Raw genomic sequence first — 114,449 nt, 5'->3', positions numbered from 1 at the left:
GCAGGGGCAGCGCGTTGCCAAATTCGAAGACAAGACGGACGAGGAGACGGGCGAGAAGGCCCACGTGCTCGTCGGCTTCCAGCAGGTCACGCCGGGCACGCTGTCGTCGCCCGACTACGATGCTGCGGTGGCCGACCTGGTGGCCTATATGACATGGATGTCCGAGCCGGCCCAGCAGACCCGCAAGCGCCTCGGCGTGTGGGTGCTGATCTTTCTCGGTGTCCTGACTTTCCTGGCCTGGCGGCTCAATGCCGCGTACTGGAAAGATATCAAGTAAACACGCCTGACCGGCGTGGGGCCGGCGCAAGGCGGAACCCGTGAAAGGGGTTTCGCCGCGTGCCGGCCCTCGGCTTTTTTGAGGAAACGCAAATATGATGGTTCTGTATTCCGGCACAACTTGCCCGTTCTCCCAGCGTTGCCGGCTGGTGCTGTTCGAGAAGGGCATGGACTTCGAAATCCGCGACGTCGACCTGTTCAACAAGCCGGAAGACATTTCGGTGATGAACCCGTACGGTCAGGTGCCGATCCTGGTAGAGCGCGACCTGATCCTGTACGAATCGAACATCATCAACGAGTACATCGACGAGCGCTTCCCGCATCCGCAACTGATGCCGGCCGACCCGGTGCAGCGCGCCCGTGCGCGCCTGTTCCTGCTCAACTTCGAGAAGGAACTGTTCGTCCACGTCAGCACGCTCGAGAACGAGAAGGGCAAGGCGGCGGAGAAGAATCACGAGAAGGCACGCCTTGCGATCCGTGATCGCCTGACGCAGCTCGCGCCGATCTTCGTGAAGAACAAGTACATGCTCGGCGAAGAGTTCTCGATGCTCGACGTCGCGATCGCACCGCTGCTGTGGCGCCTGGATCACTACGGCATCGAGCTGTCGAAGAACGCCGCGCCGCTGATGAAGTACGCCGAACGGATCTTCAGCCGTCCGGCCTACATCGAAGCACTGACGCCGTCCGAAAAGGTCATGCGTCGTTAATGTTGCAATGAAGGCATGACGGAGCGGGCGGCGGCGTGCCGCGCGCCCGCTCCGGGTTCGAGGATTGTGATGCAAGAGATTTCAACGAAGCCTTATCTGCTGCGCGCGTTGTACGAGTGGTGCACCGATAACGGTTACACGCCGCATATCGCGGTGAGGGTCGACAACTCGACGCGCGTGCCGCGTCAGTTCGTGCGTGACGGCGAGATCGTGCTCAACATCAGCTTCGAGGCGACGAGCCAGTTGCAGATGGGCAACGAGTGGATCGAGTTCACGGCCCGGTTCTCCGGGAAGGCGCACAAGATCGAGATTCCGGTGGCCAACGTGCTCGCGATCTACGCGCGCGAGAACGGGCAGGGCATGGCGTTCCAGGTCGATGCGGTTGCAGGCGAGGGTGCGGATTCGGGTGCGTTCGACGATGACGCCGCGCCGGCCGATGACGCGCAGCGCGACGAGTCCGTATCGCCGTTGGCGCCCGTCGCCGACAGCGGGGCGAACGAGGAGCCGTCCGAAGGCGCCGACGAACCGCCGAAAACCGACGGCGACGGCTCGAAAGGCGGCAGCAGACCTCGCCTCAAGATCGTGAAATGAGGTAGAATCTCGCGCTACGCCGGCTTAGCTCATCTGGTAGAGCAGTTGATTTGTAATCATCAGGTGGCGGGTTCGAGTCCTGCAGCCGGCACCAATAAAATCAAGGGGTTACGTGATTTTCACGTAACCCCTTGTGCTTTTTGGGCGCTGAAAAGTACAGTTTCGGTACACTGCTTGGATCTGGGGCGGCTGAATATCGTGCCGTTGACCATCGCAGGGCTATCGGACTGGGACTGTTTTGTGACGACAAGTACAAGTAATTCCGAGGGGGAAGGGCGTTCGCAGCCCAATGTCGCAGCACGCATGGGCGCCTACCTCGCTGAGCACATATTCGAAGGGATCGCCTTAGTATTCACGATGGCCGCTGCGCTGAACTATGCGGTCGGGCGGTCGTATCTTGACGGCTGGGCGGAGACGGCTGGCGTCCCTAGCATGATGTTTCAGCCGGACTTGTACGACACAATGCTGGCCGGAGTGAGGCTCCAGAGTGTCTGGCGCACGGTGGCCGTTGTTATTGTGGTATCGATTCTCTATCTGTGGCTGAATGTCGTTGGCCCGGATTGGTGGACTGGCCGACATTCGGTTGCCACGCGTCGCCGTCAGCGGCAGGATGGATGTGACCAACTGGGACTGCGCCGACGATATGCTTGGGCTGCGAGGTCGGCGAGCAAGGAGGTGCCCGCAGAGGACTACGATGCCATCGCCGAGCGTTCGAGGTGGCGAGTTCTTGGTCGCAGAGGCGTATGTCGTATGGCACGGAACGCGCGTCGTACGCGTAGCGCGAAGCCGCCGCGGCTGATTACCCTTGCCGTGATTCTCACCGGGTCGGTTACGCTGATTGCGGCAGGCGTCTACACCCTCTTTCTGACCATGTTGCTTGATCCGGCAAAGACGGATGGGGCTCGGGCCTTCGCCAAGGTCTATACGGCAGTTACCGGGCACATCCCATACCAATATCCAGCGACGATGGTTTCCAAGAGCGCTCTCCAGAACTGGGCCTGCGAAGGCCGTTCAGCTCTTTCACAATACCGGTCAGTGCTGCTAGCGGATCCAGAGGTTTCGGGCGCGCAGAAAGAGGTCTTGTACCTGCTGCAGGGTTTTGGCAGCACTTTTGTGCTGTTGGGCGAGAAGGGCTCCGTGATCAGGTCATTTGGGGATGCTCCATTTAGCTTGCCTGAGTCACCGGCTCGCCCGTTGTCAGCGTTGGCCAAAGCTTGCAAATAGGATCGAGATGGCTACGATCGTCAAGACGACCTCCGGGACTTGGAAAGCCGTCATCCGCAAGACCGGCTGGCCGACCGCGGCTAAAACTTTTCGCACTAAACGTGATGCCGAGGACTGGGGGCGTCGGACAGAAGATGAGATGGTTCGAGGCGTCTACCTGTCGCGTGCACCGTCCGAAAAGCTCACGGTGTCGTCCGCGCTGAAGCGGTATATGGAAGAGGTGTCAGTTACCAAGAAGGCGACCACGCAGCGCAGCGAGAGCTTTTCTGCGAAGCACCTCGAGGCGTTTTTCGGGAAGTATTCGATGGCGGCCGTCAGTGCCGAGCTCGTTGCCAAGTATCGCGATGAACGCCTCGCGGCCGGCAAATCAAACAACACGGTTCGTCTCGAGCTGGCAATGCTCGGGCATCTCTTCCGGATGGCGATTCAGGAGTGGGGAATTGGCCTGACGTTCAATCCAGTCGCCAACGTTCGCAAGCCGAGTCCCGGTGCCGGCCGGGACCGGCGATTGAGCCGTGACGAACAGCAACGTCTCTTCGCGGCCGCCGACGCCCATAGCAACCCGATGCTCGGCTGGATCGTGCGGCTTGCCGTCGAAACCGGCATGCGATCGTCCGAGATCACTGGCTTATGTCGCCCGCAAGTAGATTTGGATCGACGGATCGTGACTCTCAGGGATACAAAGAACGGATCCAGTCGTTTGGTCCCGCTGACGCGTGAGGCGGCCGAAGTTCTCCGCGCGGCGCTGGATAATCCGATACGGCCCATCGACACCGATCTCGTGTTTTTTGGCGAGCCAGGGCGAGACGGGAAGCGTAAGCCGTATGTGTTCCAGAAGCTCTGGACCGGCATCGTTCGCGACCTCGGGATGGCCGACCTGCATTTCCACGATCTGCGACATGAGGCAGTCAGTCGGCTTGTTGAAGCGGGTTTGAGCGATCAAGAGGTTGCCTCGATTAGCGGCCATAAGTCGATGCAAATGCTCAAGCGTTACACACATCTGCGAGCTGAGGATCTGGTGCAGAGGCTCGATAGTCTTCGGCGAGCTTGATTGATTGCGCCTAAGTGATTTGATTCGTCCCACTCCCAAAGTCGTGATCGACTCGATCGAGTACGTGTACACGCGCTCTTTTAAAATATCGAGTGCGTGTACACGTCGTCGTTACAAACAGATACACAATTGATCGGGGGTATTAGCACTGAATCAATTTTGTCGTTTAACACGTTGATTATCATTGTGTTTTTGCGGTGCGTATAAAATGCGCGACTATAATTCGCGACATTGGTGTGGTCTTGTGAGGAGTTCGGTGCATCCGTAATCTTCCGTTGAAGACAAAAGCATGGAGTTATTCAAGTGACTTCAACGGAAGAAAACATCATCGAGCGTTACGGAGCATTGCTGACTCTTCCTCAAGTGGCGGAGCTATTGCATCGTAGTCCTGAGGGACTTCAAGTGACGCTCACCCGAGACAACGATGTGTCTCGAAAACTGCTGCCGGCACGGATCAAGATCGGTCGGCGTGTCTTGTTTAAGACGGCTGCTGTTGCACACCTCTTTGCGGAATAAGGTATGCAAGCGCGCATTGACACGACCTTTCTCACTGTCCAGCACGACCTATACAGATCAGGGCTTGCTCGAAAACTTGGGTCGGACGCGTTGAACGTGTTGAACGCAATTAAGGTGCATGCTGACTTCAACACCGGGACGGGCTATCCAGGTGTTCGCCGCCTCATGGCGCTCACGGGTTTGGCATCTGCCACGGTACAAAAGGCCTTGGCGCGCCTCGAGGCAGCAAATTTGCTGAAGAAAGTCGGGAAGCTCCGGCAGTCGACTATCTACGTTGCACGCGAACGCTTCGATGTGGTGTCGGAAAAAGGGACGTGTTCGATCGTCGTCGACTATGTACCCACGAGACTTTCCAAGTGGCTTGCACGGATCAAGGCGGCGCTGGAAACCGGCGAGCACGATCCGGACGCATTTGCCCGTGCCGAAGTCATTCCCAGCGCGGGACTTGCGTGGGACTCGAAGACCGGGGAGTTACGGGCGGCGATCCGTGTTGCCGTTCCTCCTCAGGCAGCCGGGCCACCATCTGACAAGCCGCTCTCGCCGCTAGCCGCGCGCGTTGCGGAGATAGGGGCGAACGCAATGCGAGGTCAGGACGACGCAGCAAGCGGCCCGCCAAGGTGCGCCAACACCAAGACGGGCCTGACCACAACCCACCTTCCAAGAGGTGAATCATGGCTAGAACTGAGTGTACCTGCAGCTCTCAGCAACACGAAGCGGCTAACGTCGCTCGTCTGAGAGGCTTGCTGCACAACATCTCCAGAACACAGGAAGCATTCCAGCTTCTCATCAACTTGAGCAGTTTCGTCGATCCGAGCGATCAAGAGGCGTATTTCACGATGCTAGATCTGCTGTCCCATTCGCTGAAAGACGGCGTGAAGACCTGCATGGTTAATCTTCGTTAGAAGTGAGCCAGTGAAAATTTCGAGTCGTAGAGAAGTTTGGTAGAACTACTAACGTTATAACGCTATGAAGTTATAAAGTTACGACGTCACAACGCTACAACGTCACGACGTTAAAACGTTGCGCGGAGGATATGAATATGAAGAAGTGCCTCTATGTCTTGGTTGCCTGCGTTCTGGGCGCCTGTGGGCAGGAATATCACACCAAGGCTTGGTATATCGAACATGACGCGGAGCGAGCCAGCAGGTTCAAGGAATGCGAGAACGATCCCGCGCAATATCTGCGGCAAGGTTCAGACTGCCTGAACGCGAAAGAAGCAAACGCGATGGTGACTTTCTACGGCAAAGAAGCGGCGCTTAGAGCGGCCCGCGAGCAATAAGGAGCGAACCATGGCCTTCGATGCGGTAACGCAGATATTCGACTACATGGATGCTGTGACGCTCCAGATCGTCGCCGAAAACGTTAGCAGGATGATTGCATGGGTCACGCCGCTCGCGGCGCTTGGCCTGACCATTATGCTCGTCATAGATGGCGTGGCGACGATGCTGCGGCCGAGCGGCGTACCGCTCACGCACCTCGTGGAGAAGTTCCTCAAGTATTACGCGATTGTGGGGATCGCCGGCGCCGGTGGCCTGTATGAAACAACGCTGGCCAGTACAGCCATCCACTTGCCCGATGAACTGGCGTCCAAGCTGCTGGTACACGGGAGCCTGGGTGCGAGTAACAGCGCCATAGCAAGCCTGATCGATGGCGCGATCGACCACAGTCTGACCGTCATGCGCACGGTCTTCGCGAATTCGAGCCTACTGACGAGCACCGGGATTGGGGCTTTCATTCTGGGCATCGTGCTCGTGCTTTCCACCCTACTGATCTGCGGCGTGGGCGCTGTCTCGATTCTGATTGCGAAGTTCCTGCTCGCGCTTTCAGTTTGCTTCGGCCCATTCTTCATCTTCATGTTGCTGGCCCCGCCGCTCGCCAATCTCTTCGGGAACTGGCTCGGTTCGGTCTTGAACTACGTCATCCTCATAGCGATAACAGCGATGAGCTTCGGTGTTTTCATGCACTTCTACGACAGCGCCATCTCGGCCGCGGCCAAACCGAACCCGGACGCGGCCATCATTGGCCCGATCATCACGGCCGGCCTTGTCACCGTTATGGCACTCGGTTTGTTGAAGGTCTTGCCCGATCTCGCAGCGCGATGGACGAGTGGCGTCAAGACGAATTTTGATCGTTTCCTGCCGCAGCCAAGCTCGTCTCCCGCGGCCCCCGGCGGAGGTGAGGGAAGCCCGTCCGGGGGTAACACGGGTGGCAGTGCAGGGGCGGTCAGCGGCTCGAATTCCGGGGCCGGGAGTGCCGGCGGCAACTCGTCGAGTGGCAGCGGATACAGCTACGCTCGAGGATCGCAAGGCAGTGCAGGCACGGGTAGCGGCTCGAATTCCGGGGCGGGCAGCGCTGGGGGCGGCTCGTCTAGTGGAGGCGGATACAGCTACGCTCAAGGATCGCAAGGCTCACAAAACAGGGGGACGTAACGATGATCGAGGTATCGAATGACGCACTTCGAACGGTTGTGATCGCAGGCATGGCTGTTGTAGCCGCGACGGTAATTTTTAGATTCGTGCTCCCCTTCATCGGGAGCAGATTGCGCGGAGAAACCATCGCCGACCACGTCGCTCGGGTCGAAAGAGAGCAACGGGAGAAGCGGTTGTTCCAGTCCAATCTGAACACGTCGCCGCAAGAAGCCTTGTCGATACGGCTGGTGAATTTTGCGATCGCTCTCGCTGTGATGTGGCTGCTGTCGCGCTTCCCAACTAGCTATCTTGTCGTGTACATCGTCCTATACGTCGCCGTTGGAATGGGCTTTTGCTGGTGGGCCAAGGTGATTCCGGCTGAGAAATTCAACAGCCTGAACTGGAATAGCCGGCTCCAGCTGCGACTCTTCTACGTCTGGCTGTGGCCGATAAACGTCGCCAGATCGCTCATGCGTTGACTGCACAACGCCGCTTCCGGGCGGCGATTTAGTCTCTGTTCGCGCGGTAGCGCGAGCTGTCTTCGGCGCCCAATATTCCTCGATCTATCGCTCATTCACGTACCGAAAGGACGTTTGCGATGACGACAAAAATCCTGTCCGAGGTGTGCGAAGCTTCGCCAGTTTCACGTGTCACGCCCGCCTTTCCCGATCGATTTCTCGGTTGGCCCCGACTGCCTCTTAGCTAGTCTTTCACGATCCGGCAGCACCACCGTGAACCAGAAAGCGAACGCGAGACCTGCGATCAGAATGCCGCAGGAAATCAAGTTGGAAACCGTACCTGCGTTCAATTTTTCACCTTCGTCAAGCCGCTTGTTTTGGCATCCGTGCGGCAATCCATTCGGCTACCGGTATCCCGTCGCTTGCGACACGGGGAATGGATTTTAGCGCCGCAGGAATGCTCAGAAGCTGCGCATCGTGCCCGGTTCTGCTCCACTCTGATCGCAGAAAATTCGTAAGCTTATCAACCTGGGCCTTGATGGAATCGAAGCGCGGAGCCGTATACATCAGCCGCGTAACTCGGGCTACTGCATCATCCGCCTGTCGGGCGCGAACGGCAACGCGGATCTGATAACGCCACTGCCGTTTGGTTTCATCCGTCATGCGCCACGTCAAACGAACGCCGCCGCCGACAGCCTTCGAGTGCGCCATCTTCAGCAATTCGTAGCCGGAGACGTGGATGCGCTCCCCGGGTTTCAGCGCATCTTTCAGGTCCTCGCGCGCTTTTCGTGAGCCTTTCTCTCGTTCTCGAGCTGGGTGCGCTCCATCCGTAACCAGCAGCCACCAGTGCAGGCAATTTGGATCACCTAGATCAGCGAGTATCAGTCGCGCATTCCCAAGGCATTTCGCACGTCGATAGGCAAGCTGGTTGCGATTCAACGCAACCAGATAACGTTCGGAGAATTTTTCGCAGAGAGCGTGTACACGCTCTGTTTTGACCGTGCCGGATGTATAGCTGTGATAGCCCTGAATAACCGCGTCCATGAGGCGCTGCATGAGCGCCGCACGGTCCTTGATTACGACCATGCTCGTGTCCTCTCCGGGAATTGATTCAGTAGCAAGTCAAATCCTTGCTGGATAAGGCTTTGCGGGAATTTTATGTGTTACCGATTCATTGCTAATTATAAGAGATTCCGCGCGAGGCAATACGCTAGAAATGACACGTCACCAATAGAAGCATGGTAGGAACAAGAAAAGCGGATGTGCTACATTCGCCGCAGATTTCCTGTGAGGATTCTGCATGAGTTCGGCATTCATTCGCGAAGGCGACACGACCAGCCATGGTGGTCGAGTGCTCGCCTGCACATCGACCAATATCGTTTTCGGTAAGCCGCTCGCGCTCGAGGGCGACATGGTGTCGTGTCCGAAGTGTGGCGGCGTCTATCCTATTGTTGGCGTCCGAGTGCGCAGCATGACATTCGGTGGCCGAGCCGTAGCGACAGAAGGCGACAAGACAGCCTGTGGCGCGACGCTGATCGCGTCACAAGGCATGGCGACGGTGGAGCCGACGTCTGGCGCAGGTGGGCCGGTCGGCGCGGGGAAAAGCGTTGTCTCGCAGACGATCGCGCAAGACGACGGCACATATCGCGGGCGCTTCCAACTCGTCGACGACCAGTCGCGCGAACCCCTCGCGAATCACCCATACACTGTTACGTCTGCCGACGGCCAAACGATCCGAGGCACAACGGACGCGAGCGGCCATACCGACTGGCTGAGCAGCCACCAGGCGTCGTCGCTGACCTTCGAACATGCCCCGGCGAGCGATCAATGACGAATTCGGCATCGGGCAACATGGGGGCCGGCCAGGGGAAAACCACGCAGGTCGGGATGACCAAGGGCAACTTATCCCCGGAAGACCGCGCGGTACTCTGCGACGCTCTATGTCGCTGCAAATCGATAGGCGTCTACAGCCGCGATGCGAAGATCCTCCGCCAATCGTGCGTCGCACAGCGACTGCGAGCAAAGAACCTCGCCTCGAAGGTATTGACCGGCGAAACGACGCCGTACCTGCCGGAAGTCTCGTACGACATGCGGAATGAGCCCCCGACGCCCATCATGCGCGCATCGGACCCGTCGACCCCGCATCCGTGGCTTCCGGCGTGGATTCAGAAATACTGGCCGGGCGGCATGGATGCATACAAGCAAGAGGACAAAACCTGGTTTCGACGGCCCGACGTCGTGATCGTGAACGATCCGTCCAAGCCTCCTGTACAGTCGAACATTAGGAAGGTGGTGGAAATGAAGTTCCCGCCCGACGAATTTTCGAAGACGCAGGAAGCCGCGTACATGGACATCGCCGGCGACGAATCGAAATACTCGGGCATCACGCCGGATGATTGCGGTTGCGGTGACGCCGATGAGCAATCTCAGCGATCGACTGCAAAGCAGACTCAAACGGACCTTGAGAGCATCCTTGGCGGCGGCTCCAATGCACGCTCGGGCAGTCTGTTCCCGCCGCTCATCCCCCCGGCGCTGCCGCCGACTCCGTTTCCCTTTTAAGCATCATGCCAATGACGAAGGACGAACTGATCGCGTGGGCCAACGACCCGAACCGAGCGGGCACGCTTCCGTTCGGCGCATTCGAGCCGAAGCACCAGCGGGCGATCGTAGGCGCGGCCCTCGCCGTGCGTGCCGTTATCTACTTCAAGGGCGGCCACACGCCGGCCAAACGCAAGGCGCTTAGCGCCTGCTTCCAGCGGTACACCGATGCGCTGCTGACTTATCAGCGCGCGGCTGAAAAGGCCGCCGGCCGTGACCCGTCCAAAGGCTCTCCGCTGCGATGGCTGTACCAAGATGGCAAGCAGCCGGTTGAGTTCGAAAAGGGGCCTTCGTTCGCCTCCTTGGCGACGAGCATCCCGGCTGATGCTCCGTTCGTACTGGCCCTCTCTAACGCGGAGGACAAACAAGAGGCCGGCACGATGGAATTTTCGACTTTCTGTCTCGAGGACTGGCAGGCGTCGATGAACCGAGGCATCGACGTTGCGACGTTCTCTGTCCCGCAAGCTTTCCTGACGCTCTGTCCGGACGTGTTCCAAGCGCTCTTCGCGCAAGCCGTCGACGAGCTTGACGTGGTGCACGGGCACGCGGGATATGCCGCGAACCTGTCGCTGTTGCAGCGGAGCCCAAACGAGGCGTCGGAATATTTTTGGGCGCGGAAATTCGGCCCTGGTCTGGACGTCGGCGACCCGATGCGTCGGAACCTCCGCCGGCTCACCGATCACATCAAGACGGTGGACTGGTTGACGGCAATCAATGCCGATCTCGTGCGGGAACTGGGGGGAGTAGACAAACTGGGCCTGCCACCGGACTGGTTCCGCAAGCAGCGCTACGACGACGGCGGCCTGATCATTCAGGCTGGCGTTGCGCCGCAGACGGGTATTGCTGGCGAACCAGGCCATCCTCCTGAGCCCCCGCCTGCGTATGTGCTGCTGAACAGCGCTCTGCGTCCGATCATTGCTGATGCGCTCGGCACGTTACAAACCGGGACGGCGACTAGCACCGCTCCCCTGCTGAACACACAGGTTGCGACCGAGGCTTGGCTTCGTCGGCTTGATGTCGAGCCAGACCGTATCAACGAATATTGGGTCGAACTGCACAAGACGCCCAAACTCCCGGCAGCCGGGACGTAGCGGTCACTAGCATCGGCCATCTGCTAGATCGCTGATGCCCCTTTGGTGCGAGGTCCACCCGCGCCCGCCCGTGGATGGCTGCGCTGCCCACACCGCGAGGGTGTGGACAGTCCCGGCCTTCGCGGCCGGGATACCGCACCCGCCCACCGGCTCCCCGCGATGGAGCCCTTCGGGCCTGACGCGCCGCTGCGCGGCTTGCCTCGATAAGATAAAAGACTCTCAATCGAGCGCTGCCGTCAATTTTCGCGAAAATCAGACGCTCTGAACCGCTGATTGTGCGAAAGTACGCTACCCCCTTTGCCGCGTCGCCGAAATCGGCACCATGGGCCGGATCTCGTGTCGCAAGGGCATCCGCTCCCACAGGCCCGCCCCCTTTTTGTAGCCATTTCCGGCGCTGGCGGTCCCCGAACTGGTTAGCCGGTGGCCCTCACGGGGGCCGGGTTGAGCGATCGGGACGGCCGTAGGACGGCCCGATCGCGATTTATCCCGGTCTTAGCCGGTGGCGGGGCTTGCCCCGTCAGCGGCTTAGACCAAGGCTCCACGGGCTTGGGTGAACGGGTGGGTCCGGGGCGCCGAAGCACGGAGTGCCGTGAATCTTCCGGTTTCGGAGCTCTTGTGGGGCAAAAAATGGACCTCGAGAGACAACCGCTGTCGATCCAGAGACAGAAAAGGCTCGATTTTTGTCTTTGCGCTGACCGCCTGTGAGCCCTATTGGGATCGCACGCAGTACCCAGCGAGTTCATCGATGATCCCTCTTAGCTCGCACGATTGCCCGCCGGTTTCGGCACATTGCGGGCGGCGGGCTTGTTCGCAGAGGTATCAACGGTCCCGGTAGTATTGTTCACATTCGTTAACATCGTTCCGTGTCAGCCGGCGATACAGAACTAGCATGTATCACGTGCTGATACAGAACGAGAGCGTATCGCCGCCTGATACGCTGCTCGTTTTTTAAGCAGCTTCGAGGAGGCCGCTAGCGGCTGTGGCAAGTTGTAACGGCCCAGAGGCGGGCTGAACGTAGGCGGATGCGCTTTGACCGCGCAGGGAGGCGAACGACGTGCATCTGGCGTCCGTCGGGACGCCGGAGCAGCGTCGGCGGTGTGATGCGTCTGGTTAGCGGAAACCCGCTCGAGCACCAGGGTGATTGGTATAGAATTGGTCGAAGAAGCTGCATTCCCAATAATTTTCGCACCGAGGTGTGCCTCCTCTGACGGGGCCGAGGGACGTTGCGGCACGGGGTTCCGGAGAAACATGCTATTAAACGCCAAACAGCTATCGGCTCTCTCTCGTCTCTTTTCGTCGGGCGTGTTCCGTGAAATGGCTAGGAAGGGGCGTTCTCCCCTATTTGTGCGACTGTTCGCTGAAACTGGCCTCTTAGGTCAGGAAGTCGCGGCACGGAGTACCGTGAGTTCCGCGTTTGACGCTGCGTTTGCTGAGCTGCGAAAAGCTGGCGCACGAGACGAGTATGTTTACCGGGCAGCGTTAACCCACAATATCTTGTTGGGGCGTCACTCACTGAATACGGCCAGCATGCTGACTGAATTTCGGGCTGGTGAATGTAAAGCAGATCTGGCGATCCTGAATGGTACAGGTACCGTTTACGAGATCAAATCTGAGCGAGACTCCCTAGCCCGGTTGGTGAACCAAGTCGCAAACTACCGGAAAGTGTTTGCAAAAGTATATGTAATCGCCGGGGAAGCGCACGTTCAAGACGTTATGGACATTACGCCCGTGGACGTAGGCGTGTTGAGTCTAGTCCGATGGGACAGGATTCAGACCGTTCGCGAAGCTGTTGAACGACCTGATCTAGTCTGCCCCGTTACGATTTTCGAATCGTTACGCGTAGCTGAAGCGCGTGCAATTTTGCGACACCTGCAAGTTCCTGTTCCTGATGTTCCTAATACAATGCTCTGGGCGGCAATGCGTCAGGAATTTGCGAAACTGGCGCCAACCGACGTGCATCGAGAAATGGTACGCACGCTGAAGAGAACGCGCAATCTGGCGTCGCTGAGTGAGCTGGTTGACCAATTACCCGCGTCGTTGCAACCAGCAGCTCTTTCAATTCAGGTGCGTCGCGCTGATCATGAACGCTTGCTCGAGGCGGTACGGACCCCTCTCGACGAAGCATTAACCTGGGCATAATAAGAATGTACCACCCATATTTCCGAGGAAAGCAGTTCGAGTTGATAACAATTCGCGAGATGGCGAAGTTGCTTGCCGAATCGGGATTCGTGCCGATTGTCGAACCTGTGAGAGAGGCGTTGAGCGGACTGGAGCGGACGCTGAAAACGGTCTGTGATGAGGGTGGTAGGGCCATTATTATTGTCAACCCTGATTATGGCGATCATGCCGATGATGGGGCTAACATCTCGGAATTGCTCAGGGGAGGTTTTCTTGAGGAAGAGGGAATTGCCGCAGGTATCTTGCTTAAAGATACTATGACTGTCGAGGCGGCGCTCGAATATTACGAGCAACACAATGCCCATAACCCGGTCTTTGTGCATGCGGGTTTTACTGAGTCAAAGGCGCTCGCGGCGAAGTTGGGGCAAAATCTTGCTGATACGCAGCACGTATTTTTTGAGAAATACTGCGGAAAGCTGTATTGGAGGCATTTTAAGGATTGTCGTCGCGTTCTTTTGCGTGATGGTTTTGAGCGACGGCGAAATGCGGATCACCCCGAAGTTGAGCCGTTCTCTGATCTCCATGTCACTTACGAGGATGAAGGCATGGATGGCTTCGGTGACTTTCTTATGGTGGGTGACGATTATAGCGAGGGGGGCGGCCCTGCATACGCAGTGGCAATCCATTTAACCTACATCGATCCGGATAAGGACGATGTTATGTATATCTACCACTTCCTTTCTACGACAAACAATACACCGACCGACCCGGCTGGCAAGTTTGCGCAAGCGCTTGAGAAGCTGATCGCGAAACTCGACTCAGGGAAGTCAAAGCTGTTCGAGGGAGAGGCGATTGCCGAGTTTCGGGAGCTTCACGCCAAGGGGCACTTCCCGGGGCTCGGATACGTGAAAAAGCTTTCGATGAAACATCACATTGAAACGCTAGCCAGCTTCTTTTCCTAAGCAAGAATCTATGCCCATGCGGTGTTGCCCTGAGTGCTTTGGTGATCGAGGTCTTCGTAAGAACATTATTCCGTCATTAAGTCCGACCCGTGGGCAGTGTGACTTTTGCGGGTCGATCGACGTCGACTTGATAGAACCGGGGCAACTCGCGAACGTCTTTGAGATGCTCGCTAGCGTCTATGAGTCGGATTCCGACGGGAAGCCGCTAGTTGAGTGGATGAAGTCGGACTGGCATCTCTTTTCTCATCCCCGTCTCGATGACGCTAGGGCAAACGAACTGCTCAACTGTATTTTTGACGACGATGCGATCACCGGAAAGACCTTTGCGCCATCGGCGAGTTACAAGAGCGAAGGGCTTGCGCGTTGGGAAACGCTAAGGGACGAGTTGCTATTCAAGAATCGTTATTTTCTTGATGAGGCTCTGGACACTGATCGCTTGAAAGAGCTTCTTGCTCACCTTCTAGCGGATGGCATGCCGGAGATATGGTACCGAGCTCGCATCATGACGAGTGACTTGCCATATCCGATTGCAGAAATGGGAGCGCCACCTACGCGACTGACGAGCCATGGCCGGGCGAATCCAGTCGGTATCCCATATCTTTACCTAGGTTCACTTCCGAACACTGCTGCGGCCGAAATACGGCCGCATACCGGTGAAGTGGCGTGTGTGGCTGAATTCACGGTGCAGCGTCCGCTCGTGGCAGTGGATTTGCGCAATCCGCGTGAATCTGTTTCCCCGTTTGTTCTCGCCGATGCCGGTGCGATCGGGCAACTGCGCGCAGACATTCCGTTCCTCGAGAGGCTCGGGGACGAGCTCACGCGCCCGGTCCTTCCGAGGAGTGCTGCTATTGACTACATCCCAAGCCAGTACCTGTGTGAATTCATCAAGAAAAGCGGGTACGACGGTGTTGTCTATCGTAGCTCAGTCAGTGACGGCATGAATCTGGCGTTGTTCGATCCAGCGATCGCGGCCGGTGGTTCTGTCACGCGTTACAGCATTAGCCGAGTTTCGGTTGAAGTCGTCCCTCTTTGATACACCAACCGTTTGAAGCGATTCGTCGCTTTGGCTAGAACAGACGGTGTAATTTTTCGTTCGGCCACTTACGCGATTTTTCGGCAAACTCCTTATTATTCTTCTCGAAAGTGCATTCGGGTTGAAGTCGTTGTGCTCGGCCGCCTCCAGCTCTCGATGTGTTGTGCGCTGCGCTGACGGGTGGGGCGGATGTCGAAACCGCGCTGACGGGGGTTAGCGTCGTAGAGAAAGGCGAGGGACCAACAATGGAACAAGATAATGCCAAGGCCGCGCTCGACGCGGCTGACGATGCCATCGAAGGGGCTGCCCCCCCAGCGGTCGCAGAACAGGATGCAAAGCGGGCGGAAGCCCGCCGGAAGGCAAAGGAGAGCTTGATCGCATCGCTTGCAGGTGGGGACTTTTCGAACCAGCAAACGCGCGTCGCTCATATTCTTAACTTGCATCCGGCTGCGCGGAACAGCGACGTGGCTCTCGCGTTGAAGTACTGGGAGACGTTCCATCCGGACCTTTATAACCCGGATGGCATCAAGCCGGCTGATTTCTTCAAGCTGGACCGTGTGCCGTTTCTGGTGCGGGCTCGGGCTAAGATCCAAAACGAATATGAGCTGTTTCAAGCGGAGGAGAAGGTCAGACGTCGGCGGAAGGGGCGCGAGGATGAGATGCGCGACGCGGTTCTGGCAGACGAAGCGCCGCGGCAAACGCTGCAAGTGTTCTCGGATGAGACGGGAAAGGGCGAGGATCACGTCATTATCGGATCGGTCTGGGTGTTGAATGGTCGCGCGGTATACGACGTGACGAAGGCCATCAAGGACTGGCAGTCTGATTCAAAGTTCGCCAAGCGTGAGGTCCACTTTTCGGCGTTTGGTAAGGGGGATTTGGACGCCGTGGTCGACTATCTCAACGTCGTGGCGGCGAATCGGGAATTTCTCAGCTTCAAGCTGATCGCCATGAACAGGCGCAATTCACGACGAGCGATCGAAGACGTAGTGCAGCGGCTGCACGAGTTCGTGCTGGTCCGTGGACTATGTCATGAAATCGAAAGCGGTCGCGTTGGTGTGCCGCGGCATGTCGCGGTGACCATGGACGAAGAGCAGTCGATTGACCGAATTGCGCTTGCGGAGATCCGGAATAGGGTTGTCGAAGGCTTGGAGCGAGAACATCTTGACGGTGTGACGTTCGACGAACGATTTAACACCGTGTCTTCGAAGGACAGCGCACTGGTACAACTTGCCGATGTTATCGCCGGCGCCGCGAATCGTCGGCTCAATTTCAAGGGTGAGCGCAACCATAAGGACGACATTGCCGACAGAGTAATGGACACCTTGGGACTGACGTTGGAGGAGGGAGAGGCGCCGGAGGTAGACGCGGCAGTGCTCTTCCGGGTTTAGCGGTCTAACCGAGACAGATGAGGTACATTGGCGGTACGCGGCTAAGCTTTTTTGCGTTTCGCACCGTTACGCTAAGCTACTGAATATAAAGTACTTTGTGATGTGCTGTGTTACGGATACTTTTCCTTAAATATCAGTAACTTATTGATTTAATTGAAAATTTGTAATCATCAGGTGGCGGGTTCGAGTCCTGCAGCCGGCACCAAATCCGAAAAGGGGTTACGGAGTTTCCGTAACCCCTTTTTCGTTCATGGGGCTGCGCGCCGTGATGTCGCGAGCGCCGTCGTTATCCCCTTTTTCTTGTCACGCCCGCGTCACGCCGCATCTCTAATGTTGCACGTTCCCGCCGCGGCAGCATTGTCGCGATCGGGGTGTGCGTGATCGCATCCGACGCCGTGCCCGCGTCGCGCAGGATCACCCGGGATCTCGCTCCCGGCAGCGCATCGGCTTCGGCCTCCCATCCATTCCATTCGAAAACGTGATCGACGCCGATCGAATGCATCGCGGACGATCAGGAGACATGGACCATGTTGAGTCCGCATGAATTCTCTATGCTGCTGCGCATTGCGCGCGCGCCCGACAGTGTCGACCTCGCGAACCCGGCGTTCGCCGTGCTCGTCGAAAAGCAGCTGGTCGACGACACGCAGGTACGCGTAGACGAGATAGCGGCGCGCCCGGCGCTGACGCCGATTGGCCAGATGCTGCTTGCCCGCTTCGACGAGGCGGCCTGACGGAAAACGGAAAAGAGGAAGGAGGCAAGACGCTTGCATCTGCGCGTCACGCCTTCGCCGCAGCGAAAAGCGTGACGCATTGAGCGCGCGCCGAACCGCTTACTGCGCGACCGGCACCGTCACGTCGCTGCCGAACCAGTGCGTCGAGATCTTCTTCAGCGTGCCGTCCTTGCGCAGCGACTCGAGCGCATCGTTGATCGCCTTCTCGAACTTCGGGTTGCCCTTGCGGAACGGGATCGCCATCTCCTGCTTGCCGCCGTTCAGCACCGCCCCCGAGCGCAGCGGCAGGTTCGACGTCTTGATCATGTACGGCAGCATCAGCCGATCGTCGAGCGTCGCTTCGATCCGACCTGCGGCGAGGTCGCGCAGCTTCTCCGGCGCGCCCGGATACGTCTGCACCTCGATGCCCGGCACGCTGCGCGCCATCTGGTCGTAGTTGGTGCCGAGCGTCACGCCGAGCTTCTTGCCCTTGAAGTCCTCGAGCGACTTGAAGTTGCGCGTGTCGTCCTTGCGCTGGATCAGTTGCGCGGCCGAGTACGTGTACGGCTCGCTGAAGTCGAGCGCTTCCTTGCGCTGCGGCGTGATCGTGACCTGGTTGACGATCACGTCGAACTTGCCGGCCTGCAGCCCCGCGATGATGCCGCTCCATTCCGTCGGGACGAACTGCGTCTTCACGCCGAGCTTGCCGGCGACCGCGTTCGCGACGTCGACGTCGAAGCCCTCGAGCTGGCCGGACGTGCCGCGCGAGTTGAACGGCGGATACGTGCCTTCGAGGCCGACCCGCAGCACGCCGGCTTTCTTCACGGAATCGAGCAGGTCGTCCGCGTGCGCGGCGACGGCCGTGAAGCCGAGGGCCGACGCGAGCAGCAGGCCCGACAGCAGGAACTTCGAACGTTTCATCGCAGATCTCCAGTGGTCAGCAGGATGTTGTGGTGAGCGCCGGGCACCGGGCGCTGACCGGCCTCGGTGGGCCGCAATACGGGCACGTAGACACTACTCGCAACCGCGCCGCACCGGAAGTCGAATTGGCCCTGATTGCACTCGATTTCAGCGGATTGAAGGCGGCAATGCAGTGTGACGGCAACCGCTGTGCACGGCGCCTGCCTGTTCGAGCGTTCGCCGCGGGCATTCGGAATCCGCTTAAAAATAGTCTTTTAAATCAGGTCATTTTTCCGATTCAGGCCGTAATTTGTCTGTAAAATCGCGCGAGCGAAATCGCTCAGCGCGCCATCCGAGGGCGCGTCAAAAGAAGAAAAGGCCGTTGCCATGAACATGCAGAACACTGTCGCCGCATTGCGCGGCGGGTTGCTTCAGCAGGACCGGCTGCTGAAGCTCGACACCCCGTTGGGGGCGAACGTGCTGACCGTGCAGCGGGCGGTCGGCCGCTCACGCATCGGGCGCGCGTACGAATTCACGCTGGACGTGCTGTCGACCGACAGCGATGTGGAGCTTAAAAAGCTGATCGCGCAGCCGGTCACGTTGTGGATCCAGCAGGGCGATCGCAGCTACCGGCCGGTGAATGGCTATGTGCACACCGCGCGTCGTCTGGGCGCCGACGGCGGGCTCACGACCTATCAGCTCACGTTCGCCGATTTCACCCATTTCCTGAAGTTCCGTCGCGACCAGCGGATCTGGAACGATACGACCGTCGACCAGATCATCAGCGACGTGCTGGACCAGCATCCGCAGGCGAAGGGCCATTTCCGCTTTGCGCTGTCGAAGCCGTTGCCGAACCGTTCGTACACGCGCCAGCACGACACCGACTGGCATTTCGTACATCGGCTGATGGAGAGCGAAGGCCTTTACACCATCTGGCAGCAGGCCGACGACGGCAAGTCGCATACGCTCGTGATCACCGACAACCTGCAGGCGTTTGAGCCGCTGTCGCCGCAGGCCGTGCGCTTCTATCACGGCGGCGCGGCGAGCGAAGCCGACGCGCTCACGCAATGGTCGGGCACGCGCACGCTGCAGAGCGTCACGCGATCGACACGCACGTTCGACTACAAGAATCCGTCGCAACCGTCGAACCCGAAGGGCACGACGCTGCCGACGATGGCCGGTCAGGGCGAATTGCCCGACCAGCTCGAAGTCTACGAATACACCGGTGCGTACACGTATCTGGACCAGACGCGCGGCGACCATCTGACGAAGATCCGGATGGAGCAGTGGGAGTCGGAGGCGAAGCGCTTCCACGGCGCGGGCGGCGTGCGTGCGATCGATGCCGGCCGGCGCTTCACGCTGGCGGACCATCCCGAACACGATCGCGATCCGGCCGATCAGCGCGAATTCGCGACGATCGGCGTCGAATGGTGGATCGAGAACAACCTGCCCGTTGCCAACAGCAGTGCGGACTTCCCTTACAGCCTGCGCGATGCGCTGACGCAGGCGCAGGACGGCTATGGCGCCGACCCCACGTTTCGCGTGCCGCACGACGACGGCTCGGTCGGCTTCTATCTCGTCGAGGTCGAAGCGCAGCGCGTCAGCGTGCCGTATCGCAGCCCGTTCGAACACGAGAAGCCGAAGATGCATCTCGAGACGGCGATCGTCGTCGGGCCGCAGGGCGAGGAAGTCTATACCGACGAGTTGAACCGGATCCGCGTGCAGTTCGTGTGGGATCGCCTGAACCCGGGTAACGAAAACGCGTCGTGCTGGGTGCGCGTCGTGCAGTCGGACACGGGTGGCGGCTACGGCGGCGTGCACGTGCCGCGCATCGGCGAGGAAGTGCTGATCGACTATGTCGGCGGCGATTGCGACCGACCGCTGGCCGTCGGGCGCGTGTACAACGGCGCGAACCAGCCGCAGTGGCATAGCGACGGGATTCTGTCAGGGTATCGGTCGAAGGAGTATTCGGGCGGCGGCTACAACCAGCTCGTGATGGACGACGCGACGGGGCAGAACCGCGTGCAGCTGATGAGCAGCAGCGCGAACAGCCTGCTGCATCTCGGCTACATCATCGACCAGAGCGGCAATTCGCGCGGGTCGTATCTCGGCAGCGGGTTCGACTTGCGCTCGGATGCGTATGGCGCGGTGCGGGCGAGCCAGGGCCTGTACGTCACGACCCATCCGAAGGCGGCGAACAGCCAGCCGCTCGACGTGAAGGAAGCGCAGCAGCAGCTCGTGACGGGCGAGAGCCTGATCGAAGCGATGTCGGGCGTGAGCGAGCAGCATCAGGCGGAAAGCCTGAAGGAAGCGCACGACACGATGCGTGCGTTCACCGACGCGACGCAGGACAGTGCGTCGGGCAACGCGTCCGGCGGACGTACGGCGGGCGGCGGCACCGGCAGCGCGAACGCATTCAAGGAACCGGTGATGCTGTTCGGCAGCCCGTCGGGGATCGGGATGTCGACGCAGCAGTCGATGCACGTGGTCGCGAACGATCACGTGAACGTCGCGAGCGGGCAAAGCGTGCATGTCGCGGCGGGCAAGTCGCTGATCGGCAGCATCGGGCAGAAGCTGAGCCTGTTCGTGCAGAACGCGGGGATGAAGCTGTTCGCGGGCAAGGGCAAGGTCGAGATCCAGGCGCAGTCGGACAACGTCGAGGTGACCGCGCAGAAGGCGGTAAAGGTTGTGTCCGCAACCGACCGGATCGAGATCGCGGCCGATCAGGGCATTTTGCTGACGAGCGGCGGCGGGTATATCCGCATCAAGGACGGCAACATCGAGATTCATGCGCCGGGCGCCATCGATGTGAAGGGGGCGTCGCATACGTTCGCGGGTCCGGCGAGCATGGGGTATCCGTTGCCGAGCCCGCGGCCGGATCAGCCGGGGCAGCTCGAACTGTTTCACAAGTACGTGAACGGCGAGGCGGTGAAAGGCGGACTGTTCACGGTGAAGGACGTGAACGGCGCCGTGCTGAAGAAAGGCGCACTCGACAACAGCGGTCATACGGTCGTGAGCGGGTTGCCGCCCGGCGCGGTGCGCGTGGAATTCGGGAAGGACCCACGCGAGTCGGATCAGCCGGCGAACTATTTCAAGCAGGCGAAGTGGCCGGCGGAGCCCGTGCAACCGTCGGCGGAAGCCGCGCAGGCCGCGGCGAGCGGACAGCTCGCGAGCCAGTTGCAGGGGATGGCGCCGGCCGCGACGGCGGCGGCGATGGGGCTGGTGAGCGGCGGCAGCGCGGGCGCGGCCCTCGGCGGGCTCGCGAGCTCGGCATTGCCGGCTGCGGCGACGGCGTTGGGCGGAGCCGGCGTTGCGTCGGCGTTGCAGACGGCCTCGACCCTGAGCGGTGCGGCGAAGCAGGTGGCCGGGATGGTTCAGGCCGCCCGTCAGGGCGGGCTTGCCGCGCTTGCCGCGCCGGCTGCGAATGCCGCGTCGGGCGCGTTGCAGAGCGCATTGCCGGGCGTCGCCGGCATCGCGGGCAAGGGCGCCACGACCGTGGCGTCGGCCGCGGGCGCGACAGGTATGAAGCTGCCGACGAGCGGGTTTGGCGGACCGCTGAAATCCTGAGAGGGCGGCTTGTCGGCCGTCTTTAAAAAATACGAATTGAACGAAGAACGACATGGCACAACAACTTCCACCGGGCGCGGAGAAGGAACAGGCTGTTACGTGGCTCAGCGATGTTTCCGCCAAGGACGTCGCGGCGGTCGGCAACCGCTTCGACGCATGGTTGCGCCGTATCAGCGGCAATCACATCACGTTTGAGGACGTGAAGACGTTTGCCGGCGCCGTACCGATCGTCGGCAACATCATGGCGATGGTCGACGCGCTGGGCGATATTGCCGAAATCGTCGAGAAGCGCGGTGGCCAGGTGCTCGACTACATGAGCCTTGCGATCAACCTGCTCGGCATCATTCCGATTCCGCCGACACTCGCGCCGTTCCGGATGTCCGCGCGCCCGCTGCTCGCGCTCGTCCGTCACGAATTGCTGGCGACCCGCAACAATCTCGGCGCGGCGATCATCTCCGTGCTGGTCACGCATATCAATGCGACCTGCGCGACCGAGATCGAGGATTTTCTGAACAAGCTGAAGGCTGGCCTCGTCGAACTGCTCGACGGATGCGCGTCGAAAGCCGAGGAGCTCATGATCGCGCTGGCGACCGGCATGGACAAAGCGCTGCACGGACAGCTCTTCGATGCCAACGCCAATTTGAAACGCCAGCAACAGCTTGCGCAGAAGATGGCGGACAACCGGCCGTGGTACAGCCCGAGCCGGGTCGGTGACGGCATCCAGTTCGCGTACGAGGGGACCAAGGCGCTGGGGAAGAAGGTTGTCAACAAGGCGGCGGGCACGGCGGCGAAACTTGCGCCGGATGCGTGGCTCGAGCCGTTTCGCAGCACGGTGACCTTCCTTCGGACCGAGGCGCCGAAGATCGCGAAGTCGATCCGTTCGCTCGCCGGCAGCGAAGAAGGCAAGATGATGTGGCTGGTCGTGCAGCTGATCGAGGCGGTCGGGCGGGTGAAGGCACGTGCGAAGCTTCATGAGCAGACTGCGGACGTCAAGGCGAGCGGGAAAAGCCAGGCGAAGAAGACGCGCGGGCAGGAGGGGCTCGAGAAAACGGAGGGGCAAGCGCCGGCCGAAGGGCCGGGGAAGAGCACGTGCAAGGCGTGTGGGGTCGGGGCATCGCCGGCATCGATCGACTTCGCTTTCGGTGACGAAACGTTCTCCCACGTGGATTTCGACCTGCCGGGCGCCATGCCGCTCGTTTGGGAGCGTACGTATCGCTCCCGGCTGTCGGCCTATGACAACGGAGAGCTGGGCGCGCGGTGGATTACGCCGTACACGACGCGAATCGACCTCAAGAACGGTCAGTGGATCTATCGCGATGTGGAAGGGCGCAGCATCGAGTATCCGGCACTGGCGGCCGGCGCGACGCACGATGATCTGTCCGAGAATCTGACGCTGTCGCGGCTCGACGATACGTGGGTGACGATCGCATACGGCCATGACACGCTGCATGTATACGAGCGCCGTGGCGACGCGTTCCGGCTCGCGATGCAGAAGGACCGTGCCGGCAACACGATCACGCTCGACTACGATGCGCTTGATCGCGTTGCACGCGTGATCGATGCGAGCGGCAATGTGCTCGCGTTCGAGCACGACCGGCATGGCCGGATCGTACAGATCGAGCATGTGCTCAAGGACGGTGCGCGTCGCACGCTGGCTAGCTACGAATACGATGCGAACGGCGATCTCGTGCGCGCGGTCGATCGTCATGGCAACGCGCGGACGTATCAATATCACCGCCACCTGGTGACGCGCTATACCGATCGCACGGGCCGCGGGATGACGCTCGAATGGGATGGCGCGGATGCTGAAGACAACGCAGACGCGAAATGTATTCGCGAATACGCCGACGACGGGAGTCTCGATCTTCGGCTCGCATGGAATCCGAACATCCGCCTGACCTACGTGACCGATGCCCTCGGTCAGATGACGCGGTACTACTTCAACATCCACGGCTACGTGTACCGGATCGTGTATCCGGACGGTAACCAGGAGTGGTTCCGGCGCGATGCCCACCACAATCTGGTATTGCATATCCGGCAGGATGGCAGCATCGAGCGGCGCGAATACGACGCGCGCGGCAATCTGGTTCAGCACGAACGGGCGGACGGCAGCGTTGTCGAGATGGCGTATGACGACAAGGATCAGATGATCCGGCTCGTCGATCCGAACGGGCATGTGTGGCAGCGCAAATATGACGATGCCGGAAACCTCGTCGAGGAAATCGATCCGCTCGAGCATTCGACGAAGTACGAATACAACGACAAGGGTTTGCCGACGCAGATCATCGATGCGAAGGGCGGCTCGAAGACGATCGAGTACAACAATACCGGGCAGATGACGAGCTATACGGACTGCTCCGGAAAGAAGACGGAGTGGCGCTACGACGACATCGGGCGTGTGATCGAGACAAAGGACGCGGCCGGCGGTGTGGTTGCCTATCGGTACGGACCGAACGGGCAGCCGACTGAAGTTCGCTCGCCTGCCGGCGTCGAGCAGCTCCAATACGATGCTGAAGGCCGCTTGCTCCGGCACACGGACCAGCTCAATCGTTCGACGCGATATGGCTATGATGCGGTCGGTCGCATTGCGAGTCGCGCCGATGCGCTCGGGCAGACGGTCGCGTATCGCTATGACCGTCTCGGCCGTTTGTCCGCGTTAACCGATGCGAACTTTGCGACGTACCAGTTTCACTACGATCCTGCAGGCCGGTTGATCGAGGAAATCGGCTTTGACGGCAAGTCGACGCGCTATCAGTACGATCCGGACAGCGGCAGTCTTATTTCGATCGATGAAGCGGGTTGCGTGACGTCGGTCGACATCGATGTAAGCGGCCGACTGCTGAAGCGCGTCGCGGGGGAAAGCGAGGAACGGTTTGCCTACGATCCGAGCGGCAGGTTGATCGACGCGGTGAATCGGTACAGCCGCGTGCAGTTCTTCTTCGATCCAGTTGGTAATCTTGTGCGTGAACATCACGCCTACGATCTGTTCGGCGACCGGCGCAGCTACGTGTGGCATCACGAATACGACGAACTCGGCAATCGTCGGCGGACCGTTCGGCCGGACGGGCATACGGTCGACTGGTTGATGTATGGCTCGGGACATGTGCACGGAATGTTGCTCGATGGCGAGGAGCGCGTGCAGTTCGAGCGTGACGATCTTCATCGCGAGACGGTGCGCGTGCTGTCGAGCAAGGTCGGGCAGCGCACGCACTACGATCCGGCCGGACGCGTGCTGCAGCAGACGATCCAACGGTCGACGTCACCTGCGCCGCTTGCCGAGCGGCGCTATCGCTATGACGCAGCGGGGCAGTTGTCGCGGATCGAGGACAGCCGCAAGGGCGGGACCGACTATCGATACGATCCGGTCGGACGGTTGATCGAAGCGATCAGCCCCATCGCGAAGGAACGGTTTGCGTTCGATCCGGCGAGCAACATCATCGATCCGGTGCGGACCGCGGAGACGCCGGCATCGCGTCCGAGCCCGGTGCGGCCGGAAAGTACGTTGCCGGTCGAGGTGCCGAAGGTGCTCGGTAACCTGCTGAAGGCGTATGCAGGGATGCACTTCGAGTACGACGCACGTGGGAATCTGGTGCGCAAGCGTACGCCGGCGGGTGAGCAGGAATACGAGTGGGATGAGTTCAATCGCATGCTGTCTGCGCGCGTTGCCGAGACGTCGCGGCAGAGTCAGGCACGGTATTTCTATGACGCGTTCGGTCGGCGTATTGCGAAGGAAGTGAACGGCGATCGGACGGTGTTCGGGTGGGATGGTGACACGCTGGCGTACGAGAGTGACGGTGAGCGCGGCACGCACTATCTCTACGAGCCGGGGACGTTCGTGCCGCTGGCGCAGTATGTGGCGGAGCCGGTCGAAGGGATCGTGACGCCGGAGTGGAAGAGTACCGACCGCTATGTGCCGGAGGAGGATCCGCTGCAGAAGGTGCCGGAGCGGCGGGGCGATGCGGCGGTGTTCTATTACCACTGCGATCAGATCGGTACGCCGCAGTTGCTGACGGACGACGACGGCGACGTTGTGTGGGAAGCATCGTACAAGGCTTGGGGCGAAGCGCGGGAGGTGATTGAGCGGGCGTCGAAGGCGGCGGGAATCGTGCCTAAGAATTCGTTGCGATTCCAAGGGCAGCAGCTTGATGAGGAGAGTGGACTCGCTTACAACCGATATCGATACTATGATCCGAGCAGCGGCCGTTTCATCAGCAAAGACCCAATTGGGCTGGCTGGCGGGATCAACGCGTATCAATATGCTGACAACCCAACAGGGTGGATCGACCCGCTTGGCCTTGCTCGCTGCCCTTGCGATCCGTGTGGTAAGTCTCGTCGTTCAAGTCTGAGGGATATTCGTCGGCAGCTCGGCATCCCCTTGTCTCAGCAGCCCATCAACCAGAAAATGGTCCCGTTGACGGATTCCAGCGGAAATTGGCTTCTTGGCGACAACAACAAGCCCATCATGACGCGGGAATTGACCTATCAGGTCGGTGGTAAAAACGTGGTCATCCAAGACCATTCTGCAGGTCACGTATTTGGAGAAGGGGGGATCGGCGATCAACCATCACACCACAACGTACGCCCCGAAGAAAACACCCGCACAGGAAAGATTCAGGGAATGGATGATCACTATTATTTTGACTGCCGGAACAAGAAATGAACCTGATACAGCGGATCATGAATCCACAAGCCCTTACGGTGCTTTATGGGAGCGAAGCACCACTTGATGGCGCCGAGATCCTTGAGGTTCAACTCAAGCGGGACGAACCTCGACTGTCGGTGAGAATCATGACCACTCAGAAGCCTGTTTCGCAGCCGAACCGATGGCCGAAAGACTATGACGTCGTCTATCTAAGCTTGTCATTTATCGGTGTTTCCGGCCTCTCCATCGGAGGGTGGGGGTACGATAATATTGTTGCGGCGTTTGTATCGACCGTCGCCGATAATGTTGCTGCGATAACGATCAATTGTAAGGAAGGCGCGTCGATTGCGTTGAAGTACGACTGGGTTCGCGTAGAGGGAATCACATACGGCTACCTAGGTAGCGCCTAATTTTTCCAGTCAGCGCGTAACCCGGTGCGCTGAATCGACCCACTTGGGCTCGCTCGTTGTTCTTGCGAGCCCTGCTCAAAATGGGACGTTGGTCAGTGCGACGAGCTCAAGTGAACCGCCCCGGATTTTGTGGAGGCTCCAACTCTTGAGAGTGATTCATCGGACCTGTCCGACCCCGAAGTATGAAGCGCCACCGCATCGATCTAGTATTTCGAGGTAGCGGTGGCCGAGGTCGGCCCATTGTCTGGTGCACTGAGCCCGTTTGAGAGTTGGACCCGCAGCCCTGCGAGCACCCCAAATTGTGACCTGGGGCAGTCTGTCGCCCTACCGGATCACGCTTACCAGAATCCGATTGACCTGCCCCCTTCAATAGGGCCAATGGGCTTCTAGCAAAGTCCCTTTAAACCAGCTCCTGGAAAGCGGCAGGAGCATCCACTATTGCCCGGTGTTTCGCAGCAAACTCTGCTGGCGACAGGTAGTTCAGTGCGGTTAAACAGCGCGTTATCCGGAACGATTCAAGTCTGAATCTCAACCCGCCTCACACCCGAAATTCCGGATACCTCCTCCCGGGGTGTTGTCGTCGAGCCGGTCCCCTCGACACTCGCACGACGCAGGATGATCAAGCCGACCAATTTCCCCGTCGTGGAATCGGCATAATGACGGCCTGCCAACGTGACACTGCGGCGCCCAGCAAAACTCATCCTCGTTACAACGCACTGCCCATGTCGACCATCACCGCGACCACCGCGTCGCTGAAGCACATTCTCGAACACCCCGGCGACTTCTCCGGATGGCTATGTCTGCCGCCGACGCCATGGACGCTCGATACAGAAGGCGCATTCAAAGACGCCGACCACACTGAAGCCGACATGCCGCCCGCCACCGCCCCGCACCCCGGCTGGCGCGTGACACTGACCAGCGCGACGATCGAGGACATCGTGATCAATGCGCATGACCAGGTCGACGAACCGAGCGTCGCGCAATTGTTCGATGCATTCGTGTTCTACGTCGACAACGACGATTTCATCCTGCTCTGACGATGCACGCCACGCGCCACAGCAACGAAGGACCGCCGGGCGGTCCTTCTTTCATGAATCGACACGTTCGTACGAAGCCCCTCAAGGCAACGAAATCGTCAAATTAGCCGACTCCGGCCCCACCTTGATGACTTGCGAATAAGGCGCCAACGCCTGCAGCGTCTTGTCCTTGAGATAAGTATTGAGCCCGAGATACCCAAGCAGCGCCACAAGCGCGAACACCGCCCCAATCGCCCAAACCGGCACCTCCCGCTTCAACCGATGCGCGATCTGATCCGGCAGCGGCCAATGCGGAGCAAACGCAGCGCGCTTGCCCTTCATATGCGCGATCTCGTCGCCTAGCCGTGCGGTGAGATAAGCGAGCTTTTCCGGCCCCTCGAGCAGATACTTGCCTTGGAACCCGAGCAGCAGGCACATGTGAAACACCTCGAGCGACTGCAACCGCGCCGCGCCCTGCGCACGACATTCCTCGAGATACTGGAAGAACTTTTCCCCCGCGAGCTGCTCGCCGAACAGCACGAGCTGCAGCGGCCGGCGTTCCCAATCCGCGCGGATCTTGAACTGCGACGACAGCACCATCTCGTCGATCGCCGCACAGAACGCGAACTTCGCGCCGTACACGTCCTCGGCGGCGATATTCAGCTTCTTCGCGCCGCGCTCGAAATCCGACAGGAATTCCTGGATTCGCGTGCTGAACTCGCTGGCGCTGTCCGGCTCCCGCTTGTTCTTGAGCAGGAACAGCATGAAGAACCCGTCGTACAGCAAATCGAGCAGCGAACGGGCCTGGAACGCGGAGTCCGTCGACGCCGGGCTATGCAGGGGCGGCGGCACGTTGTCGCCGAACAGGGAGGGCGCGTAGCTCATGATGTGACCGCGATCAGTTCGAATTTCAGGTCATTGATGCCAGTCGGCGCATAGATCATCGCGGACTGGGCCTGCAGCATGCGCTCGTACAGCGGGCTGCGCGAATCGAGCGCGAAGTAGCACGCGCCGGGGCGCACCGGAATCGCGGGCGGCACCTGCGGCGTGTACGACAGCCGCACGCCCGGCATCGCCGACAGCACGAGCTTGTCGACGTCGTCGGGCGCGCCGACCTTGAAGCGGGCGGGCACCGCGTCGACGAGCTCGACGCTCGGCATGTCCGCGGACACCGCGAGGTAGAACTCTGTCTTGTCGTCGATCTTGCCGGAATCGAGGCGGCCGAGGTGGAACGACGGGCGCACCTCGTCGAGCGTGATCGCGAAATAGCGCGTCGAGATCACGGTGTCGAGCAGTTCGCGCAGCATCAGGTCGAGACGCGCGAAGCTCGGGCCCGGATCGTCATGACGATACACGGGCAGGTCGGCGAGCGTATAGCCCTTCGAGAACGTCATCAGCTGGCCCGCGAGGCGCAGCAGTTCCTGGAACAGCCGTTCCGGATGCAGCGCCGCGTGCTGGTGCAGGTGCGCGAGCGTCGCGAATGCGGCGTTCGCCGTGTGCAGCAGCCAGAACGACGCGATGTCGCCCGAGCGGAATTCGATGATGTTCTTCGACGGCTCGCGGTGGAAGCCGTACAGCGCGTTCACCTTCGCCTGCAGCGCGTCGACCAGCTGGCGCAGCCGCTGATGCAGGATCGGCGACGCTTCGATCGCGAGGCACGGCGGCACGAAGCTGTCGTCGATCTCGAAGCCGGACGTCGCGGTGCGACGCACGCGCACGAGCGGCACCGACAGCAACTGGTCGCGCGGCTCGCTGTGCGCGATCAGCTTGACCTGCGTCTTCAGGAACGTGATGTCGGCTTCCGCGGCGTCGGTGAAGTTGTCGGCGACGCTCGTCTGTTCGCTGACGAACCGCGTCATGAAGCCGGCGGCCGGATCGTCGCTGTAGTTGGTGCCGTTCTCGCGCAGCGGATGCAACGCGAGATAGAACACGAATTCGTTGATGCCGTCGGGCAACGTGTCCAGCGCGATCGGCGGCGGCAGGTCGTCGGCCTGCGGCGCGGCATACAGCGCGCCGTCCGGGAACACGAGCGCGAGTTCGGCTACCCGCAGCACGTTGCTGCCGAGCGCGTCGCGATCGATGCGCACCGAGCGCACGCCCCAGTTGTACGGCTGGATCGCCTGGATGGACTCGAACAGGCGCGCCTCGTGGTACGCGTCCTGCCGTTGAAAGTGTTGAGGCCGGAGGAACAGTCCTTCCCCCCACAGCACCTTGGCCGAATAACTCATGTCAAATCCGGTTAATGTGGCGTTGCGACGTAATCGATTTGTTCGTGCCCGAATTAAATCGCCAATTGTTAACTCTTGTTAATTGACATTCGTGCGTCATGTTTAACCGCAGGACACCGAAGACAGCATATTCAGCGGTTGCGAAGGCGCACCCTGTTGCGGTGCGATGACCGTGCCGTCGGTGACCGTCATCGCGCAATTATGCAGGCCGATGATTATGCCGGATTTCTCCGACTTCGCCGGATCGAACGTCAGTTTCCATCGTTGCAGTGCGGGATCGCGGAACAGCGCGACGATACCGAATGCCTGCGCCTCGCGCGATACCTTCTCGGTCGCCGTATAGCGCTGGCCCGGAATCAGCGTGATTTCGCGCACGTTCAGCAGATCGGCGCCGAGTGCGGCTTTTTCCTTGGTCGGATCGGTAAAGGCGTCGAACGGCGCCTGCTGGAACGAGGTCGGGTCCTTCAGCGCATAGAGCCGGACGACGAGCGCGAGCGGCTTGCGGTCGGTCGCGGCATTCAGGTTCGGCGCGGCGGCCAGCGTGAGCCCGATGTTGCGCGGCGGCTTCTGCGCGTCGGGCACCTCGGGCTTGCCGATGCCGGCCGCGGACATCACGGCGCTCGCGGCCGAGCCGAGCAGCGGGGCGGCCGCGCATCCGGCCAGGAGGGCGCACGCAAGCAGCGGCAGCGCGTAGCGAATCATGGACGATCTCATCGTTTTTCCGGCGTGCCGCCTTTATCCCTGTCAAAACTGCCGGGCATTGCCGCGTGCGCTGCGTATCCCCGACGTTGCATCGTTCAACTATTAAGCACGCCCGCGTCGTGGCAAGCGCCCGGAAATTTTTTCCGCCGCCCCGGCGGCGCGTCGTGCGATCAGTAAAACTTGCGCGCTCCAGCCCGAGGAAAAATCGCTGCGAGCCCGCAGCGAGAGGCCATTCGAGGGGGTAGCGCCCGGTTTTAAAAGGAATTACTCTTCACACGACGATTGAATTATGAAAAATTGATCGGTACTATACCCGCGCGCTTCTTGCAAAGCAAAAGAACCAGATTCTCAACGATTTAAAACTCACGCGCCGGTGGATATAACGATGAAAGACCGTCTGTTCGCAAAACTGTCTGGGGTGGTGGTGGCTTGCGGCGTGATCGCCGGCTGTGCGAGCCAGCCGTCCGCGCCGCCGACTGCGGAAGTGTTCAACAAGTCGCTGGCCGATGCAGACGCCGTCGCGAAGGCGGGGGATCAGGACAAGGCGCTGGGCCTGTACCAGCAGCTCGCGAAGTCGGATCCGACGCGCGAGGAGCCGTGGTCGCGCATCGCGCAAATCCAGTTCGCACAAAACCATTACGGGCAGGCGATCGTCGCCGCCCAGGAAGCGCTGCAGCGCGACGCGACCGATCGTCAGGCGAAGAGCGTGCTGGCCGTCGCCGGCCTGCGGATCGCGACGCAGTCGCTCGGCGAGCTGCGCCAGGATGCGTCGCTCGCGGGCGACGCGAAGTCCGACGCGCAGGCGCTCGCGAAGCAGCTGCGCGACACGCTCGGCGAGTCGGCGCTGTTCCCGCCGGAGCAGCGGGCGCAGTCGAAGAAGTACGGCGGCCGCCGTGCGGTTCATCGTGCGAAGGCGGGGGCCGCACCGGCCACGGACACGGCCGCGAGCGCCGCCCCGACGCCGACCCCGACGCCGCCCGCCGCGCAAAAGGGCAGCGCGGATCCGTTCGGCGCACTGCGCAACTGAAACCGCAACTGACGCGATAACCACAACTAACCTGGGAGCCGTCGAGATGGCCAAGAAAGAAAGCATTCAGAAAAGCTTGCAGAAAATACGGCCGCCGCGCGTCCAGCTGACCTACGAGGTCGAGAAGGGCGATGCGATCGAGGTGAAGGAACTGCCGTTCGTCGTCGGGGTCGTCGGCGATCTGGCGGGCCAGTCCGAAATCGAGCAGCCGAAGCTGCGCGACCGCAAGTTCGTCAACATCGACCGCGACAATTTCGACGACGTGATGAAGGCGATCGAGCCGCGTGCCGCGTTCCAGGTGGAAAACCGCCTGAGCCCGGAAGGCGGCAAGTTCGCGGTCGACCTGAAGTTCCGCTCGCTGTCGGATTTCAGCCCGGACGAAGTCGTCGAACAGGTCGAGCCGTTGCGCCGCCTGCTCGAGGCGCGTTCGAAGCTCGCCGACCTGCGCAACAAGCTCGCCGGCAACGACAAGCTCGAGGATCTGCTGTCCGAGGTGCTGAAGAACACGCAGCAGCTGCAGGAGCTCGCGAAGGGCACCGGCGGCGACAAAGACGGCGAATGACGACGGAGTGTTGAGATGAACCAGCAAACGGCTGCGGCCCAAGCGAGCGGCGCGGAATACGCCGCCGGGACTTCGCTGCTCGACGACATCGTCGAGAAGAGCAAGGTCGCGAAATCCGATTCCGAGCATGCGCGTGCGAAGGACCTGATCGGCGAACTCGTGCACCAGGTGCTCGACGGCACGGTGATCGTGTCGGACAACCTGTCGGCCACGATCGACGCGCGCGTCGCGGAACTCGACCGCCTGATTTCCACGCAGCTTTCCGCCGTGATGCACGCGCCGGAATTCCAGCGCCTCGAAAGCACGTGGCGCGGAATGGATTATCTGGTCAAGGAAAGCAACACGGGCCAGACGATCAAGATCAAGGCGCTGCACGCGCCGAAGCGCGACCTCGTGCGCGACTTCAAGGGCGCGAGCGAGTTCGACCAGAGCGCGCTGTTCAAGAAAGTCTACGAAGAGGAATTCGGCACGTTCGGCGGCTCGCCGTTCGGTGCGCTGATCGGCGATTACGAGATCTCGCGTCAGCCCGAAGACATGTACTTCATCGAGCAGATGTCGCACGTCGCCGCGGCCGCGCATGCGCCGTTCATCGCGTCGGCGTCGCCGGAGCTGCTCGGCCTCGAGTCGTTCTCCGACCTCGGCAAGCCGCGCGACCTCGGCAAGGTGTTCGACACCGTCGAATACGCGAAGTGGAAGTCGTTCCGCGACGCGGAGGATTCGCGCTACGTCGGCCTGACGCTGCCGCGCTTCCTCGGCCGCCTGCCGTTCAATCCGAAGGACGGCCAGACCGCGGAGAACTTCAACTTCGTCGAGGACGTCGACGGCACCGATCACGACAAGTACCTGTGGTGCAACGCGGCATGGGCCTTCGCGGCCCGCCTGACGGCCGCGTTCGACGACTTCGGCTGGTGCGCGGCGATCCGCGGCGTCGAAGGCGGCGGCCTCGTCGAGGACCTGCCGACCCACACGTTCAAGACCGACGACGGCGAAGTCGCGCTGAAGTGCCCGACCGAAATCGCGATCACCGATCGCCGCGAGAAGGAGCTGAGCGACCTCGGCTTCATCCCGCTCGTCCATTGCAAGAACTCAGATTACGCCGCGTTCTTCGCTGCGCAGTCGGTGCAGAAGCCGAAGAAATACAGCACCGACAGCGCGAATGCGAACGCCGTCCTGTCCGCCCAGCTTCAGTACATCTTCTCGGTATCGCGCGTCGCGCACTACCTGAAGGCGATGATGCGGGACAAGATCGGCAGCTTCGCATCGGCGCAGAACGTGGAGACTTTCCTCAACCGGTGGATTTCGCAATACGTCCTGCTCGACGACAACGCCTCGCAGGAACAGAAAGCGCAATTTCCGCTGCGCGAGGCATCCATACAAGTGTCGGAGATTCCGGGCAAGCCGGGCTCGTATCGTTCGGTCGCGTTCCTGCGCCCGCACTTTCAGCTCGACGAACTCTCGATTTCTCTGCGACTTGTCGCTGATCTGCCCAAACCGGCAAATTCATAAGCGAGTAGATCGCCCGGGCGGGCCGCCTGGGTAGGACGTTAAAACCACCTCTTTGGGGAGTCGAAGGGCCATGTTACATATGCACTTGCAGTTTGGTAGTCCCGCGGTGAAGGGCGAATCCGCGGACAAGGACCACCAGGGCTGGATCGAACTGAAATCGTGGGATCACTCGATCGTTCAGCCGCGTTCGGCAACCGCATCGACCGCTGGCGGTCACACGATGACGCGTTGCGAGCACGGCGACATGATCTTCACGAAGGAAATCGATTCGTCGAGCCCGCTGCTGTACCAGCACGCTTCGGGCGGTACCACGTTCGACGAAGTGACGGTCCATTTCTCGCGCGCGGACGGTGAAGGCAAGCGCGTGCAGTATCTGGAAGTCAAGCTCAAGTACGTGATCATCTCGAGCATCGCCCCGAGCGTTCGCGAGGAAGGTCTGCCCCTCGAGACGTTCTCGCTGAAGTACGCAGCCGTGCAGTGGAAGCAAACCCAGCAGAAGATCGGCGGCAACCAGGGCGGCAACACGCAAGGCGCCTGGAGCCTGACGAAGAACGACAAGACCTACGCGGTCTAAGGTCGGTTGCGGCAACGGGGCGCTTCGCGTCCCGTTGCCGTTTTCGCTGTCCACCCCGGCCGATGAAACGATTCGAACCCAGTTTTCTCGACAAGCTGTTCGACGACGAACCGCACCTGCCGGCCTCGGCAGCGATGCGGCAATTGTCGCTGGAAGAGCTGAAGAACACGGTCGCCCGCGACGTCGAGGCGATCCTCAACACCCGTATCGCCCACACCGAGAACGAGCTGGCCACGCTGCCGGAATGCCAGAAATCGGTGCTGACCTACGGGCTGAACGATTTCGCGGGGCTGAGCCTCGCGAGCCACTACGATCGCGCATTCATCTGCAAGTCGATCCAGCAGGCGATCGCGCGCCATGAGCCGCGCCTGCAGCAGGTGCAGGTGACGTTCGAGCTGAACGAGCAGGCCACCAACGCGCTCTACTTCGCGATCCAGGCGCTGCTCGTCGTACACCCGGCCGAGGAGCCGGTGAGTTTCGACGCGATGCTGCAACCGTCGACGCTGCAATACTCGGTCACGCGCGCACGCGCGGCGCGAATGCAGTAAATCAAGCCGCCGAGCGGGCCGGACCGCCCGGTGGTCAATCAGGTCCGGCAGAAATATTGAGGTTCGGGGTCGTCGATGGAAGAATTGCTGCCGTATTACGAACGCGAATTATCGTTTTTGCGGCGCTATTCGCGCGATTTCGCCGAACGCTATCCGAAGATCGCCGCGCGTCTCGCGGTGTCGGGCGAGCACTGCGAGGATCCGCACGTCGAGCGGATGATCGAGTCGTTCGCGCTGCTCGGCGCGCGCATCAACAAGAAGCTCGACGACGACTACCCGGAATTCACCGAAGCGCTGCTGGAAGTGCTGTATCCGCACTACCTGCGGCCCTTCCCGTCGTGCTCGATCGCGCAGTTCACGCCGGCTTCGCCCGGCCAGCAGACCGAGCCGGTCGTGATCGATCGCGGCACCGAGCTGAAGAGCCGCCCGATCCGCGGCGTGCAATGCCGGTTCCGCACCGCCTACGACGTGACGCTCGCGCCGATCCGCATCTCGGAGGCGCGCTATACGCCGGTCGCGCTCGCGCCGAGCGCGACGGTGCTGCCGTCGAACGCGACGGGCGTGATCTCGATCACGTTCGAATCGCTCGCCGCGCAGCTCGATCTCGGCGCGCTGAAGCTGTCGACGCTGCGCGCGCATCTGCACGGCGAGCAGTCGTTCGTCGCCGCGCTGACCGACTGCCTGTTCGTCAACGTGCTCGGCGCGTATGTCGAGCCGGAACGCAACGGCCGCTGGACGGCGCTGCGCAAGCTGCCGATCGCGCAGGCCGGCTTCGACGAGGACGACGCGCTGATCGACTATCCGGCGAAATCGCATCCCGCGTACCGGCTGCTCACCGAATACTTCGCGTTTCCCGACAAGTTCGATTTCGTCGACTTCGACCTCGCGGCGATCGCACGTGCATCGGGCCGCTGCCAGCGCGCGACGCTGCATCTCGTGCTGCAAGACGTGCGCAGCGATTCGCATGTCGCGCGCCTGCTGGAGTTGCTGACCGCAAGCCATTTCCGGCTGTTCTGCACGCCGATCGTCAACCTGTTCCGCCAGCACGGCGAGCCGATCCGCATCACGCACCGCGCGGTGTCGTATCCGGTGATCGCCGAGGCGCGGCGCGCATTCGCGTACGAGGTGTACTCGATCGATTCGGTGAAGCTCGTCCGGCAGCAGGCGCACGAGGAATCGGTGATCGAGTTCCGCCCGTTCTATTCGCTGCATCACGGCGAATCGGCGCGGATCGGCCATTACTGGTTCGCGCGTCGCAACGACTGGGTCGCGCAGAAGAGCCCCGGTTACGAAACCGAGATCTCGATCGTCGACATCGACTTCGAGCCGACGTCGCCGCAAACCGACACGCTGAGCCTCGACCTCACCTGCACGAACCGCGACCTGCCGGCGATGCTGGCGTTCGGCCTCGAGGGCGGCGACCTGTTCCAGGAAGGCGGCGCGCAGACGAGCGGCATCTCGATGCTGCGCCGCCCGACGCAGAGCGTGCGCTTCGAGCGCGGCCGCGCCGCGCACTGGCGGCTCGTGTCGCACCTCGCGCTCAATCACGTGTCGCTCGTCGCGCACGGCCTCGCGCCGCTGAAGGAAATGCTGACGCTGTACGACCTGCGACGCACGGCCGTGTCGATGCGCCAGATCGACGGCCTGGCCGGCGTCGAGCAGCGCGGCGCCGTGCAGTGGCTGCCCGGCAAGCCGTTCGCGACCTTCGTGCGCGGCATCGAGATCCGGCTGACGATCGACGAGGAACACTTCGTCGGCGCGAGCCTCGCGTCGTTCGTGCGCGTGCTCGACAGCTTCTTCGGGCTGTACGTCCACCTCAACAGTTTCGTTCAATTGGTCGTCGTGTCGAAGCGCACCGGCGAGGAGATCATCCGATGCAAGCCCCGAACCGGCGAATCGATCCTGGCGTAGTCGACGCGCTGCTCGACGAGCCGCATCGCTTCGAGTTCTTCCAGGCGGTGCGCGTGCTCGAAGGGCTGTTCGCGCGGCAGGCGTCGGATGCGCCCGGCGCGTGGCGGCAGGGCGACGTGGTCGCGCAGCGCATCGCATTCCGCAACACGCTGTCGCTCGGTTTCCCGCCGAGCGAGATCGAAGGCGCGCGCTCGTTCGACGGCGACGGCGCGCCGCTGAATTCGGACGAGCAGCGCGGCGCCGCGCTGGCCGCCGGCGAGCTCGGTCGCGTCGAGCTGACGCCCGCGTTCTTCGGGCTGCTCGGCGGGCAGGGCGCGCTGCCGCTGCACTACACCGAACAGATCGTCGCGCGCGAGCACCTGCGGCGCGACCACGCGGCGCGCGCGTTCTTCGACGTGTTCTCGAACCGCGCGACCGCGCTGTTCTATGCGGCGTGGAAGAAATACCGACTGCCGTTCCATTACGAACTCGACCGCGACGAGCGCTACCTGCCGCTGTTGCTCGCGATCGCGGGCGTGCCGAGCGACGAGGTGCGCGACAGTCTCGCGGCCGGCCCGGGCGGCGTGCTCGACGAAGCCGTGGCCGGCTACGCGCTCGCCGCGCGGCACCGGCCGATGTCGGCCGCCTACCTGCAGCGCACGCTGTCCGATTACTTCCGCGTGCCGGTGAAAATCGACCAGTTCGTCGGCAAGTGGTACGACGTGCCGCCCGACCAGCTGAGCGTGCTCGGCGAAGTCAACGCGGTGCTCGGTGCGACGGCGCTCGTCGGCGAGCGCGTGTGGCAGCGCGACATGCGCGCGCGGATCGTCGTCGGCCCGCTGTCCAAGCGCGACTACGAGGCGTTCCTGCCCGGCGGCGCGCACGCCATCGCGCTCGAACGGATGCTGACGCTGCTCGCCGGCGTCACGCTCGAGTACGAGGTGAAGCTCGTGCTCAAGCGCACGGAAGTCGGCGCGAGCGTGCTCGGCGCGGGTTCGCGGCTCGGGTGGGACGCGTTCCTGTGCACGCGCGACGCGCTCGAGGACCGCTCGGACGCCCGCTACGAACTGCACGTGATTCACTGACCTAACAACAACACGCAATCGAACCTGAGATCGACGCCATGAGCACGCCTCTGAAGACCCTGATCACGAAACTGAACCCGCTGTGCCGCCACGCGACCGAGCGGGCGGCGAGCGCGTGCCTGGCGCGCGGCCATTACGAGGTCGATCTGGAACACCTGTTCCTCGCGTTGCTCGACGAAGCGACGGGCGACCTGCCGCTCGCCTTGCGCGCGAGCCGCGTCGATCCACATGCGCTGCATGCCGATCTCGAACGCGAGCTCACGCGCCTGAAGACGGGCAACACGCGCACGCCGGTGTTCTCCGTGCACCTGATCGCGCTGTTCGAGCAGGCGTGGCTGATCGCGTCGCTCGATTCGCAGCTCGGCCGCATCCGGTCGGGGCATCTGCTGCTCGCGCTGCTGACCGCGCCGGATCTCGCGCAGTTCGCGCAGCGGATGTCGTCGCGGTTCGCGGAAATGAACGTGACGGACCTGAAGCACAAGTTCGACGAAATCATGGCCGGCTCGAGCGAAGCCGAGCCGCGCCAGGCGGACGACGAGGGCAGCGACGCCGCGCCGGCCGCCGACGGCTTTGCACCCGCGGCCAGCCCGTCGAAGACGCCCGCGCTCGACACGTACACGACCAACCTCACGCAGCGCGCGCGCGACGGCAAGATCGACCCGGTGATCGGCCGCGAAGCCGAGATCCGCCAGGCGATCGACATTCTGATGCGCCGCCGCCAGAACAACCCGATCATGACCGGCGAGGCCGGCGTCGGCAAAACGGCAGTCGTCGAAGGGCTCGCGCTGCGGATCGCGGCCGACGACGTGCCGCCGCCGTTGCGCGGCGTCGCGTTGCACGTGCTCGACATGGGGCTGCTGCAGGCCGGCGCGAGCGTGAAGGGCGAGTTCGAGAACCGGCTGAAGAGCGTGATCGACGAGGTGAAGAAGAGTGCGCACCCGATCATCCTGTTCATCGACGAGGCGCACACGATCATCGGCGCGGGCGGCCAGGCCGGCCAGAACGACGCCGCGAACCTGCTGAAGCCGGCGCTCGCGCGCGGCGAGCTGCGCACGATCGCCGCGACGACGTGGAGCGAATACAAGAAGTACTTCGAGAAGGATGCGGCGCTCGCGCGGCGCTTTCAGGTCGTGAAGGTCGAGGAGCCGAGCGAGCCGCTGGCCGCCGCGATGCTGCGCGGGATGTCGGGCCTGATGGAGAAGCACTTCAACGTGCGGATTCTCGACGATGCGATCACCGAGGCCGTGCGCCTGTCGCACCGCTACATCAGCGGCCGCCAGCTGCCGGACAAGGCGATCAGCGTGCTCGACACCGCGTGCGCGAAGGTCGCGCTCGCGCACAGCGCGACGCCGGCCGCGATCGACGATACGAAGAAGCGCATCGAGCGCATCGACGCGGAAATCGCGTCGCTGGAGCGCGAGGCGGCGGGCGGCGCGGCACACGACGAGCGGCTCGGCGAGCTGCGCGGCGCGCGCGAAACGGCGCTCGAACACCTGGCGAAGGATGAAGCACGCTATGAGGCCGAGCGCGTGATCGTCGCCGAGATCACCGAACTGCGCGACGCGCTCGACAAGGCGCGCGGACCGTCGGAAGACGGCGAACCCGTCGATGTGCCGGCCACGCGCGAGAAGCTGACCGAGCGCGTCGCGGCGCTGCATGCGCTGCAAGGCGGCGAGCCGATGGTGCCGCTGCAGGTCGACGGCCACGTCGTCGCCGAGATCGTCGCCGCGTGGACGGGCATTCCGCTCGGCCGGATGGTGAAGGATGAAATCGACACCGTGCTGAACCTGCAGCCGCTGCTGACCGCGCGCGTGATCGGGCAGGACCATGCGCTGGAGGCGATCGCGCAGCGCGTGCGCACCGCGACCGCGAACCTCGAGGATCCGAACAAGCCGCGCGGCGTGTTCATGTTCGTCGGGCCGTCGGGCGTCGGCAAGACCGAGACGGCGCTGGCGCTGGCCGACATCCTGTACGGCGGCGAGCGCAAGATGGTCACGATCAACATGAGCGAGTACCAGGAAGCGCACAGCGTGTCGGGCCTGAAGGGCTCGCCGCCCGGCTACGTCGGTTACGGCGAGGGCGGCGTGCTGACCGAGGCCGTGCGCCGCAACCCGTATTCCGTCGTGTTGCTCGACGAGGTCGAGAAGGCGCACCCGGACGTGCTCGAGATGTTCTTCCAGGTGTTCGACAAGGGCACGATGGACGACGCGGAAGGGCGCGAGATCGACTTCCGCAACACGCTGATCATCCTGACGTCGAACGTCGGCTCGGCCGCGGTGATGCAGGCCTGCCTGAACAAGCCGGCCGAGGAATTGCCCGATCCGGACGCGCTCGCCGAGACGCTGCGTCCGCAGCTGTACAAGACCTTCAAGCCGGCGTTCCTTGGCCGGATGAAGGTCGTGCCGTACTACCCGATTTCCGACGACGTGCTGGCCGAGATCATCGAGCTGAAGCTCGAACGCATCCGCCGCCGGATCGAGGCGAACCACAAGGCCGCGTTCGAATGGGACGAATCGCTCGTCGACGCGGTGCTCGCGCGCTGCACCGAGGTCGATTCGGGCGCCCGCAACGTCGACCACATCCTGAACGGCACGCTGCTGCCGGAGATCGCGGGCCACGTGCTCGGCCGGATCGCCGACGGCGCGGCCATCGCGCGCATCGCGGTGCGTGCGGACGAGGCCGGCGAATTCGCGTACACCGTCGAATGAGCCCCGCGCGCGACATCTGATGCATCAACGGATTCACTGAACCATGCCGATCAATCTCCCCGAGCTGCTGACGCCGATCAGCGACGCGTCGCCCAGCGGCGACGACCTGCTGTTTTCGAACGAATTCGACGCGATCCAGGACGCGCGGCGCTACGACGACCCGACGCTCGACCAGGGCGAATGGGTGACCGAGATCAAGGAGGCCGACTGGGGCTTCGTCGTCGATCATGCGGGCGAGCTGCTGCGCACGCGCACGAAGGACCTGCGGCTCGCCGTATGGCTGACCGAGGCACTCGCGCTCGAGGACGGCATCACGGGCCTCACCGAAGGCTATGCGCTGCTCGAGGGTCTGTGCCGCGACTTCTGGGACACCTTCCACCCGCTGCCCGAGGACGACGACATCGAGCACCGGCTCGGCAACGTCGCATGGTTGTCCGGCCGCACGGCCGAGCTGCTGCGCGCGGTGCCGCTGACGGACGGCGCATCGAATGCGTTCAGCACGCTCGACTGGGAAGTCGCGCAGCACGTCGCGCAGTCGATCAAGCGCGATCCCGAGCACGCGGACGACATCGCGCGCGGCAAGCCGTCGATCGAGCAGATCGATGCGTCGCGGCGCGTGACGTCGATCGCGTTCTACACGGCGCTGCTGGCGAACCTGAAGGCGTTCGAATTCGCGCTCGATGCGTTCGAGGAGCGGCTCGTCGAGCGAGCGGGCGATTCGGCGCCGAGCTTCCGGCAGGCGCGCGACGCGTTCGAGACCGTGTACCGGCTCGCCGAGCGCTTTGCGCGCGAACAGGGCTATACGGGCAGCGCGCCGCACACGCAGGCGGCGCCGCAGGCCCAGTCAGAACGCATCGAGCCGGTGTTCGGCCAGCCGATCCAGACCGAGGAGACTCACGTGCAGCAGCAGACCGCTTCGCGTCCTCCGGTGACGCAGATGATCGCCGGCATCCAGAACCGTGCGCAGGCCGTCGACCAGTTGCGTGCGGTGGCGCGCTATTTCCGTCAGACCGAGCCGCACAGCCCGGTCGCGTATCTCGCCGACAAGGCGGCCGAATGGGCCGACATGCCGCTGCACAAGTGGCTCGAGAGCGTCGTGAAGGACGACGGCTCGCTGTCGCACATTCGCGAGCTGCTGGGGGTGAGGCCCGACGAGCAGGCGTGAAAGACCGTTTTTTGACCTGAGAGCGCGGGCCCGGCGGGCTCGTGATGAACGAGAAGAAGGGTGACGCATGAACGTGACCGAACTGGCACAGGCGATTCGTGGTGGCCTGATCCAGCAGGATCGGCTGCTGAAGACGGACATCCCGTCGCTGCCGAACAATGCGCTCGTGCCGCACCGCGCCGTAACCCGTTCGGTGCTCGGCCGTGATTTCAGCGTAACGCTCGATCTGGTGTCCACCGCGAGCGACGTCGAGCTCAAGACGCTGATCGCACAGCCGATCACGCTGTGGATCCAGCGGGCGGACAAGTCGTATCTGCCGATCAACGGCTATATCCACACGGCGCGGCGGCTCGGCGCCGACGGCAGCCTGTCGAGTTACCAGCTGCGCTTCGCGTCGTGGATGCACTTCCTCAAGTTCCGCAGCGACATGCGGTACTGGCAGGACCAGCCGGTCGATGCGATCCTCGCCGACGTGTTCGATATGCATCCGCAGGCAAGGGGGCAATACCAGTTCGCGTTGTCGAAACCCTTGCCGCCGCGTTCGTACTGCCGCCAGAGCGAAACCGACTGGAATTTCGTACATCGGCTGATGGAGGACGAAGGGCTGTTCGGCTTCTGGCGGCACAGTGAAGACGGGAAGGCGCACACGTTTGTCATCACCGACGATCTGCATACGGTGGACGCGCTGTCGCCGAATGTTGTCAGGTTCGATCGTTCGGGCAGCGGCACCGAAACCGCCGGTTTCACGCAATGGACCGCGTCGCGGACGCTGCAAAGCGCGCTGCATACGACGCGCACGTTCGACTACAAGTCGCCGTCGTCGGCGGGTAATCCGAACGGCACGTCGCTGCCGACGAAAAGCGGGCAGGGCGATCTGCCCAACCAGGCGGAAATCTACGAATACACCGGCGCTTACACGTATCCGGGGCAGGACCGCGGTGAACACCTGTCGAAGATTCGCCTCGAGGAATGGGAGTCGCGTGCGAAGCGTTTCTTCGGCGTGGGCGGCGTGCGCGCGATCGATGCCGGTCGGCGTTTCACCCTCATCGATCATCCCGAGCACGACCGTGATTCGGCCACCGACCGTGAGTTCGCGGCCATCGGCGTCACGCGGTACATCGAGAACAATCTCCCGGTCTCGGACCATGAAGCGACCTTCCCGCATAGCCTGCAGGCCGAGCTGGCGCAAGTGAAGGCTGGTCGAGGGGAAGTGGCGGCGTTCGAGGTGGGTCATGCCGACGGCTCCGCCGGCTTCTATCTCGTCGAGGTCGAGGCGCAGCGCGCGAGCGTGCCGTTTCGCAGCCCGTTCGAGCACCGGAAGCCCGCGATGCCGCTCGAGACGGCCGTCGTGGTCGGTCCTAAGGGCGAGGAGGTCTATACCGACGCGCTGAACCGGATCAAGGTCATGTTCGTGTGGGACCGGCAGAGCGAAGGCCGCGAGACGGCATCGTGCTGGATGCGCGTCGTGCAATCGGATACCGGCGGCGGTTACGGCGCGGTGCATATTCCGCGCGTCGGCGAGGAAGTGCTGATCGGCTACATTGGCGGCGACTGCGATCGGCCGATCGTCATGCATCGTGTCTACAACGGGGCGGCCAAGCCGCAATGGCATAGCGACGGGCTCCTGTCGGGCTTCCGGTCGAAGGAGTATGCGGGATCGGGGCACAACGAGATGGTGCTCGACGACGCGACCGGGCAGAACCGCGCGCGCCTGTTCAGCAGCAGCGCGAATTCGCTGCTTCATCTCGGCTATCTGATCGAGCAGAACGGCAACACGCGCGGCGCGTATCTCGGCTCGGGTTTCGACCTGCGCACGGATGCGTACGGCGCGATGCGCGCGGGCCAGGGCTTGTACGTGACGACGCATCCGAAGCAGGCGAACAGTCAGCCGCTCGATGTGGCGGAGGCGCAGCGACAGCTCGTCAATGCCGAGGGGCTGATCGAATCGATGTCGCAGGTCAGCGAGGCGCATCAGGCGGAAAGTCTCGGTACCGGGCACGATGCGCTGAAGCAGTTCGCCGACGCGACGCAGGACAGCGTGGCGGGCGCGACGGCCGGCGGCGGCAGAACCGGCGGTGGCGGGACGGGGAATGCGAATGCATTCAAGGAACCGGTGATGCTGTTCGCGAGCCCGGCAGGGATCGGGGTGGCGTCGCAGCAGTCGGTGCATGTGGCGAGCGACCGGCAGACCAATGTCGTCAGTGGGCAAAGCACGTTCATCACCAGCGGGAAGTCGCTGATCGCCGGCATCCGGGATCGCCTCAGCCTGTTCGCGCAGAACGCCGGGATGAAGCTGTTCGCTGCGAAGGGCAAGGTCGAGGTTCAGGCGCACGCGGACAACGTCGAACTTACAGCGCAGAAGACCGTGAAGGTGATGGCGGCGACAGAGGCTGTCGACGTAGCTGCGAAGCAGGAGATATTGCTGACGTCGGGTGGCGCTTACATCCGGATCAAGGGCGGCAAAATCGAGATTCACGCGCCAGGGAAAGTCGATTTCAAGGGGGCGCAGCACCCGTTCAGCGGACCGACGAGCATGCAGTATACGCTGCCTGCTCTTCCAGTGTTGGTGACGCCACAGGTGTATAGCCAGCGCGTTGAAGTCAAGCGGATGTTGGGTCAGGAATTCGGCATTCCGCTCGGACGTGTGCCTTACGCATTCAAGGATGAATCAGGCGCAGTCGTGAGTAGTGGATTGTTGGATTCGAACGGCATGACGAGCCGTGTATTTACTCGAAACGAATCGAACTTGAAGCTGTATGTGGGCGATGACCCGTGGCGAATGTTTATCGACTCGGCCCACTTCGCCGAACACGACGACACGACACAGGTTTAAGGATTGCAGACAATGGCGACCAATTCTGACGACGCACCAACGCGACTGTTCCCGCCGAGCGAGCAAGGGGACAATATCGACGATGTGAAGGCAAATGCCCCCAACGACATGGGTGTAACGGAGGCAATGCCATTTGACTCCAATGCTGTAGAGGCTGGGCCGGCGCATCAGCAGGAACAAATGACCGAATCTTCCGCGGTCTCGTCGGTGCCGCCTGCGGTCGACCAGAATACGCCGATCGATCAAGCTGTCCAGAGCACCCCGGCTGCGCAAAGTGCTTTGGATGGCGTAGATAAGGGGGATGCAAACAGCGAGACGAGTGAACAGCAGACGGAACAGGCTGATGCAGTCACTTTGCCAAAAATCGAATGCCGTTTCATTGGCCTTGACGGTAGCCCGATTGATGGATTGAGATATCGACTGCAGTCGGGAAGTATCATCGTCGATGGCGTAACCGACTCTGATGGACTGGCGGCACCAGTCAGCATTTATGCGCCCGGCGCGGATTGCTCCATCTCAGTCAAGACGGACGCCGGCGCTTATAAGCAGGTGGCGGGTTTCACGGTTCCTAGCGTGGACAGTACGATCACGATGATGAGCCCGAGTATGCTCCTCAAGACTTCGACCCAGTTGCATGGCGGGGCGGAGGACGATGTGCACAAGGAGCCCCCATCGCAAACCCAAGTGGATGATGGCGATGTGGAAGCTCATCCCGCATATGTAGACGATGCTGGTAGAGGTACGCAGCAAAAGACACCGATCTCGACTGCCTCAGCTGCGTCGGGCGGTGCGGCAACCTCCCCACCTCCCGTAGGTGCGTCGACTTCGTCGATGGATGCGACAGCTGCGCAATCCACCGGTACTGCTACGAGCCCCGCGGCCACTCATTCGCCGGGAATGTCGTCAGGGGCGGCGAATACATCATCTACGCACACGGCTTCCGCCACTCAGCCGACGCCAGTGAGTAAGCCGTCGACGAGTGCGAGGACATCGATGACTAAGCCGGCCGGAACGAAGGGAGGGGCCGGCAGGACACCCACTGCGTCGACCGTTGCGACAAAGCGAGATTCGGTTGGACATCCACAGGCCCAGCCGGAAGAGACGTGGAGCGATTGGGCCGGGCATAAGATCAATGCTGCTTGGCATTTCATCGAGAACTGGCTCGGGATGGATACGAACCCAGTCGCGGGAAAATCGGCAGGCTCAGCGAGGCCCGCAGCGTCCGCTTCTTCGACCGCTTCTGAGCAAGCCGCAAAGGTCGATCTTGGCGCAGTCGCAAAGAAGATGAGCGACATCGCTGAGGAGCAGACGACATATGCGATGCCATCGTCGTCCACGGTCGTGAACCTCAAGCAGATTGCAGACGGCACAATCCAGTATGGAACCAAGGAAACGAAGAAGTCGCGTGGTCAGTGCTACATGTACGTTAAGGTCGCGCTCTGGAAAGCAAACGCGATCAAATTCGTCCGCGAGAAGAACGGAACGTTTGCCGGAGCAGGCGGCAGCTATGCGAAGGTGGCCGGAGCATTTCTGGAGTCGCAGGGTTTCGTCAATGTTACGAGCCAATTGCCCGACGCGCGTTGGGCATTGCCCGGCGACGTGATCGTATACCACGTGATGGGCGATGCTGAAACCGCCGATGGGAAAGGCCAACCAGGTCATATCGACATCCGTACGTATCACTATTATGTCAGCGATTTCAAGCGCAATTATCTATGTGTCAGTGGTGCCGGTCCTGGTAAGACCCGGCACTTTTATGAACCGATTGGAATCTACAGGAAACAAGGCTTCAGTGACCCGCTGCCGCTTGCGCGCATGAAGGCATTTCTGAAGATCATCCGCAGCCGGGAAGCGAAGACGTTCCTTGAACTGGGTGGGGACGCGAAGACGTATTACGCGTCCCAGGGCGTCTACACTCTGTCAGGTGCGCTCAAGGATTTGTCGACGTACCCAGATGGCGCGCATCATCAAGGCGCGTATCAGATGACTAAAGCTGCATGGTTCGCCGGGCAGCGACCGGAGCAGGGTGCTTTGCCTGCCGACTTTCAGCCCGCTACCCAGGATCGCTACGCGGTGTTTTTAATGGAGGGGCATCCTGGCCGCTTCGACAAGAGCGGTCAGCCGCAACCCACGGCTCTTGGTTACGTCAGAACGGGCGAGATCGAGAAAGCCGTAGCGTTGCTGCGCAACGAATGGGCATGTATGCCTGGCACGAGTCAAGATCAAGGCTACACAATGGCGCAGCTCAAGGCCGATTTCGATAAGTATGTTAAGGAGTTCAGTAATTGAAACTGCGTGCGTCGTTGTTCCTGTCGATATCGATGCTGGCCTGGTGCGCGGCATCGGAGGCTCAGGTGGCTCGCGTTGCAGCGGCGGACGCCGCGCAGATCGAGGCGACCGTCAAGCAATACTACTCACTGTCACACGCTGACGCGTCGTGCCGTTTCAGCCGTACCGACGACAACGGCATGCCGCTGGACCCCCGCGTGCATCACCGCGCGTATCGCGACGCGCAGTATACGAGGACATTCAAGACGGTCTTTTCGCATGCACTGTTTGCGCAGATGAAAAGAACGTGCGTCGATTCCGACAAGGTGACTGGAATGCTCGACGTACGCTTGTCCGACTCCGAGATCGACAGCGATCCATCGAACTATGGCAACGACGTGCGAATGAAGGTGACGCGTCCCGTGAGGATACTGGCCGCGGATCCATCGCGCGTCCGAGTCCGTGTCGACTGGTCCGAGATGGTGAAGGGCGCCCGCAAGCCTTATTCGGTGGGGCGCTCGGACGTCATCCTCGTCAAGGAAGGTGACGCTTGGTTGATCGACGACGTTTATTCACTGGGTGTGGCGGATGGACCGCCGTCACAGCTCGATATGTCGATCGAGGATTTCGAGCAGTCGCCGGGCGTTGTCCGTCTGCGTGGGAACGCGCCGTAGCGCATGGTGGGCGGCGTGCTGAGGTCGCCCTCACAAGGTGGTGGCTTTGCCCCCAAGCCCCCGCAACCCGCTGCCCGATCCCGGGATTCGATCGTGCGTATTGCGAGCGTCCAGTCGAGTAGCCCGTGATCTCATTCGCGACCGGCCGGCAGATCGCCAAAATCAGGCAAGACCCGGCCGGCGCGCAATGCAACATTCATGTCCATCGTCAAGCGTCGAACACGGGCCCGCACAATCGCCGCCCTCGTTTACTGCCCCACCCGGAACTCGATCCGCCGATTCCTCGCCCTGCCATCCGCCGTATCATTCGGCGCGATCGGCTGATCCGGCCCGACCCCCGTCGTCGTCATCTGCTGCGGCGGAATGCTCTTCGTGATCAGATAACCCTTCACCGCATCCGCGCGCGCCTGGCTCAGCGCGATGTTCGACGTCCGGTTCCCCGAATTGTCGGTGTGGCCGATGATGTCGACCGTGCGGTTCTGCATCTTCGCGAGCGCGGCCGCCATCTGGTCGAGGATCAGCTTGCCTTGCGGCGTCAGCGTCGCGCTGCCGGTCTCGAACTCGATCGTCCGGTTCGCGAGCGTCTGGTCGAGCACGCCCTGTTCGGACGCCGACACGCGCAGCCCGTTCTTGATCGTGTACGTCGGGTTCAGCGTGTTCGCCATGTCGCTCGCGAGCTGCTGGCGCTGCGCCTCGTTGTGCACCTCGCCCTTCATCTCGATCTGCGTGCCATTGATTTTCAACTGGCCCTTGCTGATCTGCTTGAGCTGCGCGCCGAGCAGCTTCTGCACGTTCGCGCTCCAGTTCGGCGGCGTCGCGACGTCGCCCACCTCGACCTGGTCGACGACGTTCGTCGCGCCGTAGGTGTCGCGCAGCTTCTGCAGCACGGCGGCCTTGGTCGCTTCGTCGGGCACCTTGCCGCCGACAACCACCTGGCCGGGCGTTGCATTCGCGGGCGGCGGCGCGATCGTGCCGGCGGTGGTGCCGTGCACCACCGTGCCCGACGCGCCGCCGGCGTTCGGGTTCGCCTGCGGCAGCGCGGTCGTCGCGACCGTGCCGTTGCCGACCGGCGTGGCGGTCGCGCCCGTGTTCTGCGCGAAGGCCGCGCCGCTCGCGACGAGGCCGGCCGCGAACAGCGCGGCGAGGGCGGGCGAGACGGCGGACGACAGGCGCGCGCGCCGGACCTGAATCGTGCGATGCATGCCGTCAGCCTCCGATGAACGCTTCGCGGAACGCGTCGATGGCGACACGCAGCGAGAGTTGCGGTTGGTCGAGGTAGCTGACGAGCTTGCTGATCTGGTGATCGTTTTGCGCATGGGCGTCGATCCACTCGGGATCGTCGATGTCGATGTTGTGGGCGGCGTAGGTCTGCGGGTCGACGACGCTCAGCAGCGTCTTCGCCGACGCGCCGTTGAAGCCGATGATGAGCCGTTCGCGTTCGGCGATCGTGCCGATGAAGATCGCCAGCTCGAAGTCGGCCTGCGCGACGAACGGCGCGATCAGCTCGAGCCAGAACGCGGCGACGAGGCTGCGGTAGAACGGATCGACCGGCAGCGGCAGCGTGAGGCCGCGTTCGATGTGCGACGAGCCGCTCTGCATCACCGGCCGCAGCAGCGAGCCGAGCGCGAGCATCGCGCCGCGCAGCCGCACCGGATGACCGCTTTCGAGCAGCATCTCCTGCAGGCCGTGCAGCGACTGGTGTTCGACGAAATCGTTGAAGGTGCCGTCATGCGACGTGCCGGGGCCGCCGACGTCGATCGGCACCTGCGTGTCGCCGAGCGCCTGCAGCGCGCCGGGCGGCTCGTCCTTGCCGAGCAGCGGCGGGATCTGCGCGGCGACGCGCGACCACAGCCGCGCGAACGCGAGCGGGCTGCGCGCGAGGAACGCCAGCGGCCGGTCGACCTCCAGCGCGGTGGCGCCGAGGAACGGGAAGCGGCGCATCGACACGTCGTGGCTCGCGACCATGTGGCCCGCGATCGCGAGCTTGCTGCGCGAACCGAGGAACGCGAAATGCATCGGCTTCGCGTCCTCGTAAACGATCTTCCAGCGCGGATCTTCCGCGAGCAGCTCGAGCGCCTGCGCGATCCAGCGATCGAGCGTCTGCAGCAGCTGCGGATTGTGCGCGCTCTTCACGAAGTCGCCGCGCGACGGAATCTTGCCGAAGTAGGCGATTTGCGCCTGTACGGTTTGCGTCATTGCGCCCTCTGTGCATTCGTTGCGTTGGCGGCCGCGACGGCCGGCGCGGCACCCGGCGTGCCGGTGCCGGCTTGCGTCGCGTTCTGCGCGGCGCCTGCGCTCGCGTCGGCGACCGACGACGGCAGCTGCAGGCCGCGCAGGCTTTGCTGCTGCGGCTGGTCGCCGCCACCGGCCGACGGTTGCGACGTACTGATGATGCGCATCGTCACCGACACGTTCACGCTGCCCTGTGCCCACGTCAGGTCGAAGGTGCCGTCCGGACGGCGCTTGCGCTGCGCCGAGTTGATCAGCTTCTCGAGACCGTAGCGGCCCGGCTCGTTGACGAGCTGCACCGTGCGGCCGTCGAAGGTCGTCGCGGACAGCGTCGCGCCCGGCGCGCCCTGCGGGTTCGGCCACACGAAGTTGGTCCACTGCGGCGGCGTGTTGCGGTAGCGCAGTTGCTGGCCGTCGATCGCGATCGTGTATTCCGTCGTGCCCGTGCTCGGTTGCGGCAGGATCTGGAACACGGTCTGCGGCTCGGACGACGCGGCCGCGCTGCCGGCGGCGCCGCCCGCGAGCGGCGCGACCCAGCGTGCGAAGCCGTTCGTGAAGTCCGGCGTGAGCCCGATGCCCATGTCGCCCCACGTGCGGGCGGCGAGCGTGTCGCCGCGGCGCACCGCGAGCGGCCCGAGCGTCGTGCCGACGAACTTCGCGATCGAGCCGTCCGGGCCGAACACCTGCGCGATCTCGCCGGCGCCGGCCTCGACCTTCGCGTTCGCCGCGAACGGGTACTTGGTCGCGAGCGAGCTCTGGAACGGCTGGTAGACCTGCGCGTTCCACACCTTGTTGACTTCGGCGCTGGCCGGCTGGATCACGACCGCGAACGCCTGCATCAGCGGCCGCACCAGCAGCGGGCGCAGCGACTTGCGTTGCGAATCGGTCAGGCCCGTCAGCATCTGCTCGTCGACGAGCTTCAGCGAATCGGCGAGTTCCGAACCGCTGCCGTCGAGCGTCTGCTGCATCAGCTGGCGCGCGCCCGGCCCCGGGTCGCCCTGGTTCTTGATCACGTTGAAGCGGGTGCGGACCTTCGACAGCGACTCCATGTAGCCCTTCAGCATCGACGTGCCGTCATGCGTCGCGACGATCCGCGCGAGGCCGACGAATTCCTGGCCGATCGGACCCATCGGCACCTCGGCCGGATTGCCGTTGATGTCGATGTTGGCTGCCGCCATCTGGCCGGCCTGCGAGCGCGTGAACAGTTGCTTGACCCAGTTCACGACGCCCGTCTGCGCCTTCTTGATCGTCACGTTCGCGAGCGACGGGTTGTCCCACGACGTCTGGTCGTACGCGGTCTCGAGGATCTTGCGGATCGGCGAATCCTGCGGGTCGCCGAGGCGGTTCATCCCATCGACGGCCTGGCCGAAGCTGGTGAAGCCCTGGACCGCGATGCCCTGCATGAATTTCTGCCAGTGCTGCGCGTACTCGGTCTTGTACATGCCGACGAGCGTCTTCTGGATCTGCTCGGGGCTGCCCTCGAGCGTCAGGTCGTCCTGCGTCGACGTGTTGAGCACCCAGTCCTTCGCCTGCAGTTCCTTGGTCGCCGCATCGCGGATCGCCGGCTGCACGTAGTCGAACCACGCTTCACGCGTGAACGTGCCCGGAATCGCGTAGCTGCCTGCCACGAGCCCCTGGTTGCCGTCGCCGACGATGCGCGCGATGGTCATCGGCGCGAAGCGGGTCGACGCACGGGCCTTGATTTCCTCGTACACGCGCTGGCGGGCCGGCATGCCGCGCACGACGCGGCGCAGGTTCTCGCGGGTCTGGTCGACGAGCGCGAGGTTCGCGTCGATCATCGGCCAGTCGTTGTCGTTCACGCGCGACAGGTAGAACGAGATCATGCGCTCGGCGCTCCGGATCATCTCGTCGCGCGGCATGTTGCCGCGATTCGTCTCGAGCCAGCCGCGCCAGAAGCGGGCGAGCTGGTCGGTCAGGTGCGCCTGTTCGACGTGACGCTTGTCGGACAGCATCAGGTAGGTCTTCAGCGCGTTGTACGCGTCCTGCACGTTGGTCGGCGACGCGTCGCTGTAGAGGCCGCCCTGCGGCGCGGCGGGCTGCTGCGGGGCGGCGGCCGGCGCGGCGCCCGACGCGGCCAGCACGGCGCCGGCCTGCGGCGCGGCGCCTGCCGCGTTCGTCGACACCGGCATCGTGCCGCCCTGCACGGCGCCCGATTCCGGCGGGCGCGTCATCGGCACGAGCTGCTCGGGGTGCGCGTTCACGTCCTTCATGAACGACGCGAGGTTCTGCGACACGGGGGCCAGCAGGATCTGGCGCACGCCGTTGTAGTACTCGGTCAGCAGGTGCTGCTCGAGACGGTCGCCCTGGTACAGGCCGAGCGACACCGACAGCGGCTTGTCGCGGCGGAACTGTTCGAGCTGCTCGATCCGGTCCTCGATGATGTCCATCGCCTGCAGGCGCGACTGCAGGTCGTTGCGGCCCTGTTGCAGGCGCGTGACGTTGTCGAGGTCGGCCTGCACGTTCGACACGAGCTGCTGGTTGCCGATCGTCGACCAGGTCCAGCCGCCGAGCGCGAGCGCGAGCGCCGCGACGAAGCCGAAGAAGGTCGCGTAGCGCAGCCGCGTCTTGGTCGGGCTCGCGAACTGGCGCACCGTCTGGCGGTCGGCGAAGATCACCTTCGAGAACAGGTCGCGCAGGAAGAAGCCGTTCTTCGAGAACGCGCTGTGCGGTTTCGGCAGCGCGCTGCCGTCGAGGCCGAAGCGGTGCGCGATGCGCTGCGCGGCCGCGCTGTTGGTTTCGCCTTCCTGCAGCGCGCTGGTGAAGTAGAAACCGCGGAAGATCGGCTTGTACTGGAACGGGTTGTTCTCGAACAGCGTCGCGAGGAACGCGCGCAGCGACGGCTTGATCGTCGAGAATTCGAGCGGGAAGCTCAGCTGGCCCGGCGACAGCTGGTTGCCGCGCGACAGCGACAGCTGCGCGACGCTGATTTCCTTCAGCCCTTCGTAGAGTTCCTCGAAGTGCGTGTCGAACTGCGCGACGACGTCGCGCTTGTCGTCGGGCTCGTAGGGCAGCGTCGCGCCCCACACGCGGTCGTACTCGTGCTTGTCGCTGCTGCTGAAGAATTCGGTGAAGCCGGTGATCAGGTCGGCCTTCGTGAACATCACATAGACCGGCGCGAACACTTCCAGCTTTTCGGTCAGCTCCTGAACGCGCTGGCGGAGGTTCTTCGCGAGGTTGATCGCGAATTCGGGGCGATTGCCAGTGAGCTCGGCGATGCTGGCGGTGACGATGATGCCGTTGATCGGCGCCTTCGGACGGTAGCGCTTGAGCAGCCCGAGGAAGCCGAGCCACTCGCTGCGGTCTTCCTCGTGCACCGAATAGCGGCCGGCCGTGTCGAGCAGGATCCCTTCGGTCGTGAAGAACCAGTCGCAGTTACGCGTGCCGCCGATGCCGTGGATCACGGCGCTGTTCTTGTCCGCGAACGGGAACTGCAGGCCGGAATTGAGCACGGCGCTGCTCTTGCCCGCGGCCGGGTTGCCGATCACGATGTACCACGGCAGTTCATACAGCGCGGAGCCGCCCGACACCTGGCCGATCTTCGACGTCTTGATCGTCTTCACCGCGTCCGACAGGCGCGTGCGCAGCACGTCGAGGTCGGCCGTCTTCGCGTCCGGCGCGAGCGCGGCGGCGGCCGGTGCGGCGATCTTGCCGGTTTCCGCCTGCTCTTCCAGCACCTGGCCGAGCTGCTGGTTCGCGCGCTTCACGCGCCAGCGGCGCCACAGCGCGACGACGAGCCACAGCGCGAGGACCGCCGCGAACGCGATCGCCGCCCACAGGAGCGGCAGCTGCAACATGTCGGCGACGATGAACAGGATGGCCGCTAGCGCGACGATCCCGACGATCGAGAGCGTACGCGGATGAGTCAGCACGTTGAGGATGCGTTGCATAGGACGTTCAGGTTCCGGTGCGATTCGATGAGGCGACGCAGGCGCGCCGAGCGGCAAGGGTGGCGCCGCGATGTGTCGCCATGCTGTCAAACAGGATGAAGGAGGCTGGCATCAATGCGCTCGCGGCATCGGAGCAGGCGCGCGCATTAACGAAAGGACGCTGTGAGATTTAAAACGGAAGCGGCGGCCGGAAAAAATCGCGCACCGGAATGCCCGATTGTTTGCGCCGCCCAAATCGTTTCCTGCCGGGTGATTAAAAAGCCCCATGCCGCCCTCATTATTTCTTGTCCGGCAGCGCTGACTAGCTGCCGCGTCCCAGTTTAAAACCGGGTTTATGGTATTCCACATGCCCGAGATCCATCATTTTCCATCGGCCGCCCCAGGTCAGGCCGACTTGCTCGGCGACCTGGCCGTACAACTGGTAGCCGCGCATCGCCCACGGATCTTTCTCGGAAATGACCAGCTTGCCGTCGCGCAGGAACGCGTTGTCGGCCGCCAGCCCGAACTGGTGATAACTCTGGAAGGCCGCCGCATTGGTCACGTTCGTGCCCATCTGCGCGAGCCGGTTCTGTCGTTCCGGGCTCCGGTAGCCTTCCAGCAGCGCCATTTCGTAACCATGTTGTTCGTGCATGATCTTGTAGACCAGCAGCAAACGCGTCCGGAAATCCGGGTCCAGCAGGTTCCAGTCGCGGCTTGCGTCCTTCAGCGCCGGGCGGACCTGTTCGACTTCCTTCGTGGCAAAGACTTCCGGCGGCAACGGCGGCGGCGGCACGAGTTGTTCGCCCTGCAACAGCGCGGCGATCTTCTCGTCGGGCACGCGCGCGGTGTCGTCGTACTGAAATAATTGCCGACCGCGTAACGCAATGGCCACCAATGGCGGCGTCGCAAGAATACCTGCCGACACCATAATCATCAAGCGCCGCCGAACCAGTAAATTTTGCACGTCACTAAATGCACCGCGCGTCACGCTTGCCGATTTAACAATCTGACTCCGCGCGCGGGCGGCGCGAGCGTTCGCACGGCGCGTGAGACGGCCGTGAAACTGGGCCACGGATTCGAAAACGGTCGCGCGGATACCCGGTAAAAGCAACAGTGCCGCGATGGCGACGGCAAGGGCGAAATAGGCGACGAGTGCGACGGCAATCAACGAAATCCCCGGAAATTGGAATTGATTGTGTTTTGCAATGCTTGCTCTTAGAATCAGGCTGCTTCGAGAGGCCGGGCTATATTATCGCGGTGAATTAAACCAGGATTCAATGAGACGCTGAATGAGTGCGCCGGAAAATTCAAATTCGAAAACTCCGCCCAGCCTGCTGTCCGATACTAAACCGGCAGGCGAGGGAGGACCTCGGCAGTCGCGCATTCTCGCGGATCTGGAAGGGCGTGTCACGCCGCCCGCCGAGCCGCCGCGCCGTTCGCTGAAGGCGCCGATCGCCGCCGTCGTGGCGTTGGTCGTGGCCGTCGGCGGCTGGGGCGCGTGGCGCATGCAGCAGTCGCCGGGCGAGCAGCCTGCCGCGATCGCGGCCGCGCCGGCACCGGCGGCGGCTGCGCCGGCCAAGGCCGCACCGGCCAGCGGCGCCGCCGTGCAGGTCGCGCAGAATGGCGCATCCGCTGCACCGGCCGCGCAACCGGCCACGATCGTCAACGACGATTCGGCGTCCCAGACCGTTGCATCCGCATCCGCTTCCGCCGCGGACAACAGCCGCCTGTCGCGTGCGCTCGCCAACGGCACCGACGAGGGTTCGGGCGCGGCGGCCACGGCCGGCGTCGCCGCAACGGCGGCGGCCGCGGCAGCGGCGACGACCAAGACGGCGAAGGCCGACGCGTCGAAGAGCACGAAGGCCGCGGCCCACGGCAAGACCGATGCGAAGGCCGACACGAAGGCCGAAGCCCGCAAGCATCGCAAGGAACAGCAGGCCGAGCTCGCGCAGGCGAAGAAGCGCCGCGAAGCGGCGCCGGCCCGAACCGCGAAGGCGGGCGCGAAGGACGATCCGGATGCCGATCTGCTCGCCGCGCTCGTCGCGCGCACGAAGCCGGCCGACAAGAAACTCGCCGCCCAGAAGGCGCAGGCCGTGCCGACCAAGACGGCCGCGACCGGCGGCTCGCTGGGGACGCGCGTGAAGGAGTGTTCGGAGCGCGGTTTCTTCGAGGATCAGCTGTGCCGCTGGCGCGTGTGCGACGGCCACTGGGGCAAGGATCCCGCGTGCCCGAGCGCCGCGCAGTCGGAGACGCGGCAGTAACGCGCGTCGCGCACGCCACGATGCTTCCCTGTCAGCGCCGCCCATCGGGCGGCGCGTTGATTTCGGAGGCGCGGAGAAGCTGCCGGTATGATGCCGCGTGACGCTGTCACGAACGCGTCACGCCCGTCGGGCATACGTTTCCTTTCTTTTCCCGGCGCGGGCCCGCGACCCGCGATGTGCGGCGCGCCGCGCGCCGCACCCCCTTCGACACGATGGACCTGATCGTACAGACTTACGGCGCCGATACGTCCGGCATGGTGTGCGGATTCCGCTTCGTTCCGGGCGGCGCCGGCGCGCTGCTCGATGCCGACGCGGCCGCCGCGTGGCTGCGCACGTGCCGCGAGCACGGCGCGGCCGCATCGGGCGATTTCGTCTGGCTGCATTTCAATCTCGCGCACGGCGCGAGCGAGCGCTGGATGCGCACGCATCTCGGGCTGCCCGACAGCTTCTTCGAATTCCTGCACGAAGGCTCGCGCTCGACGCGCATCGAGCAGGAGGACGGCGCGTTGCGCGCGATCGTCAACGACGTGATGTTCAACCTCGAACTCACGCCGTCGGAGATCGCTACGCTGTTCGTCCACGTCGAGCGGCGCATCATGGTGACCGCGCGGCTCAAGCCGCTGCGCTCGGTCGACACGCTGCGCGCGTCCGTGCGCGACGGCGAGCTGTTCCGCTCGCCCGCGGAGCTGCTCGTGCATCTGCTGCGCGATCAGGCCGACCTGCTGATCCAGATCATGCGGCGCACGAGCATCGACGTCGACCGCATCGAGGATCGCTTCCTGTCGCAGCGGCTCACGTCGAGCCGCAGCGAGCTCGGCGCGATGCGCCGCACGCTGACGCGCCTGCAGCGCATGCTCGCGCCGGAGCCCGGCTCGGTCTTCCGGCTGCTCGCGAAGCCGCCCGCGTGGCTGCACACGGAAGACGTGCAGGAGCTGCGCGAGTCGACCGAGGAATTCTCGCTGGTGCTCGCCGATCTGGCGGGGCTCAACGAGCGGATCAAGCTGCTGCAGGAAGAGATCGGTTCGCGCCTCGACGAGCAGAACAACCGGACGCTGTTCACGCTGACGCTCGTCACCGTGATCGCGCTGCCGATCAACATCGTCGCGGGCTTCTTCGGGATGAACGTCGGCGGCGTGCCGTTCTCGGAGAACAAGCACGGCTTCTGGCTGATGGTGCTGCTCGTTGCCGGCTTCACCGCGCTGGCCGCGTGGTGGGCGTTCCGACGCCGCGACGATCGCTAGCGCGGCATCGGGCGTCGCATCAACGCAGCAGCGCGATCGCGCGTTCGCCGATCACCATCCCGAGCAGGCCGACGAGCGCAACGAGCGGCGGGGCCGGCGAGCGCACGTGCAGCAGCGCGTACAACACGCCGACACCGATGCCCACCGCGAGCGAGGTCACGTAATCCATCATGGCGGTCTCCTGTAGGTCCGGCGTCAGGGCTTGAGGATGACGCGCTCGCGCGCGCCGGCCAGCACCGCGCGATACGCGTCGTGCGCACGCTCGAGCGGGTACACGTAGTCGTCGCCGATCGGGAACGGGCGCAGCGTGCCGTTGCCGAAGCCGGGCGCGAGCGTGTCGAGGATCTGCGCGACCGCGGCCGCGCCGAGCTGCAGCGAATCGATGCCCACGAACGTGTGCTGGCCGCGATAGAACGAAAAGATGTCGAACGGCACGCTGCGCTCGATCGTCGAGATGAAGATCTGCCGCGCGCCGATCGCCATCGACGCGTTCGCCGCGTCGAAATACGGGCTGCCGACCGTGTTGTAGACGACGTCCGCGCCGTGGCCGCCGGTCAACTCGCGCACCGCGTCGGCCACCGCGCGGCTCGACGCGTCGATCATGTGGACGTCGCCCGACGCGTGACCGCGATAGTCGCCGGGCCCGCGCTCGACGCCGATCACGGTCGCGCCGCGCGCGGTGGCGAGCTGGATCGCGGCCTGACCGACCTTGCCGTTCGCGCCGAACACGAGCACGACGTCGTCGGCCGTCGGCATCCCGGCGCGACGGAGGCCTTCGTACGCGGTGACGAACGGCACGCCGACGCCGGCCGCCTCGTCGAGCGTCAGCACGCCCGGCTTGCGACGCACGTGCGCGGCGTCCAGCACGAGCCATTCCGCATGCGAACCGTCGCGCCCGACGCCGAGATCGCCGCCCGAGCCCCACACCGGCGCGCCGATCCAGTCGTCGGGGCCGCTGCGCACGATCCCGGCCCAGTCGCGCCCGGGTGTGCGCGGCCACACCGCATGCGGCATGCGGCCGAGCGCGGCCTTCACGTCGCTCGGATTCACGCCGGCCGCGCGCACCTCGATCAGCACCTGGCCGTCGGCCGGTACGGGCGGGGCGATGTCCCGGACCCGCGCGTCGAGCGACTCGATGTCGGCGGCGGGGGTGTCGAAGCGGATGCTGCGCATGATGATCTCCGTGAAGATGGCGGCTGCCCGGCCCGGCGGGCCGGCGCGTGCGGCGGATGAAACCGGTGAATGCAGTCTAGTGGGCCCGGTTTGACACGGAAACGTGCAAAGGCGGATGATTGTTTTGCGTTATCCGCATAGCCAAATCAGCAGGCCCCCGCATGGACGACTTCCTTTCCCCGCACCTCGCGCTGTTCGTCGACGTGGTCGACCAGCAGAGCTTCTCGGCGGCCGCGCGCCGGCTCGGCGTCGCCGCGTCGTCGGTCACGCGGCGCATCGACCGGCTCGAGACGCAGCTCGGCATCCGGCTCCTGCATCGCACCACGCACGCGCTGCGGCCGACCGAGGCCGGGCAGCTTCTATATGGGCGCGCGGCCCGCATGCTGGCCGAACTGCGCGGACTACAGGAAGACCTGCACAGCCAGCACGACGAACCGGGCGGCCTGCTGCGCATCGACTGTCCGGCGCCGTTCGGCCGGCGGCACCTGATGGCTGCGCTGGCCGCGTTCATGCAGCGCCATCCGGCGCTGCAGGTCGACCTGGTGCTGACCGACAGCATGGTCGACCTGCAGGGCGCACGGCTGGGCTCCGACGTCGATCTCGCGGTGCGCATCGGCCCGCTCGAGGACACGCGTTTCGTCGCGACGGTGCTGGCGCCGCAGCGGCGCGTGCTGTGCGCGAGCGCGGCCTACCTCGCCCGGCGCGGCGAGCCCGCCTCGCCCGACGCGCTCGCCGGCCACGACTGTCTCGCGTGGCATGGCGCGCCGCCGCCCGGCGCATGGCGCTTCGGCGAGCGCCGTCACGTGCCGGCGCAGCCGCGGTTTCGCAGCAATCATTCGGAAGCGTTGCTCGAGGCGGCGATCGACGGGCTCGGTCTCGCGCACCTGCCGACCTGGCTCGTGGCGGACGCGCTGCGCGACGGACGGTTGCGCGCGCTGCTGCCGCAGTACGCGGCGGCGCCCGAGCCGGCGACGATTCACGTGCTGCGTCAGCAGCCGCGCGGCAGTGCGCGCACGTCGCGGCTCGTCGCGTTCCTCGCCACGTGGTTCGCGCAGCCGGCGTGGGATGCCGCATGGGCGTGACGGCCGGCGAACGCCGTGCCGCATGAAAAAAGGGCCTCGCATGCGAGGCCCGTCAACAGGTCGGAGAAACCGGTACGCCGGCCGGCACCGCGGGTCGCGCGGCGCCGACCGGATCTGCACCGTTACTGCGTTACTACCTTGCGCGGCTTGAAGAGGCCCTGGTATTGCCGTGCCGGGCGTTCCTTCGTCACCGGCTCGATGCCGCCGAAGGTCGGCGTCTGGCGCAGCTTCATCGCGGCCGGCGAAGCGACCGAGCCGATCGACGTCGAGCGCGAAGCCGGCGCGAGGTTGTTCGCGACGAGCAGCGCCGCTTCGCTCTTCAGGTTTGCCAGCAGCACCGGATCGGTCGAGCCGTTCACCTGCGTGAGCAGCCCGCTCCACGCCGCGTCGCTGTAGTTCACGACGTAGTAGTCGAGACCGCTCGGGTCGGCGACCACGCCCGTGCAGCCGTCGATCCGCGTCTGCGCCTGCGTGTCCTTCAGCGCGAGCGTCGTGCGTTTCGCGAGACCCTGGCCGTACGCGAGCGTGATCGGCACCGTCCATTGCAGGCCCGGATACGCGTTCTTGTTCGGGAACGGCTGCTGTTTCAGCGTGACGATCGTCTGGTTCTTCGTCATGTCGCACTGCGTGTCGAGCGAGATCAGCGGCACGCCGGTCTGACGCACGTAGCTGTCGCCGATCGGGCCGACCGACTGGCCGCTTTCCTTCGACAGCGCGTCCCACAGACGCTTCGGCGTCCCGTTGCCGAACGAGTAGTCGACCAGGTACTGCTGCAGACCCTTGCGCAGCGTCTGCTCACCGAGATAGTTCTCGAGCGTCTTCAGCACGTGGCCGCCCTTGTCGTACGTGAACGCGCTCGCGCTCAGCACGAAGTCGTTCGACGCCCAGTCGTTGAAGTTCGGCGCGACCGGGAACGCGTTCGGGCCGATGTCACGATTGATCACGCGATACTTGTTCTTCACCTGGTCGAGCCAGCTGAACTCGTCGGGGAAGAACTGGATCGTCGTCTTCGTCTCGAAGAACGTCGCGAACGATTCGTTGAGCCACACGTTGTCCCACCAGTCGGTCGTCACGAGATCGCCGAACCACTGGTGCGCCACTTCGTGCGTCAGCACTTCGTTGCCGTAGCGCGACATCGGCTGGCCCGGCTGCGGCAGGATGTCGTCGGCGAACTCGAGGATCGAGCCCCAGTTCTCCATTCCGCCGAAATTCAGGTCCTTCTGCTCCTTGAACGCGTCGTTCGCGGCCACCGTGTCGAACTTCGTCAGCGGCAGCGGGATGCCCGTGTAGCGGTAGTAGTAGTCGAGCGCCTGCTTGGTGCGGTCCATCGCCGGCTTCGCCCAGTCGCTCATGCCCGGCGGCGTGAACACGCGCAGGTGCAGGCCGCCCTTGCCGCCCGGCAGCGGGCTCGTGAAGTCGTCCTCGTAGGTGTCGAACAGGCCGCCGCCGAAGAACAGCAGGTACGACGGCATCGGCGGGGTCTTCTCGAACTGCACGAGCTTGTAGCCGCCGCCGACGTTGGTCGACGGCTTCTCGGCCGCGTTCGACACGACGCGCCAGTTCTGCGGCACTTCGGCCGTCACTTCATAGGTCGGGCGGAACGCCGGCTCGTCCCAGCCCGGGAACCACTGGCGCGACAGGTTGGTTTCGCCCTGCGTCAGGATCGCGCCGCTCGTCTTGCCATCGGTGCCCTTCAGGTCGACGCGGAACACGCCTTCTGCGGCCGAGCAGCCCGGGTACGGATCGTCGCCGCAGCTGCCGCCCGTCTGGTTGACCGGATCGTCATACGACTTGAAGTTGATGATGCCCGACCACTCCATGTGCAGCGAATAGTTGCCCGGTGCGATCGTGCCGGCAGTGGGGCGCAGCTGATAGAAGTCGCCCTTGTCCTGCGGCGTCGCGATCAGCTGGATGTTGCCCGGCTGCAGCGTGATGCGGCCGTTGGTGAACTTGATCCGGTGGCCGGCGATCACGATGTTGTTGACGGGCTTCAGCACCTTGATCTCGACGTCGGCGCGGCCGTCGAACGCGTTCAACGCGTCGTTCGGGCGGAACCACAGCCGGTAGTTCACAGGCACCACGGTGTCCGGCAATTCGACAGGCGAGACGCTCTTGTCGACGTTGGATGCGCTCGGCGGCGCGGTGACGGCGGGCGACGAGCCCGTATGCGGCGCGCCGGCGGAGCTGAGCGCGGAAGCGGAGCCCGCACCGCCGTCGTCGCCGCCGCACCCGGCTAGCGCGAGTGCGGCGACGAGCGGCAGATAACGCATCTTGCGAATATGAATCGACATGACTGAAACCTCGATTGTTGAATGAATCGTTCAGTGCTGCGAAAACACCGGCAAAAGCGATCCCCTCGCCGTTTAATCAACAGCGAAAAAATGCCAATGACGGATTATTCGAAAAAGACGGCGGCCGACTACGTGAAGGTAATCATGGTTTACTGCCCCCTCTGAATTTCCGGATGTCGTTTAACTGGCCGGTTCAAAATGGCCGGGCGCGTGTTGTACTGAATTGATTTCGCGCGCACGACACGGGGCCGCGCGCCCGGCGCGGGCGCGCAATCCCTTTGAACCGACGACCTACGGGGCTGGCCGGGCCAGGCCGCAGGACGGATGGACAGCGTGTCGCCGTCCCGTAAATTCGCCGTCATGCGGCTTCAAGGTTTGTCGGCTTGCTCCAAGGATGCGTAAATATACTTGATGGTTTTGGGTAAAGGAAACGAAAAATTTAGAAAGAGCATCTATTGAATTCCGGGCGCTTCATTGAATGCTGGAAGTCATTAATGCGCTTTCCGTTTAGCCGGAAATTTCGTAGTTTTAATCTATTAACGATCTTGCGTTGCCGCGGAAACTACGAAATCCGGTGACGGGCGGCACGGCCGGTACAGGCTCGGTCGGTACAATGCAGCGACGCGCCCCGTTCACCGCTTGCCGCGAGGAGACCTTCCCATGCCACGCACCCTGTCCCGTCTCGCGCCGCTGCGCGCCGTGCTGCTGCTGTTCGTCGTCGGGTTCCTGCTGGGCGGTTGCGCGGGGCTCATGCGCGAGCCGGTGCGCGTGTCGGTCGCCGGGCTCGACCCGCTCGTCGGGCAGGGTCTCGAGATGCGCTTCAGCCTGAAGTTGCGCGTGCAGAATCCGACCGATGCGCCGATCGACTACGACGGCATCTCGGTCTCGCTCGACCTGAACGGCACGCCGTTCGCGAGCGGCGTCAGCGACCGGGCGGGCACCGTGCCGCGGTTCGGCGAGGCCGTGCTCGACGTGCCGGTTTCGGTGTCGGCGTTCGCGGCTGCGCGGCAGGCGTGGAACCTGCCCGGTGCGGCCGCGAACGGCGAACTGCCGTATGCGCTGCGCGGCCGCCTCGCGGGCAGCGGGCTCGGCACCGTACACTTCAGCGACGCGGGCACGCTGCGCCTGCCGACCCTGCCGGGGTGGGGCGGATAGATCGTTCGGCGGACTTCAACGGCGGCCAAATGTGTCTGAAAATTCACCATTTGACAGTCTTTGACGCTTATCTTCGCGAGATGTCGACTTTGGTCGATGGACCCCCTTACACTTGTCGATGTCCGAGGGTCGGACATTCTTTTAGGGGAATTCCATGGCGGCAAAATTCGAGCTCAAGAAGGCCACGAACGGCCAGTACTACTTCCACCTGAAGTCGGCGAACGGCGAGATCATCCTCGCGAGCGAGCGGTACGAGGAGAAAAGCGGCGCGAGAAACGGGATCGCGTCCGTGCGGGAAAACGCGCCGCTCGACGAGCGCTACGAGCGCAAGCTCGCCCACAACGGTGAGCCCATGTTCAACCTGAAGGCAGCGAACCACCAGGTCATCGGCACGAGCGAAACGTACAGCAGCGCGCAGGCACGCGACAACGGCATCGCGGCCGTCAAGCGCGATGCGCCCACTGCGGAAACCTACGATCTCGGCTGATTGACGGTGGCGCCGCGCGGATGCCTTCGGGCGACCGTCGCGGCGCCTGTTTTTGCCGGGTCGGGCAAAGCGCGGTATGGTGTGGTCCGCGCGGTGAATTCTCGCCGCCGTTGAAGCCAACCGTACCGAGTTCGCGTGACCGATTTCCCCCTTTTCCACTGGACCGACGCCGACGGCGTCGATCATGCCGTGCGCTGGCGTTCCGAAGCCGGCGTGCAACCGCCGAAGCGCGCGGTGCCGGCCGACGACCGCCTCACGGCCGATGCGGCCTACCGCCTCGCCTGCGAGGGCACCGCGCTCGTCTGGCAGGGCGACTTCCAGAATGCGCGCCAGCTCCTGCAGGCGATGGCGCGCCGTGTCGAACGCAAACCGAAGAAAGCGAAAGCCGCGGCCGGCGTCGAGGCGTTCAACCTGCATCGTCTCGCGCAATCGCAGCGCGCCCGCACGCTCGGCATGCTGCTGATCCCGCTGGACGCCGATTACACGATCCCGCTGCGCCGCGCGCCCGACGTGCGGGCGGCCTGCGAGGAGGCATACGGCCCCGGCGGCGCGCCGTCGGTCGTGTCGCTGCGCGAACTGCTCGGCCTCGTCGGCGCGCACGAGTGGCGCAAGAAGGGCGTGCCGATCCCAGCGCTCGGCGGCGCGCCGATTCATCCGCACTACGGCGTGTTCTCGCCGGTGCGCGGCGAATACGTCGAGCTCGTCGCGCGTGCGCCGCTGCCGGCGACGTCGCTCGCGTTCGATATCGGCACGGGCACCGGCGTGCTGGCGGCGGTGCTCGCGTCGCGCGGCGTCGAGCGCGTCGTCGCGACCGACCAGGATCCGCGCGCGCTCGCCTGCGCGCGCGAGAACGTCGCGCGGCTCGGCCATGCGGGCCAGGTCGAGATCGTCGAGGCCGACCTGTTTCCTACCGGCCGTGCGCCGCTCGTGGTCTGCAACCCGCCATGGGTGCCGGCCCGGCCGAGCGCGCCGATCGAATACGCGGTCTACGACCCGGACAGCCGCATGCTGCGCGGTTTCCTCGCGGGGCTCGCCGCGCATCTGGAGCCGGGCGGCGAGGGCTGGCTGATCCTGTCCGATTTCGCCGAGCATCTCGGGCTGCGGCCGCGCGACACCCTGCTGCAATGGATCGACGAAGCCGGCCTCGTCGTGCTCGGCCGCGACGACATCCGCCCCGCGCATCCGAAGTCGACGGACGCCGACGATCCGCTGCATGCGGCGCGTCGCGCTGAGGTCACGTCGCTGTGGCGGCTCGGCGCCCGGGCCTGACCGCGTATTTTCGGTAAACTACCGCCATTCCTCACGAATTTCCGCCGCCGGGCCGTGGTCGACCGACCGTGGCCCGGCGGCGCTTCACGATGTCGAACAAGACCCACGAAATCCGCCCGGAGCAGTCCGTCGAGCTGCTGAAGGAACTGCACATCCTCACCCGCGACGGGAAGCTGAACCAGGACAGCCGCCGCAAGCTGAAGCAGGTCTATCACCTGTTCCAGTTCATCGAGCCGCTGCTCGCCGGCGTGCAGGCCGACAAGGGCCACGTGACGCTCGTCGATCACGGCGCCGGCAAGTCGTATCTCGGCTTCATCCTGTACGACCTGTTCTTCAAGCAGCAGCCGGGGCACGGCACACCGGCGTTCGCGTCGCACGTGTACGGCATCGAGACGCGCGAAGAACTCGTCGCGCGCTCGACCGAGCTTGCCGCGCGGCTCGGGTTCGGCGGCATGTCGTTCCTGAACCTGTCGGTCGCCGATTCGATCACGTCGCCGCAACTGCCCGACACGGTCGACGTCGTCACCGCGCTACATGCGTGCGACACGGCGACCGACGACGCGATCCGCTTCGCGCTCGGGAAGCGCGCGCAGCACATCGTGCTGGTGCCGTGCTGCCAGGCGGAAGTCGCGGGCGTGCTGCGCAAGAACAAGGGCAAGTCGCTCGCGAATGCGCTGACCGAGGTGTGGCGGCATCCGCTGCATACGCGCGAATTCGGCAGCCAGATCACCAACGTGCTGCGCTGCCTGCAGCTCGAGGCGCACGGCTACCAGGTCAGCGTGACCGAGCTGGTCGGCTGGGAGCATTCGATGAAGAACGAGCTGATCATCGCGCAGTACAAGAACCTGCCGCGCCGCAAGCCGGGCGAGCGGTTGAACGAGATCCTCGCGATGTTCGGGCTGGCCGAGCTGAACGAGCGCTTCTTCGTCGCGCAAGCCGCCGCGGCGGGCGACGCCGCCGTCGAGCCGGCCGAAGGCTGACGCGGTCGCGCGGGCATGGCGCCCGCGCCGCGCGTGGCACGCCGCATCACACGTCGTCGCCCGGCCGGCGCATCCATTCGCGCCAGCCTTCGTGGCCGAGGCGGCGCAGCGTTTCCTGATTCTTTTCGTAGATCGCGGACGCGTCCGGGAACGCGTCGACCGCGCGTGCGATGCTGTCCTCGCGCAGCAAGTGCAGGATCGGATACGGCGCGCGGTTCGTGTAGTTCTCGATGTCGTCGGGTTCGGTGCCGTCGAACCGGTATTGCGGATGGAAGCTCGCGATCTGCAGCACGCCGTCGAGCCGCAATTGCCGCACGAGCCGCTCGGCGAAGAACAGCGCATCGTTGTAGTCGACGAAATCGGCGAACGCGTGCGGGTAGATCACGAGCGTCGTATCGACCTGCTGCGGGTCCGCCGCTTCCAGCGCGCGCAGCTCGGTTTCGAGTTCGGCGAGCGCGTCCTCCAGCGTCGTCGCTTCGCTGATCGCGTAGCGCACCTGTTCCTTCACGTAGACGCTTTTCGCGAACGGGCACAGATTGAGCCCGATCACCGCGCGCGCGAGCCAGTGCCGCGTGGCGGCGAGGATGTCGTCGTGCGAATCGGGGCGGGTGTCGGTCATCGTGATACCAGTCGGGCGGAAGGGCGAAGAGGGCCGCATTGTAGCGGGCGCGCCGGGGACGAACGCGCGCGGCCCGTCACGCGCAGGCCGCCTCGATCAATTGCGTGACGAGTGCGGGCGCGGTGCCGATCGGCGTTTCGCCATGCCGGTAGGTCTGGCTGGCCGCATAGATGCCTTCGACCACCAGCGCGAGCGCATCGGCGAGCGCCTTCGGCTGCCGCGCGCCGGCGCTTTCGCATAGCGCGACGAGCCGTTTCATCAGCTGCTCCTTGTTCTGCGCGACGCGTTCGCGCGCCGGGTGCGACGCATCCGGGAATTCGGCGGCCACGTTGACGAACGGGCAGCCGCGATAGTCCTTTTGCGTCGCGCGCTCGGCGAGATCGGCGAAGTACTGGATCAACTGCGCCTTCGGCTGGCCCGGATGCTTCGCGGCGCTCGTGTCGAGCCGCTCGAAGAAGCACGCGTCCATCCGTTCCAGATACGCGAGGATCAGCTCGTCCTTCGACGAGAACTGGCGGTACAGGCTCATCTTGTTGACGCCCGCGCGTTCCACCACCGCCTCGACGCCGACCGTGCGCACCCCTTCCTTGTAAAACAGCTCCTCGGCGGCACGCAGCAGATGCTCCTGCGCGGTGGCGCCGTCGATCGGCCGGCGCGTGCGCCGCGCCAGCGGTTTGGCGACCTCGATGCCCGACATGATGGCCCTCGACTACGTAATGGATTGCTTGACATGTTACCGACTGGTAACTACGATCGCAACACAGTTGTGACCGGTCGGTAACAATCGCGGCCGGATCGACAGACGAATGCCAAGCGTCGGCCCGGGTCAGCCGATGTTGAAATGCGCGGCGGAGGTGGCCTGGTCGGGGCGGCGTGGTGCGATGGCGCCGGAACCGCCAACTGGAGAACGTGAAGATGAACTGGGCAGTGACACGAATCGGCGGGCGCTTCCATTACGGATGGCTCGCGGCGGCGGTGGTATTCCTGATCCTGCTGGCGGCGGCCGGCACGCGCGCGACGCCGAGCGTGCTGATGGTGCCGCTCGAACGCGAACTCGGCTGGAGCCGCGCGGCGATTTCGCTGGCGATTTCGGTGAACATCGCGTTGTACGGCCTGACGGGCCCGTTCGCAGCCGCCGCGATGCAGCGCTTCGGGCTGCGTCCGACGATCCTCACCGCGCTCGTGACGATGAGCGCGGGCGTCGCGCTGTCGTCGATGATGACGCAGAGCTGGCAGATGGTACTGATCTGGGGGCTGATGGTCGGCTGCTCGACGGGCGTCGTCGCGCTGACGCTGTCCGCGACCTTCGTCACGCGCTGGTTCCATGCGCGGCGCGGCCTCGTGATGGGGATCCTGACCGCGAGCACGGCCACCGGCCAGCTCGTGTTCCTGCCGATGCTCGCGGCGATCGCGCAGCGCCACGGCTGGCGGCCGGTCGTGCTGGTCGTCGCGGTGGCGGCCGCGATCGTGATTCCGCTGGTCGCGTTCCTGCTGCCCGAGCGGCCGGCCGACGTGAAGCTGCGCCCGTACGGCGAGCCGGTCGATACGCCGGCGGCGCCCGATGCGACGAAGGAGAATCCGCTCGCGGTCGCGTTCCGCACGCTGCTGATGGCGAGCCGCTCGCGCGACTTCTGGCTGCTGTTCTTCAGCTTCTTCATCTGCGGCGCGAGCACCAACGGCTATGTCGGCACGCACCTGATCGCGATGTGCAGCGACTACGGGATGACCGAAGTGCAGGGCGCGTCGCTGCTCGCGGCGATGGGCGTGTTCGACCTGTTCGGCACGACGCTGTCGGGATGGTTGTCCGACCGTTACGACAACCGCGTGCTGCTGTTCTGGTACTACGGGCTGCGCGGGCTGTCGCTGATCTACCTGCCGCATGCGTTCGGGATCGATTTCTTCGGGCTGCCGCTGTTCGCGATGTTCTACGGGCTCGACTGGATCGCGACCGTGCCGCCCACCGTGCGGCTCGCGACCGACGTGTTCGGCAAGGCCGCCGCACCGGTCGTGTTCGGCTGGATCGTCGCCGGCCACCAGCTCGGCGCGGCGTTCGCGGCGCTCGGCGCCGGGCTGCTGCGCGCGAGCCTCGGCACCTACACGATCGCATCGATGATCTCGGGCGGGCTGTGTATCGTCGGCGCGCTGATCGTGCTGCGGATCAATCGCGGCCCGTCGCGCGCGGCCGCGCAGGCGGCCTGAGCGCGGCGGACCGGCCGGCCGCACACGCTGCGGTCGGCCATTGCACGCGCGGCGATTTGCATAGCGCGGCAGGATCGGGCGCGCTGTCGCTCAAGCGGGTATGCTTGCGGTTCGCCGGGCGTTCGCGCCCCTTCATCGATGTCAGCGAGGAACCGCATGTCCGTCAAACCTGCTCCCACCACTGTTTCGATTCACGATCTGATCGCGGGCCGCTGGAGCCCCCGCGCGTATTCGGATGAAGCCGTCAGCGCCGGCGATCTCCACGCGGTGCTCGAAGCGGCACGCTGGGCCCCGTCCGCGTACAACGCGCAACCGTGGCGTTTCATCGTATTCGATCGCACCCAGGACGAAGACGCGTTCAAGCGCGCGTTCGCGACGCTGGTGCCGTTCAACCAGGGCTGGAATGCACCGGCGCCGGTGCTGATCGCGGTCACCGCGCACACGCTGACGCCGAAGGGCGAGCCGGCGCCGACCGCGCTGTACGACGCCGGCGCCGCCGCGATGTCGCTGGTGCTGCAGGCGCACGCGCTCGGCCTCGCCGCGCACCAGATGAGCGGGTTCGACGCGAAGGCATTCCGCGACGCGTTCGCGATTCCGGCGGATGTCGCGATCGTGTCGATCATTTCGCTCGGCCACTACGGCAATGTCGACAAGCTCGATCCCGTGCTGCGCGATCGCGAGAAGGCGCCGCGCACGCGCCACGCGCTCGGCGAAGTCGTCTACGCGGGTGCGTGGAAGAAGAGCTTCGACGCAGCGGCCTGACCCCGCGGGTGGGCAGGCTGCGTCGCGCATCCTGTCCGCGCCCGTTTCCGGCGCGCCACGCCGTGCGCCGTCGCCACCGGCGCCCGTTGCGCGGCCCCGGTGGCCGGCCCCGGTTGTGATCCCGCGGGCTTCATGTTAAAAAGCCGGTCCTTTCCGTTTTCGCGCCGGCCTGCTGCGGCAATTTCCCATGACTTACTGCGCGATCGATTTCGGCACGTCCAATTCCGCCGTGGCGCTGCCCGACGGCGATGGCATGCGCCTCGCGCCCGTCGAGGGCGACCACCTGACGCTGCCCACCGCGATCTTCTTCAACAACGACGAAGAGACGGTCGAATACGGCCGGGCGGCGCTGGCCTCCTATATCGACGGTTTCGACGGCCGGCTGATGCGCTCGATGAAGAGCATCCTCGGCTCGCCGCTCGCGGAAACGACGACCGATCTCGGCGACGGCAGCGCGATCGCGTACACCGAAATCATCGCGCGCTTTCTGACGCACCTGAAGCGCAAGGCCGAAGCGCGTGCGGGCGCGCCGATCGGCCGCGCGGTGCTTGGCCGGCCGGTGTTCTTCGTCGACGACGATCCGCGCGCCGACCGTCTCGCCCAGGATCAGCTCGAGGCGGCCGCGCAATCGGTCGGCTTCGCGGACGTTCACTTCCAGTACGAACCGATCGCCGCCGCATTCGACTACGAATCGCGCCAGCCGGCCGAGCGTCTCGTGCTGGTCGCCGACATCGGCGGCGGCACGTCCGACTTCTCGCTGGTGCGCGTCGGCCCGGCGCGGATGGCGCGGCTCGAGCGCAAGGACGACGTGCTGGCGCACCACGGCGTGCACGTCGCGGGCACCGACTACGACCGGCGTGTCGAGCTGGCGGCAATCCTGCCCGCATTCGGCTACCGTTCGCTCGACCCGGAAGGGCGCGAGCTGCCGAACAAGATCTACTTCGATCTCGCGACCTGGCACCTGATCAACACCGTCTACACGCCGAAGCGCGTCGGCGAGCTGAAGCTGATGAAGCACCTGTACCAGGACGTGCGGCAGTACGACCGGCTCACGAGCGTGGTCGAGCAGCGGCTCGGGCACGCGCTGATGGCGCGTGCGGAAGAAGCGAAGATCGGCGTCGCGGCGGGTGGGGAGACGATGATCGACCTGAACGACGTGGAAGAGGATCTGCTGATCGCATTCGACGCGAATCGCCTCGTCGACGCGAGCCGCGACGATACCGCGCGCATCGTCGACGCCGCGCGCGAGACGGTGCGGCTCGCGGGCGTGGCGCCGCGCGACGTCGGTGCGCTGTATTTCACCGGCGGTTCGACGGGGCTTGCATTCCTGTCCGGCGCGCTCGCCGGTGCGTTCCCGGATGCGCAGCCGGTGTTCGGCGATCGCCTCGCGAGTGTCGCGACGGGGCTCGGCATTCACGCGCAGCGACTGTTCGGCTGAACGGCGGGCGGCTACCGGCCGCCATGCGCCACCATGTAGGACGACCGGCGCGCAAAAACAAAAAGCCCCGCCGAAGCGGGGCTTTTTTACACGAATAATCGCGCCAAGCTTAGACCGGACGGATGTTCGCAGCTTGCAGACCCTTCGGGCCCGTCTTCACTTCGAATTCAACCTTCTGGTTTTCTTGCAGCGTCTTGAAGCCTTCGACGCGGATTTCCGAGAAGTGCGCGAACAGATCGTCGCCGCCGCCTTCCGGGGTGATGAAGCCGAAGCCCTTTGCGTCATTGAACCACTTGACGGTACCGGTTGCCATGTTACTTGTTCCTAAAAAAATAAAACGGGGCCGAGGCCCATGGGGTGCGGAAAATCAAGGAAGGGGTAATAGGACCAACCGGAGTACCGTTGATGGGCGAACTACGAAAGAACCAATTCACTCGCCGCTTGAAATCCTGCGAAGTCCTTTATACGGCTAATCCTTCTGACGGTCAACCGTATTCCCATGCTCTCAGGGTTATTGCGGATATCTGGTTTACAAAGCTTGCAAGCGATGCGAATTTTTTGTAGGGGTCGATCGATTTTGGCGCCACGTTCGAGGTGCAACCGTTAAACTACGCGCCGCGTGGACGGGTTGCCCCGATCGGGTAACCCTCCTCCCCAAGAATGCGTGCGCGGCGCGCTCCGAGCCGATCCCGGATCGCAGGCCGACCATGCTTTTTGAGACACAGGAGAGGATGTGAAGAGTTCTATTCAACGGAACATCGGCCCGTTTGCATTGATGCTGACGGGGCTGGGTTCGATTATCGGCTCGGGTTGGCTGTTCGGTGCCTGGAAGGCCGCGAAGATCGCCGGTCCGGCGGCGATTTGCGCATGGATCATCGGCGCCGTCGTGATTCTCGCGATTGCGCTGACGTATGCGGAACTGGGGGCGATGTTCCCCGAATCGGGTGGCATGGTGCGTTACGCGCGCTACTCGCACGGTTCGCTGGTGGGCTTCATCAGCGCATGGGCCAACTGGATCGCGATCGTATCCGTGATCCCGATCGAGGCCGAAGCATCGATCCAGTACATGAGCACGTGGCCGTATCCGTGGGCGCACGCCCTGTTCGTGAACGGTGAATTACAGACGCTCGGGCTGCTGCTGTCGGCCGTGCTGGTCGTCGTCTACTTCATGCTGAACTACTGGGGCGTCAAGGCCTTCGCGCGGGCGAACACCGCGATCACGATCTTCAAGTTCCTGATCCCCGGCCTCACGATCCTCGGCCTGATGCTGTCGAGCTTCCATTCGGAGAACCTCGGCACCGCATCCAATGCCAGCTTTGCGCCGTACGGCTGGTCGGCCGTGCTGACCGCGGTCGCGACGAGCGGCATCGTGTTCGCGTTCAACGGCTTCCAGAGCCCGGTGAACCTGGCCGGTGAAGCGCGCAATCCGTCGCGCAGCGTGCCGTTCGCGGTGATCACGTCGATCCTGCTCGCACTCGTGATCTACGTGCTGCTGCAAATGGCGTATATCGGTTCGGTGAACCCGGCCGACGTCGCGAAGGGCTGGGAGCACTTCAACTTCTCGTCGCCGTTCGCGGAGCTCGCGATCGCGCTGAACCTGAACTGGCTCGCGATCCTGCTGTACGTCGACGCGTTCATCAGCCCGAGCGGCACCGGCACGACCTACATGGCGACGACCACCCGCATGATCTACGCGATGGAGCGCAACAACACGATGCCGAAGATGTTCGGCAACGTGCACCCGATCTACGGCGTGCCGCGCCAGGCGATGTGGTTCAACCTGCTCGTGTCGTTCATCTTCCTGTTCTTCTTCCGCGGCTGGAGCTCGCTCGCGGCGGTGATCTCGGTCGCGACGGTGATCTCGTACCTGACCGGCCCGATCAGCCTGATGGCGCTGCGCCGTTCGGCGACCGACATCGAGCGCCCGCTGTCGATTCCGCTGATGAAGCTGATCGCGCCGTTCGCGTTCGTATGCGCGTCGCTGATCCTGTACTGGGCGAAGTGGCCGCTGACGGGCGAAATCATCCTGCTGATGATCGTCGCGCTGCCGGTGTATTTCTACTTCCAGGCGAAGTCGGGCTGGACCGGCTGGGGCGCCGACCTGAAGGCCGCGTGGTGGCTGGTCGCATACTTGCCGACGATGGCCGTGCTGTCGCTGATCGGCAGCAAGGAGTTCGGCGGTCATGGCTACCTGCCGTATGGCTGGGACATGCTGATCGTCGCGGCGATTTCGCTGGTGTTCTACTTCTGGGGCGTGAATACCGGCTACCGGACCCAGTATCTCGACGAGCGCGAGTCGCACGACGAGATCCTCGAAGGGGTCGGTGTCTGACGCGTGACCTGTCGCCGGATTCGGCGGCGGCAGGATGCAGTGCAAAAAAGCCCGCCCGAGCGCGATACTCGGGCGGGCTTTTTGCTGACTGGCTCGGCGGTTGCACCGCCGTCCGGGTTCAGGCGTCGGCGTTCGCGAACACGTAGTTCGTCATCGCCAGCACGCGCTGGTACGTGCCGAGCGACTGGATGCCGAGCCGGTAGTCGTCATCCGCCGCGCCGAGTGCCGTGAAGACCGGCAGCAGGTGCTCGTCGGTCGGATGCATCAGCGCCGCGTGCGGCGCCTGCCGGCGATAGTCGAGCAGCGCATCGACGTCGCGCGCGGCGAGTTTCGCCTCGAACCAGTCGGTGAATTCGGCGACGCGCGGGTCCGCATCCTCGGGCGCCGCGCCGAAATCGGCGGCGCGCAGGTTGTGCGTGATCTGGCCCGAGCCGATCACCATCACGCCTTCGTCGCGCAGCGGCCGCAGCGCGCGGCCGAGCGCGAAGTGATGCGCGGCGTTCGCGCGCGGCTGGATCGACAGTTGCGCGACCGGCACGTCGGCTTCCGGAAACATCAGCAGCATCGGCACCCACGCGCCGTGATCGAGCCCGTGTTCGGTCGTCGCGGTCGCGATGCCGGCCGCGTTCAGCAGCGCGGCCGCGCGTTCGGCGACATCCGGTGCGCCCGGCGCCGGATAGCGGATGTCGTACAGCGCCTGCGGGAAACCGTAGAAATCGTGGATCGTGTCCGGATGCGCGGCGACGCTCGCGACCGGCTGTTGCGTGCCCCAGTGCGCGGACAGCATCAGCACCGCGCGCGGGCGCGGCAACTCGGCGCCGAGGTGCGTGAACGCGCCGGACGGCAGCGCCGGGTCGATCGGCAGTGTCGGGGCGCCGTGGGACAGGTAGAGCGAAGGCAAGCGGTTCATGGTGGTGACCTGCAAAAGGGGTTGCCTGTGACTATAAGCGCGTACCGTGCATTGATAAATCGGCGACCGAGAATTTGATTGACGCTTGTTTGTTGATAATCGCGGCGACGACCGGCGCTCGAATGCGGATTCGCATCCAAAGGTGAGAAATCGATGGAGTTGCAGTGCGAATAGAAGGAGATCCGCGCAGAAGGATGGCTTACTGCGCGTGCCGGATGCCGGCCCACGGCGTCGTGAGCGGGGCGCTGAGCGCGAATAAGTCGAGCACGCGCGTGACGGTCTGGTCGACGAGTTCCTCGATCGTCTTCGGCATCGCGTAGAACGCGGGCAGCGGCGGGAAGACGATGCCGCCCATTTCGGTGACGGCGGTCATGTTGCGCAGATGCGCGAGGTTGAACGGCGTTTCGCGCACCATCAGCACGAGACGGCGGCGTTCCTTCAGCGTGACGTCGGCCGCGCGCGTGATCAGGTTGTCGGACAGCCCGTGCGCGACGCTCGCCAGCGTCTTCATCGAGCAGGGCGCGATCACCATGCCGTCGGTCGCGAACGAGCCCGACGCGATCGTCGCGCCGACGTCGCGCACCGAATGCACGACGTCCGCACGGCGTTCGACATCGGCCTTCGGCAGCTTCAGTTCATGCTGGATGTTGAGCCAGCCGGCGTTCGAGATCAGCAGATGCGTTTCGACGCCGCCGGCGGCGCGCAGCAGGTCGAGCAGCCGCACACCGTAGATCGCGCCGGTGGCGCCGGTGATCGCGACGATCAGCCGGCGTGGCGGCGCGCTGGGAGATGCCATTGAAATGGGGACGGGTGCCGCGTGTTAGGCGGCGGCGAACAGTTGCTGCAGTTCGCCCGACTGGTACATCTCCATCATGATGTCCGAGCCGCCGATGAATTCGCCCTTCACGTACAGCTGCGGGATGGTCGGCCAGTTCGAGAATGCCTTGATGCCCTGGCGGATTTCGTCGTCCTCGAGCACGTTGACCGTCTTGAACTGGTCGACGCCGCAGGCCTTCAGCACCTGCACGGCGCGGCCCGAGAAGCCGCACATCGGGAATTGCGCGTTGCCCTTCATGAAGAGCACGACCTGGTTTTCGTCGACGATTTGCTTGATACGTTGTTGGGTGTCCATGACTGACCTTGCGTTTGCGGGGCGTTAGATCGAAATGATAGCGGATTTCAACCGGGCGGGCCGGCCATCAGCCCGGCAGGCGGCCGCCGGTCGTGCGTTCGATGGCGGCGAGATCGGCGAGCGATTCGACCGCGACGAAGCCGTGCGACGCCAGGATCGCGCGGACGGCTTCGGCCTGGTCGTAGCCGTGCTCGATCCAGAGCGTGCCGCCCGGTTTCAGATGTGCGCCGGCGCTCGCGACGATCGTGCGGATCGCGCTGAGGCCGTCGGCATCGTCGGTGAGCGCGCCGCGCGGCTCGAAACGCAGGTCGCCTTGCGCGAGGTGCGGGTCGTGCTGCGCGATGTACGGCGGGTTGCTGACGATCGTATCGAACGCGAGCGCGGGATCGAGCGCCGCGTACCAGTCGCTCTGCAGCCAGTGCAGCGGGCCGCCGGGGCGCCGCGCGTCGAGCAGTTTGTCGGCGTTGCGTTGCGCGACCGCGAGCGCGGCCGGCGAACGGTCGAGCGCCCAGACGCGCGCATCGGGACGCTCGGCCGCGATCGACACGGCGATCGCGCCGCTGCCGGTGCCGAGGTCGAGCACGGCGGCATGCGGCAGCCCGCCGATCGCGTCGAGCGCGGCTTCGACGAGCAGCTCGGTTTCGGGGCGCGGGATCAGCACGTCGGGCGTCACGTCGAACGGGCGGCCGAAGAACTCGCGCATCCCGACCAGTTGCGCGACGGGCTCGCCGGCGACGCGGCGTGCTTCCAGTGCGCGGAAGCGTTCGACCGCGGCGTCGTCGAGCGGCGCGTCGCCGCGCGTGATCAGCTGCGTGCGGGTCCAGTCGAGCGCATGCGCGAGCAGCACGCGCGCATCGACCGGATCGAGCGGCGATGCGCGTAGCAGCGCGTCGGCGGTGGTGTCGGACATCGCGGCCTCAGTCGGCTTCGCCGAGCGACGCGAGCAACTCGGCCTGATGCTCGGTGACGAGCGCGCCGATCAGTTCGTCGAGATCGCCGTCCATGATCGCCTCGAGCCGGTACAGCGTCAGGTTGATCCGGTGGTCGGTCATCCGGCCCTGCGGGAAGTTGTACGTGCGGATGCGCTCCGAGCGGTCGCCGGAGCCGATCAGGCTCTTGCGCGTCGCGGCTTCCTTCGCATGCTGCTCGTGATACTGCTTGTCCTTGATGCGCGCGGCGAGCACCTTCAGCGCGCGATCCTTGTTCTTGTGCTGCGAGCGGTCGTCCTGGCATTCGACGACGATCCCGGTCGGGATGTGCGTGACGCGCACCGCCGAATCGGTCTTGTTGATGTGCTGGCCGCCCGCGCCGGACGCGCGGAACGTGTCGATGCGCAGGTCGGCCGGATTGATCTCGACCTCGCCGATTTCGTCCGCTTCCGGCATTACGGCGACCGTGCACGCGGACGTATGGATGCGCCCTTGCGTCTCGGTGGCCGGCACGCGCTGCACGCGATGGCCGCCCGATTCGAACTTCAGGCGCGAATACGCGCCCTGGCCCGCGATCCGCACGATCACTTCCTTGTAGCCACCGAGATCCGACGCGCTCTCCGACATCATTTCGACCTGCCAGCGCTGGCGTTCCGCGAAGCGCAGGTACATGCGCAGCAGGTCGCCCGCGAACAGCGCCGATTCGTCGCCACCCGTGCCCGCGCGGATTTCGAGGAAGATGTTGCGGTCGTCATTCGGATCCTTCGGCAGCAGCATCTTCTGCAGCTCGGTCTCGAGGCGCGCCATGCCTTCGCGCGCGCTGCGGATCTCGTCTTCCGCGAAATCGCGCATCGACGGATCGGCGAGCAGCTCCTGCGCGGCCGCCTCGTCGCTGCGCGACTGGCGCCATAACGCGTATTGCTCGACGACCGGGCCGAGTTCCGCATGTTCGCGTGTCAGCTTGCGGTACTGGTCGAGGTCGGCCGTGACGTTTTCGCGGCTCAGCAGGTCGTTCAGTTCGGCCAGCCGTGTGGACAGCTGGTCGAGCTTGCGTTGCATGCTCGTCTTCATGGTGTGGAGCGGCGCTCCCGGGCAAGGGGTATTCGGAAAGGATAGGCCGGCGGCAGGACAACGACCGGCCGGCGGCAGGGCGACCGGGCGGCGCTAGTGGCCGGATGGGTCGTTCGAGCGCGGCGCGTGCTGGTAGAAGCCGCGCATCAGGTCGATCAGCGAATCGCGATCGGCGCCGTTGACGCGGTTGAGCGCGCTCGTCGGGCCGTGGATCAGCTTGTTGGTCAGCGCCTGCGACAGCGCTTCGAGCACCGCAGCCGGATCGTCACCGCGCGCGAGCAGCTTCTGCGCCTTCTCGACTTCGGCCCGGCGCAGCGCGTCCGCCTGCGTATGCATGTGACGGATCACCGGCACGACGCTGCGCGTGTCGAGCCATTGCATGAAATTCTGCACGCGCGTCTCGATGATCGCTTCGGCCTGCGCGACCGCGGCCTGGCGCGATGCGTTGCCCTCGCGCACGATCGCACCGAGATCGTCGACGGTGTAAAGGAACACGTCCTTCAGCTTGCCGACTTCGGGCTCGATGTCGCGCGGCACCGCGAGATCGACCATGAAGATCGGCCGGTGGCGGCGCGCCTTCACCGCGCGCTCGACCGCGCCGAGGCCGATGATCGGCAACGTCGACGCGGTGCACGACACGATGATGTCGAATTCGTGCATGCGCGTGGGCAGGTCGGCCAGCGGCATCGCGCGGCCGTTGAAGCGTTCGGCGAGCCGCTGGCCGCGTTCGGCCGTGCGGTTCGCGACGACGAGTTCGCGCGGGCCTTGCGCGGCGAAGTGCGTCGCGCACAGCTCGATCATTTCGCCGGCGCCGATGAACAGCACGCGCTGATCCGACACCTTTTCGAAGATCCGCTGCGCGAGGCGCACCGCGGCGGCGGCCATCGACACCGACTGCGTGCCGATTTCGGTCGTGCCGCGTACTTCCTTCGCCACCGCGAACGTGCGCTGGAATAGCTGGTTCAGGTAGGTGCCGAGCGCGCCCGCTTCGGTCGCGGTGCGAACGGCATCCTTCATCTGGCCCAGAATCTGGGTTTCGCCGAGCACCATCGAATCGAGGCCGGACGCGACACGAAACGCGTGCCGGACCGCTTCCGACTGCGGCAGCGCATAGACGTGCGGCGCGAGCTCGTCGACCGGAATCCGGTGATATTCCGACAGCCAGCGGAGCGCGCCTTCGCGGGCCGCGCGATCGTCGGTCGCGCAATACAGTTCGGTGCGGTTGCAGGTGGAGAGGATCGCCGCCTCGGGCGTATTCGGCGCCTGCGGGCCGAGAAACACGTTCTTGAACGTGACGAGAGCCGGTTTGATTTGCTCGAGCGGAAACGCCACGCGTTCGCGCAGGGCGACAGGCGCAGTGTGATGGTTGATTCCGATCGTGAGGAGTTGCATATCGAGGGCTATCGTTTAGCCCCATATTATAGCGTTTCAGTGATTTCCTCACTCGCTGCATACCGGGCATCGGCGTGGCGGGGCCGCGAATTTGGGGGTTCGATCGGCACGCGGTCGAGCTGATAGCCGAAGCCATAGAGCGGCAACAGCCGGTAGCCGCGCTCCGGAAGCAGCTGCAATTTGCTGCGCAGCCGGGACGCGTGCGTGTCGAGCGTGCGCGACTTCATGTCGCGGCGGCGGCCCCATACCGTTTCGAGGATATGGGCGCGCGACACGGGCCGCGACACGTTCGTGAGCAGCAACTGCGCGAAACGGAACTCCTTCGGCGTGAGTGAAACGATTGCGTCGCCGAAACGCACGAGGCAATGCGTGGTGTCGAATGCGTATTCGCCATACGTTTCGCGCGAGCGGGCAGGTGCGCGCCGTACGCCCGCGCGCCGGCTTAGCGCGTTGACGCGCGCGAGAAACTCGGGCCCGCTCACGGGGCGCACGAGGCAATCGTCGGCGCCCGCGTGCAGGCACGAGACGATTTCGCTTTCGCGCGCCGACTGCATCATGGCAATGGCCGGCAGCCCGGGCAGGACCGCCTGCGCGCGCGGAATGACTTCCTGCGCCGGCTGGTCGCCGGCCCAGTGGCCGGTGACCAGCATGTCGCAGGTGTTGTCGGCGGCGAGCCATTCGAAGAATGCGGTGCTGGACGGAAACGCATGGCACACATGACCGCCCGCGAAGAGCAGGCGGTTCAGGAGTGCGCTATGACGCGACTCCGGATCGATCAGAGCGATTCGCATGACGATTTCTTCAATACGGCAGCCGGTGTGCGCTTGCCATAACGTCGAGTCGGCCCCTACACTCGAACGTTCGCGGCGCCCGGCTGGTCTCGGGTTCGATGGATGAATCGATGCTAGCCGCTGGCAACGTTCACGCCTATGGGACGAATCTGAATTTATAGAAGGCGTTGAATGAACTGGTTTGGAATCCTTGTCCTGGGAGCGGCCGTCGGGCTGTTCGGCCGCTGGCTGCATCCGATGCGGCGCACGCGTCGGCCGGCGTGGTGGATCGCGGTGCTCGTCGGCATCGTGGGCGCGGCCGCCGCCCGCATGGTCGGCAATCTCTCGGGACTGTTTTACGATGGCGAGACGCTCGAATGGCCGGTCTGCACCGGCGTCGCGTTCCTCGCCGTAGCCGTGACGGTCGCGCTGTCGGCCCGTCGCTGAATGCTCTCAGGTGAAATCATGAATGCCCGTCTCCCCGAAGTCTCGCCGGTGCCGGCCCGTCTCGCGCTGCTGCGTGACGCGATGGCCCGCGAGAACCTGGCCGCCTATCTCGTGCCGTCCGCCGATCCCCATCTGTCCGAATACCTGCCGGAACGCTGGCAGGCGCGCCGCTGGCTGTCGGGTTTCACGGGCTCGGTCGGCACGCTGGTCGTGACCGCGGAGTTCGCGGGGTTGTGGGTCGACAGCCGCTACTGGGTGCAGGCCGACGCCGAGCTGGCGGGCACGGGCGTGCAGCTGATGAAGATGACGGGCGGGCAGCAGAGCGCACCGCACGTCGACTGGCTCGCGCAGAACGTGGCGACCGGCGCGACGGTCGGCGTCGACGGCGCCGTGCTCGGCGTCGCGGCCGCGCGCGGGCTGACGGCCGCGCTGAGCGCGCGCGGCATTGCGCTGCGCACCGACGTCGACCTGCTCGACGCGATCTGGCCGGAGCGGCCGGGGCTGCCCGCCGACGCGGTGTTCGAGCACGTGGCGCCGCAGGCCGACACGACGCGCGCGAGCAAGCTGGCCGACGTGCGCCGCGCGATGCACGCGCAGGGCGCGCAATGGCACTTCGTGTCGACGCTCGACGATCTCGCGTGGCTGTTCAACCTGCGCGGCGCCGACGTCAACTTCAATCCGGTGTTCGTTGCGCACGCATTGATCGGCGCCGATCGCGCGACGCTGTTCGTCGCCGACGGCAAGGTGCCGCCGGCGCTGGCCGCGTCGCTCGCGCGGGATGGCGTCGACGTCCGCGCGTACGACGCCGCGCGTGCGTCGCTCGCGGCGCTGCCCGACGGCGCGACGCTGCTGATCGACCCGCGCCGCGTGACGTTCGGCACGCTCGAGGCCGTGCCGGCCGGCGTGAAGCTCGTCGAGGCCGTGAATCCGTCGACGTTCGCGAAATCGCGCAAGACGTCCGCGGAGATCGAGCACGTGCGCGTGACGATGGAGCACGACGGCGCCGCGCTCGCGGAGTTCTTCGCGTGGTTCGAACAGGCCGTCAATCGCGAGACGATCACCGAGCTGACGATCGAGGAAAAGCTCACGGCCGCGCGCGCCCGGCGCCCCGGCTACGTGTCGGCGAGCTTCGCGACGATCGCCGGCTTCAACGCGAACGGCGCGATGCCGCACTACCACGCGACGCGCGAGTCGCACGCGACGATCGTCGGCGACGGCCTGCTGCTGATCGATTCGGGCGGCCAATACATGACGGGCACGACCGACATCACGCGCGTCGTGCCGGTCGGCACCGTCAGCGACCTGCAGCGGCGCGATTTCACGATCGTGCTGAAGTCGATGATGGCGCTGTCGCGCGCCCGCTTCCCGCGCGGCATCCGCTCGCCGATGCTCGACGCGATCGCCCGTGCGCCGATGTGGGCGGCCGGGCTCGACTACGGCCACGGCACCGGGCATGGCGTCGGTTACTTCCTGAACGTGCACGAAGGCCCGCAGGTCATCTCGCACTACGCGCCGGCCGAGCCGTACACGGCGATGGAAGAGGGGATGATCACGTCGATCGAGCCGGGCGTGTACCGTCCGGGCCAGTGGGGCATCCGGATCGAGAACCTGGTCGTGAACCGGGCGGCCGGGAAGACGGAGTTCGGCGATTTCCTCGCGTTCGAGACGCTGACGCTGTGCCCGATCGACACGCGCTGCGTGCTGATCGAGATGCTGCACGACGAAGAGCGCGCGTGGCTGAACACGTATCACGCGACGGTGCGCGAGCGTGTCGGCCGGCACCTGGGCGGCGACGCGAAGGCGTGGCTCGACGCGCGCACGCAGCCGATCTGATGCAACGCGCGGCAACGGCCGGATGGCGATTCGGTCAAGATCGAACGACGGCCGGACGATAACAGCGAGGGCAAGCAATGGCGGATACGGCGGTGATCGTGGTCGACATGCAGCGCGGGCTGGTGGAGCGGGCGCGGCCCGCGTACCGGCTCGACGACGTGGTGTCGGGCATCAACCGGTTGACGGCGGCGGCGCGCGCGGCGAACGCGCCGGTGTGCTTCGTGCAGCACGACGGCGACGCGGACGACGACGTCGTGCCCGGCACGCCGGGCTGGGAACTGCATGCGGGGCTGGTCGTCGGCCGCGACGACTGGCGCGTGCGCAAGCAGGCGAGCGACGCGTTCCACGACACGCCGCTCGCGGCGCAGCTCGATCGCCACGGCATCCGCTCGGTGCTGATCTGCGGCTATGCGACCGAGTTCTGCATCGATTCGGCCGCGCGCCGCGCCGCGCTGCTCGGCTATCGGACGACCGTCGTGTCCGACCTGCACACGACGAACGAGCGCGCCCACCTGTCGGCGGCGCAGATCGTCGCGCACCATCAGTTCATCTGGAACAACAATTCGCTGTCGGGCAACGCGGTGACGCCGCGTCCGCTCGCGGACGTGCTCGCCACGGAGTTCGCATGACGATCAAGGCAGTGGTGTTCGATTTCGGCGGCGTGCTGATCGACTGGAGTCCCGAGTACCTTTATCGTGAACTGATTCCCGACGACGCCGAGCGGCGCTGGTTCCTCACGCACGTGTGCGCGATGGACTGGGTGGTCCGCCAGGACGGCGGCCAGACGATCGACGAAGGCACGGCCGAACTCGTCGCGAAGTTTCCGGAGCACGAAGCGCTGATCCGCGCGTTCTACGCGCGCTGGCACGAGATGATCGGCGGCGTGCTCGACGAAGGCGCGGCGCTCGTCGACCGGCTGGACGCGCAGGGGATGCCGCTGTTCGGGCTGACGAACTGGTCGGCGCAGACGTTTCCGTATGCATGGGACAACTTCCCGGTGCTGCGCCGCTTCAAGGACATCGTCGTGTCGGGCCGCGTGAAGCTCGTGAAACCCGATCCGGCGATCTACCGCGAGATGCATGCGCGGATCGATCCACACCTGCCGGGAATCGCGCCGCACGAGCTCGTGTTCATCGACGACAACGCGCACAACGCGGCGGCCGCGACGGCGCTCGGCTGGCATGGCATTCATCACACGAGCGCGGCGGCGACCGAAGCGCGGCTGCGCGAACTGGGCGCGCTGGTGTAAGCGGCGGGGAAGCCACGCGGGATAAAAAAAGCGAGCCAAGGGCTCGCTTTTTTGATCGTGCCGTTCCGGAAGCGGCCCCGTTCGGCGCCGGCCCCGCGTGATCGCGGCGCCGGGCGCCCGGGCCGCGCCGCTCAGCGGCTGATCGGCTTGTAGCGCAGACGCTTCGGCTTCGCGGCTTCCTCGCCGAGGCGCGCACGCTTGTCGGCTTCGTACTCCTGGTAGTTGCCGTCGAAGAACGTGACCTGCGAATCGCCTTCGAACGCAAGGATGTGCGTCGCGATCCGGTCGAGGAACCAGCGATCGTGCGAGATCACCATCACCGAGCCCGCGAATTCGAGCAGCGCGTCTTCCAGCGCACGCAGCGTTTCGACGTCGAGGTCGTTCGACGGTTCGTCCAGCAGCAGCACGTTGCCGCCCGAGATCAGCGTCTTCGCGAGGTGCAGGCGCCCGCGTTCGCCGCCGGACAGGTTGCCGACGACCTTCTGCTGGTCGCCGCCCTTGAAGTTGAAGCGGCCGATGTACGCGCGCGACGGCGTTTCGTACTTGCCGACCGTCAGCACGTCGGCGCCGCCCGAGATTTCCTCGAACACCGTCTTCGAACCGTCGAGCGCGTCGCGGCTCTGGTCGACGTACGCGAGCTTCACCGTCGGGCCCATCACGACTTCGCCCGAATCCGGCTGTTCCTTGCCGGTCAGCATCTTGAACAGCGTCGACTTGCCGGCGCCGTTCGGGCCGATGATGCCGACGATCGCGCCGGCCGGGATCTTGAAGCTCAGGTTGTCGATCAGCAGGCGGTCGCCGAACGACTTGCTGACGTTCTTGAACTCGATCACTTCGTTGCCGAGGCGTTCGCCGGCCGGAATGAAGATTTCCTGCGTTTCGTTGCGCTTCTGGTATTCCTGGCTGCTCAGCTCCTCGAAGCGCGCGATACGCGCCTTCGACTTCGCCTGGCGGCCCTTCGGGTTCTGGCGCACCCACTCCAGTTCCTTCTTGATCGCCTTCTGGCGTGCCGATTCCGACGCTTCTTCCTGCTTCAGGCGCTCTTCCTTCTGGTCGAGCCAGCTGCTGTAGTTGCCCTTCCACGGAATGCCGTGGCCGCGGTCGAGTTCGAGAATCCACTCGGCCGCGTTGTCGAGGAAGTAGCGATCGTGCGTGACGGCGACCACGGTGCCCGGGAAGCGCACCAGGAACTGCTCGAGCCAGTCGACCGATTCTGCGTCGAGGTGGTTGGTCGGTTCGTCGAGCAGCAGCATGTCGGGCTTTTCGAGCAGCAGCTTGCACAGCGCGACGCGGCGCTTTTCGCCGCCCGACAGATGCTCGATCTTCGCGTCCCACGACGGGAGGCGCAGCGCGTCGGCGGCCACTTCGAGCTGCTGCTCGGGGCTGCCGCCGTCGCTCGACGCGAGGATCGCCTCGTACTTCGCCTGTTCTGCCGCGAGCGCGTCGAAGTCGGCGTCGGGTTCGGCATACGCAGCGTAGATTTCTTCCAGCTTCTTGTTGGCCTGGAACAGGTCGCCGAGGCCTTCCTCGACGGCTTCGCGCACGGTCTTCGTCGGGTCGAGCTGCGGTTCCTGCGGCAGGTAGCCGATGTTCAGGTTCGGCATCGGCGTGGCTTCGCCTTCGATGTCCTTGTCGACGCCCGCCATGATGCGGATCAGCGTCGACTTGCCCGAGCCGTTCAGGCCGAGCACGCCGATCTTCGCGCCGGGAAAGAACGACAGCGAGATGTCCTTCAGGATCTGGCGCTTGGGCGGCACGATCTTGCCGACCCGGTTCATCGTGAAAACGTATTGGGCCATTTCGGTGTGAAAGTCAGAAGTGGTTGAGACGGCCGCGCAGCGCGCGCGCGTGGCGGCGTCGGGTGATTCGGTACGGAGCGTGCCGCGCGGGGCGCGGCGGTGCGAGCGCGTATTGTACTTCGCCGCCGGCTGCCGCTGGCGCGGCGCAGGCCATTCGGCCGACCTGCGCTCACAGCCACGCGGCGACGCCGCCGTGCCCCGAGCACGTGCCGCGCCGGTGGCGGCTGAAGCTGTACGTGCCGTCGCGGCAGCGCGCGCTCGCGCCGTCCGGCACGCGGCCCGATTTCGAATGCGCGGGCGCATGCACGGTTTCGCCGTCGCGGTTGCGATACGTGTCGTGACGGTCGAGATCGGCTTCGTTGCCGTAGCCGGGCGGCGCGCGATAGGCATGGGCGGAAAGGGGCAACGCGGCGCCCGCGACGAACAGCGCGGCGGACAGGGTCGCGACATGGGTCGCGCGGCGGAGCAGGGCATGCATGGTCTCTCTCGTTTCCTTCGTTGTTGTCGATGCCGGGCGATGTCGGACCAATCGCCCGCGCCGCATGTTAGCGGATCGGCGCCGGGTGCCCGCACGACGCTACGCCGCGCCGGACATCGACGCCGCGCCATCGGCCTGCGCGGCGTCGAGAATCCACCGGCGGAACGCGGCAACCTTCGGCCGTTCCGCGTGATGCGGCGGATAGACGAGGTAGTACGCGAAATCGTCGAGCCACGCGACGTCGGCAAGCTGCACGAGCCGGCCGCTCGCCAGCTCGCCGCGCACCATCGCGGCCGGCAGCAGCCCGGCGCCCTGGCCCGCGACGATCGCCTGCAGCAGCAGGCCCGAGTCGTCGAACGCGGGGCCGCGCGGCGGGCCGAAATCGTCGATCCGCTGCGCGCCGAACCAGATGTGCCAGCCCTTGCGTTCGGCGTCGTGCAACTGCGGCCAGCCGACGAGTTCGGCCGGCGCTGCCGGCATGCCGAGCCGCGCGACGAGTTCCGGCGACGCGAGCGCGACGATTTCCACCGTCAGCAGGCGTTCGCTGCATAGCCCGATGTAACGCCCGAGGCCGTGACGGATCGCGACGTCGACGCCGTCGCGCGCGAAGTCCGCGAGCGCGTGGCTCGTGACGACCTGCAGATCGACGTCCGGGCACGCCTGCCGGAACTGCGCGAGGCGCGGCACGAGCCACGCGGACGCGAAGAACGGCGTGACGCTCACCGTCAGCACGCCGCTGTCGGCGGCGCCCGACACGCGCTGCGACGCATCGGCGATCTGCCGGAACGCATTGCGCACGGGCGGCAGGTAGTCGCGGCCGGCGGCCGTCAGCAGGATGCCGCGGTTCACGCGCTCGAACAGCTGCACGCCGAGATGCGTCTCGAGCGTACGGATCATCTGGCTCACCGCGCCGGGCGTGACCGACAGCTCCTCGGCGGCCGACTTCACCGACAGGTGGCGGGCGGCGGCTTCGAAGGCGCGCAACGCATTGAGCGGCGGCAGGCGGGAGCGGTTCATTCAGTTTTTCTAAAGCGAAAGTTCGACGAAATATCGTTTGAGACGACGCGTACGCGCGAGTACCGTTGACGCATCGGATCGCATGTTTCGCGGCTGCCTGTCGGCGGCCGATGCGATCAACATAGTTCAACTATATCCACGGGGCAATCCGGACGCCGCCCGGCAACCGGTGGAACCCGAAAGGAGCATCGTCATGAACCGCCCGGGCGCGTCGCGCATTTTCTACGGCTGGTACGTGGTGGCGGCCGCGTTCGCCGTCACGTTCGTCGGGTTCGGCAGCGCGTATACGTTCAGCGCGTTCGTCGAGTCGCTGCAGCGGGATTTCGCCGCGTCGCGCGGCCAGATCTCGCTCGTGTTCTCGCTCGCCGGCTTCCTGTACTTCGGCTTCGGCATCGTCAGCGGGCCGCTGGCCGATCGTTTCGGCTCGCGACGGCTCGCCGTCGCCGGAATGCTGCTGACCGGCGTGGGGCTCGCGGCCGCCGGCGCCGCGCATACGCTGCTGCAGGTCTATGTCGCGTACGGGCTCGGTGTCGGTTTCGGCGTTGGCTGCGCGTACGTGCCGGCCGTCGGCGCGGTGCAGCGCTGGTTCGTGCGCCGGCGCGGGTTCGCGTCGGGGCTCGCGGTCGCGGGGATCGGCGTCGGCACGCTCGTGATGCCGCCGCTCGCGTCCGCGCTGATTGTGCAGGTCGGCTGGCGCGGCGCGTATTTCGCGCTGGCCGCGCTCGCGATCGTACTGGGAGCCGGCATGTCGCTGCTGATCGAGAACGATCCGCGCAGGCGCGGTTTGCTGCCGGACGGCGATGCACCCGGCGGCGGCGGTTGGCATGCCGCTGGCGCTGCTGCGTCGACCGGCGCGAGCGTGCATGCCGGCGCGACGGTGCGCGAAGCCGTCACGTCGCGGCCGTTCGCGAGCCTGTACGCGGCTTGCCTCGTCTGCTCGTTCGGCGTGTTCGTCCCGTTCGTTCACCTCGTGCCGTACGCGCTCGATCACGGCGTCGCGCCGTCGACGGCCGTGCTGCTGCTCGGCGCGATCGGCGTGGGCAGCACGGCCGGCCGCTTCTTCCTCGGCGGCCTCGCCGACCGCTTCGGCCGCCGCGCGTCGCTGCTCGCGATGTTCGCCGGCATGGCCGTTGCGCTCGTCGCATGGGCGGGCGCCGGCAGCGTCGCGACGCTGGCCGCGTTCGCGCTCGTGTTCGGCGTGTTCTACGGCGGCTGGGTCGCCGTGCTGCCGGCGGTCGTGATGGACTATTTCGGCGGGCGCAACGTGAGCGCGATCATCGGCATTCTGTACACGAGCGTCGCGTTCGGCACGTTGATCGGGCCGGCCGCCGCAGGCTTCATCTACGACGCGGGCGGCGGCTATCTCGTGCCGATCCTCGCGAGCGCCGCCGCGAATGCGATCGCGTTCGCGATCGTCGCGACCACCGGGCGGGCGCCGGCCGCCGCGCGCGCGGCTGGCGGATAACGCCGCCCGGCTGGGCGCGTCGCGCGGTTTCCGGTAGGGTGACCGGACCGTCAACCATCGACGCACGGTCGGGGAGGCATCGTGACATTCGACGAAGTCCGGCAGATCGCACTGGCGTGGCGCGGCGTCGAGGAACGCACGTCGTACGGCACGCCCGCGCTCAAGGTGAAGGGCAAGCTGCTCGCGCGATTGCGCGAGGACGGCGACACGCTCGTCGTGAAGGGCGTCGGCCCCGACGAGCGCGCGTGGCTGATCGAGTCGGCGCCCGACGTGTACTACGTGACCGATCACTATATCGGCTGGCCGATCGTGCTGGTGCGCCTGTCGGCCGCGCATCCCGACGCCGTGAAAAACCTGCTCCTGCGGGAATGGCGTGCAATCGTGCCGGCGAAGTGGCGGGACGAAGTCGCCGGCGACACGAACTGAACGGCGCGCGCAGCACGCGAGCCGCCGCCGAACCGGATCAAGCGTTGCATCGGTTCGTATCGATGCAACGAGTGGTTCCATCGAAATTCTTCAATTGGTTCTTAGTGAAGAACCGTTTGATGCTTACACTCCTTCGCTTCGAAGGCGGCTGACGACAGCCGACGGAACGGGCGTACGCGATGCGCCGGCGCCTGGTGCGCCGCATCGCACCCGCAGCTTCGCAGATTGCGCGGACGACCCGACCGGAACGGCCCCATCCGGCCTCATGCCCGCGTGCGGCGCACGCGCGGCCGCGGCCGGATTCAACAACGACAACGCCCGCGCCGCCTTCACGCGACACCGGTCGTACCGGAACCGTTTTTTGGAGAGAGACAGATGAGTGGAAGCAACACAGGCCTCGGCACCGGCCTGAAGCAGCGTCACGTCACGATGATGTCGATTGCCGGCGTCATCGGCGCGGGCTTGTTCGTCGGCTCCGGCCACGCGATCGCGGAAGCCGGGCCGGCATCGATACTCGCGTATGCGATCGCGGGCGTGCTGGTCGTGCTGGTGATGCGCATGCTCGGCGAGATGGCCGTCGCGCATCCGGACAGCGGGTCGTTCTCGACCTATGCCGACCGCGCGATCGGCCACTGGGCCGGCTTCACGATCGGCTGGCTGTACTGGTGGTTCTGGGTGCTGGTGATCCCGATCGAGGCGACCGCCGCCGCGACCATCCTCAATGCGTGGTTCCCGGGCATCGCGACATGGATCTTCGCGCTCGGCATCACGCTGCTGCTTACCGTCACCAATCTCTTTTCCGTCAAGAACTACGGCGAATTCGAATTCTGGTTCGCGCTGATCAAGGTCGTCGCGATCGTCGTGTTCCTGTGCATCGGCGGCGCGGCGATCGTCGGCATCATCCCTGCGCCGGCCGTGTCGGGCGTGTCGAACCTGTTCGTGCACGACGGCTTCATGCCGCACGGCGCGAGCGCGGTGCTCGCGGCGATGCTGACGACGATGTTCTCGTTCCTCGGCACCGAGATCGTGACGATCGCGGCCGCCGAATCGGACAACCCGCAACGCCAGATCGTGCGGGCGACGAACTCGGTCATCTGGCGTATCACGCTGTTCTATCTCGGCTCGATCCTCGTCGTCGCGGCCATCGTGCCGTGGAACGACCCGCTGCTGCCGAAGCACGGCTCGTATCAGCGCGCGATGGAACTGATCGGCGTCCCGAACGCGAAGGCGATCATCGACGTAATCGTGCTCGTGTCGGTCGCGAGCTGCCTGAATTCGGCACTGTACACGGCGTCGCGGATGCTGTTCTCGCTGTCCAGGCGCAAGGACGCGCCCGCCTTCCTGCATCGCACCGATTCGACCGGCACGCCGCGCGCGGCCGTGCTCGCGTCGACCGCGTTCGGTTTCCTGACCGTGATCGCGAACTACCTGATGCCGGAGCAGGTGTTCGGCTTCCTGCTCGCGACGTCGGGCGCGATCGCGCTGCTCGTGTATCTCGTGATCGCGATCTCGCAGCTGCGGATGCGCAAGACGCTCGAAGCGGGCGGCGCGGACCTGACGTTGCGGATGTGGCTGTTCCCGTGGCTCACGTGGGCGGTGATCCTGTTCATCTGCGGCACGCTGACCGTGATGTTCGTCAGCGAGGAACACCGGATGGAGGTTGGTGCGACGGCCGTGCTGGCGTTGATCGTGCTGCTCGCGTCGTGGCTGAACAAGCGTGGGCGCGATGCGCGGGCGGATGCGGGGCGGCGGGTGTCGGCGACGTGATCTGATCGAATGAGGTGACGACGGGGCGCGAAGTCCCGGGCGTGAATATGGCCTGATCGGCGGTTGCCGGTCGGGCCATTTGTCTTTTTGCGCGAGCACGCGGATATACGTAACGTCACGTTGCTCGGTCTTTCGTACCCCGCGATCGTTGATGTACGAACGCGTCAAAATCGAACTCGTCTGATTTCATCGCGAACGGCAACGCCATACATTCATCGCTTCGAGAACCGAGGTGAACGATGGCGTCGATGCCGACAACACAGTTCCGTTCAGCGAATCAGAGCGATGACGCGGGCGTCGTGTCCCACATGAATCAGCGCGTCTGGATTCATCCGCGAGACGAAAGCGGGCGTCGTCTGGCGCCCGTTCGTTCAAAGGGCTTGTCAACCGGCGCCGACTTGAATCGGCGCCGTTCCAGTCACAACAGAGGGCACCGTGAGAACGGCCATGATCGGTTTGCTCGTGCTGGCGTCGACGCATGCATTTGCCGGCCCGACGGCGGCGGACGAGATAGCGGCGCGCAGCGGCTTGCCGGCAAGCGAGGTCAATGTACTGCTCAGCGACTGTGAATCGAGCCAGACGAGCATGAATTTTTGCGCGTGGCGCGATCAGATCGTCGCCGAGCGGGAATTGCAGCGGATCGTCGACAAACAGGCGAGCGAGCAGCCACGGCGCAAGGCGGCGCTCGACGCGCAGATGGCGAAGTGGAAGAAAGCGCGCGACACATCCTGCGAAAAATCGGCGCGTCACGCATGGGGCGATGGGTCGATGCGACCTGCGGCACAGGCGATCTGTGCAACGGGGGCAACGAAGGAAATGGTGAAAAGGTTGTCCGCTCGCGCTTCCCGCAAACCTTCATGAATCGATCCGACATGACAAAAGCCCGCTGCGTTCGCGATCTCGTCACTGCCGATGCGTGTTCGCCATGTCATGCAGGAGTGACGCCCTGGTGTACTCGCGTCCTGTTATCAGGAGATCAGGTCCGCCGGCGTTCGCTTAAACGGCCGTGTCCCGATGTGTGACGATCGATTCGTTCCTGTTGGGAAATGAAGTATCGACAAGTCGGGGATTTGTTACTAACGTAGTTTCATTTAATCTACGGACACTCACCACCCATCAAGCGTCCAACCATGTCGATCCGTCATCTGTTTTCTTCCGCATTCGCGGCGACTGCGCTGCTCGGCGCCGCATCCGCGGGCATCGCCGCCCCGCTCACCGTCGATGTCTACAATCCGGGCGCGCATGCGATCTTCCCGGTTTCGTCCGAAATCGTTTCGGGCAAGACCGAGGCGATCCTGATCGACGCCCAGTTCCAGCGCAACGACGCGCAGGCGCTGGTGAGCCGGATCAAGGCGAGCGGCAAGACGCTCAAGGCCGTCTACGTGAGCCACAGCGACCCCGACTATTACTTCGGGCTGGAAACCATTCACGCGGCGTTCCCGGATGCGAAGATCGTCGCGACGCCGCAGACCGTCGCCGCGATCGAGGCCAGCAAGGACGGCAAGCTCGCCTACTGGGGCCCGATCCTGAAGGACAATGCGCCGACTTCGGTGATCGTGCCGCAGCCGCTCGACGGCAATACGCTGCGCGTCGACGGCGAGCCGCTGCGCATCGTCGGGCTCGACGGCCCGACGCCCGATCGCACGTTCGTGTGGATTCCTTCCACACGGACCGTGGTCGGTGGCATCCCGGTCGCCGCGAACATTCACGTGTGGATGGCCGACACGCAGACGCCGCTGTCGCACGCGAACTGGCTGGCGACGCTCGACCGGATCGATGCGCTGAAGCCGGCGCGCGTCGTGCCCGGCCACTTCCTGCCGAACCGTGACGGCAGCCAGCCGTTCGCCACCGGCGTCGCGTTCACGCGCAATTACGTGAAGGCGTTCGACGACGAAGCGGCGCGCGCGAAGGATTCGGCGGCACTGATCGCGGCGATGGAGGCGCGCTACCCGGATCTTGGCGAGAAGTCGTCGCTCGAGCTGAGCGCGAAGGTCGCCAAGGGCGAGATGCAGTGGCCCGCGCCGACGCCGTTCCCCGCGGCGGGCAAGACGGTGCGCGTGCAGTTCGGCGCTACCGCGTTCGACCTGCACTTCCAGGACGACAAGACGATGTCGTTCGTCGGTACGGCCGGCCAATTCAACGGTGTGACGGATACGGTGCAGTACACGGCGCGCGAGATTCGTCCGCAGGTGTACATGGTGTACTGGCATGAGCCGTCCACCGGCTCGAACGTCGTGCACGTCGAGGATTTCGAACGCGGCGCGGTGGATACGAACATCGCGACGAAGGACGGACAGTTCCTGCATATGTCCGGGACGCTGAAGATCGTCGGCCGGGAATGAGCCGGTCTTCCGCCATCGAAAAGAAAAAGCCCGCATTCAGCGGGCTTTTTTACGGTCGATGCAGCAGCAACGCTCAAACGTTGAACAGGAAGTTCATCACGTCGCCATCGTGCACGACATATTCCTTCCCTTCCGCGCGCATCTTGCCGGCTTCCTTAGCGCCTTGCTCGCCCTTGTACGTGACGAAGTCGTCGAACGCGATCGTCTGTGCGCGGATGAAGCCGCGCTCGAAGTCGGTGTGGATCACGCCGGCCGCCTGCGGAGCGGTATCGCCGATATGGATCGTCCACGCGCGCACTTCCTTCACGCCCGCGGTGAAGTAGGTCTGCAGGCCGAGCAGCTTGAAGCCCGCGCGGATCACGCGGTCGAGGCCCGGCTCTTCCATGCCCATGTCGGCGAGGAACGCTTCCTTGTCCGCGTCGTCGAGATCGGCGATTTCCGCCTCGATCGCCGCGCAGACGGCGACCACCGGCGCATTTTCGCTTTCCGCGTACTTGCGCACCGCCTCGAGGTGCGGGTTGTTCTCGAAGCCGTCGTCCTTCACGTTGGCGACGTACATCGCCGGCTTCGCGGTGATCAGGCAGAACGGCTTGATCAGCGCTTCTTCGTCGTCCGACAGCGCGAGGCCGCGCACCGCCTTGCCCTGGTCGAGCTGCGCGCGCACCTTTTCGAGCACCGCGACGAGCTTCGCCGCTTCCTTGTCGTTGCCCGACTTCGCCGCCTTCGAATAGCGCGTGAGCGCTTTCTCGATGGTGCCGAGGTCGGCGAGCGCGAGTTCGGTGTTGATCACTTCGATGTCGTCGATCGGGCTGACCTTGCCGGCGACGTGAATGACGTTGTCATCCTCGAAGCAGCGCACGACGTGCGTGATCGCGTCGGTTTCGCGGATGTTCGCGAGGAACTGGTTGCCGAGGCCTTCACCCTTGCTCGCGCCCGCGACGAGGCCCGCGATGTCGACGAACTCGACCACGGCCGGCACGACGCGCTCGGGGCTGATGATTTCGGCGAGCGCCTTCAGCCGCGTATCCGGCACTTCGACGATGCCGACGTTCGGCTCGATCGTGCAGAACGGGTAGTTCTCGGCGGCGATGCCGGCCTTGGTCAGCGCATTGAACAGGGTGGACTTGCCGACGTTGGGCAAGCCGACGATGCCGCATTTGAGACTCATGGAATCCTTCGGACGGGTGAGGCGGCGCGGCCGGACAGGGCACGGCGGCGCGGGAAAAAGGGCGGCCGGCGCGTGGAGCGCGGCGGGCCGACGGTCAAAGACGCTATTGTACCGTGCCGGCGCTCCGGATTCCGGGCTTGCCGCCGAACGGCCGATGCGGCGGGCCGCCGCGCCGGCGCACCGGCCTGCGATTCTGCTGATTTCCCGCAAAGTCCGGCCGCGTAAGGGTTTGGCCCCGCGGCTATAATGCCCGCCATGACTGCCCACCACTCCTTCGACGTCGCCGTGGTCGGCGGCGGGCTCGTCGGCAAGACGGCCGCGCTCGCGCTGACCCAGTCCGGCTACAAGACCGCCTTGCTCGCCCAGCCGGCCACGCCGCGCCCCGCCGATCTCGCGTTCGACACGCGCGTCTACGCGCTGTCGTCCAGTTCGCAGGCGTTGCTCGAGCGGCTGCGGGTCTGGCAGGCGCTCGACCACGGCCGGCTCGCGCCGGTCTACGACATGCGCGTGTATGGCGATGCGCATGCCGAATTGCATTTCTCCGCCTACCAGGCGTCCGTGCCGCAGCTCGCCTGGATCGCCGAATCGTCGCGGGTCGAGGCGTCGCTCGACGCCGCGCTGCGGTTCCAGCCGAACCTCACGTGGTTCGACGCGCGTGCGCAGGGTTTCGACGTGCGCGACGACGCGGCCGTGCTCACGCTGTCGTCGGGGCAGGTGCTCGAAGCCGATCTCGTCGTCGGCGCCGACGGCGCGCATTCATGGGTGCGCTCCCAAATGGGGGCCAGGGTAGAGCGGCGCGACTACCGGCAGACGGGCGTCGTCGCGAACTTCAAGGCGTCGCTGCCGCACCGCGAGACGGCCTATCAGTGGTTCCACGAAGGCGAGATCGTCGCGCTGCTGCCGCTGCCGGACGGCCACGTGTCGCTGGTATGGTCCGCGCACACCGCGCATGCGGACGAACTGCTCGCACTCGATCCGGCGCAGCTCGCGGCCGAGGTCGAGCGCGTGTCGCACGGCCAGGTCGGCACGCTCGAATGCGTGACGCCGGCCGCCGGCTTTCCGCTGGCGCTGCAGACGGTCGACAAGCTGATCGCGCCGCGCGTCGCGCTGGTCGGCGATGCCGCGCACCTGATCCACCCGCTCGCCGGGCAGGGGATGAACCTCGGGCTGCGCGACGTCGCCGCGCTCGCCGACGCGATCGCGCGCAAGGAAAGCTTCCGCAACCTCGGCGATCCGGTGCTGCTGCGCCGCTACGAGCGTTCGCGCCGCGAGGACATCCGCGCGCTGATGGTCGCGACCGACGGTCTGCAGCGGCTGTTCGCGGTGCCGGGCTCGCTCGCGAAGGCGGTGCGCAACGCGGGCATGGCGTTCGTCGGCGCGCAGCCGCTCGTGAAGCGCTGGCTCGTGTCGGCCGCGCTTGGGTGATCGAACCTTCTGCAACAGCGCGGGTCGGAGACGGTTCCATAACGGCGTACACTGTGCCGTGCACTCCGATTGAGCTGAAGGAAGATTTCGATGAAAAAAACGATCCGCATCGCATCGCTGGCGCTGGCCGTCACGATGGCGACGCTGGGCTGCACCGCGCAGGCCGACCAGACCACCGACAAGCTGAAGGCCACGCTGCAAGCCCGTCTCGGCAGCGACGCGCCGATCAAGAGCGTGTCGAAATCGCCGGTTGCAGGCCTTTACGAAGTGAACCTCGGCTCGCAGATCATCTATAGCGACGCGGCAGGCGACTACGTGCTGCTCGGCGATCTCGTCGACACCAAGTCGCACAAGAACCTGACCGACGCCCGCCTGTCCGAAATCAACAAGATCGACTTCGCGAGCCTGCCGTTCGCGAATGCAATCAAGGTCGTCAAGGGCAACGGCGCCCGCAAGATCGCGGTGTTCTCCGATCCGAACTGCCCGTACTGCAAGAAGCTCGAGACGACGCTGCAGTCGGTCGACAACGTGACCGTCTACACGTTCCTGTACCCGGTGCTGTCGCCGGATTCGACCGCGAAGTCGAAGGCGATCTGGTGCGCGACCGACCGCGCGAAGACGTGGGAAAGCTGGATGCTCGACCACCGCGCGCCGTCCGGCGCCGGCACGTGCGACACCACCGCGCTCGACAAGAACCTCGCGCTCGGCCGCGGGATGAACGTCACGGGCACGCCGACGATCTTCCTGCCGGATGGCCGCCGCCTGCCGGGCGCGGTATCGGCCGACCAGCTCAACCAGGCGCTCGCCTCGAGCAAGTAACCGACTGCACGCCGGGCGCATGGCCCGGCCAGCGAGGGGCGCCCGCATGATCTGCCGGCGCCTCTCTTCGTTTTCGCCGCCGTATTCGACCGACCGATTGCCACGATGACCCAGCCGATCCGCTATTCGATTGTCCCGAAAGATCTTGCCGCGCACCTGTTCGAAGTGACGGTGACGGTTGCCGATCCCGATCCCGACGGCCAGCGCTTCTCGCTGCCGGTATGGATTCCGGGCAGCTATCTCGTGCGCGAGTTCGCGCGCAACATCGTGACGCTGCATGCGTTCAGCGACGCGGGCCGCAAGGTGCGCATCGCGAAGACCGACAAGCACACGTGGCAGGCCGCGCCCGTCAGCGGCGCGCTGACGCTGCGCTACGACGTCTATGCGTGGGACCTGTCGGTGCGCTCCGCGTATCTCGACGATTCGGGCGGCTTCTTCAACGCGACGGCCGTATTCCTGAGCGTCGCCGGCCGCGAGGCGGCGCCGTGCGAAGTCGATATCGCGAAACCGGCCGGCCCGGCGTTCCGCACGTGGCGCGTCGGCACGTCGCTGCCCGAGGCGCGCGGCACCAGGCGCTACGGTTTCGGCGCGTATCGCGCGGCGAACTACGACGAGCTGTCCGACCATCCGGTGACGATCGGCGAATTCGCGCTCGCGACGTTCGACGCGCACGGCGTGCCGCACGATATCGTGATCGCCGGGCGCGTGACGCAGCTCGACCTGGAGCGGCTGCGTACCGATCTGAAGCGCGTATGCGAAGCGCAGATCGCGCTGTTCGAGCCGAAGTCGAAGAAGGCGCCGATGGATCGCTACGTGTTCATGACGCTCGCGGTCAGCGACGGCTACGGCGGCCTCGAGCATCGTGCGTCGACCGCGCTGATCTGCAACCGGACCGACCTGCCGGTGAAGGGGCGCCCGGAAACGACGGAAGGCTATCGCACGTATCTCGGCCTCTGCAGCCACGAGTACTTCCATACGTGGAACGTGAAGCGCATCAAGCCGGCGGCGTTCGTGCCATATGACCTCACGCGCGAGAACTACACGTCGCTGCTGTGGCTGTTCGAAGGCTTCACGTCGTATTACGACGACCTGATGCTGGTTCGCAGCGGGCTGATGTCGCAGGACGACTATTTCGCGGCGCTCGGCCGCACGATCGGCGGCGTGCTGCGCGGCACGGGCCGGCTCAAGCAGAGCGTCGCGGACAGCTCGTTCGACGCATGGATCAAGTACTACCGCCAGGACGAGAACGCGACCAACGCGATCGTCAGCTATTACACGAAGGGTTCGCTCGTCGCGCTCGCGTTCGATCTCGCGATCCGCGCACAGACGCGCAACCGGAAGTCGCTCGACGACGTGATGCGCGTGCTGTGGCAGCGCTACGGCCGCGATTTCTATCGCGGCGGCAAGCAGGCGGGCGTGGAGGAAAACGAAGTCGAGACGCTGATCGAGGAAGCGACAGGCGTCGCGCTCGGCCGCCTGTTCGCCGACGCCGTGCACGGCACGCGCGACCTGCCGCTCGCCGAACTGCTCGCGCCGTTCGGCGTGACGCTGGCCCCCGACGTCGCGCTCGGCGCGGCCGCGAAGCCGACGATCGGCGCGCGCCTGCGCGGCGGCGCGGACTGCACGTTGGCGGCGGTCTACGAAGGCGGCGCCGCGCATCGCGCGGGATTGTCGGCCGGCGACACGCTGATCGCGGTCGACGGGCTGCGCGTGACGGGCACGAACCTCGATGCGCTGCTCGCCCGCTACCGGCCGGGCGACAAGGTCGAGGTTCACGCGTTCCGCCGCGACGAGCTGCGCACCGCGAAACTGAAGCTCGACGGGCCGGACATCACGCGCTACCGGCTGACGGCGGCCGCGAAGCCGGCCGCGGCCACGAAGGCCCGCGAAGCGTGGCTGAAGGGGTAAGCGTACGAAAGCGGGTAGCAGGGCGCGATCAAGGATTGTTCTGCTGTTGCAACAATCCGTCGCCCTGAACCCGCTTTTTCGCCGTCATATGGCCACGCACAATGGCGTCACTCGCGCTACCGAAGCGCAACCCCACCCGGAGCCTGACATGACGACCATTCTGCAAATCAATTCCGCTGCGCGTTCGCAAGGCGCGCAATCCACGCTGCTGGCCAACGAACTGACGGCAAAGCTGCAACAATCGAACCCCGGCGCGAACGTCGTGGTTCGCGACCTGCTCGCCGATGCGCTGCCGCACCTCGACGAATCGGTGCTGGGTGCGTTCTTCACGCCGGCCGACCAGCGCACCGCGGAACAGAATGCGATCGTCGCGAAGAGCGATGCACTGATCGCCGAGTTGCAAGCCGCCGACATCATCGTGATCGGCGCGCCGATGTACAACTTCGGCATCTCGTCGCAACTGAAGACGTATTTCGACTGGATCGCCCGCGCAGGCGTCACGTTCCGCTACACCGAGAACGGTCCGGAAGGCCTGATCAAGGGCAAGAAGGTTCACGTCGTGACGGCCCGTGGCGGCAAGTACCTGGGTACGCCGAACGACAGCCAGACCCCGTACCTGCGCACGTTCCTCGGCTTCATCGGCCTGACCGACGTGAGCTTCATCCACGCGGAAGGCCTGAACCTCGGCCCGGACGCGCAGAGCGCCGCGCTGGCCGGCGCACGCGAAGCGATCGCCGCCGCTTAACGCGCCAAGTTAACGCGCCAGGTCGACGCGGGTGCCACGCACCCGCTGCGTCACCCGATAAAGAACGCCGCGCCCTTCACGAAAGGGACGCGGCGTTTTTGCATTCGGCCGGCGAACTCGCCGCCGAGGCCGTTACGCGAGCGTTTCGGCCACGTCCGGCAGGCGCCAGTCGATCGGTTCGCGGCCGGCATCGACCAGGTAGTCGTTCGCGAGCGCGAAATGGCGGCAACCGAGGAAGCCGCGGTGCGCGGACAGCGGCGACGGATGCGGCGCCTCGAGCACGCAATGCGCGTTCGCGTCGAACAGCGCGCGCTTGGCCTGCGCATGCGCGCCCCACAGCATGAATACGAGCCCACGATGGCGGCCGGCGAGCTCGCGGATCAGCGTGTCCGTGCATTGTTCCCAGCCGCGCTTCGCATGGCTCGCGGCCGCGCCGCGCTCGACCGTCAACACGGTGTTGAGCAGCAGCACGCCCTGGCGCGCCCACGTGTCGAGGCAGCCGTGACGCGGCGTGTCGTGACCGAAGTTCGCGGCGATTTCCTTGAAGATGTTGCGCAGCGACGGCGGCGTGCGGACGGCCGGCGGTACCGAGAACGCGAGGCCGTGCGCCTGCGGCGTGCCGCGGTCGTCGCCGTGGTACGGATCCTGACCGAGGATCACGACCTTCACGTCGTCGGGATGCGTCAGGCGCAGCGCGCGGAACACGTCGGTCGGGTAGACCGTCTTGCCGGCGGCGCGCTCTTCGTCGACGAAGCGGCACAGCGGCGCGAACGCGTCGCTGTCGGTGAACGGTTTCAGCACGTCGCGCCAGACGGCCGGCAGCGCGTCGAATTGCGCGGCGAGATGCGGTACGTCGGTGGCAACGGGCCGCGGTGCCGAGGCGGCCGGGGCCGGTTCGGGCACGGCCGCCGGTGCGGCGGTTTTCTTTGCGGGTTTGCGCCGAGCGGCAGGCGGCTCGGAAGCCGCGGACGGAATATCGGCCGGTGCCGTTTCCGGCACGGGATCGTCGAACAGCGACGCCTGTTGCGGCGCGCGGGAAGTCTTGCGGGTTGCCATGCGTGATGCGTGTTTATTGCGCGCGCAGCCGGTAGCCGCGCTGCGCCTTGCTGATGTTTTCGGGAACGAGACCCGGCAGCGCCTGCTGCAGTTCGGCGGCGAGCGTCGCGAGCGCCGTTTCCGGGCCGTCGATCAGTTCGAGTTCGATTTCGCTGATCGGTTCGCGGCGCGTTTCGTGTTCCGCCTGGACGACGATCTCGCCGAGGTCCACCGCGGCCTCGACGGTTGCGCCGCCGATGGCGATGCGCCACAGCGTACGCGAAAAATCCGTGCGGAACAGCGCATGCAGCGCGCCGGCTGCGTCATTCAGCGCGGCGGCAGCTTCCGGCACGTCGCAGGCCGCGACGAGCGCGTCGATTTCGAGCGCGTCGCCCGCGACCGGCAGTTCCCACTCGTGGCGGCTATGCAGGCCGCCTTCCGCGCTGCCGACCGTCTTGAACGTCTGCAGCCAGCCGTCCGGCGTGCGGCGCACGCGCACCGCGCTCTTCGAGCGCGCGAGCGCGAGATCGGGCGTGTCGTAATAGACGTTCGCTAGCGTGATCGCGCGACCGGGTTCACCGGTCAGCGTCTCGAAGAAGCGGCGCGCGGCATCGGCCTGGCCGGCCGGCAGCGCGAGCTTGATTTCCTGTTCGATCGCCATCAGAAGAACATCCGTGCGAGTTCCTCGCCCGGCTGCTCGGCGCGCATGAACGCCTCGCCGACGAGGAACGTGTTCACGTTCGCCGCGCGCATCGTGTCGACGTCGGTGCGCGACAGGATGCCCGATTCGGTCACGACGATGCGATCCGCCGGAATCATGTCGAGCATGTCGAGCGTGGTCTGGATCGACGTCTCGAACGTGCGCAGGTTGCGGTTGTTGATACCGAGCAGCGGCGTCTTCAGCGTCAGCGCCTGTTCCATCTCGTGGCGGTCGTGCACTTCGACCAGCACCGCGAGGCCGAGCGAGTGCGCATAGGCTTCCAGATCCTGCATCAGCGGCGTGTCGAGCGCGGCGGCGATCAGCAGGATCGCGTCGGCGCCCATCGCGCGGGCTTCGACGATCTGGTACGCGTCGACGATGAAGTCCTTGCGCAGCACCGGCAGCGTGCAGGCCGCGCGCGCTTCCTCGAGGTAGCGGACGCCGCCCTGGAAGAACTGCTCGTCGGTCAGCACCGACAGGCACGCGGCGCCGTGCGCCGCATACGAGCGTGCGATGTCGGCCGGCACGAAATGCTCGCGCAGCACGCCTTTCGACGGGCTGGCCTTCTTGATTTCGGCGATCACGGCGGCGTTGCCGGCCGCGTGCTTCGCGCGCAGCGCACCGACGAAGTCGCGCAGGTCGCGCGCGGACGCTTCGAGTTTCAGTGCCTCGAGCGGCGTGCTGCGCAGCGCCGCCGCGATTTCTTCGCGCTTGACGGCGATGATTCGGTCGAGAATGTCGCTCATAGGGGTTCCTGCTGGATTCGTAAGAGGGTCAGCGCTTGAACTGCTGCGTGAAGCGCACGAGTTCGTCGACCTTCGCGCGGGCTTTGCCGCTCGCGATCGCTTCGCGGGCGAGCTGGATGCCGTCCGCGATCGACTCGGCGATATTGGCCGCGTAGAGCGCGGTGCCCGCGTTCAGCGTGACGATCTCGCGTGCGACGCCCGGCTGGTTGTCCAGCGCGCCGAGCAGCATCGTGCGCGATTCGTCCGCATTTTCCACCTTCAGCGTGCGATTCGACACCATCTGCAGGCCGAAGTCCTCCGGATGGATCTCGTATTCGTGCACCTTGCCGTCGCGCAATTCGCCGACGAGCGTCGCGGCGCCGAGCGATACCTCATCCATGCCGTCCTTGCCGTACACGACGAGCACGTGCTGCGCGCCGAGACGCTGCATCACGCGCACCTGGATGCCGACGAGGTCGGCGTGGAACACGCCCATCAGCTGGTTCGGCGCGCCGGCCGGATTGGTCAGCGGGCCGAGGATGTTGAAGATCGTGCGCACGCCGAGCTCGCGGCGCACGGCCGCGATGTTCTTCATCGCCGGATGATGGTTCGGCGCGAACATGAAGCCCATGCCGGTTTCGGCGATCGATGCGGCGACCTGGTCCGACTGCAGGTCGATGTTCACGCCGAGCGCCTCGAGCACGTCGGCGCTGCCGGACTTGCTCGATACGCCGCGGTTGCCGTGCTTCGCGACCTTCGCGCCCGCGGCCGCCGTGACGAACATCGACGCGGTCGAGATGTTGAACGTGTGCGAGCCGTCGCCGCCGGTGCCGACGATGTCGACGAAATTCGAGTTGTCCTGCACTTCGACGTGGTTCGCGAATTCGCGCATCACGGTCGCGGCGGCGGCGATCTCGCCGATCGTCTCCTTCTTCACGCGCAGCCCGGTGATGATCGCGGCCGCCATCACCGGCGACAGGTCGCCGCGCATGATCAGCCGCATCAGATGCAGCATTTCGTCGTGGAAGATCTCGCGGTGCTCGATCGTGCGTTGCAGCGCTTCCTGCGGGGTAATCGTCATCGTGCGTCTCCCGTCAGGCAGCCGGTGCGGCGGCATGGGCCGCTGCGCGGTTTTGCTTAAGGAAATTCTCGAGCAGCGCATGGCCATGCTCGGACAGGATCGATTCCGGGTGGAACTGCACGCCTTCGACCGGCAGCGTCTTGTGGCGCACGCCCATGATCTCGCCGTCGTCGGTCCACGCGGACACTTCGAGGCAGTCCGGCAGCGATTCGCGCTCGATCGCGAGCGAGTGATAGCGCGTCACGTCGAAATGCTTCGGCAGATCGGCGAACACGCCGCGGCAGTCGGTTTCGATCCGGCTCACCTTGCCGTGCATGATGGTCTGCGCGCGCACGACGCGGCCGCCGAACGCTTCGCCGATCGCCTGGTGGCCGAGGCAGACGCCGAGGATCGGCTTCCGGCCCGCGAATTCGCGCAGCACGTCGAGCGTGATGCCCGCGTGCTGCGGATTGCTCGGGCCGGGCGACAGGCAGATCGTGTCGGGGTTCAGGCGCGCGATGTCGTCGAGCGTGATTTCGTCGTTGCGGTAGGTGCGCACGTCCTCGCCGAGTTCGCCGAAGTACTGGACCAGGTTGTAGGTAAACGAGTCGTAGTTGTCGATCATGAGCAGCATGGTCAGTCTCCGGTCAGAAGTCGCTATCGAGGCCGTCCTGGACCTGTTCGGCCGCACGCAGCACCGCGCGCGCCTTGTTCTCGGTCTCTTGCCATTCGGATTCGGGCACCGAGTCCGCGACGACGCCGGCCGCCGCTTGCACGTACAGGTTGCCGTTGTGGATCAGGCCCGTGCGGATCGCGATCGCGAGATCCATCTCGCCGGAGAACGACAGGTAGCCGACCGCACCGCCGTACAGCCCGCGCTTGACCGGCTCGAGCTCGTCGATCAGTTCCATCGCGCGCACCTTCGGCGCGCCGGACAGCGTGCCGGCCGGGAACGTCGCGCGCAGCACGTCGTAGTTCGTCATGCCGGGCTTCAGCTTGCCTTCGACCGAGCTGACGATGTGCTGCACGTGCGAGTACTTCTCGATCACCATCTTGTCGGTCACCTGCACCGAACCGATCTCCGCGATGCGGCCGACGTCGTTGCGCGCGAGATCGATCAGCATCACGTGCTCGGCGATTTCCTTCGGATCGTTCAGCAGCTCGGTCGCGAGTTCCGCGTCGCGCTCGGGCGTGTTGCCGCGCGGGCGCGTGCCGGCGAGCGGCCGGATCGTGACGATCTGGTCGTCGCCGCGCTTTTCCTGGCGCACCAGGATTTCCGGCGATGCGCCGACCACGTGGAAATCGCCGAAGTTGTAGTAATACATGTACGGCGACGGATTCAGCGAACGCAGCGCGCGATACAGCGACAGCGGATTGTCGCGGTACGGCTTCGTGAGTCGCTGGCCGACCTGGATCTGCATCAGCTCGCCGGCCGCGATGTATTCCTTCGCCTGGCGCACGGCGGCCAGATAGTCGTCCTTCTTGAATTCGCGGAACGTCTCGGTGCGCACGCTCGCCGACGTGACGGGCGGCTGCACGGTCGTGCGCAGGCGCTGCTTCAGTTCGCGCAGGCGGTGTTTCGCCTTCGCATACGCTTCGGGTTGGCCCGGGTCCGCGTAGATGATCAGGTAGAGCTTGCCGGCGAGGTTGTCGATCACCGCGACTTCCTCGGTCAGCAGCAACTGGATGTCGGGCAGGCCGAGATCGTCGCGCGGCGCGGTGTTCGCGAGCTTCTTCTCGATGTAGCGCACCGCGTCGTAGCCGAAGTAGCCGGCGAGGCCGCCGCAGAACCGCGGCAGGCCCGGCCGCTGCGCGACCTTGAAGCGCGCCTGGAACGATTCGATGAACTGGAATGGGTCGCCGTCGTGCGTCTCGACGACCTGGCCGTCGCGCACCACTTCCGACACGCCGTTGCGGGTGCGCACGAGCGTGCGGGCGGGCAGGCCGATGAACGAATAGCGGCCGAAACGTTCGCCGCCGACTACCGATTCGAGCAGGAACGAGTTGGCGCCCGCGCGTTCGGGCTGGGCCAGCTTCAGGTAGAGGGACAGCGGCGTTTCGAGATCGGCGAGGGCTTCCGCGATCAGCGGGATGCGGTTGTAGCCTTCGTTCGCGAGCGATTGGAATTCGAGTTCGGTCATGTTCCGGTCCTGTTCGGGACGAGCGGCGCGTGCGCCAGGGATCATTTGACGCTGCGCGGGTGGCCGTCGGCGAAAGGGCGGTCGATCGAGAAGTGCCTGTTGCCGGCCGGCACTCCGGGCGTGAACGTCGCGAGCCTGCGGCCGATCCTGAACTCAAGCGTTCGGACACGGTGGAACTCGAGGTGGTGCGACGATCGGCGCGCGGATGCGCAGCGAGATAAAAAACGGCGCTGAAGACGTGCTTCAGCGTACCTCATCGAAGAGGTCAGCGCGACCAGCGACGCCAGGGCCAGGCTCCCCGGTCGATGCTGCTCAGACTCCGTTTTTTATTCAGAAACATGCGGATGGAAGAAATAATCAGACGGTTGGCCGGCCGGCGTTGTGCGCGGAAATTGCGCGAGCCGCGACCAGCAACGAATCGACTATACCATCCGAATTTATCGTTTGTATAGCTTTGCCGTGGTTGTAGCCGTACGGCACCGTCAGTGTCGCCATCCCGGCCGCGCGGCCCGCCAGCGCGTCGTTTTCCGAGTCGCCGATCGCGACCGCGGCGTCCGGCGCGACGCCGAGCGCGTCGCAGGCCGTCAGCATCGGCAGCGGATCGGGCTTCTTGCGTGCGACGCTGTCGCCGCCCAGCACGATGCCGAAGCAGCCGGCCAGCCTGTATTGCTCGAGCAGCTCGACTGCGAAGCGGTGCGGCTTATTGGTCACGCACGCGAGCCGGATGCCGGCCGCGCGCAATGCGTCGAGGCCGGCCGCCACGTCCGGATAGAGACGCGTGTGGCGACCGTTGATCTTCGCGTATTCGGTCTGGTAGATCGCCAGTGCGTCGTCGAAGCGCGCGTGCGCTTCGTCGGCCGGGAAGCGCGGCTTCAGCACGCTGTGGATCAGGTGTTCGGAGCCTTTGCCGACATAGCCGATCACTTCGTCGCGCGACGTGGCCGGCGCGCCGAGCTGCGCGAGCATCCCGTTCAGGCCGGCCGTGAAATCGTCGGCCGTGTCGACCATCGTGCCGTCGAGGTCGATCAGCGCCGCATCGATGCGCGGCGCGGCGAAGCGGATCGGCGCAGCGTCCGCGGCGGCTCCGGCCGGCGCGTGGCCGGCGAACGACGAGTCGGCCACGGCGTCAGCTCCGCTCGACGGTCGCGAGCGCCGCGCGCATCTCGTCGATCACCTTGCGATAGTCGGGCTTGCCGAAGATCGCGGAACCCGCGACGAACGTGTCCGCGCCGGCCGCCGCGATTTCCGCGATATTGTCGGCCTTCACGCCGCCGTCGACTTCGAGCAGGATCTCGCGGCCCGTGCGTTCGGTGTACGCGTCGAGGCGGGCGCGCGCCTCGCGCAGCTTGTTCAGCGTTTCCGGGATGAACGACTGGCCGCCGAAGCCGGGGTTGACCGACATCAGCAGCACGAAGTCGAGGCGATCCATCACGTGGTCGAGGTAGTTCAGCGGCGTGGCCGGATTGAACACGAGGCCGGCCTTGCAGCCATGGTCGCGGATCAGCGACAGCGTGCGGTCGATGTGGTCGGAGCCTTCCGGGTGGAAGCTGATCAGGTTCGCGCCGGCCTTCGCGAAATCGGGCACGATCCGGTCGACCGGGCGCACCATCAGGTGCACGTCGATCGGCACCTGCACGTGCGGGCGGATCGCCTCGCAGACGAGCGGGCCGATCGTCAGGTTCGGCACATAATGATTGTCCATCACGTCGAAGTGAATCCAGTCGGCGCCGGCGGCGACCACGTTGCGGACTTCTTCGCCGAGCCGTGCAAAGTCGGCCGACAGGATGCTGGGAGCGATGCGGAATTGAGTCATGACAGGGGAGCGGGGACGTTGCGGCGCAAAACCGTCATTCTACCGTCCGGCGACCCGCTGCGCGGCGGCAGGCCGTGCGGTGGCGGCCCGAATGCGCATAGAATGCCGAACCAATGCGGCGCGCCCGCGGCCCGGCCGCTCGAGTCGGCGCGCGCGGTTACCTACAGCGGACACACCATGAGTCAGTATCAGTTCACCGTTTCGGTGAAAACCAGCTACTTGCCGGAACAATCCGACCCCGATCACCGTCAATACGCATTCGCGTACACGCTGACGATCCGCAATACCGGGCAGGTCGCGGCGCAGCTGATCGCGCGTCACTGGATCATCACGGACAGCGAGAGCCACGTGCAGGAAGTGAAGGGGCTCGGCGTCGTCGGGCACCAGCCGCTGCTGCAGCCGGGCGAGCATTTCGAATACACGAGCTGGGCCGTGATCGCGACGCCGGTCGGCACGATGCGCGGCGCGTACTTCTGCGTGGCGGAGGACGGCGAGCGTTTCGAGGCGCCGGTCGACGAGTTCGCGCTGCACATGCCGCGCACGCTGCATTGAGCGTGCGGTGTGCAGTGTGCGTCAGCGCGGCTGGCTGTCGTCGCGGCGGGCCTGCTTCTTTCTGCCCGACGACGTCCACACGACGATGAAGATCAGCAGGGCAAGCGCGACGAAGGCTTCGAGCGCGAAGATGAGCATCGGATATTGGTCGAGAAAATCTGACATGGCGGTTTCCATCAAGAACGGACATTGTATGTGGTTTGGGCCCCGGCTGGCCGGGTGGATGGCTGCGGCTGCTGCGGCGGCGCTGCTCGCCGCGTGCGGCGGCGCGCCGACGCGGACCTCCGCGCTGAAGCCGCCGACCGGTGCGGCGGTCGTGCCGGGGCAGGTCGCCGCGAAGCGGCTCACGCCGGTCGCGTGGCAGCAGGTGCCGGGCTGGCAGGACGATTCGCTGATCGGCGCGACGGCCGCGCTGCGGCAGAACTGCGCGCGGCTCGCGCGCCAGCCGGCCTGGGCGCGCGCTTGCGCGGCCGCCGACCGGCTCGACGAGCTCGACGTCAGCAGCGCCCGCAGTTTCTTCGAAACGTATTTCACGCCGTTCCAGTTCGCGAACACCGACGGTACGCTCGACGGGCTCGTGACCGGCTATTACGAGCCGCTGCTGCACGGTTCGCGCGTACGCCGCGGTCCGTATCAGTACGCGCTCTATCGCTGGCCGGCCGGCTATCGCGCGGGCGCCGCGCTGCCGGCACGCGCGCAGCTCGAGCGCGCTGGCATCCTGAACGGCAACGAGCTCGTGTGGGTCGACGATCCGATCGAGGCATTCTTCCTGCAGGTGCAGGGCTCGGGGCGCGTGCTGCTCGACGACGGTTCGGTGATGCGGGTCGGCTTCGGCGGCACCAACAACCAGCCGTACCGTTCGATCGGCAAGTGGCTGCTCGATCGCGGCGAGCTGACGCCCGCGCAGGCGACGATGCAGGGCATCAAGGCCTGGGCGAAGGCGAACCCGACGCGCGTCGACGCGCTGCTCGACACGAATCCGCGCTTCGTGTTCTTCCGCGACATGCCGACCAAGGAGGATGCGCCGCACGGCGGCGCCGACGGTCCGATCGGCGCGCTCGGCGTGCCGCTGACGCCGGAGCGCTCGATCGCGGTCGATCCGTCGTCGATCCCGCTCGGCACGCCGGTGTTCCTGCAGACCACGCGTCCGCTGACGAATACGCCGATGAACCGGCTCGTGTTCGCGCAGGATACGGGCTCGGCGATCAAGGGCGGCGTGCGGGCGGACTATTTCTGGGGGCTCGGCGACGACGCGGGCGACCAGGCTGGCCGGATGAAGCAGGTCGGCCGGATGTGGCTGTTGTTCCCGAATTCGTGATTGGGCGCGGCGCGGGTTGCCCGGAGGGTGGCCCGTGCACAAGATTCGGCATTCGTGGCGCGTCTCATGCGTGACGCGCATGCCGGTTTGATCGCCGGTGTGCCCATGTGATTTCGGTTCGCGTGATGCCGTGCGTGTCACGTCGAACGACGCTTTGGCGTAAAACAGCCCGATCGGCATTGGCCGACCGGGCTGTTTCGTTTGCAGGCACGGCTTCGCCGTTGCGCGGCGTGCGTGCGGCGAGTACGCGACGTTCGCGCCGGTCGCCTGCGCGGCGGGGTGACCTCAGCCCTTGCGTTTGTCGATGACGCGGCGCGCCTTGCCGACCGAGCGCTCGATGCCGTTCACGGGCAGCACGTTGATCATGGCCGTCACGCCGATCAGCGACTTGATGTCGTACGCGAGCGCCTGTTTTGCCGCCTGGATCGCCGCGGTATCGGGCGCGGTCTCCGGACAGGGCTCGACGTTGAGCGTCAACACGTCGAGCGGGCCTTCCTTCGTCAGCACGATCTGATAGTGCGGCGCGAGCGCGCGCTGCTTGAGCAACTGCTCCTCGATTTGCGTCGGGAACACGTTGACGCCGCGCACGATCATCATGTCGTCCGACCGGCCGGTGATCTTCTCCATCCGGCGCATCGTCCGGGCGGTGCCTGGCAACAGGCGCGTGAGGTCACGGGTGCGGTAGCGGACGATCGGCAGCGCTTCCTTCGTCAGCGACGTGAACACGAGCTCGCCGAGTTCGCCGTCCGGCAGCACTTCGCCGGTTTCGGGGTCGATGATTTCCGGATAGAAATGGTCTTCCCAGATGGTCGGGCCGTCCTTGGTCTCCACGCATTCGGACGCGACGCCCGGGCCCATCACTTCGGACAGCCCGTAGATGTCGACCGCGTCGATCCCCATCCGCTGTTCGATGGCGACGCGCATGTCGTTGGTCCACGGCTCCGCGCCGAAGATGCCGATGCGCAGCGAACTCTGCACGGGATCGAGGCCCTGGCGCTCGATCTCGTCGGCGATCGACAGCATGTAGCTTGGCGTGACCATGATGATGTCGGGCCGGAAGTCCTGGATCAGCTGCACCTGCTTTTCGGTCTGCCCGCCGCCGAACGGGATCACGGTGAGGCCCGCGCGTTCGGCACCGTAATGTGCGCCAAGCCCGCCCGTGAAGAGGCCATAGCCGTAGCTGACGTGCACCTTGTCGCCGCGGCGCGCACCGGCCGCGCGGATCGAGCGCGCGACGAGATTCGCCCACGTGTCGATGTCGGCGGCCGTATAGCCGACAACCGTCGGCTTGCCGGTCGTACCCGACGACGCATGGATGCGCGAGATCTGGTCCTGCGGCACCGCGAACATCCCGAACGGATAGCTGTCGCGCAGGTCGCCCTTGGTCGTGAACGGGAAGCGCGACAGGTCGGCGAGCGTCTTCAGGTCGTCCGGATGCACGCCCGCTTCGTCGAACTTGCGGCGATAGACGGGCGAGTGGTCATACGCGTGCCGGAGCGACCATTTGAGGCGTTCGAGCTGCAGCGCGGTCAGCTCGTCGCGTGAGGCGGTCTCGATCGGCTCGAGCGGTAGCGGGGTAGTCATGCATGTCTCCAGTGTTTGTTATGGGCGCGCCGTCGACGTCAGCGGTCTTCCGGGATGACCGTGCCCTTGATCTGGGCGGATTTGCCGCGAAACATCGCGACGGTGTCGCCTGTCTGGTTCGTGACGCGGATGTCGTAGATGCCGTGGCGGCCGGCACGCGCCTGTTCGATCGCCTCGGCCGTCAGCATGTCGTCGCCGTGCACGGGGCGCAGGAATTCGATCGAGCAGCCGGCCGCGACCGCATTCACGTTGTACGAGTTGCACGCGAACGCGAACGTCGAATCGGCGAGCGTGAAGATGATCCCGCCGTGACAGGTCTGGTGCCCGTTCAGGAATTCGGGTCGCACGCGCATCTGCAGGCGGGCGTAGCCAGCGCGGACTTCGGCGATCTCCATGCCGAACGCGCGGCTGCAGGCATCGGCGTCGTACATGGCCTGAGCGGTGGCGCGGGCGAGCGAATCGGGATCGAGCGTGGCGGTGGCGTTCGTCATGTCAATGCCCTTCGAAGCGCGGTGCGCGCTTCTCGATGAAGGCCTGCACACCTTCCGCATAGTCGTGCGACTGACCGAGCTTGCGCTGCAGGTCACGTTCCACGTCGAGTTGCTGATCGAGCGTGTTCGTGACGCTGTCCCGCATCGACTGCTTGATCGATGCGATCGCGAGCGTCGGCTGCTGCGCGAGCTGGGCGGCGAGTTGGCGGGCCGTCGCGACGAGCGCGTCGTCGTCGACCGCGCGCCAGATCAGGCCCCACTGTTCGGCCTGTTCGGCGCCGAGCTTGTCGCCGGTCAGCGCGAGCCCCAGCGCGCGCGCCATACCGATGCGTTGCGGCAGGAACCACGTGCCGCCCGAATCGGGTACGAGCCCGATCTTTACGAAGGCCTGGATGAAACTGCTCGAGCGGGCGGCGAACACGAGATCGCACGCGAGTGCGAGATTCGCGCCGGCGCCGGCCGCCGTGCCGTTGACGGCGGCGATTACCGGAATCGGCAGACGCTGCAGGCGGCGGATCAGCGGATTGAAATGCTCGTCGATCAGCGTGCCGAGGTCGGTGGACGCGCCCGGTGTGAAGTCGAGGTCGGCCAGATCCTGGCCCGCGCAAAAGCCGCGCCCCGCACCCGTCAGAATCAGCGCGCGTGCACCGGCCGCCTCGACTTCATCGAGCGCCGACTGCAGTTCGCGATGCATCGCCCGCGTGAAGCTGTTCAGCTTGTCGGGGCGGTTGAGCGTGATCGTGGCCACGCGCGCGGCCTGATCGATATCCAACTGGATCGCCTGATAGGACATGCAGTATCTCCGTCATGACTTCGTTATAGGCGCGCGGCGCGGCGGTTACACGCGTTCGATCGCGAGCGCGATGCCCTGACCGACGCCGATACACATCGTACAGAGCGCGAAGCGGCCGCCGGTACGCTCGAGTTGATGGAGCGCCGTGGTGACGAGCCGCGCGCCCGATGCGCCGAGCGGGTGGCCAAGCGCGATCGCACCGCCGTTCGGGTTCACGCGCGAATCGTCGTCGGCGACGCCGAGCATGCGCAGCACCGCGAGACCTTGCGACGCGAACGCCTCGTTCAGTTCGATCACGTCGAACTGGTCGATCGTCATGCCGAGCTGGCGCAACAGTTTCTGCGTGGCCGGCGCGGGGCCGATGCCCATCACGCGTGGCTCGACGCCGGCGGTCGCCATGCCGATGACGCACGCGCGGCGGCGCAGGCCATGCTGGTCGGCTGCTTGCGCATTGGCGAGCAGCAGCGCGCAGGCGCCGTCGTTGACGCCCGACGCGTTGCCGGCCGTCACGGAGCCGTCCGGGCGCACGACACCCTTCAGCTTCGCGAGCGCCTCGAGCGACGTCTCGCGCGGATGCTCGTCGCGCGACACGACGATGGCGTCGCCTTTCTTCTGCGCAATCGTGACCGCGACGATTTCTTCAGCGAGCGTGCCGTCTTGCTGCGCCCGAGCGGCCTTTTGCTGGCTGCGCAGCGCGAACAGGTCCTGATCCGCGCGACTGATGTGGTAGTCGACCGCGACATTCTCGGCGGTTTCCGGCATCGAATCGACACCGTGCAGTTGTTTCATCAACGGATTGACGAAGCGCCAGCCGATCGTCGTATCGAAGATGTCGGCCTGGCGCGCGAACGCGCTCGCCGCCTTGCCCATCACGAACGGCGCGCGCGTCATGCTCTCGACGCCGCCTGCGATCATCAGGCGCGCTTCACCTGCCTTGATCGCGCGCGCGGCCGTGCCGACCGCGTCCATCCCGGAGCCGCACAGCCGGTTCAGCGTCGTGCCCGGCACGGCGGTGGGCAGGCCCGCCAGCAGCGCCGACATGCGCGCGACGTTGCGGTTGTCCTCGCCGGCCTGGTTCGCGCAGCCGTAGATCACGTCGTCGATCGCCGCCCAGTCGACGTCGCGATTGCGCTCGATCAGCGCCTTGAGCGGCACCGCGCCGAGGTCGTCGGCGCGGACATCTTTCAAGGCGCCGCCGTAGCGGCCGATGGGAGTGCGAATCGCGTCGCAGATGTAGGCGTCTGTCATGAGCGTATCGGTGAGTGACGAACCCGCCGGGTGGCGGATTCGTTCATGGTAGAGAACATGGCGGCGTTTGCACGTCGGCCAATCGGGTTATGCCGTCTGGCCAGCTTCCGCAGGTGCCGCCTTCGGGGCAACATGGACGCGACTTTGGACCACGCGGAAGCGGTTGGCGACGAATGCCGGATCGGCCAGCGCGGCGTTGGCCGCCGGGTTCGCGCCTGTGCCGTGGAAGTCGGAGAACGCGGCCGACTGATTGACGAATACGCCGCTCGTCAGGTTGATCGACAGCGCGACCCCGCCACGCACCGCCGCGTCATGCGCGGTGTCGATGATTGCGTCGTCGGTGCTGTAGACGGAGAGGGTGAGCGCGCCATGCTCGGCGGCGATTTCACCGGCCAGATCGAGCGACTGCGCGGTCGAGTCGGTTGCGATCACGAACGAAATCGGGCCGAACCACTCCTGCGTGAATTTCTCGCGATCGGCCACGTCGAGTTGCAGTACGAGCGGCGTGCGCACGCGCGCGTCGGGGAAGGTGGGATGCTGGAGCGTCATGCTGTCCGCGAGCACGCGGCCGAGCTTGCGCGCGTCGTCGATGCGCGCGGTCACGCCGTCGTTCTGGATCGCGCCGATCAATTCGACCGAGCGTGCCGGGTCGCCGGTGAGCTTTTGCACGGCAACCGCGATCGCTTGCGCGACTTCGTCGAAGCTCGCATGGCCGTCGGCCGTCCGGATACCGTCGCGCGGCACGTAGATGTTCTGCGGCGCGGTGCACATCTGGCCCGAGTACAGCGCCAGCGAGAACGCGATGTTCTTGGCGGCGGCCTTCAGGTCGTCGGTCGAGTCGATCACGATCTGGTTGACGCCGGCTTTCTCGGTGTACACCTGCGCCTGGTGGGCATGGTGTTCGAGCCACGTGCCGTTTTGCGTGCTGCCGGTGAAGTCGATCAGCTTGATCTCGGGGCGCAGCGCGAGATCCTGGACGAGGGCGCCGTCGTTGGGTTCGGTCGCGAGGAGGGTGACCACGTTCGGATCGAACCCGGCTTCGCGCAGCACGTCGCGGGCGATCCGCACCGTGATCGCGAGCGGCAGGATCGCGCCCGGGTGCGGCTTGACGATCACGGTATTCCCGGTTGCCAGATCGGCGAACAGGCCCGGGTAGCCGTTCCAGGTGGGGAACGTGCAGCAGCCGAGCACGACGCCCGTGCCGCGCGGCACGATCGTATAGCGCTTGTGCATCGCGAGCGGCGGGTTCTTGCCTTGCGGTTTTTCCCAGTGCGCATCGGCCGGGATGCGGCGCAGTTCGTCCCACGCATAGGCGACCGCCTCGAGGGCGCGGTCCTGTGCGTGCGGGCCGCCGGCCTGGAACGCCATCATGAACGCTTGCCCGGTGGTGTGCATCACGCTGTAGGCGATTTCGAAGCTTGCACGGTTCAGGCGGGCAAGGATTTCGAGGCTGACGCCGATCCACGCGCTCGGGCCGGCTTCGCGCCACGTACGTTGCGCGGCGCCAGCGGCAGCGATCAGAGCGTCCGGCGTAGATTTCGGATACCGGATGCCCAGCGCGATGCCGTACGGTGAGCGCTCGGCGCCGACCGTGTCATCGGACGCCGGCTGGTCGAGCACGAAGGTCTTGTCGAGGTGCGACTTGAACGCGGCCTCGCCGTCCGCGCTTGCGCTTTCCCCGTACACTTTGGGGCTCGGCATTTCGGCGAACGGGCTCCAGTACCCGCGGCTCTCGATGGCGGCGAGTGCGTGTTGCAGCGTGTCTTCGTGCTTCGTGAACAGGGCATGGGTCATGGCGACAGCCTGATGAACGTTGAGAGGGATAGGATCGATTAATTAACCGACCGGTTGGTCGGAGAATGGTAGCATCAAACTATTCGCATGTGCGAGGCGTTTCTCATTTCATTGATCGAGGAGAAATAGATGGCTTACGAGAACATCCTGGTGGAGACCCGGGGGCGTGTCGGTCTGGTGACGCTGAACCGTCCGAAGGCGCTGAATGCGCTGAACGATGCGTTGATGGATGAACTGGGCGCTGCGCTGAAGGCGTTCGACGCGGACGACGATATCGGCGCCATCGTCGTGACTGGCAGCGAGAAGGCGTTCGCGGCCGGCGCGGACATCGGCATGATGGCGGCCTATTCCTATATGGATGCTTATCGGGGCGACTACATCACGCGCAACTGGGAGACGGTCCGCGAGATCCGCAAACCGATCATTGCTGCGGTGTCGGGCTTTGCGCTGGGCGGTGGTTGCGAACTCGCGATGATGTGCGACATCATCTTCGCGGCGGATACGGCCAAGTTCGGCCAGCCGGAAATCAAGCTGGGCGTCATGCCGGGTGCGGGCGGCACGCAGCGTCTGCCGCGCGCGGTATCGAAGGCGAAGGCCATGGACATGTGCCTGACCGCGCGCTTCATGGACGCCGCCGAGGCCGAGCGTGCCGGGCTCGTATCGCGCGTGCTGCCAGCCGACAAGCTGCTCGACGAGGCGATTGCCGCGGCGACGACGATCGCCGAGTTTTCGCTGCCGGCGGTCATGATGGTCAAGGAGTCGGTGAACCGCGCGTACGAGACGACGCTGGCTGAAGGCGTCCACTTCGAGCGACGGTTGTTCCATTCGTTGTTCGCAACCGAAGACCAGAAGGAAGGGATGGCGGCGTTCGTCGAGAAGCGGAAGCCTGTGTTCAAACACCGCTGATCGGCCGGCGCCGCGATAGGTATCCGGTGGCTGACCTATATCCGTCGTCGGCGCGATTGCCTCGCCCGGGTGCTTCAAAGCCTCCGTGCGCGCCAGCGCCCGGAGGCTTTTTCAAACTTTCTTCACAAAGGGCTTGCGCGGATGGGGGCGGATGCATAGAATCACGCCTCTTTCGCGCTAACGGAAACGCGGCGCGGGAGGAAGGGAAGCGGTGCTGTTGGGATTCGGTCGTAGCGAGCCTTGGCGGTACAGGAAGTTGAGTCCCGCAGTCGCAACGATGTCGTTCAGAAAGTTGTTGACGAACTGCGAAACACGGTTCATAATCTCGCTTCTCTGCTGCTGAAAACGCAGCGCTG

The 114,449-nt window shown here is 64.9% G+C and carries 104 protein-coding genes, 1 tRNA gene and 1 pseudogene (1 of these 106 running past the window's edge); 65 read left to right on the top strand and 41 right to left on the bottom strand.

Translation table 11 applies throughout. From position 1 onward, the window contains the following. The 11 genes from J8I33_RS22550 to J8I33_RS22500 all read left to right on the top strand — a co-directional run. Positions 1–277, top strand: the 3' end of a protein-coding gene (locus J8I33_RS22550; RefSeq protein WP_006477108.1) for a cytochrome c1. Its footprint begins 482 nt before the window's first position; the window shows 277 of its 759 coding nt (coding positions 483–759); the start codon falls outside the window, past its left edge; the stop codon is at positions 275–277. 94 nt (positions 278–371) lie between these two features. Then, positions 372–983 (top strand): glutathione S-transferase N-terminal domain-containing protein, encoded by a 612-nt coding sequence (locus J8I33_RS22545; protein ID WP_006400565.1) that lies wholly within the window; start codon positions 372–374, stop codon positions 981–983. Positions 984–1,052: 69 nt separating this feature from the next. Next, positions 1,053–1,574 carry a ClpXP protease specificity-enhancing factor gene (locus J8I33_RS22540; RefSeq protein ID WP_124557212.1) on the top strand — a complete coding sequence of 174 codons (522 nt, stop codon included), beginning with the start codon at positions 1,053–1,055 and terminating at the stop codon, positions 1,572–1,574. Between the two features lie 18 nt (positions 1,575–1,592). After that, positions 1,593–1,668: transfer RNA gene (locus tag J8I33_RS22535), tRNA-Thr, on the top strand. A gap of 209 nt (positions 1,669–1,877) precedes the next feature. Then, positions 1,878–2,798: a hypothetical protein gene (locus J8I33_RS22530; RefSeq protein ID WP_209939101.1), complete on the top strand. Its 921-nt coding sequence runs from the start codon at positions 1,878–1,880 to the stop codon at positions 2,796–2,798. A gap of 7 nt (positions 2,799–2,805) precedes the next feature. Then, entirely contained in the window at positions 2,806–3,849 is a 1,044-nt protein-coding gene (locus J8I33_RS22525) for a site-specific integrase (protein WP_209939100.1), read from the top strand. Between the two features lie 303 nt (positions 3,850–4,152). Further along, on the top strand, positions 4,153–4,365 hold the full coding sequence (locus tag J8I33_RS22520; protein WP_209939099.1) for a DNA-binding protein: 213 nt from the start codon (positions 4,153–4,155) through the stop codon (positions 4,363–4,365). Positions 4,366–4,368: 3 nt separating this feature from the next. Then, positions 4,369–5,100, top strand: coding sequence for a DNA-binding protein (locus J8I33_RS22515; RefSeq protein ID WP_209939098.1), 732 nt, complete (start codon positions 4,369–4,371; stop codon positions 5,098–5,100). A 304-nt stretch (positions 5,101–5,404) separates the two neighbouring features. After that, positions 5,405–5,644, top strand: coding sequence for an EexN family lipoprotein (locus J8I33_RS22510; RefSeq protein WP_209939097.1), 240 nt, complete (start codon positions 5,405–5,407; stop codon positions 5,642–5,644). Positions 5,645–5,654: 10 nt separating this feature from the next. After that, positions 5,655–6,794: a type IV secretion system protein gene (locus J8I33_RS22505; RefSeq protein ID WP_209939096.1), complete on the top strand. Its 1,140-nt coding sequence runs from the start codon at positions 5,655–5,657 to the stop codon at positions 6,792–6,794. A gap of 2 nt (positions 6,795–6,796) precedes the next feature. Then, positions 6,797–7,252 carry a hypothetical protein gene (locus J8I33_RS22500; protein WP_209939095.1) on the top strand — a complete coding sequence of 152 codons (456 nt, stop codon included), beginning with the start codon at positions 6,797–6,799 and terminating at the stop codon, positions 7,250–7,252. Positions 7,253–7,594: 342 nt separating this feature from the next. Here J8I33_RS22500 and J8I33_RS22495 read toward each other — a convergent pair whose 3' ends face one another. Further along, positions 7,595–8,317 carry a hypothetical protein gene (locus tag J8I33_RS22495; RefSeq protein WP_209939094.1) on the bottom strand — a complete coding sequence of 241 codons (723 nt, stop codon included), beginning with the start codon at positions 8,315–8,317 and terminating at the stop codon, positions 7,595–7,597. A 214-nt stretch (positions 8,318–8,531) separates the two neighbouring features. Here J8I33_RS22495 and J8I33_RS22490 point away from each other — a divergent pair, with 214 nt between their 5' ends. From J8I33_RS22490 to J8I33_RS22460, 7 genes are all read left to right on the top strand, one after another. After that, the gene (locus J8I33_RS22490; protein ID WP_209939093.1) at positions 8,532–9,062 is read left to right on the top strand and encodes a PAAR domain-containing protein; all 531 of its coding nucleotides are present in this window, start codon (positions 8,532–8,534) and stop codon (positions 9,060–9,062) included. Further along, complete coding sequence (locus tag J8I33_RS22485) at positions 9,059–9,790, top strand: VRR-NUC domain-containing protein (protein ID WP_084900098.1); 732 nt, start codon at positions 9,059–9,061, stop codon at positions 9,788–9,790. The genes J8I33_RS22490 and J8I33_RS22485 overlap by 4 nt, the downstream gene beginning before the upstream one ends. A gap of 11 nt (positions 9,791–9,801) precedes the next feature. Then, the gene (locus J8I33_RS22480) at positions 9,802–10,920 is read left to right on the top strand and encodes a DUF3396 domain-containing protein (protein WP_209939092.1); all 1,119 of its coding nucleotides are present in this window, start codon (positions 9,802–9,804) and stop codon (positions 10,918–10,920) included. A 1,401-nt stretch (positions 10,921–12,321) separates the two neighbouring features. Beyond that, the gene (locus J8I33_RS22475; RefSeq protein WP_238361277.1) at positions 12,322–13,059 is read left to right on the top strand and encodes a sce7726 family protein; all 738 of its coding nucleotides are present in this window, start codon (positions 12,322–12,324) and stop codon (positions 13,057–13,059) included. Positions 13,060–13,064: 5 nt separating this feature from the next. Next, positions 13,065–14,000, top strand: a complete 936-nt coding sequence (locus tag J8I33_RS22470; RefSeq protein WP_209939090.1) for a sce7725 family protein — start codon at positions 13,065–13,067, stop codon at positions 13,998–14,000. 217 nt (positions 14,001–14,217) lie between these two features. Next, positions 14,218–15,033, top strand: a complete 816-nt coding sequence (locus tag J8I33_RS22465; RefSeq protein ID WP_245172314.1) for an RES family NAD+ phosphorylase — start codon at positions 14,218–14,220, stop codon at positions 15,031–15,033. A gap of 245 nt (positions 15,034–15,278) precedes the next feature. Continuing rightward, complete coding sequence (locus tag J8I33_RS22460) at positions 15,279–16,421, top strand: DUF3800 domain-containing protein (protein ID WP_209939088.1); 1,143 nt, start codon at positions 15,279–15,281, stop codon at positions 16,419–16,421. A 286-nt stretch (positions 16,422–16,707) separates the two neighbouring features. Here the strand turns inward: J8I33_RS22460 and J8I33_RS22455 are convergent, their stop codons facing one another. Continuing rightward, on the bottom strand, positions 16,708–16,923 hold the full coding sequence (locus J8I33_RS22455) for a hypothetical protein (RefSeq protein WP_143328865.1): 216 nt from the start codon (positions 16,921–16,923) through the stop codon (positions 16,708–16,710). A 25-nt stretch (positions 16,924–16,948) separates the two neighbouring features. Between J8I33_RS22455 and J8I33_RS22450 the strand changes: the two genes are divergently transcribed. After that, positions 16,949–17,152 (top strand): hypothetical protein, encoded by a 204-nt coding sequence (locus tag J8I33_RS22450; RefSeq protein ID WP_050013112.1) that lies wholly within the window; start codon positions 16,949–16,951, stop codon positions 17,150–17,152. Positions 17,153–17,251: 99 nt separating this feature from the next. Here the strand turns inward: J8I33_RS22450 and J8I33_RS22445 are convergent, their stop codons facing one another. Continuing rightward, the gene (locus J8I33_RS22445) at positions 17,252–18,052 is read right to left on the bottom strand and encodes a cystine ABC transporter substrate-binding protein (protein ID WP_050013111.1); all 801 of its coding nucleotides are present in this window, start codon (positions 18,050–18,052) and stop codon (positions 17,252–17,254) included. A 32-nt stretch (positions 18,053–18,084) separates the two neighbouring features. Between J8I33_RS22445 and J8I33_RS22440 the strand changes: the two genes are divergently transcribed. From J8I33_RS22440 to J8I33_RS22420, 5 genes are all read left to right on the top strand, one after another. Further along, positions 18,085–18,351 carry a hypothetical protein gene (locus tag J8I33_RS22440; protein WP_209939116.1) on the top strand — a complete coding sequence of 89 codons (267 nt, stop codon included), beginning with the start codon at positions 18,085–18,087 and terminating at the stop codon, positions 18,349–18,351. Between the two features lie 67 nt (positions 18,352–18,418). Next, positions 18,419–21,598: a type VI secretion system Vgr family protein gene (locus J8I33_RS22435; protein ID WP_209939087.1), complete on the top strand. Its 3,180-nt coding sequence runs from the start codon at positions 18,419–18,421 to the stop codon at positions 21,596–21,598. Positions 21,599–21,650: 52 nt separating this feature from the next. Next, on the top strand, positions 21,651–26,258 hold the full coding sequence (locus J8I33_RS22430; RefSeq protein WP_209939086.1) for an RHS repeat-associated core domain-containing protein: 4,608 nt from the start codon (positions 21,651–21,653) through the stop codon (positions 26,256–26,258). Continuing rightward, positions 26,255–26,650 carry an immunity 50 family protein gene (locus J8I33_RS22425; protein ID WP_124631200.1) on the top strand — a complete coding sequence of 132 codons (396 nt, stop codon included), beginning with the start codon at positions 26,255–26,257 and terminating at the stop codon, positions 26,648–26,650. The genes J8I33_RS22430 and J8I33_RS22425 overlap by 4 nt, the downstream gene beginning before the upstream one ends. A 722-nt stretch (positions 26,651–27,372) precedes the next feature. After that, positions 27,373–27,687: a hypothetical protein gene (locus J8I33_RS22420; RefSeq protein WP_124631201.1), complete on the top strand. Its 315-nt coding sequence runs from the start codon at positions 27,373–27,375 to the stop codon at positions 27,685–27,687. Between the two features lie 81 nt (positions 27,688–27,768). Here J8I33_RS22420 and icmH read toward each other — a convergent pair whose 3' ends face one another. From icmH to tssJ, 3 genes are all read right to left on the bottom strand, one after another. Beyond that, on the bottom strand, positions 27,769–28,551 hold the full coding sequence (gene icmH, locus J8I33_RS22415) for a type IVB secretion system protein IcmH/DotU (protein WP_050013105.1): 783 nt from the start codon (positions 28,549–28,551) through the stop codon (positions 27,769–27,771). Further along, complete coding sequence (gene tssK / locus J8I33_RS22410; RefSeq protein ID WP_006477098.1) at positions 28,548–29,894, bottom strand: type VI secretion system baseplate subunit TssK; 1,347 nt, start codon at positions 29,892–29,894, stop codon at positions 28,548–28,550. Before tssK ends, icmH begins: the two co-directional genes overlap by 4 nt. A 102-nt stretch (positions 29,895–29,996) precedes the next feature. After that, positions 29,997–30,608 (bottom strand): type VI secretion system lipoprotein TssJ, encoded by a 612-nt coding sequence (tssJ, locus tag J8I33_RS22405; protein ID WP_050013104.1) that lies wholly within the window; start codon positions 30,606–30,608, stop codon positions 29,997–29,999. Between the two features lie 373 nt (positions 30,609–30,981). On the opposite strand from tssJ, the gene J8I33_RS22400 reads away from it, so the two are divergent. The 12 genes from J8I33_RS22400 (at position 30,982) to J8I33_RS22345 (ending at position 47,436) form a co-directional block, all read left to right on the top strand. Then, a complete protein-coding gene (locus J8I33_RS22400; RefSeq protein WP_050013103.1) occupies positions 30,982–31,623 on the top strand; it encodes a tetratricopeptide repeat protein in 642 nt (213 codons plus the stop codon). Between the two features lie 46 nt (positions 31,624–31,669). Beyond that, positions 31,670–32,185 carry a type VI secretion system contractile sheath small subunit gene (gene tssB, locus J8I33_RS22395; protein ID WP_006484395.1) on the top strand — a complete coding sequence of 172 codons (516 nt, stop codon included), beginning with the start codon at positions 31,670–31,672 and terminating at the stop codon, positions 32,183–32,185. 15 nt (positions 32,186–32,200) lie between these two features. After that, positions 32,201–33,691, top strand: coding sequence for a type VI secretion system contractile sheath large subunit (tssC, locus tag J8I33_RS22390; protein ID WP_006477094.1), 1,491 nt, complete (start codon positions 32,201–32,203; stop codon positions 33,689–33,691). 70 nt (positions 33,692–33,761) lie between these two features. Continuing rightward, complete coding sequence (locus J8I33_RS22385; RefSeq protein ID WP_006477093.1) at positions 33,762–34,265, top strand: type VI secretion system tube protein Hcp; 504 nt, start codon at positions 33,762–33,764, stop codon at positions 34,263–34,265. Positions 34,266–34,327: 62 nt separating this feature from the next. Next, the gene (tssE, locus tag J8I33_RS22380; protein WP_089488119.1) at positions 34,328–34,813 is read left to right on the top strand and encodes a type VI secretion system baseplate subunit TssE; all 486 of its coding nucleotides are present in this window, start codon (positions 34,328–34,330) and stop codon (positions 34,811–34,813) included. A 75-nt stretch (positions 34,814–34,888) separates the two neighbouring features. Then, complete coding sequence (gene tssF, locus J8I33_RS22375; protein WP_050013101.1) at positions 34,889–36,724, top strand: type VI secretion system baseplate subunit TssF; 1,836 nt, start codon at positions 34,889–34,891, stop codon at positions 36,722–36,724. Next, positions 36,688–37,788: a type VI secretion system baseplate subunit TssG gene (gene tssG, locus J8I33_RS22370; RefSeq protein WP_089488120.1), complete on the top strand. Its 1,101-nt coding sequence runs from the start codon at positions 36,688–36,690 to the stop codon at positions 37,786–37,788. The genes tssF and tssG overlap by 37 nt, the downstream gene beginning before the upstream one ends. Positions 37,789–37,826: 38 nt before the next feature. Further along, on the top strand, positions 37,827–40,496 hold the full coding sequence (gene tssH, locus J8I33_RS22365; RefSeq protein WP_209939085.1) for a type VI secretion system ATPase TssH: 2,670 nt from the start codon (positions 37,827–37,829) through the stop codon (positions 40,494–40,496). A 43-nt stretch (positions 40,497–40,539) separates the two neighbouring features. Continuing rightward, positions 40,540–41,661 (top strand): type VI secretion system protein TssA, encoded by a 1,122-nt coding sequence (gene tssA / locus J8I33_RS22360; RefSeq protein WP_050013098.1) that lies wholly within the window; start codon positions 40,540–40,542, stop codon positions 41,659–41,661. A gap of 67 nt (positions 41,662–41,728) precedes the next feature. Further along, complete coding sequence (locus J8I33_RS22355) at positions 41,729–44,494, top strand: type VI secretion system Vgr family protein (protein WP_245172312.1); 2,766 nt, start codon at positions 41,729–41,731, stop codon at positions 44,492–44,494. Positions 44,495–44,506: 12 nt separating this feature from the next. Then, on the top strand, positions 44,507–46,783 hold the full coding sequence (locus J8I33_RS34565) for a flagellar hook-length control protein FliK (RefSeq protein WP_245172310.1): 2,277 nt from the start codon (positions 44,507–44,509) through the stop codon (positions 46,781–46,783). Then, positions 46,780–47,436 carry a hypothetical protein gene (locus tag J8I33_RS22345; RefSeq protein WP_245172308.1) on the top strand — a complete coding sequence of 219 codons (657 nt, stop codon included), beginning with the start codon at positions 46,780–46,782 and terminating at the stop codon, positions 47,434–47,436. The genes J8I33_RS34565 and J8I33_RS22345 overlap by 4 nt, the downstream gene beginning before the upstream one ends. Before the next feature lie 248 nt (positions 47,437–47,684). On the opposite strand, the gene J8I33_RS22340 is transcribed toward J8I33_RS22345, so the two are convergent. The 4 genes from J8I33_RS22340 to J8I33_RS22325 all read right to left on the bottom strand — a co-directional run bounded on the left by J8I33_RS22340 (position 47,685) and on the right by J8I33_RS22325 (position 54,720). Continuing rightward, positions 47,685–48,638: an OmpA family protein gene (locus tag J8I33_RS22340; protein ID WP_209926764.1), complete on the bottom strand. Its 954-nt coding sequence runs from the start codon at positions 48,636–48,638 to the stop codon at positions 47,685–47,687. A 4-nt stretch (positions 48,639–48,642) separates the two neighbouring features. Next, positions 48,643–49,632, bottom strand: coding sequence for a type VI secretion system-associated protein TagF (gene tagF, locus J8I33_RS22335; protein ID WP_050013096.1), 990 nt, complete (start codon positions 49,630–49,632; stop codon positions 48,643–48,645). After that, positions 49,629–53,573: a type VI secretion system membrane subunit TssM gene (gene tssM, locus J8I33_RS22330; RefSeq protein ID WP_209926762.1), complete on the bottom strand. Its 3,945-nt coding sequence runs from the start codon at positions 53,571–53,573 to the stop codon at positions 49,629–49,631. The genes tagF and tssM overlap by 4 nt, the downstream gene beginning before the upstream one ends. Positions 53,574–53,874: 301 nt before the next feature. Beyond that, a complete protein-coding gene (locus J8I33_RS22325) occupies positions 53,875–54,720 on the bottom strand; it encodes a M15 family metallopeptidase (protein WP_050013094.1) in 846 nt (281 codons plus the stop codon). 121 nt (positions 54,721–54,841) lie between these two features. Here J8I33_RS22325 and J8I33_RS22320 point away from each other — a divergent pair, with 121 nt between their 5' ends. Together J8I33_RS22320 and J8I33_RS22315 are read left to right on the top strand one after the other, a co-directional pair. Further along, complete coding sequence (locus J8I33_RS22320; protein WP_209926760.1) at positions 54,842–55,813, top strand: phage tail protein; 972 nt, start codon at positions 54,842–54,844, stop codon at positions 55,811–55,813. Between the two features lie 212 nt (positions 55,814–56,025). Further along, positions 56,026–57,054 (top strand): transporter, encoded by a 1,029-nt coding sequence (locus J8I33_RS22315; protein WP_050013092.1) that lies wholly within the window; start codon positions 56,026–56,028, stop codon positions 57,052–57,054. 19 nt (positions 57,055–57,073) lie between these two features. Here J8I33_RS22315 and J8I33_RS22310 read toward each other — a convergent pair whose 3' ends face one another. Beyond that, entirely contained in the window at positions 57,074–57,226 is a 153-nt protein-coding gene (locus J8I33_RS22310; protein ID WP_080334215.1) for a DUF1427 family protein, read from the bottom strand. Positions 57,227–57,249: 23 nt separating this feature from the next. Further along, positions 57,250–58,227, bottom strand: coding sequence for a zinc-binding alcohol dehydrogenase family protein (locus J8I33_RS22305; protein WP_176015597.1), 978 nt, complete (start codon positions 58,225–58,227; stop codon positions 57,250–57,252). A gap of 161 nt (positions 58,228–58,388) precedes the next feature. Between J8I33_RS22305 and J8I33_RS22300 the strand changes: the two genes are divergently transcribed. Then, on the top strand, positions 58,389–59,309 hold the full coding sequence (locus tag J8I33_RS22300) for a LysR family transcriptional regulator (protein WP_050013090.1): 921 nt from the start codon (positions 58,389–58,391) through the stop codon (positions 59,307–59,309). Positions 59,310–59,431: 122 nt separating this feature from the next. On the opposite strand, the gene J8I33_RS22295 is transcribed toward J8I33_RS22300, so the two are convergent. Next, a complete protein-coding gene (locus tag J8I33_RS22295; protein ID WP_124557591.1) occupies positions 59,432–61,600 on the bottom strand; it encodes a M1 family metallopeptidase in 2,169 nt (722 codons plus the stop codon). Positions 61,601–61,617: 17 nt separating this feature from the next. On the opposite strand from J8I33_RS22295, the gene J8I33_RS22290 reads away from it, so the two are divergent. The 5 genes from J8I33_RS22290 (at position 61,618) to J8I33_RS22270 (ending at position 65,491) form a co-directional block, all read left to right on the top strand. Then, a complete protein-coding gene (locus J8I33_RS22290; protein WP_160300508.1) occupies positions 61,618–61,827 on the top strand; it encodes a hypothetical protein in 210 nt (69 codons plus the stop codon). Positions 61,828–62,260: 433 nt separating this feature from the next. After that, positions 62,261–62,755, top strand: coding sequence for an LEA type 2 family protein (locus J8I33_RS22285; protein ID WP_089488124.1), 495 nt, complete (start codon positions 62,261–62,263; stop codon positions 62,753–62,755). A 154-nt stretch (positions 62,756–62,909) separates the two neighbouring features. Then, complete coding sequence (locus J8I33_RS22280) at positions 62,910–63,242, top strand: YegP family protein (RefSeq protein WP_124557592.1); 333 nt, start codon at positions 62,910–62,912, stop codon at positions 63,240–63,242. A gap of 135 nt (positions 63,243–63,377) precedes the next feature. After that, positions 63,378–64,511 (top strand): class I SAM-dependent methyltransferase, encoded by a 1,134-nt coding sequence (locus J8I33_RS22275; RefSeq protein ID WP_209939084.1) that lies wholly within the window; start codon positions 63,378–63,380, stop codon positions 64,509–64,511. An 89-nt stretch (positions 64,512–64,600) separates the two neighbouring features. Beyond that, positions 64,601–65,491, top strand: coding sequence for an SAM-dependent methyltransferase (locus J8I33_RS22270; protein WP_209939083.1), 891 nt, complete (start codon positions 64,601–64,603; stop codon positions 65,489–65,491). 46 nt (positions 65,492–65,537) lie between these two features. On the opposite strand, the gene J8I33_RS22265 is transcribed toward J8I33_RS22270, so the two are convergent. Next, a complete protein-coding gene (locus J8I33_RS22265; RefSeq protein WP_050013085.1) occupies positions 65,538–66,110 on the bottom strand; it encodes a DUF1415 domain-containing protein in 573 nt (190 codons plus the stop codon). 76 nt (positions 66,111–66,186) lie between these two features. Then, positions 66,187–66,807, bottom strand: coding sequence for a TetR/AcrR family transcriptional regulator (locus tag J8I33_RS22260; RefSeq protein WP_209926756.1), 621 nt, complete (start codon positions 66,805–66,807; stop codon positions 66,187–66,189). Between the two features lie 218 nt (positions 66,808–67,025). Between J8I33_RS22260 and J8I33_RS22255 the strand changes: the two genes are divergently transcribed. The 3 genes from J8I33_RS22255 to J8I33_RS22245 all read left to right on the top strand — a co-directional run bounded on the left by J8I33_RS22255 (position 67,026) and on the right by J8I33_RS22245 (position 70,509). Beyond that, on the top strand, positions 67,026–68,309 hold the full coding sequence (locus tag J8I33_RS22255; RefSeq protein WP_209926755.1) for an MFS transporter: 1,284 nt from the start codon (positions 67,026–67,028) through the stop codon (positions 68,307–68,309). Between the two features lie 156 nt (positions 68,310–68,465). After that, positions 68,466–69,071 (top strand): nitroreductase family protein, encoded by a 606-nt coding sequence (locus tag J8I33_RS22250; protein WP_069619473.1) that lies wholly within the window; start codon positions 68,466–68,468, stop codon positions 69,069–69,071. A 187-nt stretch (positions 69,072–69,258) separates the two neighbouring features. Continuing rightward, entirely contained in the window at positions 69,259–70,509 is a 1,251-nt protein-coding gene (locus J8I33_RS22245) for an Hsp70 family protein (RefSeq protein ID WP_050013081.1), read from the top strand. A gap of 109 nt (positions 70,510–70,618) precedes the next feature. Here the strand turns inward: J8I33_RS22245 and J8I33_RS22240 are convergent, their stop codons facing one another. After that, entirely contained in the window at positions 70,619–70,822 is a 204-nt protein-coding gene (locus J8I33_RS22240) for a cold-shock protein (RefSeq protein ID WP_006477070.1), read from the bottom strand. A gap of 420 nt (positions 70,823–71,242) precedes the next feature. Between J8I33_RS22240 and J8I33_RS22235 the strand changes: the two genes are divergently transcribed. Further along, positions 71,243–72,841: an APC family permease gene (locus tag J8I33_RS22235; RefSeq protein WP_050013080.1), complete on the top strand. Its 1,599-nt coding sequence runs from the start codon at positions 71,243–71,245 to the stop codon at positions 72,839–72,841. A gap of 118 nt (positions 72,842–72,959) precedes the next feature. On the opposite strand, the gene J8I33_RS22230 is transcribed toward J8I33_RS22235, so the two are convergent. The 7 genes from J8I33_RS22230 to J8I33_RS22200 form a co-directional block, all read right to left on the bottom strand. Further along, the gene (locus J8I33_RS22230; RefSeq protein ID WP_124594068.1) at positions 72,960–73,751 is read right to left on the bottom strand and encodes a class III extradiol ring-cleavage dioxygenase; all 792 of its coding nucleotides are present in this window, start codon (positions 73,749–73,751) and stop codon (positions 72,960–72,962) included. Between the two features lie 199 nt (positions 73,752–73,950). Next, complete coding sequence (locus J8I33_RS22225) at positions 73,951–74,547, bottom strand: UbiX family flavin prenyltransferase (RefSeq protein ID WP_050013078.1); 597 nt, start codon at positions 74,545–74,547, stop codon at positions 73,951–73,953. 24 nt (positions 74,548–74,571) lie between these two features. Beyond that, positions 74,572–74,883, bottom strand: a complete 312-nt coding sequence (grxD, locus tag J8I33_RS22220; protein WP_006477066.1) for a Grx4 family monothiol glutaredoxin — start codon at positions 74,881–74,883, stop codon at positions 74,572–74,574. Between the two features lie 67 nt (positions 74,884–74,950). After that, positions 74,951–75,793 (bottom strand): peptide chain release factor N(5)-glutamine methyltransferase, encoded by an 843-nt coding sequence (prmC, locus tag J8I33_RS22215; protein ID WP_209939082.1) that lies wholly within the window; start codon positions 75,791–75,793, stop codon positions 74,951–74,953. 7 nt (positions 75,794–75,800) lie between these two features. Beyond that, on the bottom strand, positions 75,801–76,883 hold the full coding sequence (prfA, locus tag J8I33_RS22210) for a peptide chain release factor 1 (protein WP_006494405.1): 1,083 nt from the start codon (positions 76,881–76,883) through the stop codon (positions 75,801–75,803). Positions 76,884–76,976: 93 nt separating this feature from the next. After that, a complete protein-coding gene (hemA, locus tag J8I33_RS22205; RefSeq protein ID WP_050013076.1) occupies positions 76,977–78,275 on the bottom strand; it encodes a glutamyl-tRNA reductase in 1,299 nt (432 codons plus the stop codon). A 26-nt stretch (positions 78,276–78,301) separates the two neighbouring features. Next, entirely contained in the window at positions 78,302–79,066 is a 765-nt protein-coding gene (locus J8I33_RS22200; protein ID WP_050013075.1) for a response regulator transcription factor, read from the bottom strand. 171 nt (positions 79,067–79,237) lie between these two features. On the opposite strand from J8I33_RS22200, the gene J8I33_RS22195 reads away from it, so the two are divergent. The 4 genes from J8I33_RS22195 (at position 79,238) to J8I33_RS22180 (ending at position 82,574) form a co-directional block, all read left to right on the top strand. Next, positions 79,238–79,492, top strand: coding sequence for a hypothetical protein (locus tag J8I33_RS22195; RefSeq protein WP_089488127.1), 255 nt, complete (start codon positions 79,238–79,240; stop codon positions 79,490–79,492). Positions 79,493–79,510: 18 nt separating this feature from the next. Further along, complete coding sequence (locus tag J8I33_RS22190; protein WP_050013073.1) at positions 79,511–81,325, top strand: aminopeptidase P family protein; 1,815 nt, start codon at positions 79,511–79,513, stop codon at positions 81,323–81,325. Positions 81,326–81,402: 77 nt separating this feature from the next. Next, on the top strand, positions 81,403–81,954 hold the full coding sequence (locus J8I33_RS22185; protein WP_209939081.1) for a cysteine hydrolase family protein: 552 nt from the start codon (positions 81,403–81,405) through the stop codon (positions 81,952–81,954). After that, the gene (locus tag J8I33_RS22180; RefSeq protein WP_209926754.1) at positions 81,951–82,574 is read left to right on the top strand and encodes an HAD-IA family hydrolase; all 624 of its coding nucleotides are present in this window, start codon (positions 81,951–81,953) and stop codon (positions 82,572–82,574) included. The genes J8I33_RS22185 and J8I33_RS22180 overlap by 4 nt, the downstream gene beginning before the upstream one ends. 131 nt (positions 82,575–82,705) lie before the next feature. Here the strand turns inward: J8I33_RS22180 and ettA are convergent, their stop codons facing one another. The 3 genes from ettA to gcvA all read right to left on the bottom strand — a co-directional run bounded on the left by ettA (position 82,706) and on the right by gcvA (position 85,868). After that, positions 82,706–84,373: an energy-dependent translational throttle protein EttA gene (ettA, locus tag J8I33_RS22175; RefSeq protein WP_175886537.1), complete on the bottom strand. Its 1,668-nt coding sequence runs from the start codon at positions 84,371–84,373 to the stop codon at positions 82,706–82,708. A gap of 169 nt (positions 84,374–84,542) precedes the next feature. Continuing rightward, complete coding sequence (locus tag J8I33_RS22170) at positions 84,543–84,851, bottom strand: DUF3761 domain-containing protein (RefSeq protein ID WP_050013069.1); 309 nt, start codon at positions 84,849–84,851, stop codon at positions 84,543–84,545. A gap of 99 nt (positions 84,852–84,950) precedes the next feature. Next, positions 84,951–85,868 (bottom strand): transcriptional regulator GcvA, encoded by a 918-nt coding sequence (gene gcvA / locus J8I33_RS22165; RefSeq protein WP_050013068.1) that lies wholly within the window; start codon positions 85,866–85,868, stop codon positions 84,951–84,953. Positions 85,869–86,061: 193 nt separating this feature from the next. Here gcvA and J8I33_RS22160 point away from each other — a divergent pair, with 193 nt between their 5' ends. The 6 genes and pseudogenes from J8I33_RS22160 to J8I33_RS22140 all read left to right on the top strand — a co-directional run bounded on the left by J8I33_RS22160 (position 86,062) and on the right by J8I33_RS22140 (position 91,868). Next, the gene (locus J8I33_RS22160; RefSeq protein ID WP_050013067.1) at positions 86,062–87,333 is read left to right on the top strand and encodes an MFS transporter; all 1,272 of its coding nucleotides are present in this window, start codon (positions 86,062–86,064) and stop codon (positions 87,331–87,333) included. Between the two features lie 81 nt (positions 87,334–87,414). After that, positions 87,415–87,759, top strand: a complete 345-nt coding sequence (locus J8I33_RS22155; RefSeq protein ID WP_124594077.1) for an MmcQ/YjbR family DNA-binding protein — start codon at positions 87,415–87,417, stop codon at positions 87,757–87,759. Positions 87,760–88,134: 375 nt separating this feature from the next. Then, on the top strand, positions 88,135–89,526 hold the full coding sequence (gabP, locus tag J8I33_RS22150; RefSeq protein WP_050013065.1) for a GABA permease: 1,392 nt from the start codon (positions 88,135–88,137) through the stop codon (positions 89,524–89,526). A 266-nt stretch (positions 89,527–89,792) separates the two neighbouring features. Continuing rightward, a pseudogene (locus J8I33_RS34880) lies at positions 89,793–89,965 on the top strand (lysozyme); the annotation flags it as partial. Positions 89,966–89,973: 8 nt separating this feature from the next. After that, a complete protein-coding gene (locus tag J8I33_RS22145) occupies positions 89,974–90,387 on the top strand; it encodes a lysozyme inhibitor LprI family protein (RefSeq protein WP_209926752.1) in 414 nt (137 codons plus the stop codon). Positions 90,388–90,656: 269 nt separating this feature from the next. Then, on the top strand, positions 90,657–91,868 hold the full coding sequence (locus tag J8I33_RS22140; RefSeq protein ID WP_209926750.1) for an MBL fold metallo-hydrolase: 1,212 nt from the start codon (positions 90,657–90,659) through the stop codon (positions 91,866–91,868). A gap of 73 nt (positions 91,869–91,941) precedes the next feature. On the opposite strand, the gene ychF is transcribed toward J8I33_RS22140, so the two are convergent. Beyond that, positions 91,942–93,036, bottom strand: coding sequence for a redox-regulated ATPase YchF (gene ychF, locus J8I33_RS22135; RefSeq protein WP_050013056.1), 1,095 nt, complete (start codon positions 93,034–93,036; stop codon positions 91,942–91,944). A 246-nt stretch (positions 93,037–93,282) separates the two neighbouring features. Here ychF and J8I33_RS22130 point away from each other — a divergent pair, with 246 nt between their 5' ends. The 4 genes from J8I33_RS22130 (at position 93,283) to J8I33_RS22115 (ending at position 97,933) form a co-directional block, all read left to right on the top strand. Beyond that, positions 93,283–94,461 carry a UbiH/UbiF family hydroxylase gene (locus J8I33_RS22130; protein WP_124557517.1) on the top strand — a complete coding sequence of 393 codons (1,179 nt, stop codon included), beginning with the start codon at positions 93,283–93,285 and terminating at the stop codon, positions 94,459–94,461. Positions 94,462–94,551: 90 nt separating this feature from the next. Beyond that, the gene (locus tag J8I33_RS22125) at positions 94,552–95,280 is read left to right on the top strand and encodes a DsbC family protein (protein ID WP_050013054.1); all 729 of its coding nucleotides are present in this window, start codon (positions 94,552–94,554) and stop codon (positions 95,278–95,280) included. A 105-nt stretch (positions 95,281–95,385) separates the two neighbouring features. Beyond that, positions 95,386–97,188, top strand: a complete 1,803-nt coding sequence (locus J8I33_RS22120; protein WP_050013053.1) for a PDZ domain-containing protein — start codon at positions 95,386–95,388, stop codon at positions 97,186–97,188. Between the two features lie 148 nt (positions 97,189–97,336). After that, a complete protein-coding gene (locus tag J8I33_RS22115; RefSeq protein ID WP_050013052.1) occupies positions 97,337–97,933 on the top strand; it encodes an NAD(P)H-dependent oxidoreductase in 597 nt (198 codons plus the stop codon). 132 nt (positions 97,934–98,065) lie between these two features. Here the strand turns inward: J8I33_RS22115 and J8I33_RS22110 are convergent, their stop codons facing one another. The 8 genes from J8I33_RS22110 to rpe all read right to left on the bottom strand — a co-directional run bounded on the left by J8I33_RS22110 (position 98,066) and on the right by rpe (position 105,407). Then, complete coding sequence (locus J8I33_RS22110) at positions 98,066–98,989, bottom strand: uracil-DNA glycosylase (protein WP_124557515.1); 924 nt, start codon at positions 98,987–98,989, stop codon at positions 98,066–98,068. Between the two features lie 13 nt (positions 98,990–99,002). Continuing rightward, positions 99,003–99,629, bottom strand: coding sequence for a CYTH domain-containing protein (locus J8I33_RS22105; RefSeq protein WP_011546533.1), 627 nt, complete (start codon positions 99,627–99,629; stop codon positions 99,003–99,005). Continuing rightward, positions 99,629–100,414: an indole-3-glycerol phosphate synthase TrpC gene (trpC, locus tag J8I33_RS22100; protein ID WP_006477043.1), complete on the bottom strand. Its 786-nt coding sequence runs from the start codon at positions 100,412–100,414 to the stop codon at positions 99,629–99,631. Before trpC ends, J8I33_RS22105 begins: the two co-directional genes overlap by 1 nt. A 28-nt stretch (positions 100,415–100,442) precedes the next feature. Next, entirely contained in the window at positions 100,443–101,474 is a 1,032-nt protein-coding gene (gene trpD, locus J8I33_RS22095; protein ID WP_050013172.1) for an anthranilate phosphoribosyltransferase, read from the bottom strand. A 13-nt stretch (positions 101,475–101,487) separates the two neighbouring features. Next, positions 101,488–102,087 carry an aminodeoxychorismate/anthranilate synthase component II gene (locus J8I33_RS22090; protein ID WP_209939080.1) on the bottom strand — a complete coding sequence of 200 codons (600 nt, stop codon included), beginning with the start codon at positions 102,085–102,087 and terminating at the stop codon, positions 101,488–101,490. Positions 102,088–102,100: 13 nt separating this feature from the next. Next, positions 102,101–103,594 (bottom strand): anthranilate synthase component I, encoded by a 1,494-nt coding sequence (gene trpE, locus J8I33_RS22085; RefSeq protein WP_050013049.1) that lies wholly within the window; start codon positions 103,592–103,594, stop codon positions 102,101–102,103. Positions 103,595–103,951: 357 nt separating this feature from the next. Further along, entirely contained in the window at positions 103,952–104,716 is a 765-nt protein-coding gene (locus tag J8I33_RS22080; protein ID WP_050013048.1) for a phosphoglycolate phosphatase, read from the bottom strand. Positions 104,717–104,720: 4 nt separating this feature from the next. Then, positions 104,721–105,407 carry a ribulose-phosphate 3-epimerase gene (gene rpe, locus J8I33_RS22075; protein WP_059576943.1) on the bottom strand — a complete coding sequence of 229 codons (687 nt, stop codon included), beginning with the start codon at positions 105,405–105,407 and terminating at the stop codon, positions 104,721–104,723. Between the two features lie 177 nt (positions 105,408–105,584). On the opposite strand from rpe, the gene apaG reads away from it, so the two are divergent. Then, entirely contained in the window at positions 105,585–105,959 is a 375-nt protein-coding gene (apaG, locus tag J8I33_RS22070) for a Co2+/Mg2+ efflux protein ApaG (protein WP_006477037.1), read from the top strand. 21 nt (positions 105,960–105,980) lie between these two features. On the opposite strand, the gene J8I33_RS34560 is transcribed toward apaG, so the two are convergent. Next, the gene (locus tag J8I33_RS34560) at positions 105,981–106,124 is read right to left on the bottom strand and encodes a hypothetical protein (RefSeq protein ID WP_245172306.1); all 144 of its coding nucleotides are present in this window, start codon (positions 106,122–106,124) and stop codon (positions 105,981–105,983) included. Positions 106,125–106,152: 28 nt separating this feature from the next. Here J8I33_RS34560 and J8I33_RS22065 point away from each other — a divergent pair, with 28 nt between their 5' ends. Next, positions 106,153–107,277 carry an MltA domain-containing protein gene (locus J8I33_RS22065; RefSeq protein ID WP_050013047.1) on the top strand — a complete coding sequence of 375 codons (1,125 nt, stop codon included), beginning with the start codon at positions 106,153–106,155 and terminating at the stop codon, positions 107,275–107,277. A gap of 285 nt (positions 107,278–107,562) precedes the next feature. On the opposite strand, the gene paaK is transcribed toward J8I33_RS22065, so the two are convergent. From paaK to paaN, 5 genes are all read right to left on the bottom strand, one after another. Beyond that, a complete protein-coding gene (paaK, locus tag J8I33_RS22060; RefSeq protein ID WP_050013046.1) occupies positions 107,563–108,861 on the bottom strand; it encodes a phenylacetate--CoA ligase PaaK in 1,299 nt (432 codons plus the stop codon). Positions 108,862–108,899: 38 nt separating this feature from the next. Beyond that, positions 108,900–109,352, bottom strand: a complete 453-nt coding sequence (gene paaI, locus J8I33_RS22055) for a hydroxyphenylacetyl-CoA thioesterase PaaI (protein WP_089488134.1) — start codon at positions 109,350–109,352, stop codon at positions 108,900–108,902. Position 109,353: 1 nt separating this feature from the next. Next, on the bottom strand, positions 109,354–110,145 hold the full coding sequence (paaG, locus tag J8I33_RS22050) for a 2-(1,2-epoxy-1,2-dihydrophenyl)acetyl-CoA isomerase PaaG (protein ID WP_050013044.1): 792 nt from the start codon (positions 110,143–110,145) through the stop codon (positions 109,354–109,356). A 45-nt stretch (positions 110,146–110,190) separates the two neighbouring features. Beyond that, complete coding sequence (gene pcaF / locus J8I33_RS22045; protein ID WP_209939079.1) at positions 110,191–111,393, bottom strand: 3-oxoadipyl-CoA thiolase; 1,203 nt, start codon at positions 111,391–111,393, stop codon at positions 110,191–110,193. Between the two features lie 87 nt (positions 111,394–111,480). Continuing rightward, positions 111,481–113,187 (bottom strand): phenylacetic acid degradation protein PaaN, encoded by a 1,707-nt coding sequence (gene paaN / locus J8I33_RS22040; RefSeq protein WP_209939078.1) that lies wholly within the window; start codon positions 113,185–113,187, stop codon positions 111,481–111,483. 129 nt (positions 113,188–113,316) lie between these two features. Between paaN and J8I33_RS22035 the strand changes: the two genes are divergently transcribed. Next, positions 113,317–114,093: an enoyl-CoA hydratase gene (locus J8I33_RS22035; RefSeq protein WP_050013041.1), complete on the top strand. Its 777-nt coding sequence runs from the start codon at positions 113,317–113,319 to the stop codon at positions 114,091–114,093. The last annotated feature ends 356 nt before the right edge of the window (positions 114,094–114,449 follow it).

Origin of the sequence: Burkholderia sp. AcTa6-5 (assembly GCF_017815075.1) — a bacterium.
GTDB classification, from domain to species: Bacteria; Pseudomonadota; Gammaproteobacteria; order Burkholderiales; family Burkholderiaceae; genus Burkholderia; species Burkholderia sola.
This window is presented reverse-complemented; position numbering and strand designations above follow the sequence as displayed.

Excerpts from the sequence above, each read along its gene's own strand:
- paaG (WP_050013044.1), bottom strand. The coding sequence starts at position 110,145 with ATGTCCTATCAGGCGATCCAGTTGGATATCGATCAGGCCGCGCGCGTG.
- J8I33_RS22120 (WP_050013053.1), top strand. The coding sequence starts at position 95,386 with ATGACCCAGCCGATCCGCTATTCGATTGTCCCGAAAGATCTTGCCGCG.
- J8I33_RS22305 (WP_176015597.1), bottom strand. The coding sequence starts at position 58,227 with ATGCGCAGCATCCGCTTCGACACCCCCGCCGCCGACATCGAGTCGCTC.
- J8I33_RS34560 (WP_245172306.1), bottom strand. The coding sequence starts at position 106,124 with ATGTCAGATTTTCTCGACCAATATCCGATGCTCATCTTCGCGCTCGAA.
- J8I33_RS22470 (WP_209939090.1), top strand. The coding sequence starts at position 13,065 with ATGTACCACCCATATTTCCGAGGAAAGCAGTTCGAGTTGATAACAATT.
- tssF (WP_050013101.1), top strand. The coding sequence starts at position 34,889 with ATGGAAGAATTGCTGCCGTATTACGAACGCGAATTATCGTTTTTGCGG.
- J8I33_RS22270 (WP_209939083.1), top strand. The coding sequence starts at position 64,601 with ATGTCGAACAAGACCCACGAAATCCGCCCGGAGCAGTCCGTCGAGCTG.
- hemA (WP_050013076.1), bottom strand. The coding sequence starts at position 78,275 with ATGCAACTCCTCACGATCGGAATCAACCATCACACTGCGCCTGTCGCC.
- J8I33_RS22280 (WP_124557592.1), top strand. The coding sequence starts at position 62,910 with ATGGCGGCAAAATTCGAGCTCAAGAAGGCCACGAACGGCCAGTACTAC.
- J8I33_RS22195 (WP_089488127.1), top strand. The coding sequence starts at position 79,238 with ATGAACTGGTTTGGAATCCTTGTCCTGGGAGCGGCCGTCGGGCTGTTC.
- J8I33_RS22510 (WP_209939097.1), top strand. The coding sequence starts at position 5,405 with ATGAAGAAGTGCCTCTATGTCTTGGTTGCCTGCGTTCTGGGCGCCTGT.
- J8I33_RS22490 (WP_209939093.1), top strand. The coding sequence starts at position 8,532 with ATGAGTTCGGCATTCATTCGCGAAGGCGACACGACCAGCCATGGTGGT.
- J8I33_RS22225 (WP_050013078.1), bottom strand. The coding sequence starts at position 74,547 with ATGGCATCTCCCAGCGCGCCGCCACGCCGGCTGATCGTCGCGATCACC.
- J8I33_RS22300 (WP_050013090.1), top strand. The coding sequence starts at position 58,389 with ATGGACGACTTCCTTTCCCCGCACCTCGCGCTGTTCGTCGACGTGGTC.
- J8I33_RS22545 (WP_006400565.1), top strand. The coding sequence starts at position 372 with ATGATGGTTCTGTATTCCGGCACAACTTGCCCGTTCTCCCAGCGTTGC.
- trpD (WP_050013172.1), bottom strand. The coding sequence starts at position 101,474 with ATGACGATTACCCCGCAGGAAGCGCTGCAACGCACGATCGAGCACCGC.
- J8I33_RS22115 (WP_050013052.1), top strand. The coding sequence starts at position 97,337 with ATGACGACCATTCTGCAAATCAATTCCGCTGCGCGTTCGCAAGGCGCG.
- icmH (WP_050013105.1), bottom strand. The coding sequence starts at position 28,551 with ATGAGCTACGCGCCCTCCCTGTTCGGCGACAACGTGCCGCCGCCCCTG.
- gabP (WP_050013065.1), top strand. The coding sequence starts at position 88,135 with ATGAGTGGAAGCAACACAGGCCTCGGCACCGGCCTGAAGCAGCGTCAC.
- J8I33_RS22400 (WP_050013103.1), top strand. The coding sequence starts at position 30,982 with ATGAAAGACCGTCTGTTCGCAAAACTGTCTGGGGTGGTGGTGGCTTGC.
- paaI (WP_089488134.1), bottom strand. The coding sequence starts at position 109,352 with ATGACGAACGCCACCGCCACGCTCGATCCCGATTCGCTCGCCCGCGCC.
- rpe (WP_059576943.1), bottom strand. The coding sequence starts at position 105,407 with ATGACTCAATTCCGCATCGCTCCCAGCATCCTGTCGGCCGACTTTGCA.
- tssJ (WP_050013104.1), bottom strand. The coding sequence starts at position 30,608 with ATGAGATCGTCCATGATTCGCTACGCGCTGCCGCTGCTTGCGTGCGCC.
- J8I33_RS22515 (WP_209939098.1), top strand. The coding sequence starts at position 4,369 with ATGCAAGCGCGCATTGACACGACCTTTCTCACTGTCCAGCACGACCTA.
- grxD (WP_006477066.1), bottom strand. The coding sequence starts at position 74,883 with ATGGACACCCAACAACGTATCAAGCAAATCGTCGACGAAAACCAGGTC.
- J8I33_RS22035 (WP_050013041.1), top strand. The coding sequence starts at position 113,317 with ATGGCTTACGAGAACATCCTGGTGGAGACCCGGGGGCGTGTCGGTCTG.
- J8I33_RS22145 (WP_209926752.1), top strand. The coding sequence starts at position 89,974 with ATGATCGGTTTGCTCGTGCTGGCGTCGACGCATGCATTTGCCGGCCCG.
- J8I33_RS22460 (WP_209939088.1), top strand. The coding sequence starts at position 15,279 with ATGGAACAAGATAATGCCAAGGCCGCGCTCGACGCGGCTGACGATGCC.
- J8I33_RS22430 (WP_209939086.1), top strand. The coding sequence starts at position 21,651 with ATGGCACAACAACTTCCACCGGGCGCGGAGAAGGAACAGGCTGTTACG.
- apaG (WP_006477037.1), top strand. The coding sequence starts at position 105,585 with ATGAGTCAGTATCAGTTCACCGTTTCGGTGAAAACCAGCTACTTGCCG.
- J8I33_RS22065 (WP_050013047.1), top strand. The coding sequence starts at position 106,153 with ATGTGGTTTGGGCCCCGGCTGGCCGGGTGGATGGCTGCGGCTGCTGCG.
- tssE (WP_089488119.1), top strand. The coding sequence starts at position 34,328 with ATGAAACGATTCGAACCCAGTTTTCTCGACAAGCTGTTCGACGACGAA.
- J8I33_RS22200 (WP_050013075.1), bottom strand. The coding sequence starts at position 79,066 with ATGCGAATCGCTCTGATCGATCCGGAGTCGCGTCATAGCGCACTCCTG.
- J8I33_RS22295 (WP_124557591.1), bottom strand. The coding sequence starts at position 61,600 with ATGTCGATTCATATTCGCAAGATGCGTTATCTGCCGCTCGTCGCCGCA.
- ychF (WP_050013056.1), bottom strand. The coding sequence starts at position 93,036 with ATGAGTCTCAAATGCGGCATCGTCGGCTTGCCCAACGTCGGCAAGTCC.
- J8I33_RS22160 (WP_050013067.1), top strand. The coding sequence starts at position 86,062 with ATGAACCGCCCGGGCGCGTCGCGCATTTTCTACGGCTGGTACGTGGTG.
- J8I33_RS22530 (WP_209939101.1), top strand. The coding sequence starts at position 1,878 with ATGGGCGCCTACCTCGCTGAGCACATATTCGAAGGGATCGCCTTAGTA.
- trpE (WP_050013049.1), bottom strand. The coding sequence starts at position 103,594 with ATGACCGAACTCGAATTCCAATCGCTCGCGAACGAAGGCTACAACCGC.
- J8I33_RS22125 (WP_050013054.1), top strand. The coding sequence starts at position 94,552 with ATGAAAAAAACGATCCGCATCGCATCGCTGGCGCTGGCCGTCACGATG.
- pcaF (WP_209939079.1), bottom strand. The coding sequence starts at position 111,393 with ATGACAGACGCCTACATCTGCGACGCGATTCGCACTCCCATCGGCCGC.
- J8I33_RS22320 (WP_209926760.1), top strand. The coding sequence starts at position 54,842 with ATGAGTGCGCCGGAAAATTCAAATTCGAAAACTCCGCCCAGCCTGCTG.
- J8I33_RS22110 (WP_124557515.1), bottom strand. The coding sequence starts at position 98,989 with ATGGCAACCCGCAAGACTTCCCGCGCGCCGCAACAGGCGTCGCTGTTC.
- J8I33_RS22140 (WP_209926750.1), top strand. The coding sequence starts at position 90,657 with ATGTCGATCCGTCATCTGTTTTCTTCCGCATTCGCGGCGACTGCGCTG.
- J8I33_RS22540 (WP_124557212.1), top strand. The coding sequence starts at position 1,053 with ATGCAAGAGATTTCAACGAAGCCTTATCTGCTGCGCGCGTTGTACGAG.
- tssA (WP_050013098.1), top strand. The coding sequence starts at position 40,540 with ATGCCGATCAATCTCCCCGAGCTGCTGACGCCGATCAGCGACGCGTCG.
- J8I33_RS22315 (WP_050013092.1), top strand. The coding sequence starts at position 56,026 with ATGGACCTGATCGTACAGACTTACGGCGCCGATACGTCCGGCATGGTG.
- prfA (WP_006494405.1), bottom strand. The coding sequence starts at position 76,883 with ATGAAGACGAGCATGCAACGCAAGCTCGACCAGCTGTCCACACGGCTG.
- J8I33_RS22455 (WP_143328865.1), bottom strand. The coding sequence starts at position 16,923 with ATGCATTCGATCGGCGTCGATCACGTTTTCGAATGGAATGGATGGGAG.
- tssH (WP_209939085.1), top strand. The coding sequence starts at position 37,827 with ATGAGCACGCCTCTGAAGACCCTGATCACGAAACTGAACCCGCTGTGC.
- tssK (WP_006477098.1), bottom strand. The coding sequence starts at position 29,894 with ATGAGTTATTCGGCCAAGGTGCTGTGGGGGGAAGGACTGTTCCTCCGG.
- J8I33_RS22310 (WP_080334215.1), bottom strand. The coding sequence starts at position 57,226 with ATGATGGATTACGTGACCTCGCTCGCGGTGGGCATCGGTGTCGGCGTG.
- J8I33_RS22450 (WP_050013112.1), top strand. The coding sequence starts at position 16,949 with ATGTTGAGTCCGCATGAATTCTCTATGCTGCTGCGCATTGCGCGCGCG.
- trpC (WP_006477043.1), bottom strand. The coding sequence starts at position 100,414 with ATGAGCGACATTCTCGACCGAATCATCGCCGTCAAGCGCGAAGAAATC.
- tssC (WP_006477094.1), top strand. The coding sequence starts at position 32,201 with ATGAACCAGCAAACGGCTGCGGCCCAAGCGAGCGGCGCGGAATACGCC.
- J8I33_RS22425 (WP_124631200.1), top strand. The coding sequence starts at position 26,255 with ATGAACCTGATACAGCGGATCATGAATCCACAAGCCCTTACGGTGCTT.
- J8I33_RS22505 (WP_209939096.1), top strand. The coding sequence starts at position 5,655 with ATGGCCTTCGATGCGGTAACGCAGATATTCGACTACATGGATGCTGTG.
- J8I33_RS22340 (WP_209926764.1), bottom strand. The coding sequence starts at position 48,638 with ATGCATCGCACGATTCAGGTCCGGCGCGCGCGCCTGTCGTCCGCCGTC.
- J8I33_RS22255 (WP_209926755.1), top strand. The coding sequence starts at position 67,026 with ATGAACTGGGCAGTGACACGAATCGGCGGGCGCTTCCATTACGGATGG.
- J8I33_RS22185 (WP_209939081.1), top strand. The coding sequence starts at position 81,403 with ATGGCGGATACGGCGGTGATCGTGGTCGACATGCAGCGCGGGCTGGTG.
- J8I33_RS34565 (WP_245172310.1), top strand. The coding sequence starts at position 44,507 with ATGGCGACCAATTCTGACGACGCACCAACGCGACTGTTCCCGCCGAGC.
- tagF (WP_050013096.1), bottom strand. The coding sequence starts at position 49,632 with ATGACGCAAACCGTACAGGCGCAAATCGCCTACTTCGGCAAGATTCCG.
- J8I33_RS22090 (WP_209939080.1), bottom strand. The coding sequence starts at position 102,087 with ATGCTGCTCATGATCGACAACTACGACTCGTTTACCTACAACCTGGTC.
- tssB (WP_006484395.1), top strand. The coding sequence starts at position 31,670 with ATGGCCAAGAAAGAAAGCATTCAGAAAAGCTTGCAGAAAATACGGCCG.
- J8I33_RS22495 (WP_209939094.1), bottom strand. The coding sequence starts at position 8,317 with ATGGTCGTAATCAAGGACCGTGCGGCGCTCATGCAGCGCCTCATGGAC.
- J8I33_RS22385 (WP_006477093.1), top strand. The coding sequence starts at position 33,762 with ATGTTACATATGCACTTGCAGTTTGGTAGTCCCGCGGTGAAGGGCGAA.
- J8I33_RS22245 (WP_050013081.1), top strand. The coding sequence starts at position 69,259 with ATGACTTACTGCGCGATCGATTTCGGCACGTCCAATTCCGCCGTGGCG.
- J8I33_RS22180 (WP_209926754.1), top strand. The coding sequence starts at position 81,951 with ATGACGATCAAGGCAGTGGTGTTCGATTTCGGCGGCGTGCTGATCGAC.
- J8I33_RS22525 (WP_209939100.1), top strand. The coding sequence starts at position 2,806 with ATGGCTACGATCGTCAAGACGACCTCCGGGACTTGGAAAGCCGTCATC.
- J8I33_RS22260 (WP_209926756.1), bottom strand. The coding sequence starts at position 66,807 with ATGTCGGGCATCGAGGTCGCCAAACCGCTGGCGCGGCGCACGCGCCGG.
- ettA (WP_175886537.1), bottom strand. The coding sequence starts at position 84,373 with ATGGCCCAATACGTTTTCACGATGAACCGGGTCGGCAAGATCGTGCCG.
- tssG (WP_089488120.1), top strand. The coding sequence starts at position 36,688 with ATGCAAGCCCCGAACCGGCGAATCGATCCTGGCGTAGTCGACGCGCTG.
- J8I33_RS22190 (WP_050013073.1), top strand. The coding sequence starts at position 79,511 with ATGAATGCCCGTCTCCCCGAAGTCTCGCCGGTGCCGGCCCGTCTCGCG.
- J8I33_RS22250 (WP_069619473.1), top strand. The coding sequence starts at position 68,466 with ATGTCCGTCAAACCTGCTCCCACCACTGTTTCGATTCACGATCTGATC.
- J8I33_RS22230 (WP_124594068.1), bottom strand. The coding sequence starts at position 73,751 with ATGAACCGCTTGCCTTCGCTCTACCTGTCCCACGGCGCCCCGACACTG.
- paaN (WP_209939078.1), bottom strand. The coding sequence starts at position 113,187 with ATGACCCATGCCCTGTTCACGAAGCACGAAGACACGCTGCAACACGCA.
- tssM (WP_209926762.1), bottom strand. The coding sequence starts at position 53,573 with ATGCAACGCATCCTCAACGTGCTGACTCATCCGCGTACGCTCTCGATC.
- J8I33_RS22355 (WP_245172312.1), top strand. The coding sequence starts at position 41,729 with ATGAACGTGACCGAACTGGCACAGGCGATTCGTGGTGGCCTGATCCAG.
- J8I33_RS22285 (WP_089488124.1), top strand. The coding sequence starts at position 62,261 with ATGCCACGCACCCTGTCCCGTCTCGCGCCGCTGCGCGCCGTGCTGCTG.
- J8I33_RS22485 (WP_084900098.1), top strand. The coding sequence starts at position 9,059 with ATGACGAATTCGGCATCGGGCAACATGGGGGCCGGCCAGGGGAAAACC.
- J8I33_RS22170 (WP_050013069.1), bottom strand. The coding sequence starts at position 84,851 with ATGCATGCCCTGCTCCGCCGCGCGACCCATGTCGCGACCCTGTCCGCC.
- J8I33_RS22105 (WP_011546533.1), bottom strand. The coding sequence starts at position 99,629 with ATGGCGATCGAACAGGAAATCAAGCTCGCGCTGCCGGCCGGCCAGGCC.
- J8I33_RS22240 (WP_006477070.1), bottom strand. The coding sequence starts at position 70,822 with ATGGCAACCGGTACCGTCAAGTGGTTCAATGACGCAAAGGGCTTCGGC.
- J8I33_RS22445 (WP_050013111.1), bottom strand. The coding sequence starts at position 18,052 with ATGAAACGTTCGAAGTTCCTGCTGTCGGGCCTGCTGCTCGCGTCGGCC.
- J8I33_RS22435 (WP_209939087.1), top strand. The coding sequence starts at position 18,419 with ATGAACATGCAGAACACTGTCGCCGCATTGCGCGGCGGGTTGCTTCAG.
- paaK (WP_050013046.1), bottom strand. The coding sequence starts at position 108,861 with ATGACTACCCCGCTACCGCTCGAGCCGATCGAGACCGCCTCACGCGAC.
- J8I33_RS22480 (WP_209939092.1), top strand. The coding sequence starts at position 9,802 with ATGACGAAGGACGAACTGATCGCGTGGGCCAACGACCCGAACCGAGCG.
- J8I33_RS22265 (WP_050013085.1), bottom strand. The coding sequence starts at position 66,110 with ATGACCGACACCCGCCCCGATTCGCACGACGACATCCTCGCCGCCACG.
- J8I33_RS22420 (WP_124631201.1), top strand. The coding sequence starts at position 27,373 with ATGTCGACCATCACCGCGACCACCGCGTCGCTGAAGCACATTCTCGAA.
- J8I33_RS22500 (WP_209939095.1), top strand. The coding sequence starts at position 6,797 with ATGATCGAGGTATCGAATGACGCACTTCGAACGGTTGTGATCGCAGGC.
- gcvA (WP_050013068.1), bottom strand. The coding sequence starts at position 85,868 with ATGAACCGCTCCCGCCTGCCGCCGCTCAATGCGTTGCGCGCCTTCGAA.
- J8I33_RS22465 (WP_245172314.1), top strand. The coding sequence starts at position 14,218 with ATGAAGTCGGACTGGCATCTCTTTTCTCATCCCCGTCTCGATGACGCT.
- prmC (WP_209939082.1), bottom strand. The coding sequence starts at position 75,793 with ATGTCCGACACCACCGCCGACGCGCTGCTACGCGCATCGCCGCTCGAT.
- J8I33_RS22130 (WP_124557517.1), top strand. The coding sequence starts at position 93,283 with ATGCCCGCCATGACTGCCCACCACTCCTTCGACGTCGCCGTGGTCGGC.